Source organism: Glaciecola nitratireducens FR1064 (genome assembly GCF_000226565.1).
Classification (GTDB): domain Bacteria; phylum Pseudomonadota; class Gammaproteobacteria; order Enterobacterales; family Alteromonadaceae; genus Glaciecola; species Glaciecola nitratireducens.
In genome coordinates this window covers 2,652,891-2,768,233 of sequence record NC_016041.1, presented here as the reverse complement: position 1 = coordinate 2,768,233, position 115,343 = coordinate 2,652,891, and the positions used below count along the sequence as shown (strand labels likewise).

103 protein-coding genes (2 of these 103 cut by a window edge) are annotated in these 115,343 nt (G+C 43.3%); 68 read left to right on the top strand and 35 right to left on the bottom strand.

Going from position 1 to position 115,343, the window contains the following annotated elements; all coding sequences use genetic code 11:
- The 4 genes from GNIT_RS11955 to mutS all read right to left on the bottom strand — a co-directional run.
- Nucleotides 1-380: the 5' portion of a hypothetical protein gene (locus tag GNIT_RS11955; RefSeq protein WP_041246832.1), read on the bottom strand. It extends 271 nt beyond the left edge of the window; the window shows 380 of its 651 coding nt (coding positions 1-380); the start codon lies at nt 378-380; the stop codon falls past the left edge of the window.
- Nucleotides 381-518: 138 nt separating this feature from the next.
- On the bottom strand, nt 519-1,820 hold the full coding sequence (gene eno, locus GNIT_RS11950) for a phosphopyruvate hydratase (protein ID WP_014109481.1): 1,302 nt from the start codon (nt 1,818-1,820) through the stop codon (nt 519-521).
- 88 nt (nt 1,821-1,908) lie between these two features.
- Nucleotides 1,909-3,537, bottom strand: a complete 1,629-nt coding sequence (locus GNIT_RS11945) for a CTP synthase (RefSeq protein WP_014109480.1) — start codon at nt 3,535-3,537, stop codon at nt 1,909-1,911.
- A gap of 274 nt (nt 3,538-3,811) precedes the next feature.
- The gene (gene mutS / locus GNIT_RS11940; protein WP_014109479.1) at nt 3,812-6,493 is read right to left on the bottom strand and encodes a DNA mismatch repair protein MutS; all 2,682 of its coding nucleotides are present in this window, start codon (nt 6,491-6,493) and stop codon (nt 3,812-3,814) included.
- Between the two features lie 91 nt (nt 6,494-6,584).
- On the opposite strand from mutS, the gene GNIT_RS11935 reads away from it, so the two are divergent.
- The 7 genes from GNIT_RS11935 (at nt 6,585) to wecC (ending at nt 14,763) form a co-directional block, all read left to right on the top strand.
- Nucleotides 6,585-7,211 (top strand): CinA family protein, encoded by a 627-nt coding sequence (locus GNIT_RS11935; RefSeq protein ID WP_014109478.1) that lies wholly within the window; start codon nt 6,585-6,587, stop codon nt 7,209-7,211.
- Nucleotides 7,212-7,642: 431 nt separating this feature from the next.
- Nucleotides 7,643-8,698: a recombinase RecA gene (gene recA, locus GNIT_RS11930; protein ID WP_041246831.1), complete on the top strand. Its 1,056-nt coding sequence runs from the start codon at nt 7,643-7,645 to the stop codon at nt 8,696-8,698.
- A 355-nt stretch (nt 8,699-9,053) separates the two neighbouring features.
- Nucleotides 9,054-9,800, top strand: a complete 747-nt coding sequence (locus GNIT_RS11925; protein ID WP_041246411.1) for a glycosyltransferase family 2 protein — start codon at nt 9,054-9,056, stop codon at nt 9,798-9,800.
- Nucleotides 9,793-10,488, top strand: coding sequence for a TVP38/TMEM64 family protein (locus GNIT_RS11920; protein WP_041246410.1), 696 nt, complete (start codon nt 9,793-9,795; stop codon nt 10,486-10,488). Before GNIT_RS11925 ends, GNIT_RS11920 begins: the two co-directional genes overlap by 8 nt.
- A complete protein-coding gene (locus tag GNIT_RS11915; protein ID WP_014109474.1) occupies nt 10,485-12,215 on the top strand; it encodes an ArnT family glycosyltransferase in 1,731 nt (576 codons plus the stop codon). Before GNIT_RS11920 ends, GNIT_RS11915 begins: the two co-directional genes overlap by 4 nt.
- A 142-nt stretch (nt 12,216-12,357) precedes the next feature.
- Entirely contained in the window at nt 12,358-13,485 is a 1,128-nt protein-coding gene (gene wecB / locus GNIT_RS11910; RefSeq protein ID WP_014109473.1) for a non-hydrolyzing UDP-N-acetylglucosamine 2-epimerase, read from the top strand.
- Nucleotides 13,486-14,763, top strand: coding sequence for a UDP-N-acetyl-D-mannosamine dehydrogenase (wecC, locus tag GNIT_RS11905; RefSeq protein WP_014109472.1), 1,278 nt, complete (start codon nt 13,486-13,488; stop codon nt 14,761-14,763).
- Between the two features lie 77 nt (nt 14,764-14,840).
- Here wecC and GNIT_RS11900 read toward each other — a convergent pair whose 3' ends face one another.
- Both GNIT_RS11900 and fliK read right to left on the bottom strand, forming a co-directional pair.
- Entirely contained in the window at nt 14,841-15,149 is a 309-nt protein-coding gene (locus GNIT_RS11900; protein WP_014109471.1) for an EscU/YscU/HrcU family type III secretion system export apparatus switch protein, read from the bottom strand.
- Between the two features lie 12 nt (nt 15,150-15,161).
- Nucleotides 15,162-17,645 carry a flagellar hook-length control protein FliK gene (gene fliK / locus GNIT_RS11895; RefSeq protein WP_014109470.1) on the bottom strand — a complete coding sequence of 828 codons (2,484 nt, stop codon included), beginning with the start codon at nt 17,643-17,645 and terminating at the stop codon, nt 15,162-15,164.
- 255 nt (nt 17,646-17,900) lie between these two features.
- Between fliK and ccmA the strand changes: the two genes are divergently transcribed.
- The 10 genes from ccmA to GNIT_RS11845 all read left to right on the top strand — a co-directional run bounded on the left by ccmA (nt 17,901) and on the right by GNIT_RS11845 (nt 26,205).
- Nucleotides 17,901-18,530, top strand: a complete 630-nt coding sequence (ccmA, locus tag GNIT_RS11890) for a cytochrome c biogenesis heme-transporting ATPase CcmA (RefSeq protein ID WP_014109469.1) — start codon at nt 17,901-17,903, stop codon at nt 18,528-18,530.
- Nucleotides 18,524-19,189 (top strand): heme exporter protein CcmB, encoded by a 666-nt coding sequence (ccmB, locus tag GNIT_RS11885; RefSeq protein WP_014109468.1) that lies wholly within the window; start codon nt 18,524-18,526, stop codon nt 19,187-19,189. The genes ccmA and ccmB overlap by 7 nt, the downstream gene beginning before the upstream one ends.
- A complete protein-coding gene (locus GNIT_RS11880; RefSeq protein ID WP_014109467.1) occupies nt 19,189-20,007 on the top strand; it encodes a heme ABC transporter permease in 819 nt (272 codons plus the stop codon). The genes ccmB and GNIT_RS11880 overlap by 1 nt, the downstream gene beginning before the upstream one ends.
- Complete coding sequence (gene ccmD, locus GNIT_RS11875) at nt 20,007-20,291, top strand: heme exporter protein CcmD (protein ID WP_014109466.1); 285 nt, start codon at nt 20,007-20,009, stop codon at nt 20,289-20,291. The genes GNIT_RS11880 and ccmD overlap by 1 nt, the downstream gene beginning before the upstream one ends.
- Entirely contained in the window at nt 20,275-20,745 is a 471-nt protein-coding gene (gene ccmE, locus GNIT_RS11870) for a cytochrome c maturation protein CcmE (protein WP_014109465.1), read from the top strand. The genes ccmD and ccmE overlap by 17 nt, the downstream gene beginning before the upstream one ends.
- Nucleotides 20,745-22,769, top strand: a complete 2,025-nt coding sequence (locus GNIT_RS11865) for a heme lyase CcmF/NrfE family subunit (protein WP_014109464.1) — start codon at nt 20,745-20,747, stop codon at nt 22,767-22,769. Before ccmE ends, GNIT_RS11865 begins: the two co-directional genes overlap by 1 nt.
- A 70-nt stretch (nt 22,770-22,839) precedes the next feature.
- A complete protein-coding gene (locus GNIT_RS11860; RefSeq protein ID WP_014109463.1) occupies nt 22,840-23,514 on the top strand; it encodes a redoxin family protein in 675 nt (224 codons plus the stop codon).
- Entirely contained in the window at nt 23,511-24,026 is a 516-nt protein-coding gene (locus GNIT_RS11855; RefSeq protein WP_014109462.1) for a cytochrome c-type biogenesis protein, read from the top strand. Before GNIT_RS11860 ends, GNIT_RS11855 begins: the two co-directional genes overlap by 4 nt.
- Nucleotides 24,023-25,384: a c-type cytochrome biogenesis protein CcmI gene (ccmI, locus tag GNIT_RS11850; RefSeq protein ID WP_014109461.1), complete on the top strand. Its 1,362-nt coding sequence runs from the start codon at nt 24,023-24,025 to the stop codon at nt 25,382-25,384. The genes GNIT_RS11855 and ccmI overlap by 4 nt, the downstream gene beginning before the upstream one ends.
- The gene (locus GNIT_RS11845; RefSeq protein ID WP_014109460.1) at nt 25,381-26,205 is read left to right on the top strand and encodes an MlaA family lipoprotein; all 825 of its coding nucleotides are present in this window, start codon (nt 25,381-25,383) and stop codon (nt 26,203-26,205) included. The genes ccmI and GNIT_RS11845 overlap by 4 nt, the downstream gene beginning before the upstream one ends.
- Before the next feature lie 76 nt (nt 26,206-26,281).
- On the opposite strand, the gene GNIT_RS11840 is transcribed toward GNIT_RS11845, so the two are convergent.
- Nucleotides 26,282-27,283, bottom strand: coding sequence for a formylglycine-generating enzyme family protein (locus GNIT_RS11840; RefSeq protein WP_014109459.1), 1,002 nt, complete (start codon nt 27,281-27,283; stop codon nt 26,282-26,284).
- A 49-nt stretch (nt 27,284-27,332) separates the two neighbouring features.
- Complete coding sequence (locus GNIT_RS17705; protein ID WP_049786934.1) at nt 27,333-29,504, bottom strand: sulfatase; 2,172 nt, start codon at nt 29,502-29,504, stop codon at nt 27,333-27,335.
- A gap of 309 nt (nt 29,505-29,813) precedes the next feature.
- Here GNIT_RS17705 and GNIT_RS11830 point away from each other — a divergent pair, with 309 nt between their 5' ends.
- The 7 genes from GNIT_RS11830 to galU all read left to right on the top strand — a co-directional run bounded on the left by GNIT_RS11830 (nt 29,814) and on the right by galU (nt 37,558).
- Nucleotides 29,814-30,710, top strand: coding sequence for a glycosyltransferase (locus tag GNIT_RS11830; protein ID WP_014109456.1), 897 nt, complete (start codon nt 29,814-29,816; stop codon nt 30,708-30,710).
- Nucleotides 30,707-31,588 carry a glycosyltransferase family 2 protein gene (locus tag GNIT_RS11825; protein ID WP_014109455.1) on the top strand — a complete coding sequence of 294 codons (882 nt, stop codon included), beginning with the start codon at nt 30,707-30,709 and terminating at the stop codon, nt 31,586-31,588. The genes GNIT_RS11830 and GNIT_RS11825 overlap by 4 nt, the downstream gene beginning before the upstream one ends.
- Nucleotides 31,589-31,594: 6 nt before the next feature.
- Nucleotides 31,595-32,533 (top strand): NAD-dependent epimerase/dehydratase family protein, encoded by a 939-nt coding sequence (locus tag GNIT_RS11820; protein ID WP_014109454.1) that lies wholly within the window; start codon nt 31,595-31,597, stop codon nt 32,531-32,533.
- A 3-nt stretch (nt 32,534-32,536) separates the two neighbouring features.
- Nucleotides 32,537-33,085, top strand: coding sequence for a sugar transferase (locus GNIT_RS11815; RefSeq protein ID WP_014109453.1), 549 nt, complete (start codon nt 32,537-32,539; stop codon nt 33,083-33,085).
- Nucleotides 33,086-33,209: 124 nt separating this feature from the next.
- Nucleotides 33,210-35,180 carry a polysaccharide biosynthesis protein gene (locus GNIT_RS11810; RefSeq protein WP_041246409.1) on the top strand — a complete coding sequence of 657 codons (1,971 nt, stop codon included), beginning with the start codon at nt 33,210-33,212 and terminating at the stop codon, nt 35,178-35,180.
- Between the two features lie 77 nt (nt 35,181-35,257).
- Nucleotides 35,258-36,598, top strand: coding sequence for a UDP-glucose dehydrogenase family protein (locus tag GNIT_RS11805; protein ID WP_014109451.1), 1,341 nt, complete (start codon nt 35,258-35,260; stop codon nt 36,596-36,598).
- 72 nt (nt 36,599-36,670) lie between these two features.
- Nucleotides 36,671-37,558 (top strand): UTP--glucose-1-phosphate uridylyltransferase GalU, encoded by an 888-nt coding sequence (galU, locus tag GNIT_RS11800; RefSeq protein WP_014109450.1) that lies wholly within the window; start codon nt 36,671-36,673, stop codon nt 37,556-37,558.
- A gap of 73 nt (nt 37,559-37,631) precedes the next feature.
- Here galU and GNIT_RS11795 read toward each other — a convergent pair whose 3' ends face one another.
- The 5 genes from GNIT_RS11795 to queF form a co-directional block, all read right to left on the bottom strand.
- Nucleotides 37,632-37,937 (bottom strand): ComEA family DNA-binding protein, encoded by a 306-nt coding sequence (locus GNIT_RS11795; RefSeq protein ID WP_014109449.1) that lies wholly within the window; start codon nt 37,935-37,937, stop codon nt 37,632-37,634.
- A 278-nt stretch (nt 37,938-38,215) separates the two neighbouring features.
- Nucleotides 38,216-39,229, bottom strand: a complete 1,014-nt coding sequence (locus GNIT_RS11790) for an isocitrate dehydrogenase (RefSeq protein WP_014109448.1) — start codon at nt 39,227-39,229, stop codon at nt 38,216-38,218.
- A gap of 279 nt (nt 39,230-39,508) precedes the next feature.
- Nucleotides 39,509-40,870: a nucleotide 5'-monophosphate nucleosidase PpnN gene (gene ppnN / locus GNIT_RS11785; protein ID WP_014109446.1), complete on the bottom strand. Its 1,362-nt coding sequence runs from the start codon at nt 40,868-40,870 to the stop codon at nt 39,509-39,511.
- On the bottom strand, nt 40,867-42,384 hold the full coding sequence (locus GNIT_RS11780) for a GGDEF domain-containing protein (RefSeq protein ID WP_014109445.1): 1,518 nt from the start codon (nt 42,382-42,384) through the stop codon (nt 40,867-40,869). Before GNIT_RS11780 ends, ppnN begins: the two co-directional genes overlap by 4 nt.
- Before the next feature lie 13 nt (nt 42,385-42,397).
- Nucleotides 42,398-43,222 (bottom strand): NADPH-dependent 7-cyano-7-deazaguanine reductase QueF, encoded by an 825-nt coding sequence (queF, locus tag GNIT_RS11775; RefSeq protein ID WP_014109444.1) that lies wholly within the window; start codon nt 43,220-43,222, stop codon nt 42,398-42,400.
- Nucleotides 43,223-43,538: 316 nt separating this feature from the next.
- Between queF and syd the strand changes: the two genes are divergently transcribed.
- Nucleotides 43,539-44,120 carry a SecY-interacting protein gene (syd, locus tag GNIT_RS11770; protein WP_014109442.1) on the top strand — a complete coding sequence of 194 codons (582 nt, stop codon included), beginning with the start codon at nt 43,539-43,541 and terminating at the stop codon, nt 44,118-44,120.
- On the opposite strand, the gene GNIT_RS11765 is transcribed toward syd, so the two are convergent.
- On the bottom strand, nt 44,080-44,391 hold the full coding sequence (locus GNIT_RS11765) for a hypothetical protein (RefSeq protein ID WP_014109441.1): 312 nt from the start codon (nt 44,389-44,391) through the stop codon (nt 44,080-44,082). The two genes, syd and GNIT_RS11765, sit on opposite strands and share 41 nt — an antisense overlap.
- Nucleotides 44,392-44,650: 259 nt before the next feature.
- Between GNIT_RS11765 and GNIT_RS11760 the strand changes: the two genes are divergently transcribed.
- Nucleotides 44,651-45,088 carry a DUF3192 domain-containing protein gene (locus GNIT_RS11760; RefSeq protein WP_014109440.1) on the top strand — a complete coding sequence of 146 codons (438 nt, stop codon included), beginning with the start codon at nt 44,651-44,653 and terminating at the stop codon, nt 45,086-45,088.
- A 217-nt stretch (nt 45,089-45,305) separates the two neighbouring features.
- Nucleotides 45,306-45,950, top strand: coding sequence for a hypothetical protein (locus GNIT_RS11755; protein WP_014109439.1), 645 nt, complete (start codon nt 45,306-45,308; stop codon nt 45,948-45,950).
- Between the two features lie 660 nt (nt 45,951-46,610).
- On the opposite strand, the gene GNIT_RS11750 is transcribed toward GNIT_RS11755, so the two are convergent.
- Together GNIT_RS11750 and GNIT_RS11745 are read right to left on the bottom strand one after the other, a co-directional pair.
- Nucleotides 46,611-46,916 carry a DUF3301 domain-containing protein gene (locus GNIT_RS11750; protein WP_014109438.1) on the bottom strand — a complete coding sequence of 102 codons (306 nt, stop codon included), beginning with the start codon at nt 46,914-46,916 and terminating at the stop codon, nt 46,611-46,613.
- Nucleotides 46,913-47,959 carry a DUF3549 family protein gene (locus GNIT_RS11745; protein WP_014109437.1) on the bottom strand — a complete coding sequence of 349 codons (1,047 nt, stop codon included), beginning with the start codon at nt 47,957-47,959 and terminating at the stop codon, nt 46,913-46,915. The genes GNIT_RS11750 and GNIT_RS11745 overlap by 4 nt, the downstream gene beginning before the upstream one ends.
- A gap of 276 nt (nt 47,960-48,235) precedes the next feature.
- On the opposite strand from GNIT_RS11745, the gene GNIT_RS11740 reads away from it, so the two are divergent.
- On the top strand, nt 48,236-48,886 hold the full coding sequence (locus GNIT_RS11740) for a tRNA pseudouridine(65) synthase TruC (protein WP_014109436.1): 651 nt from the start codon (nt 48,236-48,238) through the stop codon (nt 48,884-48,886).
- Between the two features lie 86 nt (nt 48,887-48,972).
- Here GNIT_RS11740 and GNIT_RS11735 read toward each other — a convergent pair whose 3' ends face one another.
- Entirely contained in the window at nt 48,973-50,364 is a 1,392-nt protein-coding gene (locus tag GNIT_RS11735) for an SLC13 family permease (protein WP_148261802.1), read from the bottom strand.
- Between the two features lie 383 nt (nt 50,365-50,747).
- On the opposite strand from GNIT_RS11735, the gene GNIT_RS11730 reads away from it, so the two are divergent.
- Nucleotides 50,748-51,200, top strand: coding sequence for a flavodoxin domain-containing protein (locus tag GNIT_RS11730; RefSeq protein WP_014109434.1), 453 nt, complete (start codon nt 50,748-50,750; stop codon nt 51,198-51,200).
- 74 nt (nt 51,201-51,274) lie between these two features.
- Here GNIT_RS11730 and dapD read toward each other — a convergent pair whose 3' ends face one another.
- The 5 genes from dapD to GNIT_RS11710 all read right to left on the bottom strand — a co-directional run bounded on the left by dapD (nt 51,275) and on the right by GNIT_RS11710 (nt 57,249).
- The gene (dapD, locus tag GNIT_RS11725) at nt 51,275-52,099 is read right to left on the bottom strand and encodes a 2,3,4,5-tetrahydropyridine-2,6-dicarboxylate N-succinyltransferase (protein ID WP_014109433.1); all 825 of its coding nucleotides are present in this window, start codon (nt 52,097-52,099) and stop codon (nt 51,275-51,277) included.
- The gene (gene glnD, locus GNIT_RS11720) at nt 52,096-54,729 is read right to left on the bottom strand and encodes a [protein-PII] uridylyltransferase (RefSeq protein WP_014109432.1); all 2,634 of its coding nucleotides are present in this window, start codon (nt 54,727-54,729) and stop codon (nt 52,096-52,098) included. The genes dapD and glnD overlap by 4 nt, the downstream gene beginning before the upstream one ends.
- 86 nt (nt 54,730-54,815) lie before the next feature.
- Entirely contained in the window at nt 54,816-55,607 is a 792-nt protein-coding gene (map, locus tag GNIT_RS11715; RefSeq protein ID WP_014109431.1) for a type I methionyl aminopeptidase, read from the bottom strand.
- A 149-nt stretch (nt 55,608-55,756) separates the two neighbouring features.
- On the bottom strand, nt 55,757-55,942 hold the full coding sequence (locus GNIT_RS18105) for a hypothetical protein (protein WP_014109430.1): 186 nt from the start codon (nt 55,940-55,942) through the stop codon (nt 55,757-55,759).
- A gap of 215 nt (nt 55,943-56,157) precedes the next feature.
- The gene (locus GNIT_RS11710) at nt 56,158-57,249 is read right to left on the bottom strand and encodes an alkene reductase (RefSeq protein ID WP_014109429.1); all 1,092 of its coding nucleotides are present in this window, start codon (nt 57,247-57,249) and stop codon (nt 56,158-56,160) included.
- Between the two features lie 286 nt (nt 57,250-57,535).
- On the opposite strand from GNIT_RS11710, the gene rpsB reads away from it, so the two are divergent.
- The 17 genes from rpsB (at nt 57,536) to tilS (ending at nt 77,687) form a co-directional block, all read left to right on the top strand.
- Complete coding sequence (gene rpsB, locus GNIT_RS11705) at nt 57,536-58,270, top strand: 30S ribosomal protein S2 (protein ID WP_014109428.1); 735 nt, start codon at nt 57,536-57,538, stop codon at nt 58,268-58,270.
- Nucleotides 58,271-58,368: 98 nt separating this feature from the next.
- Nucleotides 58,369-59,241 (top strand): translation elongation factor Ts, encoded by an 873-nt coding sequence (gene tsf, locus GNIT_RS11700; protein ID WP_014109427.1) that lies wholly within the window; start codon nt 58,369-58,371, stop codon nt 59,239-59,241.
- A gap of 553 nt (nt 59,242-59,794) precedes the next feature.
- Nucleotides 59,795-60,538 (top strand): UMP kinase, encoded by a 744-nt coding sequence (pyrH, locus tag GNIT_RS11690; RefSeq protein ID WP_014109425.1) that lies wholly within the window; start codon nt 59,795-59,797, stop codon nt 60,536-60,538.
- Between the two features lie 10 nt (nt 60,539-60,548).
- Nucleotides 60,549-61,106 carry a ribosome recycling factor gene (gene frr / locus GNIT_RS11685; protein WP_014109424.1) on the top strand — a complete coding sequence of 186 codons (558 nt, stop codon included), beginning with the start codon at nt 60,549-60,551 and terminating at the stop codon, nt 61,104-61,106.
- Nucleotides 61,107-61,182: 76 nt separating this feature from the next.
- Nucleotides 61,183-61,887 carry a polyprenyl diphosphate synthase gene (uppS, locus tag GNIT_RS11680; RefSeq protein WP_049786994.1) on the top strand — a complete coding sequence of 235 codons (705 nt, stop codon included), beginning with the start codon at nt 61,183-61,185 and terminating at the stop codon, nt 61,885-61,887.
- Nucleotides 61,887-62,750 carry a phosphatidate cytidylyltransferase gene (locus GNIT_RS11675; RefSeq protein WP_014109422.1) on the top strand — a complete coding sequence of 288 codons (864 nt, stop codon included), beginning with the start codon at nt 61,887-61,889 and terminating at the stop codon, nt 62,748-62,750. The genes uppS and GNIT_RS11675 overlap by 1 nt, the downstream gene beginning before the upstream one ends.
- Before the next feature lie 17 nt (nt 62,751-62,767).
- Nucleotides 62,768-63,949, top strand: a complete 1,182-nt coding sequence (ispC, locus tag GNIT_RS11670) for a 1-deoxy-D-xylulose-5-phosphate reductoisomerase (protein ID WP_041246824.1) — start codon at nt 62,768-62,770, stop codon at nt 63,947-63,949.
- A complete protein-coding gene (gene rseP, locus GNIT_RS11665) occupies nt 63,949-65,301 on the top strand; it encodes a sigma E protease regulator RseP (RefSeq protein WP_014109420.1) in 1,353 nt (450 codons plus the stop codon). The genes ispC and rseP overlap by 1 nt, the downstream gene beginning before the upstream one ends.
- A 42-nt stretch (nt 65,302-65,343) precedes the next feature.
- Nucleotides 65,344-67,830 carry an outer membrane protein assembly factor BamA gene (gene bamA, locus GNIT_RS11660; RefSeq protein WP_014109419.1) on the top strand — a complete coding sequence of 829 codons (2,487 nt, stop codon included), beginning with the start codon at nt 65,344-65,346 and terminating at the stop codon, nt 67,828-67,830.
- Nucleotides 67,831-67,926: 96 nt separating this feature from the next.
- Nucleotides 67,927-68,442 (top strand): OmpH/Skp family outer membrane protein, encoded by a 516-nt coding sequence (locus tag GNIT_RS11655; RefSeq protein WP_014109418.1) that lies wholly within the window; start codon nt 67,927-67,929, stop codon nt 68,440-68,442.
- Between the two features lie 196 nt (nt 68,443-68,638).
- Nucleotides 68,639-69,085: a 3-hydroxyacyl-ACP dehydratase FabZ gene (gene fabZ / locus GNIT_RS11650; RefSeq protein ID WP_014109417.1), complete on the top strand. Its 447-nt coding sequence runs from the start codon at nt 68,639-68,641 to the stop codon at nt 69,083-69,085.
- A gap of 1 nt (nt 69,086) precedes the next feature.
- Nucleotides 69,087-69,857: an acyl-ACP--UDP-N-acetylglucosamine O-acyltransferase gene (gene lpxA, locus GNIT_RS11645; RefSeq protein ID WP_014109416.1), complete on the top strand. Its 771-nt coding sequence runs from the start codon at nt 69,087-69,089 to the stop codon at nt 69,855-69,857.
- A gap of 65 nt (nt 69,858-69,922) precedes the next feature.
- A complete protein-coding gene (gene lpxB, locus GNIT_RS11640) occupies nt 69,923-71,104 on the top strand; it encodes a lipid-A-disaccharide synthase (RefSeq protein WP_014109415.1) in 1,182 nt (393 codons plus the stop codon).
- 24 nt (nt 71,105-71,128) lie between these two features.
- Nucleotides 71,129-71,770, top strand: a complete 642-nt coding sequence (rnhB, locus tag GNIT_RS11635; protein WP_014109414.1) for a ribonuclease HII — start codon at nt 71,129-71,131, stop codon at nt 71,768-71,770.
- Between the two features lie 45 nt (nt 71,771-71,815).
- Complete coding sequence (gene dnaE / locus GNIT_RS11630; RefSeq protein WP_014109413.1) at nt 71,816-75,235, top strand: DNA polymerase III subunit alpha; 3,420 nt, start codon at nt 71,816-71,818, stop codon at nt 75,233-75,235.
- Nucleotides 75,236-75,278: 43 nt separating this feature from the next.
- Nucleotides 75,279-76,235: an acetyl-CoA carboxylase carboxyl transferase subunit alpha gene (gene accA, locus GNIT_RS11625; RefSeq protein WP_014109412.1), complete on the top strand. Its 957-nt coding sequence runs from the start codon at nt 75,279-75,281 to the stop codon at nt 76,233-76,235.
- Nucleotides 76,236-76,403: 168 nt separating this feature from the next.
- The gene (tilS, locus tag GNIT_RS11620) at nt 76,404-77,687 is read left to right on the top strand and encodes a tRNA lysidine(34) synthetase TilS (protein WP_014109411.1); all 1,284 of its coding nucleotides are present in this window, start codon (nt 76,404-76,406) and stop codon (nt 77,685-77,687) included.
- Between the two features lie 72 nt (nt 77,688-77,759).
- On the opposite strand, the gene GNIT_RS11615 is transcribed toward tilS, so the two are convergent.
- Nucleotides 77,760-78,695: a GGDEF domain-containing protein gene (locus tag GNIT_RS11615; protein WP_014109410.1), complete on the bottom strand. Its 936-nt coding sequence runs from the start codon at nt 78,693-78,695 to the stop codon at nt 77,760-77,762.
- A gap of 344 nt (nt 78,696-79,039) precedes the next feature.
- Here GNIT_RS11615 and GNIT_RS11610 point away from each other — a divergent pair, with 344 nt between their 5' ends.
- Together GNIT_RS11610 and ylqF are read left to right on the top strand one after the other, a co-directional pair.
- Nucleotides 79,040-81,013, top strand: coding sequence for a monovalent cation:proton antiporter family protein (locus GNIT_RS11610; protein ID WP_085948149.1), 1,974 nt, complete (start codon nt 79,040-79,042; stop codon nt 81,011-81,013).
- A 151-nt stretch (nt 81,014-81,164) separates the two neighbouring features.
- Nucleotides 81,165-82,166 carry a ribosome biogenesis GTPase YlqF gene (gene ylqF / locus GNIT_RS11605; protein ID WP_014109406.1) on the top strand — a complete coding sequence of 334 codons (1,002 nt, stop codon included), beginning with the start codon at nt 81,165-81,167 and terminating at the stop codon, nt 82,164-82,166.
- Between the two features lie 29 nt (nt 82,167-82,195).
- Here the strand turns inward: ylqF and GNIT_RS11600 are convergent, their stop codons facing one another.
- Nucleotides 82,196-83,137, bottom strand: coding sequence for a M14 family metallopeptidase (locus GNIT_RS11600; protein ID WP_014109405.1), 942 nt, complete (start codon nt 83,135-83,137; stop codon nt 82,196-82,198).
- 15 nt (nt 83,138-83,152) lie between these two features.
- The gene (locus GNIT_RS11595) at nt 83,153-83,380 is read right to left on the bottom strand and encodes a hypothetical protein (protein WP_014109404.1); all 228 of its coding nucleotides are present in this window, start codon (nt 83,378-83,380) and stop codon (nt 83,153-83,155) included.
- Nucleotides 83,381-84,005: 625 nt separating this feature from the next.
- Here GNIT_RS11595 and tadA point away from each other — a divergent pair.
- Nucleotides 84,006-84,629: a tRNA adenosine(34) deaminase TadA gene (gene tadA / locus GNIT_RS11590; RefSeq protein WP_014109402.1), complete on the top strand. Its 624-nt coding sequence runs from the start codon at nt 84,006-84,008 to the stop codon at nt 84,627-84,629.
- A 1-nt stretch (nt 84,630) separates the two neighbouring features.
- On the opposite strand, the gene GNIT_RS18220 is transcribed toward tadA, so the two are convergent.
- The gene (locus GNIT_RS18220) at nt 84,631-84,783 is read right to left on the bottom strand and encodes a hypothetical protein (RefSeq protein ID WP_014109401.1); all 153 of its coding nucleotides are present in this window, start codon (nt 84,781-84,783) and stop codon (nt 84,631-84,633) included.
- Between the two features lie 462 nt (nt 84,784-85,245).
- A complete protein-coding gene (gene mltF / locus GNIT_RS11585; RefSeq protein WP_085948148.1) occupies nt 85,246-86,799 on the bottom strand; it encodes a membrane-bound lytic murein transglycosylase MltF in 1,554 nt (517 codons plus the stop codon).
- A 180-nt stretch (nt 86,800-86,979) separates the two neighbouring features.
- Here mltF and purL point away from each other — a divergent pair, with 180 nt between their 5' ends.
- Nucleotides 86,980-90,921, top strand: a complete 3,942-nt coding sequence (gene purL, locus GNIT_RS11575) for a phosphoribosylformylglycinamidine synthase (RefSeq protein ID WP_014109398.1) — start codon at nt 86,980-86,982, stop codon at nt 90,919-90,921.
- A 48-nt stretch (nt 90,922-90,969) separates the two neighbouring features.
- Here purL and smrA read toward each other — a convergent pair whose 3' ends face one another.
- Nucleotides 90,970-91,557: a DNA endonuclease SmrA gene (smrA, locus tag GNIT_RS11570; RefSeq protein WP_014109397.1), complete on the bottom strand. Its 588-nt coding sequence runs from the start codon at nt 91,555-91,557 to the stop codon at nt 90,970-90,972.
- A 138-nt stretch (nt 91,558-91,695) separates the two neighbouring features.
- Nucleotides 91,696-92,928 (bottom strand): flagellar assembly protein FlgT, encoded by a 1,233-nt coding sequence (locus GNIT_RS11565; RefSeq protein ID WP_238526892.1) that lies wholly within the window; start codon nt 92,926-92,928, stop codon nt 91,696-91,698.
- Between the two features lie 289 nt (nt 92,929-93,217).
- On the opposite strand from GNIT_RS11565, the gene GNIT_RS11560 reads away from it, so the two are divergent.
- Entirely contained in the window at nt 93,218-93,691 is a 474-nt protein-coding gene (locus tag GNIT_RS11560; RefSeq protein ID WP_041246818.1) for an LPP20 family lipoprotein, read from the top strand.
- Between the two features lie 152 nt (nt 93,692-93,843).
- Here GNIT_RS11560 and GNIT_RS11555 read toward each other — a convergent pair whose 3' ends face one another.
- From GNIT_RS11555 to flgA, 3 genes are all read right to left on the bottom strand, one after another.
- On the bottom strand, nt 93,844-94,275 hold the full coding sequence (locus GNIT_RS11555; RefSeq protein ID WP_014109394.1) for a flagella synthesis protein FlgN: 432 nt from the start codon (nt 94,273-94,275) through the stop codon (nt 93,844-93,846).
- Between the two features lie 21 nt (nt 94,276-94,296).
- The gene (flgM, locus tag GNIT_RS11550) at nt 94,297-94,626 is read right to left on the bottom strand and encodes a flagellar biosynthesis anti-sigma factor FlgM (protein ID WP_014109393.1); all 330 of its coding nucleotides are present in this window, start codon (nt 94,624-94,626) and stop codon (nt 94,297-94,299) included.
- A 164-nt stretch (nt 94,627-94,790) separates the two neighbouring features.
- Nucleotides 94,791-95,498 (bottom strand): flagellar basal body P-ring formation chaperone FlgA, encoded by a 708-nt coding sequence (gene flgA / locus GNIT_RS11545; RefSeq protein WP_014109392.1) that lies wholly within the window; start codon nt 95,496-95,498, stop codon nt 94,791-94,793.
- Between the two features lie 159 nt (nt 95,499-95,657).
- On the opposite strand from flgA, the gene GNIT_RS11540 reads away from it, so the two are divergent.
- The 13 genes from GNIT_RS11540 to flgL all read left to right on the top strand — a co-directional run bounded on the left by GNIT_RS11540 (nt 95,658) and on the right by flgL (nt 108,990).
- The gene (locus GNIT_RS11540; protein WP_014109391.1) at nt 95,658-96,593 is read left to right on the top strand and encodes a chemotaxis protein CheV; all 936 of its coding nucleotides are present in this window, start codon (nt 95,658-95,660) and stop codon (nt 96,591-96,593) included.
- 30 nt (nt 96,594-96,623) lie between these two features.
- Nucleotides 96,624-97,457, top strand: coding sequence for a CheR family methyltransferase (locus GNIT_RS11535; protein WP_014109390.1), 834 nt, complete (start codon nt 96,624-96,626; stop codon nt 97,455-97,457).
- A 104-nt stretch (nt 97,458-97,561) separates the two neighbouring features.
- The gene (gene flgB, locus GNIT_RS11530; protein WP_014109389.1) at nt 97,562-97,957 is read left to right on the top strand and encodes a flagellar basal body rod protein FlgB; all 396 of its coding nucleotides are present in this window, start codon (nt 97,562-97,564) and stop codon (nt 97,955-97,957) included.
- Nucleotides 97,958-97,962: 5 nt separating this feature from the next.
- On the top strand, nt 97,963-98,385 hold the full coding sequence (gene flgC / locus GNIT_RS11525; protein WP_041246407.1) for a flagellar basal body rod protein FlgC: 423 nt from the start codon (nt 97,963-97,965) through the stop codon (nt 98,383-98,385).
- Between the two features lie 39 nt (nt 98,386-98,424).
- Complete coding sequence (locus GNIT_RS11520) at nt 98,425-99,117, top strand: flagellar hook assembly protein FlgD (RefSeq protein ID WP_014109387.1); 693 nt, start codon at nt 98,425-98,427, stop codon at nt 99,115-99,117.
- A 15-nt stretch (nt 99,118-99,132) separates the two neighbouring features.
- Nucleotides 99,133-100,518 (top strand): flagellar hook protein FlgE, encoded by a 1,386-nt coding sequence (gene flgE, locus GNIT_RS11515; protein WP_014109386.1) that lies wholly within the window; start codon nt 99,133-99,135, stop codon nt 100,516-100,518.
- A 710-nt stretch (nt 100,519-101,228) separates the two neighbouring features.
- Nucleotides 101,229-101,972 (top strand): flagellar basal-body rod protein FlgF, encoded by a 744-nt coding sequence (gene flgF, locus GNIT_RS11510; protein ID WP_014109384.1) that lies wholly within the window; start codon nt 101,229-101,231, stop codon nt 101,970-101,972.
- Nucleotides 101,973-102,013: 41 nt separating this feature from the next.
- Nucleotides 102,014-102,802, top strand: coding sequence for a flagellar basal-body rod protein FlgG (flgG, locus tag GNIT_RS11505; protein ID WP_014109383.1), 789 nt, complete (start codon nt 102,014-102,016; stop codon nt 102,800-102,802).
- Between the two features lie 10 nt (nt 102,803-102,812).
- Nucleotides 102,813-103,505 carry a flagellar basal body L-ring protein FlgH gene (gene flgH, locus GNIT_RS11500; RefSeq protein ID WP_014109382.1) on the top strand — a complete coding sequence of 231 codons (693 nt, stop codon included), beginning with the start codon at nt 102,813-102,815 and terminating at the stop codon, nt 103,503-103,505.
- 9 nt (nt 103,506-103,514) lie between these two features.
- On the top strand, nt 103,515-104,651 hold the full coding sequence (locus GNIT_RS11495; protein WP_014109381.1) for a flagellar basal body P-ring protein FlgI: 1,137 nt from the start codon (nt 103,515-103,517) through the stop codon (nt 104,649-104,651).
- Nucleotides 104,651-105,607, top strand: coding sequence for a flagellar assembly peptidoglycan hydrolase FlgJ (gene flgJ, locus GNIT_RS11490; RefSeq protein ID WP_014109380.1), 957 nt, complete (start codon nt 104,651-104,653; stop codon nt 105,605-105,607). Before GNIT_RS11495 ends, flgJ begins: the two co-directional genes overlap by 1 nt.
- On the top strand, nt 105,604-107,754 hold the full coding sequence (gene flgK, locus GNIT_RS11485; protein WP_014109379.1) for a flagellar hook-associated protein FlgK: 2,151 nt from the start codon (nt 105,604-105,606) through the stop codon (nt 107,752-107,754). Before flgJ ends, flgK begins: the two co-directional genes overlap by 4 nt.
- Before the next feature lie 6 nt (nt 107,755-107,760).
- On the top strand, nt 107,761-108,990 hold the full coding sequence (flgL, locus tag GNIT_RS11480) for a flagellar hook-associated protein FlgL (RefSeq protein ID WP_014109378.1): 1,230 nt from the start codon (nt 107,761-107,763) through the stop codon (nt 108,988-108,990).
- Nucleotides 108,991-109,080: 90 nt separating this feature from the next.
- Here flgL and GNIT_RS11475 read toward each other — a convergent pair whose 3' ends face one another.
- Nucleotides 109,081-109,833, bottom strand: coding sequence for a class II aldolase/adducin family protein (locus GNIT_RS11475; protein WP_014109377.1), 753 nt, complete (start codon nt 109,831-109,833; stop codon nt 109,081-109,083).
- 96 nt (nt 109,834-109,929) lie between these two features.
- On the opposite strand from GNIT_RS11475, the gene GNIT_RS11470 reads away from it, so the two are divergent.
- The gene (locus tag GNIT_RS11470; RefSeq protein ID WP_014109376.1) at nt 109,930-110,691 is read left to right on the top strand and encodes a Crp/Fnr family transcriptional regulator; all 762 of its coding nucleotides are present in this window, start codon (nt 109,930-109,932) and stop codon (nt 110,689-110,691) included.
- 2 nt (nt 110,692-110,693) lie between these two features.
- Here GNIT_RS11470 and GNIT_RS11465 read toward each other — a convergent pair whose 3' ends face one another.
- Both GNIT_RS11465 and GNIT_RS17700 read right to left on the bottom strand, forming a co-directional pair.
- Complete coding sequence (locus GNIT_RS11465; RefSeq protein ID WP_014109375.1) at nt 110,694-111,200, bottom strand: hypothetical protein; 507 nt, start codon at nt 111,198-111,200, stop codon at nt 110,694-110,696.
- A gap of 61 nt (nt 111,201-111,261) precedes the next feature.
- Entirely contained in the window at nt 111,262-112,341 is a 1,080-nt protein-coding gene (locus GNIT_RS17700) for a hypothetical protein (protein WP_014109374.1), read from the bottom strand.
- Between the two features lie 270 nt (nt 112,342-112,611).
- Between GNIT_RS17700 and GNIT_RS11455 the strand changes: the two genes are divergently transcribed.
- The 3 genes from GNIT_RS11455 to GNIT_RS11445 all read left to right on the top strand — a co-directional run.
- Nucleotides 112,612-113,451: a flagellin N-terminal helical domain-containing protein gene (locus GNIT_RS11455; protein ID WP_014109373.1), complete on the top strand. Its 840-nt coding sequence runs from the start codon at nt 112,612-112,614 to the stop codon at nt 113,449-113,451.
- A 518-nt stretch (nt 113,452-113,969) separates the two neighbouring features.
- On the top strand, nt 113,970-114,797 hold the full coding sequence (locus GNIT_RS11450) for a flagellin N-terminal helical domain-containing protein (RefSeq protein ID WP_014109372.1): 828 nt from the start codon (nt 113,970-113,972) through the stop codon (nt 114,795-114,797).
- A gap of 391 nt (nt 114,798-115,188) precedes the next feature.
- Nucleotides 115,189-115,343, top strand: partial view of a flagellin N-terminal helical domain-containing protein gene (locus GNIT_RS11445; RefSeq protein ID WP_014109371.1) — the beginning only. The gene runs 676 nt beyond the window's last position; only the first 155 of its 831 coding nucleotides appear in the window; the start codon lies at nt 115,189-115,191; its stop codon lies beyond the right edge, outside the window.

The following is a 115,343-nucleotide window of genomic DNA, read 5'->3' as shown; positions in this document are numbered from 1 at the left end:
TTGCCATAGTCATTTACGTATACGCAAACGACAGCGCCGTGATAGTGATGTTGGGTAAACCAAGTTTCTGCTTTCGCTATCGATTGCTCGTCCGCTACCAGTTTAGCTGCGGGGCATTTGTTGGCTTGCTTCGATTTCCACGTACCGTTATGGACATCAACGTCTATTGGTGTCGGTTCGTTGATCAAAAATTCGGCGGCGTTTTTAATATGATAAGTCAGGCCACTGAGTTTTCGTTTTAATAGGATAGGATCTTTAATATTGCTCGTGGCTAAGCTCAGCAACTCTCTTTCATACAACGCATTACACAGCTCAGCGACGTTCGGAAACTGCTCTGCTAGGCCAAATATGTTGGTTTGATTAGGTTGCTGGTCGTTCATCACTGACTTAATTAAATTATTATATTCACAAAACAAAGCGGCATCTTAAACCATAAAGATGCCGCTTTCATTAACTACTCTAATTTTATTGGCAAATAGCCTGTAAAACTGGCCTTATCGGCCTACCTTACCAACTGACTACTGACCTTTAATTTCAGAACGGCCGTTGTATGCTGCCGGTGTACCTTGTTCCGCTAATTCTGCTTCAATTCGCAATAACTGGTTGTACTTAGCAACGCGATCAGAACGGCATAGTGAGCCTGTTTTTATCTGACCAGCAGCTGTGCCCACAGCCAAGTCGGCAATGGTTGCATCTTCTGTTTCGCCAGAGCGGTGAGAGATAACGGCAGTAAAGCCAGCATCTTTGGCCATTTTAATTGCGTTCAATGTTTCAGTTAAAGAACCGATTTGGTTGAATTTAATCAAAATTGAGTTAGCCACACCGTTTTCAATGCCGCGAGACAATATTTTAGTGTTGGTAACGAATAAGTCGTCTCCCACTAGCTGAATTTTGTCACCCAGAATTTTAGTTTGATACGCCCAACCGTCCCAATCGCTCTCATCTAATCCGTCTTCGATAGAAAGAATAGGGTACTCAGAGGCTAAGTCTGCTAAATAGTCACTAAAGCCGTTTGAATCGAAAGATTTACCTTCGCCAGACAACACATATTGGCCATCTTTATAGAATTCAGACGCTGCACAATCAAGTGCAAGAGTCACGTCAACGCCCATCTTGTAGCCTGCTTTTTCAACAGCTTCTGAGATAACAGAAAGCGCTTCAGCGTTAGACGTTAAGTTTGGTGCGAAACCACCTTCGTCACCCACGGCTGTGTTTAAGCCTTTTGCAGACAACACTTTTTTCAAGCTATGAAAAATTTCAGCGCCGGTGCGCAATGCTTCAGCGAATGAAGGTGCGCCAACTGGCTGAACCATAAACTCTTGGATATCGACGTTATTGTCGGCGTGCTCACCACCATTGATGATGTTCATCATGGGAACGGGCATGGAGTAAACGCCTGGCGTGCCGTTTAAGTTTGCGATGTGTGCATATAAAGGCAGCTTTTGGCTGATAGCTTCTGCTTTCGCAACCGCTAGTGACACTGCTAAAATTGCGTTTGCGCCAAGCACTTCTTTGTTTTCAGTGCCGTCTAAGTCAATCATTAATTGGTCAACGCTAGCCTGAGCCGCAGCGTCTTTACCTAATAATGCAGGCGCAATTTTGTCGTTAATTGCTGCTACTGCTTTTAGTACACCTTTACCTAAATAACGAGTTTTGTCGCCGTCACGAAGTTCTAAAGCTTCTCTTGAACCGGTTGATGCGCCTGATGGTGCACAAGCACGACCCATTGCACCGCACTCCAAATAGACATCTGCTTCAACTGTTGGATTACCACGTGAATCCATAATTTCGCGACCTACAATGCGAGAAATATTCGCCATTTTTATTCCTTTTATATGTTGTTTATAATTGACGGTAAGCTACTAAGAAAGCACGCTTTTACGTGCTCGTGCTCTCTTCATATCCTACTTATTTGTTTTTAGCGTATTCACCTGCCGCCGCTATGAACCCAGTAAACAGTGGGTGTCCATCACGTGGGGTTGAGTTAAACTCAGGGTGAAACTGGCCCGCTACGAACCAAGGGTGATCTTCAATTTCAATCACTTCAACCAAGGCCTTATCGGTGGATAATCCACTCACTTTTAGACCCGCTTTTTCAATTTCACTGCGCAAGTTGTTGTTGATTTCATAACGGTGACGATGGCGTTCAAAAATTTCAGTGCTGCCATACATCTTTTCAACTTTACTGCCTTTTTCTAAGTGGCAAAGTTGACTACCCAAACGCATAGTACCACCTAAATCGGTGGAAACATCTCGGATCTCTTTGCCGCCATCGGCGTCTAGCCATTCGGTAATAAGGCCGACAACAGGGAAGGGTGTGTCAGGATCGAATTCTGTGCTGTTGGCGTTTTCCATACCGGCAACGTTACGAGCAAATTCGATATAAGCAATCTGCATACCTAAACAAATGCCTAAGTAAGGTACATCGTTTTCACGAGCATATTTTGCTGCGGCAATTTTACCTTCGATTCCGCGCTCGCCAAAGCCACCTGGAACTAAGATTGCGTCGAGGTCATGCAGGATATGAATACCTTTGCTTTCAACATCTTGCGAATCTATGTGTTTAATATTAACCGTGAGACGATTTTTTAATCCGGCATGTTTTAACGCTTCATTAACTGATTTATACGCATCAGGTAACTCAACGTATTTGCCGACCATACCGATAGTCACTTCACCCGTTGGGTTTGATTCTGCATAAAGTACTTGTTCCCATTCCGCTAAATCAGCTTCTGGACAGTCATAACCAAAGCGCTTCACGACTAACTCGTCCATGCCTTGCGCTTTAAGTGCTGCTGGGATCTTGTAAATGCTGCTAGCATCGCGCAGTGAAATAACGGCTTTCTCGTTTACGTTAGTAAATAAGGCTATTTTTGCGCGTTCGTTGCTGGGCAATGGCACTTCAGAACGGCATACCAATATGTCTGGCATGATACCAACAGAGCGTAATTCTTTTACAGAATGCTGCGTTGGTTTAGTTTTCGTTTCGCCTGATGCAGCAAGGTAGGGCACTAGCGTCAGGTGCATGAACATCGAGTGTTCCCGGCCCACTTCGGTACCTAACTGACGAATAGCTTCGATGAACGGCTGTGATTCAATATCACCCACCGTGCCACCAATTTCAACAATCGCAACGTCGTTACCTTCAGCACCGGCAATAATACGACGCTTAATTTCGTTCGTAATATGCGGAATAACCTGAATGGTTGCGCCTAAGTAGTCACCGCGTCGTTCGCGTTTGATAACTTCTTCATATACACGACCCGTGGTGAAGTTGTTGCGCTTGGTCATACGGGTGCGAATAAAGCGCTCGTAGTGACCTAAATCCAAATCGGTTTCTGCACCATCGTCGGTAACAAATACCTCACCGTGTTGAATTGGGCTCATTGTGCCAGGGTCAACGTTTATGTAAGGGTCGAGTTTGAGCATAGTGACCTTTAGGCCGCGTGCTTCAAGAATGGCGGCTAAGGAAGCTGCCGCAATTCCTTTTCCTAGTGATGAAACAACACCACCGGTGACGAAAATATAATTTGTCATGCAAAACCTAAGATACTTGAGTTGAACGGAATCTATGTAAAATCCATTTTGTATAAGCTGTTTTTCGGAACACAAACGAGGCGGCGTGCAGGCTTACTAGAATTAATGTGAATTAAAAATAAGCGTGTTTTTAAGGCCGAATCGTGGATCCTTGAGCACATTGAAGGCGTGCTTTGATGGGCGGATAGTATACTAAAAAACTACCCGCAGAGTAAATGAAAAATGTGTGATTAGCTGTCATTCTCTTGGATTATCGATGATAAGCGCGAGAAAACTACTTAATTTCTTTGCGCCATTGATAAAGCAAGGCTAGCGCCTCTCTTGGCGAGAGATCGTCAATATCTATTTGTTTGATTTTTTGTTCAAGCCAATGCTCTTGAATGTCAAACGCCATGCTCAATTGGGTTTCGTTGGTTTTGTTTGAGGTGAGTTGATGTTTTTTAGACGTCAACGCCTTAGCTGCAGAATCGCTTGATTGCTCACTCGTGTTAGCGTGTGATCTTTCATTGTTGGCATTGACCACATCAAGTCGTTCTAACTCTGCTAATTTGCGCTTTGCTGAGTCGATAACTGCTTTCGGGACGCCCGCTAGTTTAGCTACCTGTAGACCATAACTTTTACTCGCGGCTCCTTGTTGCACCTGATGCATAAAACGTATTTCATCATTATGTTCAACCGCGCTTAAATGCACGTTTGTAATTGTCGGAATGCTGTCCGACAAGCTAGTGAGCTCAAAATAGTGAGTTGCGAATAAGGTGAATGCATGTAGTTTCTCCGATAGCCATTGAGCGCAAGACCAGGCTAAGCTCAAACCATCGTAAGTGCTGGTTCCTCTGCCTATTTCATCCATTAGCACTAAGCTATTTGCGGTCGCGTTATTGAGAATGTTGGCGGTTTCTGTCATTTCAACCATGAAGGTTGAGCGCCCGGAAGCGAGATCATCAGCCGCACCGATACGCGTGAAAATACGATCAATAGGGCCAATTTTCACGTCTTGTGCGGGCACATAACAGCCAACGTAAGCGAGTAATACGATAAGTGCTGTTTGACGCATGTAAGTAGACTTACCGCCCATGTTCGGGCCGGTGATCATCAACATACGCGTGTTGTCATCCATGAATAACGGGTTTGCGATGAACGGTGAGTTCATGACTTCTTCAACCACCAAGTGGCGACCTTCGCTATAGTTGATGATGTTTTCATCGACCAACTCTGGACGATGCAAATTCAAGGTGTCTGCGCGCTCGGCGAAGTTTGTGAGCACGTCTAAGGTGGCTAAAGCCACTGCGCTTTGCATTAAGTTTGGCAGCTCAGGAGCGATATCATCAAATAAGGCCTCGTAGAGTTTTTTCTCGAGTGCGAGTGCTTTGCTTTGGCTTGTTAGTACTTTGTCTTCGTGCGCCTTGAGCTCCGGAATAATGTAGCGTTCGTTGTTTTTAAGCGTTTGACGTCTAACGTATTCAGGCGGAATTTTATCGCTATTGGCACGACTCACTTCAATGAAGAAGCCATGCACTCGGTTGTAGTTTACTTTTAATGTTGGAATGCCGGTGCGTTCGCGCTCTTTAACTTCAAGGCGATCAAGAAAGTCCGTTGCGCCTTTTGAAAGAGCGCGCAGTTCATCAAGTTCTGCAGAGTAGCCCTCTGCTATTACACCGCCATCGCGCAAGACAACGGGTGGGTTGTCAATAATAGCGCTGTTTAATAATTCGGCAACCTTTGGGTATTCGCCAATATCAGCGCTAAACATGCTGAATGTGTCGTGCTGCGACGATGGAATGCAGTCACGTAACCACTGCTGTAAATCGGGCAACATATTTAAAGCTTCTTTGAGCCTTGAAAAGTCTCTGGGGCGCGCCGAACGCAGGGCCATGCGCGCTAATATTCGTTCAACGTCACCGATTTGTTTTAAGAAGTCTTGCAGCACCGAATAGTTGTGACTTTGCACGTCAGCAATGGTGTTCTGTCTGAATAGCAGTTTGTTCTTGTCAGTGATAGGACGGTGCAACCAACGTTGCAGCAGGCGACTCCCCATTGCCGTTGAGGTATTATTTAATACGGCAAATAAAGTGTTTTCTGAACTGCCAGAGAGGGTTCTGGTGAGCTCCAAATTTTGTTGAGTAGCAGCATCCATGAGCACCGATTCATCTGCGCGGTACTGACTTATTTTCCTTAAATGCGGAAGGGCTGTGCGCTGGGTTTCTTGCACATATTGCAATACACATCCTGCTGCACCTATCGCAACGGCTTGGTTGTTAATGCCAAAACCATCAAGTTCTTTCGTGCCAAACTGGGTATTGAGCTTTAAGTTTGCTGTGTCGGTGTCGAATTCCCACTGTGGGCGTCTTCTCAGGCCTTTGCATTTTTCGATTAAGTGAAAAAAGGCGCATTGCTCTGGATACAGAATTTCTGCCGGCTGAATACGCTGAAGTTCGGCTTGAAACGCTTCGTCACTTTGCGCATCAAATATCATGAACTGGCCGCTTGTTATATCGATCGATGCAAGTCCGTAAACGTCTTTTACTTTGGTGATAGCCAACAAAACAGAGTCTTTTGACTCTTCTAGTAAGGCCTCGTCTGTGACCGTGCCCGGCGTTACAATTCGCTGAACTGCACGTTCTACAGGACCTTTACTGGTGGCCGGGTCGCCAATTTGTTCACATATTGCAACCGACTCGCCCATTTTGACCAGTTTCGCTAAATAGTTTTCAGCAGCATGATAAGGTACGCCGGCCATTGGAATGGGCTCGCCACCCGATTTGCCGCGAGCGGTGAGGGATATGTTAAGTAGGTTAGATGCTTTTTTAGCATCGTCAAAAAACAGCTCATAAAAGTCGCCCATGCGGTAAAAAAGCAAAATATCCGGATGATCCGCCTTTATCTTTAGATATTGCGTCATCATAGGGGTATTGGCTGGACCGCTTGCGTTAACTTTATCGGATTTTTTATTTGGCATGCTTTTTAAACAGGTTTCTGTTGTGACAACTTCAGCTTGTCTTTAATATGTGTCGCTATTGTAATGAAAACCACAGGGATATAAATAGACATTGCAAAACTTAACAACAAAAAGTGTTGAAGCACTCGCTCGTAGCCTTGGTGAAAGCCTGCTTGCTGCTCACAAAAAAGTGGCGTCGGTTGAGTCATGCACAGGTGGTGGCGTAGCTTATGCCATTACTGAAGTGCCGGGCTCTTCACAGTGGTTTGAAAAATCGTGGGTTACATATTCCAACCAGGCTAAACATGAAGAAGTGGGGGTTAGCTTGGCGACTTTGGATAAGTTCGGCGCTGTTTCTTCAGAGGTGGTGCACGAGATGGCGGAGGGCGGACTGCGTAAAAGTGGCGCTAATTTATGTGTTGCTATTAGTGGTATTGCTGGTCCTGGCGGCGGCACAGCCTCTAAGCCGGTGGGTTTGGTGTGGTTTGCTATTGCGAAAACTGTGGATGATCGCAGAGCGAAAAACGGCAGCGCTGGTATTCTCAGAGCCAATGGTCTAGAAGCAGAGCAGAAAAATAAAATCGATAATCTTCACTCGAAAAACTCCCTCAGTAATTCGAATAATCTGGTACAAACACGCTGTTTTTCAAGGTGTTTTAGTGGCGATAGACAGCAAGTTCGAGAACAAGCCATCAATCTTGCATTGAAAGAACTGATCGTCAGCCTAGTTAACACGTAAGCTTTGTTTAGATAATATTAACAATAAGTACTGTATGAAACTGAGTTTTGTGTCGTCATTCATATTATTAATTACCCTCGTTAAACAGTGCGAAAAACAAAAATACCAATAAATACATAAAGATAAATTTTTTTTGAAATTCAGTATTGAAACTGTATGGTTATACAGTATACTTGCGATATAAATGATTAGGTGTGTTGGTTTACCCCATAATAAAAAATGGCCCAACGGCAAATACAACTAATGATAAACGGTTTGGTAAGTGCGTTATTTGCTAAACAATAAAAGCACTGTTAGCGCTATTAACATAGCCTGCAAGCTTACCAAAACAACATCGAATACACCTAGGAGCTACGGCCATGTTAAAAAAATCAGCTGAAAAAACAAAAAAGACAGCACCAGAAAGAAGAACAGGTAAAGAGGACAAAGGCATGAGTGAAAATAAAAGTCGTGCGCTCGACGCAGCTCTAGGTCAAATAGAAAAGCAATTCGGTAAAGGCGCTATTATGCGTTTGGGTGACAACCAAGCTTTAGATATTGAAGCAATATCAACCGGTTCACTCACAATCGATATTGCATTAGGCATAGGTGGTCTTCCTTGCGGCCGTGTTGTAGAGGTATATGGTCCTGAGTCTTCAGGTAAAACAACCTTAACGCTGCAAGTTATTGCTGAAGCACAGAAGAAAGGCAAAACGTGTGCCTTCGTTGATGCCGAGCATGCGCTTGACCCTATCTATGCTGAAAAGTTAGGCGTGAACATTAATGATTTGCTTGTTTCTCAGCCCGATACCGGTGAGCAAGCGCTAGAAATTTGTGACATGCTCGTGCGTTCGAACGCCGTTGACGTGGTGGTTGTTGACTCCGTGGCCGCGTTAACGCCTCGCGCTGAAATCGAAGGCGACATGGGTGACTCACACGTTGGCCTGCAAGCACGCTTGATGTCTCAAGCTTTACGTAAATTAACGGCTAACATCAAACGTTCAAACACACTGGTTATTTTCATTAACCAAATTCGTATGAAAATTGGTGTGATGTTCGGTAACCCAGAAACCACGACTGGTGGTAACGCGCTTAAATTCTACGCGTCAGTTCGTTTAGACATTCGTCGCATCGGCGCAATTAAAGACGGTGATGAGGTGGTCGGAAACGAAACGCGGGTGAAGGTTGTCAAAAACAAGGTAGCCCCTCCGTTTAAACAAGCCGAATTCCAAATTATGTATGGCGAAGGTATCTCAAAAGAAGCTGAGTTAATTGACTTAGGCGTAAAACAGAAGCTCGTTGAAAAAGCAGGTGCTTGGTATAGCTACAATGGCGAACGAATTGGTCAAGGTAAAGCTAACGTCGTTAAGTATCTAAAAGAACATGTCGGAATGGCAGAAGAAATCGAAGCGCTCATTCGTGCCGAATTATTAATGCCTAAGACCAAGAAAGTAGAAGAAGTTGCTGAAGCTGAAACGGCCGATCTTGATGCTGAAGAGAAAGAATAAGCAATATTAATAATACACTGCTCGATACTCTCCCGAGATTGCTGAGCCTCTAGGTTTTCTTAAACGAAAACTAGAGGCGTAGCACAAATTTAGCGCTGCCTTCTAGTGGCGGTTTTTAATGGCTGACTTGTTCAGCCATTTTTTTATCCCGTATTTATAAACTTGTCTAAAATCATTTATTCTGATTTTTCAAATAATCCATCGTTTTAATCAACATAGACTATGCTAAAAACAAAAGCTTTATATTCAATATTGTCAGCATTGTTAAAATTTCAGGTTGCCTTAAGGAGTACTTAAGTTTCAGATTGTAGTCTTCGCAGTAATCTGAATTCATTATTATTGAAAAGCGAAGGATATGGACGTGTCGTCTAAATATATCAGCATAGTTGTACCGGCGAAAAACGAGGCCGAAAATATTGACATTCTCGTCGACGAAATCATTACGCATTTAGATTCATTATATCAATTCGAGATCATCTATATTGACGATGGAAGTAGTGACTCCACTGCAGAAAAAGTATTGGGATTGATGCGACGCTACCCCGACCAAGTTAGGTTAATTCAGCACGACAGTTCTGTAGGTCAGAGTACTGCCATTTATACAGGTGTGAAACAGGCTTGTGGAGAGCTGATTGTCACAATTGATGCCGATGGACAAAATAATCCAGCGGATATGATTAATCTTATTAAAACTGCCGAAGCTTTTCCAAAAGGCGTCGATTTTTGTGTTGCCGGCTATAGAAAAAAAAGAAAAGATACCGCTTGGAAGCGCTTTCAATCTCGTGTAGCCAACGGTGTCCGTGCAACGTTGTTAGGTGATGATACACCTGATACTGGCTGCGGATTAAAGGTGATTCCGCGCAAAACCTTTCTTCGACTCCCTTATTTTAATCATATGCACCGTTACTTACCATCGTTGATAAAACGATTGGGCGGTAAGATTGTAGTGGTTGAAGTTGGCCATCGAGATCGCCAGCATGGGGAATCTAACTACGGCATGTGGGGTAGGTTGTTTGCGGGTTTAGTAGACATGCTGGGGGTTATGTGGCTGCAGCGTCGGAATAAACTGCCCGTGGTAAGAGAGCTATTTCCTGATGATTAAGGAGCCCTCACTAAAATGGTATAAACAAGGTTTAGGGACGGTTGTTCTATGTGTCGTCATTGGCTATGTGTTTACCTATATGGACATAGTGTCAAGTTTTAACCAGACATGGATTGACAGGGACATTAGAGATAATGGTATGAAGGGCGCGATATACTTTTTTGGCATCAGCGTTTTTATTACTGCTTGCGGTGCACCGCGACAAGTTGTCGCTTTTTTAGGAGGCTATGCTTTCGGTGCAATATCAGGCGTGATATTAGCTACAGCTGCCACTTTAGGCGGCTGTATCGTTACTTTTTATCTATCTAAAATAGTCATTAAGCCGTTAATTCGAAGGAATTTTCACAAGCAATCGGAACGGGTGAACGCATTCCTGGCGAAAGAGCCAACCCGAAAAACAATCATTATTCGTTTATTGCCTCTGGGCAGCAACGTACTGACAAATTTAATTGCGGGTAGCACAAACGTGAGTCCTCGTGCATTCTTTATTGGCTCTGGTATTGGCTATATTCCACAAATGTTTATATTTTCTTTGTTAGGAAAAGGCATGCTGATAGGCTCTGAATGGAAAATTATAGTGAGTGTATTGCTGTTTTTTGTATCGAGTTATCTAAGCTTTTTGTTATATAAAAAACACAGACGTTCGCTTGAACAAAGCACGCTTGCAGATTCGAGTCCCGTTAAATGAATTCACAATTTTTGCAACTCAGCCCCAGCGCGATGAGAACGATTGAGCGCTTATCAACATCATTCACGTTTTTATTTATTGCTACAGTACTGCTGATATTTATAGGTATTGGGCTGAGAGATCCTTGGCCTGCGGATGAGCCCCGTTTTGCTCTCGTGGCTAAAGAAATGGTGGAAACGGGGCAGTGGTTTTTCCCAGCAAGAGCCCAAGAGTTTTACCCAGACAAGCCACCCATTTTTATGTGGTCTATCGCTTTGTTCTATTGGATTACGGGCTCGTTGAGGCTGTCATTCTTGCTGCCTTCAGCGCTTGCAGGCTTGCTCACGATTTTTCTTGTTTTTGATATCGGAAAGCGTCTTTGGGACAAAAAGACCGGTCTCATTGCAGGCTGGTTGTTGTTATTTACCATTCAATTTTTATTGCAAAGCAAAACTGCTCAAATAGACGCTACCGTTTGTGCTTTTATCACAATAGGCTGCTATGGCTTATTGCGTTTCTGGTTAGTTGACGGTAAGTATAGATGGTACGCCATGGCGTGGTTTTTCATGGGTATTGGCGTGATCACGAAAGGCGTCGGATTTTTGCCCTTGTTGATGCTCATTCCCTATGCGTTCTACCGATTCAAAACACGAGACAAAGTATCCATTGCAACCAGTCCTTGGTGGGCATGGTCAGCAGGGCCATTCATTATGCTTGGCGCTATTGGTCTTTGGTTTATTCCAATGCTACTTATAGTAGGGGCGTCGGATAACGCAGCACTGGAGCTCTACCGGGATAACATTTTATTTAAGCAAACGGTAACGCGCTATACAGATTCTTGGCATCACATAAAACCGGCTTGGTATTATGTGACTTCTGTTATTCCTTTGTTTTGGTTGCCGCTAAGCGTGATGCTGCCGTGGTTGGTGAAGCCTTGGTATAAGGCCTTCAAACAACTAGATGCACGCATTATTCTGCCGATTGGCTGGGTATTACTAGTGGTGGTTTTCTTCAGCATCAGCCCCGGTAAACGAGGCGTCTATATTTTACCTGCCTTACCTATGTTGGCCTTGTCTATTGCACCTTTCTACTCGGTGTTGCTGAACTCAAAAGTGGTGAAAAATATCCTGTTTGGGCTTAGCTTATTGTTAGGCAGTGTTCTGCTTCTCATCGCTATACTAGGTTTGTTGGATGTGACTGCCGTTACCAAGCTCACGGACAAGATTGATATTGAACCATGGTTTTTGTTTTTGGGTATTGGTGTGTTTAGTGTGATGGGAACCTTCGCGTTAAAAGGCTTTTCTCGATGGGTAGCTTGGCCTGTATTTTTCAGCGTATTGTGGATAGGTTACAGCACCTATGGCTACTACTTACGCAACGATGTGAGTACGCCTTTAAATATTTATGCTGAAGCCCAATTGCATATTGATGAGGGAGCAGAAATAGCATTGATTAATTTTTCTGAACAATTCATTTTATTCTCACCATACCCTATCGTGCATTTTGGCTATCATACCGTTCTTAAAAAACAACTCATGGCCGCATATCAGTGGCAGCAGCAAGAGAACCAATATTTGTTGATTGAGGATGTTGAAATTGATGCAGCGTGCTTTGATACTGCGCAAGCTATTGATTTAGGATTTGCGCACAGAAGGCATTGGATGCTGTTGCCTGCTTCCGCTAAGAAAGAAGAGTGTGAATATGATGGGTCAGATTTGCCTGTCTATCGGTATAATGTTAAAAAATAAGAACATCGCAATAATTTAAAGGTATCTTTTGAAAGGCAATAGTTTGAAAGCCTAGAACAAATAAATGTGACAAGCATGTCAGTTTTCAGTAGGATTTGCGACAATATTCAATTCGCATTTTCTAATAGGAAATTAAGCATTCATGAAAAAAGTCTTATGTGTATTTGGTACTCGTCCTGAAGCCATCAAAATGGCTCCGTTAGTCAAATACCTCGAAGCTGATTCAAGATTTGACTTAAAGGTATGTGTTACTGCCCAACATAGAGAGATGCTTGATCAAGTTCTCGAACTTTTTGATATTCACCCTGATTTCGATCTTGATCTCATGAAGCACAAGCAAACGCTCAACGACGTCACCGCAAAGATAGTGGTGCAAATGAAGCCTGTATTAATGGATTTCAAACCCGACGTCGTTCTTGTCCACGGTGATACTGCAACTACCTTTGCAACAAGTTTAGCGGCTTATTATGAGCAAATAGCAGTAGGACATGTTGAAGCAGGATTGAGGACAGGCAATATTTACTCTCCTTGGCCGGAAGAGGCCAACCGAAAACTAACCGGTGCTATCACCACTTATCATTTCGCCCCAACCAAAGAATCGCAAGATAACTTACTACGTGAAAATGTTCACAGCGATGCGATCACCGTGACTGGAAATACGGTTATTGACGCATTGCTTCTGGTAAGAGATAAACTAAAAATAGACATAAATTTACAATCTGAAATGTCGAAAAAGTTCGCTTATTTAGACGACAATAAAAAGCTTATTTTAGTGACTGGGCATCGTCGAGAGAATTTCGGTCAAGGATTTGAGAATATTTGCAAAGCGTTAGCGCGCATAGCCAGTAAATACGAAGATGTCGAAATTTTATATCCGGTGCATCTAAACCCCGCTGTTTCTGAGCCGGTTAATCGCTTGCTGTCTAACGTACCAAATATAAAACTTATTGAACCTCAGCAATATTTAGAGTTTGTTTATCTGATGGATCGCAGCACGATCATATTGACCGATTCTGGCGGTATTCAGGAGGAAGCACCTTCATTAGGAAAGCCTGTTCTGGTGATGCGTGACACAACAGAACGACCCGAAGCCGTGTCATCAGGAACGGTAAAGCTTGTTGGCACTGATGTTGAAAAAATCTGCTTCGAAATGGAGCGCTTACTAACGGATACCCAAGCGTATAAAGACATGAGTTTTGCACATAACCCTTACGGGGATGGCCATGCTTGTAAACGGATTGCGGAACAACTATTGAAGGAAGTGTTATAAATGTCATTTGAAACCATATCTGTTATTGGGCTTGGTTATATTGGATTGCCAACAGCAGCAATGTTTGCCGCTAGTGGGAAAAAAGTTATTGGCGTTGATGTCAATCAGCATGCAGTAGACACTATAAATCGCGGAGAAATTCACATAGTTGAGCCAGGACTTGGGGCTATTGTTGCAAAAGCGGTCAAAGAAAAAAGGTTGATGGCGGTGATTCAACCTGAGCCTGCAGATGCATTTTTGATAGCGGTTCCCACGCCATTCTTAAAAACAGACTCGTCTGTTCCGGTGCCCGACGTTAGCTACATAATGAGAGCATGTTTAGCGATTGCTCCTGTATTGAAAAAGGGAGACTTGGTTATATTAGAGTCCACCTCACCTGTTGGTGCGACTGAAAAAGTAACCGAGTGGCTTGCTGAACTTCGACCTGAACTTAAATTCCCAAAACATGGCGATGAAACAGCTGACGTTAATGTTGCACATTGCCCTGAGCGCGTATTACCCGGTAAAGTCATAGAAGAACTCGTGTCTAATGACAGGGTGATCGGTGGAATAACACCAATGTGCTCACAGCGTGCAGTCGAACTCTATAAAACCTTTGTTGAAGGTGACTGTATTATTACAAACGCTCGAACAGCTGAAATGGCGAAGCTTACAGAAAATGCATCAAGAGATGTGAGTATTGCTTTCGCTAACGAATTATCGATGATTTGCGATGAAGCGGGTATTAACGTTTGGGAACTTATCGAGTTAGCAAATTTGCATCCTAGAGTGAATATTTTGCAACCGGGACCAGGCGTTGGTGGCCACTGTATCGCTGTCGACCCTTGGTTTATAGTAAGTAAATCGCCGGTTACTGCACGCCTGATTAAATCTGCTCGAGAGATAAACGACAGCAAGCCTAAGTGGGTTGTACAAAAGGTTAAGCAAGCTGCAGGTGAGCTACTGCTTGAAAATGTTGCGGCGTTAAAATCTAAAGTTACGATTGCTTGTTACGGACTTGCGTTTAAACCAGATATCGATGACCTAAGAGAAAGCCCATCGTTAACCATCGCTAGATTAGTATCAACGTTGGGAGATATTAATTGCGTTTGTGTAGAGCCTAATATTAGTTTGGACACTAAGCTGGATGGTATCAATCTAGTGTCGCTTGAAACCGCTTTAAAAGAGGCTGATATTCATGTGATGTTGGTAGACCACAAAGAGTTTAAGAGTATTGCGAGACCAGAAGGTAAGATTATCGATACCAAAGGTGTTTGGGACGGCTATAAGCTTAAATAGAGCGGTATCATCTTTCTAAAACACAATTTATAAAATACTATCAAACTAACCCGATGAGCAATGAGTGTTTCATCGGGTTACTCTTTAAAATCCACTTTACTATGCACATTCGACCAAGACTCAGGGAACTTACCTTGCAGTACATACGAAAATGCAATTAACTCTGCGATAACATGATAGAGGTTTTCTGGTATTTCCTGACCCAAATCCATCCGTGCTAATAAATCACTTAAATATGGGTCTTCATGGATCAGCACGCCACTTTGCTTTGCCAACTTGATAATGTCATCGGCTAAGTCGCCAAAGCCTTTCGCTATGACGGTCGGAGAATTATTCTCCTCAGTGTTGTATTTAAGGCCGATGGCCTTTTTAGTGTCGTCTTTCATGTTAATTTATCACTATACTTGCGTCTCAAACACTTGATAATGCTCGGTTTTGAGCTGCTTTGGGATTTTTCCCAGTTGACACGATTTCTCGGTTAAATTAATGCCTAGTGCCGAAAGTCGACGTTGTAGGAAAGGCAGCATATCGTAGGCCTTATTTTTTAATTCTGTTGTAGATGTATAGAGCTGCAGCTTGATTTCATCATCTTTCAACTGTGTTTTTGCCAACATTTGCCCCAGTGGGCCAACATCTAACTTCATCGTTAGATACCATGATGAGCTGCCTTCATTATTATCGGAATTTTTATTTTCACGTGTTTCTCGCTTAACCAATAATTCAATATCATCCGCATTTTTATCAAACACATTGGGTAGTGCATAGTAGAGCTGATCTTGGCCCTGCAGTGACGACTCGATGCTCTTGAGCTTGTGATTTTGGTGGCTAAATAGCATTTTTGCGACTTCAGCACTTAGGGTGTGTTTTGCATCAAACTGTCTAAAGTCACTCAGTAACTTCGCACTTTGCGCGCTCGTGACGTTAGGCACTATACTTTTTATCACGTCGGGAATTTGATCTTGCATTTTGCTCGCTTGTTTATTCGACTGACGCTGCAGTTTCGAGGCCAAGCTCACCTGAAGCAATGTTACTAAGCCAGACAAAAAACCACTAACGGCGGTGGGCGATAATGCATTAATAGGGGCATTATTTAGCGGCGCAGCAACCAGCTGCTGTATGGTCTTAGCATCGATAGCTGTTTGCTGAGCAGCTGATGTGTTAGGCAGTTGATCTCTTACATATCTTAATAGCGCCTGCGTTTCAGGGCTTAGCTCGGCGATATCTGCATCGGCATTCAACGCACTTATAATGTTGGCTAATGAGAGAGTTTGGCTCTGGCTAGCGGATTGAGCTAAGGTTGATTGGCTAAGTGCTTGAACTTGTGTTTTTAGTGAATCAATAGTGGTTGCAGGGTTCACTCTTTGTGTCGCGGCCAAATTACTCAGCTGTTCAATAATAGAGCTTATTTTTGTATTCGGTAATTGACTCAAAAGCTGCGTCAGTATCGTTGGATTTTGCTGGGCAGCAGGCTGAGAAGTTTGAGCGGGTGTATTAATGAATTTAGTAAGTTGCTCTAACAGCAAATCGGTTTTGAAGTTAGGAAGGGCTGCCGCAGGGTTTCTTGCCGCGGCTGCATCCGTCAATGCTGATTGTGGATTGCTTACAGTAGGATTGCCCGCTTGATTAACGCCTAGCTCTGCTCTACTTGCAATAAAACCTTGTTTCGCAATCGTATTTGAAAGTGCCCCAGCTACTGACCCTGTGCCTGAATTCGACGCCAATTGCTTATTCGTCAATGTAGACTTTGCCGCATCGACAACATTATTATTTCCCGCATTCCCTAAAGCTTTACCTTCAGCTGTTGCCAATAATGTGCGAATTTGACTAGTATTAAGTTCTCCAGAGGATTTACTCAGGTTGCCTAAAACAGAGAGTTTTAACGAATTCGCGTTGCCGGTACCTTCAACAAGAAGAGAGACTTGTGTGGCCGCGGTAGTGTTGACTCTCGCAATCGCATTTTGTAGTGAGGACAATAGTGATTTAGGCAGGTCGCCCAACTTTGCATCAGTTAGTGGAATAATTACCTGCGATAAGCCTGAAGACGCGTTGTTTTGCAAATTATTCGCTACTGAACTGCCTGGCGGCAAAGAACCTATCAACTGCTGTAGTATCGATGCACTGACTAATTTATTGGGCAGCACTGCGTTGTTCAATTTTGCTAGTTGCGAGCCTAAATTGAGAATGGTGTTTACGCTTTGTGCATTTTGAGAATTTTGAGCACTTGCTACATTAACACTGCTCAAAGAAATGATATTTGGCTGTTTGCCGCTAACATCCAGCGTAATTTTCACATTACTGTTCACACTCAAGCTACTCACTTGGGCTTGATTCAAGGTTATTTGCGCTAGTTGCGCCGGCAAGTTTGAACCAGGCACCGTAAAGTTAACGGTAACCTGATTAGCCGAAATTGCGGTGATCCTACCTGAGATATTAACAATTGGCTTGCCCGCAAAGCTAATGTCTCCAGCTGCAGATGCTTTTGCTACCAGCGCAGTAAGCTGATTGTCGTTTACGTTAATGCTAGTGCTCGCCAGTAATTGAGATTGCTGACCAACAGTGGCGCTTTGTCGGTTAGTGACTGCGGCAGGAATTAGGGCGTAGGTGTTGGGTTTATTAGCAACGTTGACGAGTTCAAGTGCTTGGCCCGTTTTCATGTTGCCTAAGTTCGCAAGGGCCGCCGCTGGCAATTGAACCGACTGTCTAGTTTGTGGGTTAGTTAAGGTCACTGTATTTGGGGATACTTGGCTAATGACGACTTTCGCGGCAACGTCATTAAGCGTTTGTGGGTTGTTTGCGCTTGTATTGCTGCGGACAGCAGACGTCTCTGATCCACGAGTCAGCGCATTTAATTGGTTTAGTGTGACGGTTGTTATTTCAGCCATATCCTAGATTATCGGCCGCGACCTTCAAAAAGCAATGATTTGATCTTAATTTGTCTATTGTCTCCTTTAAAACTGGATTTTATGTGTTTTTCAGACGCCCAAATTAAGGATCATGGAATGATCATCAGAATTCATCGTTTGATGTTGCGCAATAGCATCGAATATTCCATACATTCATTGACGATTAAGCACACAAAACATCGAAATATTGTGCTAATATCCCGCGGATAATCAACTTAATTCGAGTATCTCTATTTGCGCGTTTTGCTAGCACAACAAGTGGCCTGTGAAAAAAGTGACCGCCAGTTGTTTTCGGATATCAATATCGAGCTTCATTCTGGCCAATTACTTTACGTAACGGGTGAGAACGGCGCTGGAAAAACCAGTTTGCTGCGCATTTTGGTTGGCTTAAGTCAGCCTGCAGCAGGATACGTTGAAATAAACGGACATGACTGCCAAAAAATGGTGCATGGCGCTAGCGAACGCTTACTTTATTTTGGCCACAAACAGGGTATCAGTCAGTTATTAACGGCGACTGAAAATCTGCGGTTTTGGTGCCAACAGCACGCAATTGATACCAACGATACGGCTATTCACGCCACATTGGCAGAACTAGGCTTGACCGGCTTAGAAGATATTGCGGTAAAGAATTTGTCGGCGGGGCAGCAGCGTCGTGTTGCCTTGGCTAAGCTTTGGCTCAAGACTGACGCTAATGTGTGGGTGTTAGATGAACCTTTTACTGCATTAGACGTTCACTTAATAGCGGAACTTGAAAGCAAAATGGCGGTCTTCCTTAACGCTGGTGGTGCGATTGTGATGACTTCGCATCAGGCTTTAAATATCGATTACCCCATGTCCAATTTGCACTTGGAGTATTCATGGTAGCGTTGAAAGCCGTTTTTTTGAAGGATTTGGCGCTTGCCTATCGTCAACGAGCCGAGTTGATGCAGCCGTTGATGTTTTTCGTATTGGTGATCACCTTGTTTCCGCTCGCGGTGGGACCGAACCTTGAAACGCTGCAGCGTATAGGTGGTGGCGTAATTTGGGTTGCCGCTATCTTGTCGTTATTGCTGGGCATGGAGAGAATGTTTCGCGACGATTTCGCCGACGGCAGTTTAGAACAATATATTTTGTCACCCACGCCTTTGTACATGATTGTTGTGGTGAAGGTTTTTACGCACTGGTTGATGCATATCGTGCCTTTGTTTTTGATTTCGCCCTTGCTTGCGGTGTTTTTGAATCTCACGATGGATATGTATGTGGCGTTGATGCTCACCTTATTATTAGGTACGCCGCTGATTAGTTTTGTGGGTGCTATTGGCGTTGCTCTGACCGTGGGGTTACATCGCGGTGGGGTGCTCTTAGCGCTGCTATTAATTCCGATATTTATACCGTTGCTTATTTTTGCCACGTCAGCCATCGAATCGGCATCAATGTTATTACCTTATCACCCGCAACTTGCTATTATTGCGGCGTTGCTCCTGTTTTCAGTTGCGTTGTCTCCAATGGCAATTGCGTATTCATTAAAAGTGAGTCAGAACTAATGTGGAAGTGGATTAATTCGTTCGCGAAACCAGAAAAAGCCTACTGGCTGTGTGACGTTTTGCAAAACTGGTTTGCTCTTGTCGCTATTGCGAGTCTTTCTATTGGCTTGGTTTGGGGCTTGGGTTTTGCACCTTCAGATTATCAGCAGGGTGAATCTTACCGGATTATTTATATTCATGTGCCTAGTGCTATTTTAGCCATGGGCGCATACGTTGCCATGGCAATAGCGGCGCTGGTCGGCATTGTTTGGCAATGGCGCACGGCTTATATGTTCATGGTAGCCATTGCACCGGTAGGCGCGGTAATGACTCTGATATCTTTATTCACCGGTTCACTGTGGGGCAAGCCTATGTGGGGAACGTGGTGGTTTTGGGATGCACGACTCACCTCGCAGCTCATTTTGCTATTTTTGTACCTAGGCGTTATTTCGCTATATACCGCGTTTGAAGACAAACAGCAGGCGGGTAAAGCCGCTGGGGTGATGGCGATGGTCGGCGTTATCAATATTCCTATTATTCACTTTTCTGTGGAGTGGTGGAACACGCTGCATCAGGGTGCGTCTATTACCAAAATTGGCAAGCCTTCCATTGCGCTTGAAATGTACGTTCCTCTGCTGGTTTGTATTTTGGGCTTCGCCGCGTTTATCGGCTGGGTCACTATTATTCGCATGAAGAACGAAATTATATTGCGAGACTTGCATCGTCCTTGGGTTGCCAAGCGTTTTGGTGGTGCAGAGTTTGCTGCTGTCGACGCAGTTAGCGATAAATTGAGTGATGCTAATGAAAAGCAGAGCTTAAAGTCGGGAGGAAATGAATAATGGAATTTCAATTCGACAGTATCAGCGACTTTTTCAACATGGGCGGCTATGCGTTTTTCGTATGGACTTCTTTCATCTGTACATTTTTGTGTATGGCGGGCGTGCTATTTCACAGCGTCATTGTGAGCAAAAAAATCAAACAGGGTGTACAAAAAGAGAAAGCGAGAGCTGAGCGGATCATGGCTGCTCGCGCTGCACGCAAGCTTAAGCAGCAAGCTAAACCGAAAGCACAAATTTCCAATAATTTAGAACATACCGAGGTAATCGATGAACCCAAGACGTAAACAGCGACTCGTCGCAGTTACAAGCGTTGGTGTATTACTTGTTGCGGCGATAGGCTTCATGCTATACGCCTTGCAAGATTCAATTGATGTGTTTTATACGCCCACTGAAGTGATTGAAGGAAAAACCAAAACGGGGATTAAGCCCATCGTTGGGCAGCGTTTACGTATTGGTGGTTTAGTTGTGCCGGGTTCGGTATCGCGCGATGAAGAAACGCTTGCGGTTAGTTTTGACCTAATGGACACAGGGCCAATCGTGACGGTCCAGTTCAACGGCAGCTTGCCGGATTTGTTTCGTGAAGGCCAAGGCATTGTCGCTACCGGTATATTAAAACCCAATAATCTGATTGTTGCGCATGAAGTGTTAGCTAAACATGATGAAGAGTATATGCCGCCAGAATTGGCAGAGCAGCTCAAAGGCATAAAGCACGTTAAACCAGAACAGGCGGGCTACTAATGATCCCAGAGTTAGGAAACATTGCGCTTATTATTGCGCTAGCACTGTCTATTCTGCTTGCTGTGTATCCGCTTTGGGGCGCACAAATCCACAATCAAACTATGATGAGAATGGGCCGTCCTCTTAGTTTCGGTTTGTTCTTATTTACCGCATTTGCCTACGGTTGCTTAACCTACTCATTCGCGGTCGACGACTTTAGTGTGCAATATGTGGCACAAAACTCAAACAGTGCGCTGCCTATTTATTACAAGATAACGGCAGTGTGGGGCGGACATGAGGGTAGTTTCCTTTTGTGGTGTCTAATTTTTGCTGTGTGGACCTGCGCCGTGGCTGCATTTTCGAAAGGTATTCCGCAGGCAATGATTGCTCGTGTGCTGTCAGTATTAGGGATGGTTAGCATTGGTTTCTATTTGTTCATGTTGCTAACATCAAACCCGTTCGACAGCTTATTACCATTTTTCCCGGTAGATGGGCGAGATTTGAACCCACTGCTGCAAGATTTCGGCATGATTATTCACCCGCCTATGCTGTATATGGGCTACGTTGGTTTCTCCGTTGCGTTTGCGTTTGCTATTGCCGCGCTAATTGGTGGTCAACTGGATTCAACTTGGGCGCGCTGGTCGCGTCCGTGGACTATCGCTGCGTGGAGTTTCCTCACAGTGGGCATCGCATTGGGCAGTTGGTGGGCTTACTACGAACTCGGTTGGGGCGGCTGGTGGTTCTGGGATCCTGTCGAGAACGCATCGTTTATGCCTTGGTTGGTCGGCACCGCGTTAATGCACAGCTTAGCGGTCACTGAAAAACGTAAAGTGTTTAAGTCTTGGACTGTTCTCTTAGCTATCGCAGCATTTTCATTGAGCTTACTGGGTACATTCTTAGTTCGTTCGGGTGTACTGGTTTCAGTGCATTCCTTTGCCAGCGATCCATCTCGTGGTCTGTTCATCTTAGGCTTACTCGTGGTGGTTATCGGTGGCTCACTCTTGCTTTATGCATTACGTGCTTCGCAGTTAAAAAGCGTTGGGCGTTATGAAATGTTCTCTCGCGAAATGATGCTAATGGGCAATAACGTGCTGCTAGTAGCAGCGACCATCGTCGTTCTGCTAGGAACGTTGTTACCTTTAGTCCATAAGGAAATCGGCTTAGGTACGATATCGATTGGTGCACCTTTCTTTAATGAAATGTTTACCTTGCTGATTGTGCCTTTCGTTCTGTTCATGGCTGTTGGCCCGCTATCACGATGGAAAAAGCAGGCGCCCGCAGCACTGAGAAATCAGTTGGTGTTTGGAATGATTTTGGCGCTATCCGCAGGATTGTTGATTAACTTCACGTATGACGAGCCTACCTACATGGGCATGCTCGGCATGGTGATGAGTTTCTGGATATTAATCGCGATTATCTTAGAAGTGCGTCAGCGCGTTGTATCTAACACAAGATCAGAGCCTGTGTTGGCATCGTTGCGAAAGCTAACGCCAAGTCACTGGGGCATGGTCTTAGGTCACGTCGGTTTTGCGGTTACGCTCATTGGTATCACCTTAGTCAGTAACTACGAATTAGAGCGTGATGTGCGCATGAACGCAGGAGATACCGTCAAAATTGCAGATTATACGGTTTCTTTTACCGGCGTTAAGCAAATTGAAGGACCCAACTACAGCGCCGATCGCGGTGTTTTTGACGTATACAAAAACGGCGAATTCGTAAATCACCTCGAGCCAGAAAAACGCTTCTACCCAGTTCAGCGCACATCAATGACTGAAGCCGGAATACACACAACATTAACCCGCGACTTGTTCGTTGCCTTGGGTGAACCGCTATCAAACGACGCGTGGGCCATCCGACTCTACTACAAGCCTTTCGTAGTATGGATTTGGGGCGGCGCCATAATCATGTGCATCGGCGGCATCTTCTCAATCAGCGACAAACGCTACCGCATCAAGAAAATGGCCAAGTGGCGCAACGTACCCAGCGAATCAAAAACCAAGGGGCCAGAGACCTTGAAACCCAAGCTATCAAGGGGCCAGGTTTGATGAAAATTATCAAGGGGTCAGAGACGATGAAACGCATAACTCGTTGTGAATTATCAAGGGGCCAGAGATCATGAAACGTTTTACTTGGTTTTTGCTGCCGCTGCTATTGTTTTTAGGCTTAACGATTTTCTTGTTTCAAGGTCTGTATTCTGACCCGCGCGAACGAGATTCAACGGCGGTAACAAAAGCCTTTCCCGAGTTTCGATTACCAGACTTAATGGACGAGTCGATAATCTATGACAACTCCGTTTTTGACGACCAGGTTACGCTCATAAACGTCTGGGGCGTGTGGTGCGTCACTTGTGCAATAGAGCTTCCTTACCTGGAAAGCCTAAAGGACAGAGGCTACCGCATTGTGGGGTTGTATTACGACCAAGACTTAGACCCAAACTTCGGAACCAAAACAATTGAGCGAGTGCGCACTGAAGTTATCGCAACATTGGGTAAGTTCGGCGACCCTTATGCGTTTAATATCTTCGATGTGTATCGAGACACGTCCTTGGATTTAGGCGTAACAGGCGCTCCTGAGACCTTTTTAGTTGACCAAAACGGCGTTATTCGTGTGCATCATTTAGGCGATTTAAACGAGCGCGTTTGGCGAAATAAATTTGCACCGCTACTGGCTGATATCGAGGCTGAGACAAAGGCGAGTGGAATTGACCTTAAACTGCCGAAGAATGACTTATTTAAAGATGAAATGCCCAAAGATGAGTCAGCAAACAATGGTGCGGGAGCAGGGCAATGAAAACTGTATCCTTAGTTAATGCGACATTGTCGTTATTACTGCTATTCGGCTTTGCTACATCGTCAGCATTCGCCCAAGATTTAAGCACTAGCGATGCTTTAGCAAAAGTATCTGAAGCCGAGAAAATGGGCGAGAACTATTCTTTTGAAGACCCAAACGATAGAAAAACCTTTTTAAAGCTAACCGCCGAACTGCGATGCCCAATGTGTCAAAATCAAAACATCGCCGACTCGGATGCCATGATAGCCCACGACATGCGTCGAAAAGTCTATCAGCTAATGCAACAGGGGAGTTCAGAGCAGCAGGTTATTGATTACATGAAAGAGCGCTACGGCGACTTCGTTTATTATCAACCTCCGGTAACACCAGTGACAATATGGCTTTGGGCTCTACCTGTATTGTTTGCTTTTATCATGATGGGTGTATTTATAAAACGCCGCAAAGTGTCACCAGTTGAAGATGTTGAAGATAAATTAGCTGCGGCTAATAAATTGTTAAAGGATGATAAGTGACTAGTTTTTATTTAATTGCCGTATTTTTTGCGCTTGTTGCTGCTGGTTTTATCGTTTATCCATGGCTTAAAGATCGAAACGCGAAGAAGCGTTTTGAAGTGTCCAATACCAATGTTATTAAACAGCGTATTCAAGAAATTGAGCGAGAGGCCGCTGAGGGATTAATTGATCCCGAAGAGATGCAAACTGCGATAAACGAAATGAAGGTCGCGCTTGCCGATGAGTCCGCATTTCACGAAGCTCAGGAAAAAGTGGCTAGAAGTACCAGTTTGTCAGCAAAGTCAGCGAAGCTCCCGCTAATTGTCGGCGCTATTCCCGCAATCATCGCAGCAGTTTGGGTATATGTGGATGCCAATCAACTTTCCGGTTTGAAAGACTTAGTGAATGCTTCAGAGAACATAGATGAGCTCAGCCAGCGTATCTTGGTAAAGCCTGCTAACGACGTTCAGCCTGAAGAGTTTCAGAAATACGCGCTAGTTATTCGTCAGCAGCTACGAAAAGACCCAGAGGACGCAACAGGTTGGCAGTGGCTTGGCAGATTGCGCATGTCCTTAGGACAAACAGAAGAAGCGGTAGCTGCATTCGATAAAGCGTTGAAGATAAGCCCCGATTCTCAAGATATTCGCATGAAATATGCTCAAGCTATGATGATGGTTGGCGATGACGAGAACTTGCAGAATGCAAAGCGACAGGTGAGTTATTTGGTGCAAGTGGCGCCTGAAAATCGTAATTATCGTTTGCTGCTAACAGTGGTAGCCGCGCAATTAAACGATAGCGAAGTGGCGTTCGCCAACTTTGCGCTGATTAAAGATGAGCTGTCGGCTAACAGTACATTGTATCAATCGTTAGTAGGTCAGCTTCGTTCTATGGGCGCATCCGAAGCGTTGTTGTCGCTAGATGGCAGACAATCAAATACTGGCGTTGCAAACGAAAGCGAATCGTCATTAGCAGGGGCTAACGCATCAGCGGGTGCAGCAATCAATGATTCTGGTCCACAAACTGGCGAACGAGGATTTGAAGTGACGGTGTCGGTTGCGAATGACTTGGTGAGTAAATTACCTGCTAGTGGTTTCTTGATTGTTTTTGCACAAGACGCTGTTTCTGGTAGCAGAGTGCCTCTAGCGGTGAAGAAAATAAGCCTACCGCAGTTCCCGATTTCCGTGACTTTGAGTGCAGCAGACGCAATGATTACAAATATGTCATTGAAAAATGCTGAACAAGTCACTATAACTGCGCGTATATCAGTAGACGAAGACGTGATGACCAGCCCTGGCGAGTTACAAGGAAGCCTAGCCAGCGTGAAAGTCAATGACAGCATGCAGTCTGTCGCTTTAACCATAAATAAGGAAGTACAGTGATCAATCAGTTTAAAATAATTGCGTTAATTTTCGCCTTAGGATTAGGTGGGTGCGCAAGTCAGTCGGCTAGTGAACAAGCGCAGTTAGATAATAATCAAGCGGCCGCAGATGTTGAAAGTACTAGCGCGGTTGAGAAAGACGACAATATTGACCCATTCGAGCCAATTAACCGTGTTTTTTGGGATTTTAACTATGAAATATTAGACCGGTTTTTGGTAAAGCCGGTTACGGTTGCCTATATTACGGTCACTCCTCAGTTCGTCAGAACCGGTTTGCTTAACGCTTCTGAAAACTTAAGTGAGCCTGCCAGCGCGGTGAACAACTTGCTGCAGGGTAAGCCGGTTCAATCACTTACCAGCGTTGGACGTTTTTTAGTGAACAGTACCATTGGTATTGTTGGCCTGTTTGATGTGGCAACAAAAATGGGCTTAGAAGAGAAAGAAGAAGACTTCGGCGAAGTGTTGGGTGTATGGGGCGTTGGAACGGGCCCGTACTTAATGCTACCCGCCCTAGGACCAAGTGATTTTAGAAGCTTCACTGGCAGAGTGGTCGATAACGTTTATTGGCCAACGACGGTCATTAATGACCCCTACGTGATTGCAGCGAATGTGGTGAAAATAGTTGAAGTAAGGGCTTCTCTGCTTGATCAAGAAGAGACCTTGAACCGCTCACTCGACCGCTATTTGTTTGTTCGCGATGCTTATTTTCAGCGTTTAGCGTTTAAAGTCAGTGATGGTAAAGTGCGTGTTAAAACAGAAGAGGAGTTGGAAGAAGAAGAGGATGATTTTTCTGACTTTGAGGATTTGTTGAAGGATATGTAGGAAAATAAAGGGGTCAGGGTGAATTAAACCGGCGTCGCCAGATTTAATTCACCCTGACCCCTTTAATTTTCCTTACCTAGTTAGCCAAATCTTTCACCGTTCTAAAACCAATGTGACTTGTTCCCAATCCAGTATCTTGAGCAAGTCTTGCTGCGGGACGGTAACGCATACAAAAGTCTTCTGCACACAAATATGAGCCACCCTTGATAACGCCTACTGCAACACCGGGCTGTTTCTGATCATAACCTTGTGGCGGAAGGTTTTGTGGCAACTGCTTCGGGTCAAAATGACGCGGGTAATATACGCTTTGAGTCCATTCCCAGACATTTCCAATTAAGTCGTGAATGCCAAAATGATTCTGAGGATAGCAGCCAACGGGAGCTAAGCCAACGTAGCCGTCCTCTGCAGTATCAGTGAACGGGAATAGACCTTGCCATGTGTTGGCAATATATCGTCCATCATCTGTCAGTGTGTTCCCAGTCGCATATTTGGCCCCGTCCAAGCCTCCTCGACTCGCATATTCATATTCAGCTTCTGTGGGCAGACGATGTCCTTTCCATTCTGCATATGCCAAAGCATCGTCATATGCTATATGAATTACAGGGAAGTGCTCTTTGCCTTCAATATTGCTATTAGGACCAAAGGGTTTTTTCCAATAGGCGCCTTCAACAAAATGCCACCAATTAGTGAATGAGCCAGCTTCAACAGCTTCTGACAACTTAACGAATACAGCGGAGCCTGGTTTCAGTAATTCTGGAGAAATGTTGGGGTAGTGTTCAGCGTTAGGGAGTTTTTGCGCTACTGTTATATAGCCGGTCGCGTCAACGAAGTCTGCAAACTGTGCATTCGTCACTTCATGGCGATCCATGTAAAAATCTTGTATTTTTCGTTTTACAAGCGGCGTTTCTTCTTCGTAAATGGCGCCAGCACCCATGAAAAGCGTGCCACCCTTTATGAAAGCCATCCCCTTAACATTCGAACAGGTTTTAGGGCTTTTTTGAGTAAGTTTTGCATCAAATACCTGTGTAAGAGTCAAATAGTAGGCGATAAAAGCAATAGAAGTGGATGCAATGGCCACTATCAAAAGGTGCCTCATTTACACGACCCAAACGAGTAAAGCAATTATGTTACGTAGTAGCATTCTGTTCCTTTGTTCTAATAATTATGCTCAAAGTCAGTAGGAATAACCACAGCGCATTGGTACTACCGCCAGAATTTTCTTGCTTATCCGGTTGGGGAGGTAAAACATCAAAGGTAATTGTTTGTTGAACGCTAGTTTGAGAGTCTTCAGCAGAAAAAACCAAAGTGACCGAATCGCCTGAAAAGTTAGCTGGAATATTAACTAAATACTCACCCACCGATGGCGGTGCAGTTAATGAAATTGCAGGCAAATCATCACTTGTAACAGTCATATGAAGAAAATCTTTATTGGCATCAAATGCTTCAATCATAAAGCTAGCAGCACTCCCTTTAGTTACTTTTAGACTCTTTAATGCAACTGACAACACCGGAGCAACTGGCGCTGGCGTTATGCGTATACCTGCTTGTTGTCTGATAGTTTGGTTACCATCTCTGGCAATATAAGCAAACGCAATATATTCAGGTTGCGACACGCTTGGAGCCACAAAGGTGATGCTGTTACCTGTTTCAATAACATCTACAGGTGTTCCCATGAACTGCTTGTATCTTACCGATGCTAGATTACTGGCATCTGCAAGGTGGTAAGTAATTTTTGCTGTGCTTCCAGCCTCGACTATTTGCTGGTCAATATCTAACTGAAATTGGAAATCAATCTGCATCTTCTCTTCTGGCAATTGAAACTCCTCTCTTGCTAAACCCATTTGGTCATAATTAAAAGTACCCGTGCGATAGTTGGGATTGACGTTGGGAGTCACCGCCTCACTCTCTAATAGGTGTGCATCTATAAGAGAATCAAGTTCGTCGAGTTTATCAGTATGTATCTCAGCAAGATTTATTGATTCAGAAGGATCTGTATTAAGATCGTATAGTTGATAAAAGTGGCCATTGATTTTGCCATAATGAAACGAACGTATAAGTTTCCACCCATTCTGCGTGACTGTTACCGATGGAGGCAACCAGTCAGGCACTCTTGGTTCTGCTGGATAATAGGAAAAAATGGGGCGAGTGACTGACGTTTCGCCTCTCAGTAAAGGACGTATATCGTTCCCATCTATAGCATGCGATGACGGCCATGTTAAATCTAAGCCATTTAGCAATGTCGGAAAATAATCGACGGTTTGAATTGGTGCGTTACTGAGCGTATTCGGTTGAGTCAGTCCAGGCCAAATAATGGCTGTTGGTACTCGCAATCCACCATCATAATTAGTAGCTTTGCCACCTCTGAGCGGAAAATTACTCGTAGCGTGGATCGTTCCCAATACGTCATACATGTTGCCACCATTGTCTGAGGTGAAAATGATAATCGTATTGTCCTCAACCTGAGCTTCAACAAGAGCTTCCCACAAAATACCTACTGCATCATCAAACTGCTTCACCATAGCAGCGTAGGTGGCACTGCGTTGGCTATGAAATGGAGTGCGTTTGGCGACGAAGTAATCGATTATCTCTGGGTCAGCATTGAAGGGGGCGTGAACAGAAAATGCCCAAAAATTTAAAAAGAAAGGACCGTCATCTTTAACGCTTTTGACCCATTTACTGGCCTCTTCAGCTAGTCGTACGTCGATATGTTCGCCCGGCTTTTGTGGTTTGATGTCAGGTGCAAAGCTCCACGGAGCCAGAAAACCACCTGTTGGGCCCGGTCCCGCATAATTCGGAATATCAATATCAAAACCATGCTGTAGCGGACTGTATGGACTTGCACCTAGGTGCCATTTTCCAAAGTGCGCAGTGTTATAATTATTTGCTTTGAGGATGGAAGATAAAGTGGGTAAATTTGTGTCAAGCCGGGTAACCGTTTCAGGGGCAATTGATTTTCTGTTTGTTGCCGCTGTGTCAGGCATCGATGGTTGGAGTCTTACTAATGGCAAATGATGATTCGGGGTTGTTGAGCCATGTCTAGCTGGAGTCTGTCCTGTTAATATCGAGGCGCGTGTGGGAGAGCATAGAGGACTATTCGTAAAAGCGTGGTCAAAAACGATTCCTCTTGCTGCGAGCGCATCTATGTTAGGTGTCTCGATAAACTGGCTTTGCTGAAAAATATTGGTGTCATTCCAACCAAGATCATCAGCTAATATAAATACAATATTTTGTGGCTTTGCGTTTGCTGCATGCGAACAAATTAGCAAGAATATCGATAGGATTGTTACGTAGAGTCGCATGCATTTAAACCTGTAATTGAAATAATTAATTTACTTATGATGTGAGAAATAAAGAACAGCATAATAAAAACAATAGCGTTAATTTTTATAGCGTCATCTGTCATATTGGTGCTAGTTTGAGCATATAGCCATAGCTATTGTGATGTCAATCCTCATGCACTTATCACAGTATCGAGCACATGTAAGAATCAAAACAAGAGATAGCCACATTTTTTCGCGTTTTATACCGAAATATTGGTATACTGATACGCGACTGTTTATTCGAAGTAATCGCTAATAATTTTAAATTCAAAAAGGTTTTTGTAAAAATTGACAAGTAAATTTACATTATTGTCTGATGTTCATCTGCGATCATCAGTTGATACGGTTATAGCGATGGCCGTATATGCAGGCGATAAATCAGTTTGGGTAGAAGAGGCGGTAAACAGCCTAGTATGCCAGACCTACGAAAACCATATCATCGTCATCGTTATCGATGGGTACGTTCATGACGAAATTTTAACTCAGCTCTTAAATGTCTCAAGGTTGCTAGACAATATTTTGTTAGTTCGGGGGGATGCAAATAGAGGTTTGAGTGCATGTATGAATTTTGTAGTTAATTGGTCTTTATCCAATGTTGCAGGCGTCAAATACTTTTGCCGAATGGATGCCGATGATATCTCCGCCCCCCAACGCATAGAAAAACAGGTTAGTTTCTTAGAAACACACCCTAAAATTTCAATTTTGGGGTGTGGTCTTTTCGAAGTAAACGAGCAGGGCGAAATAGTGGGGCATCGAAAACTTCCCCAAAAGCATGGTGAAATAATACGCTATTTACCAAAACGTTGTTCAATCAATCATCCCACTGTTGCTATTCGAATGAATGTTTTCAAGCGAGGTTTTCGTTATCGTGAAAACTTAATGAACACTCAAGACTATTTTTTTTGGGCTGATTTAGCAGCTGCAGGCTTTAAGTTTGCTAATTTAAGTGATGAATTACTTAAGTTTCGTCGGGTCAATGACTTTTATAAAAGGCGTGGGCTCAGCAAGTCGATAAACGAATTTAAAGCGCGTTTTTACACTATGAAAGTGCTAAAGAGATATAGCTTTGGTAATATTTTGTATGCTTTTGTCGTATTAACAATGAGGTTAATGCCGGGACGAATAGTAAAGCTTGCGTATAAACTAGATAGATATTTGTTAAATAAAAAGGTAGTTCACGATTGATTGGCGCAGCGATCATTTTATATCAACCTGATTCAGATATTACTTATCGTTTAATAGAATCTGTTTTGCAACAAGTCGACGTGCTTTGTGTTATCGACAATTCTCCTATGCCCACAAGTTTAAAAATAGCTACCAAAAAGCTGCATTACCATCACTTTCCAACTAATGTTGGTATTGCGAAGGCTCAAAATGTCGGCTTAAAAGAGTTGCAAGTTTTGGGGTGTGAATACGCACTTCTGTTAGATCAAGATAGCCAAATAGACCCTGATTTTGTGTTTAGGTTGTCGAGTCTATTAGTTGCTTCTAAAATCAACGAACAGCCTATTATTGCCATTGGCCCCAGAGTTATCTGTTCATTCTCGGAAAAGGCCGTCAAGCCCCGAGTGCAGAGAGAAATACTCGTCTACGAAGACATCGTGTGTGTTACCCAGATAATTTCATCGGGAATGATGATTGATCTATCTAAATTGGATTTAGTTGGTTTCAAAGATGAAACCTTGTTTATAGATGGGGTTGACCATGAGTGGTGCTGGCGTGCTAGAACGCATGATTATATGGTAGCGATAGCAGATAAAATTGAAATGGTCCATCGATTAGGTGATGCGCGCAGCAAGTTTGCCGGTGTAACATACAAAGTAGGCTCTCCAATTCGACTATACTATCAGTTCCGAAATATTTTATTGCTTGCCCGAAGAGGCTATGTTCCAAGTTATTGGAAGACTCGAAACATCTTAGTGTTACCTATTCGCTTTTTTGCTAATGCATTGTTACAGACACAAAAGCGTAAACGTTTTAGGTACATGCTTTGCGGCTTGTGGGATGGTTTAACGAATAAAAGGGGATCCTTCTCAGATAATTGGAAGGATAATAACAAGTAGAAGCGAATGATTGCGATAACAGGATACTCAGGTTTTGTAGGTCGGCACTTGCTTGCCAATTTAAGCGAATATGAATGCTTGCTGCTAGGACGAAACGATACTGATGACGGTCATCGCTTTTGTGAATTCGATTTAAACGCGATTAATAAAGCCGTTTTGTTTGAATCTTTAAAATCAGTGAAAACAGTAATCCATTTAGCTGCCCGTGTGCATGTAATGAATGGTTCAGCGAGCAAAACACTACACGAATTTAAAACGATGAATACGAAAGCCACTTTGGAAATTGCAACCCAAGCTGCTGCAGCTGGAGCCAAACGCTTCATATTTTTGAGCTCAATTAAAGTAAATGGGGAAAGAACATCGAATAATCGTCCTTTTTGCGCTCAAGACAAGCCTGCTCCAGAAGATGCATATGCAATATCAAAAGCTGAGGCTGAAGATCAACTAATAGAGCTGGGTAAGCAAACAGGTTTAGAAATTGTTATAATTCGTGCTCCGCTTGTATATGGAGAAGGCGTAAAAGCAAATTTTGCATCGCTGATGAAATTGGTTGCCCGAGGCTTACCTCTTCCATTTGGGTTAATTAAGTATAACCAGCGTAGTCTCGTGTCTGTCTACAATTTAATTAACTTAATCACCCTCTGTATTGAGCATCCTAAAGCAGTGAATCAAGTGTTCTTGGTTTCTGATGATAGTGATTTATCAACTGCCCAAATGGTTTCACTAATGGCTCGAGCGCAAGGTAAGAGGAGTCTTGCCTTACCTGTCCCACAATGGTGCTTTGCACTAGTGGGCAAACTCATAAACAAAAATGACCTCGTTGAGCGGCTTACAGGTTCGCTTCAAGTCGATATTTCGCATACAAAAAACACGCTTGATTGGAAACCACCCCACACGGTAGAAGAGGGTTTCAGCCTTGCTGCAAAACAAAGGGTAGGCTCATAAATAATGATACGTGCATTCGACTTAATATTCTCTTTGCTCGGACTGGTACTAAGCTCTCCTGTTTTACTCATAATATTCGTTATAGGTTTATTCGATACAGGTTCCCCTATATTCAAACAAGAGCGAGTTGGACGAGATCAAAAACCGTTCATTTTGATTAAGTTTAGAACGATGAAACTAAACACTATTTCGGTTGCGACGCACTTGGCAAGCACTGCCTCGATAACCCCTCTAGGAAGCTTTTTACGCAGAACAAAACTAGATGAACTGCCGCAGCTGTGGAATGTGCTAATCGGAGAAATGAGTCTAGTGGGGCCTCGACCTGGTTTATATAATCAAGAGGAGTTAACTAAAGCTCGCAGTGCAAGAAATGTTTATGCAATTCGCCCTGGTATCACTGGACTTGCACAGGTAAACAGTATTGATATGTCAACGCCCGAACTATTAGCTAAAACTGATAAAGATATGATTGATAACTTTACAATAAAAAATTACTTTAAATACGTAATGCTAACAGTTTTAGGCAGAGGAAGTGGTGATAGAATGAAGTAAAGCGTCTAACTTTGAGGCACATAAGGCATTTTTATTGTATTAGTGTGAATTAGGCATATAATTCTAGATGTATAAACGAGCTCGTTCGATAATAACAAGAAGTTAAATCGCAGAAAGGATGGTCATGGTCTCACAAATGCTTAGTAGAGTTTTAAATTCAAAAAGGAAAACAAAAAGAATTATTACTTTATCAGTGGACTCGCTATTTATAATATGCTCGTTCTGGGCCTCACTGGTAATCCGCTTGGACAATCTGTCTGGGTTTTCTAATGCTAGCTATTGGTTGATACTCTGCGGATTATTGCCAGTCAGCCTTATAATATTTATAAAGTTAGGTCTATATCGTGCTGTACTTCGATATATGAGTTCTCAGGCCGTTTGGGCTGTCGTAGCTGGAACAATGTTATCTACCGCAGCATTGGTACTTATAGCGTTTTTCTCGTCAACGGCAGTTCCTAGAACAATGCCTTTAATATACTGTGCCCTTATTTTGTTGTCAGTTGGCGGCGCTAGACTGTTGGTCAGAGCTCTAGTGACCCAGTTTACCGGTTTAAATAAGCTTCCGGTAGTTATATACGGTGCAGGGTCAGCAGGCCGTCAGTTGGCGACAGGTATTGCCACAGGATTAGAGTTCTATGTTTCTGCATTTATCGACGATGATAAGAGCAAACATGGTTCTGTCATCCAGGGTGTTCCAGTAATATCACTCTTTGAATTGAAATCACTTGTAGAAGCTGGGAAAGCGACCAAAGTTTTACTAGCGTTGCCGAGCGCCAGTCGTTCTGAACGAAACCGCGTTATTAATTCTTTGGAAAAATATCAAGTTCAAGTTCAAACAATCCCGGGCATAAAAGATGTCATAGAGGGAAATATTAACCCAGCAGAATTCGTTGACGTTGAAATTGAGGACTTACTAGGACGCGAACCGGTGATTCCTCTACCACAGTTAATGGCGCAAAATATTACCGCTAAAAACGTTATGGTGAGTGGGGCTGGCGGGTCAATTGGTGCTGAATTGTGTCGTCAAATTATTAAGTTCAAACCTACTACACTAGTGCTCCTTGAGCTATCTGAATTTGCTTTGTATGAAATCGAAAAAGAGCTCAGCGAATATATAACTAAAAATGGGCTGAAAATTAAGCTTTATCCACTTCTAGGTTCGGTGCAGCACATCAATCGCGTCGAAAACGTGATGAGAGCTTTCAATATCAATACCATTTACCACGCAGCGGCATACAAGCATGTTCCATTGGTTGAACACAACGTCGTTGAAGGAATAAGAAACAATGTATTTGGCACATACTATGCTGCTAGAGCAGCAATCAATGCGGGAGCAGAAACTTTTGTGCTTGTTTCTACCGATAAAGCGGTACGTCCAACCAGCGTCATGGGCGCTTCGAAACGAATGGCTGAATTAGTCTTACAGGCGTTATCGCAGGCATCATTCAATAAAAACACTAGATTTTGCATGGTCCGCTTCGGCAACGTGCTGGGCTCATCAGGATCTGTATTACCGCTATTTAGACGTCAGATTAAGGAAGGTGGACCTATAACCCTTACACATGAAGACATTACCAGATACTTCATGACAAATTCAGAGGCTGCGCAGCTTGTTATTCAAGCTGGTGCTATGGGTAAAGGTGGTGATGTTTTTGTGTTGGACATGGGTGATTCCGTAAAAATAAAAGACCTAGCTGAAAAGTTGATCCGTTTGTCTGGACTAGAAATTAAAGACGACTCGAACCCGAATGGTGACATTTCAATCGAATATACAGGACTTCGTCCAGGCGAAAAGCTATTTGAAGAACTGCTGATTGGCGACAATGTTCACGACACTTTTCATGAGCGTATCATGACGGCAAATGAAGCTATGTTGACTTGGCAAGACTTGGAGCCGATGCTTGATGAGTTGGAACAAATGTGCCATAACTTTGACCACGAAGGTATCAGAGAAATATTACTAAACGCCCCTACTGGTTTTAATCCTTCTGATGGTATTTGTGATTTAGTATGGCTTGCACGAAATCCAGTCGAGTCTCAAACTCAATCTGCTGAAGTGATAAACTTGCGAAGAACGAAGGATCGTATTAATTAAATTTGAATAACTAAATCGCATAAATATAATACTTCCTAGAAATTTAGGATGTATCGTGAAATGAAAAGGGAACCCCAATGAAAGTAACAGTCTTTGGCATCGGCTACGTCGGTCTAGTGCAAGCTGCTGTGTTAGCAGAAGTCGGTCACGATGTAGTTTGCGTCGATGTAGACCAAAACAAAGTAGATAATTTGGAAAAAGGAATCATTCCAATCTACGAACCGGGTTTAACTCCTTTAGTGAATTCAAATTTCGAGCAGGGCAGAGTTAAATTTACGACTGATGCTGAGCGTGGCGTAATGCATGGTGAAGTTATCTTCATTGCTGTGGGTACACCACCAGACGAAGATGGCTCAGCTGACTTGAAATACGTACAAGCAGTTGCTAAAACTATTGCTACTCACATGCAAAAGCACAAAATTATCATCAATAAGTCAACTGTGCCAGTGGGTACCGCAGACAAAGTGATTGCAACTGTGAGCGCAACGCTTAAAGCATTAAAAAAAGAACTAACGTTTGATGTGGTCTCAAACCCTGAGTTCTTAAAAGAAGGGGCTGCAGTTAATGACTGTATGCGGCCTGACCGAATTATTCTTGGTACTGATAGTGAGTATGCAGAAAAGAAACTACGAGAGCTCTACAGTCCATTCAATCGCAACCATGACAAAATCATTGTGATGGACGTGCGCAGCGCGGAACTCACCAAGTATGCTGCCAACTGCATGCTAGCCACTAAAATTAGCTTCATGAATGAGATGGCTAACTTAGCGGAATTAATGGGTGCGGATATTGAAAATGTGCGAAAAGGTATCGGCAGCGACCCGCGAATTGGTTATCAATTCATTTACCCAGGTTGCGGATACGGAGGCTCTTGTTTCCCCAAAGATGTGCAAGCGCTCGTTCGTAGTGCAACGGGTGTCGGTTATACTGCTAAAATTTTGGAAGCGGTTGAAGCTGTAAACTATCGTCAAAAAGAAAAATTGTTTGACTACATCATGAACCATTACAACGGTGATGTAAAAGGCAAGACCATCGCACTATGGGGGTTATCGTTTAAACCAAATACTGATGATATGCGTGAAGCATCATCCCGCGTATTGATGGAAAAGCTGTGGGAGCAGGGCGCAATTGTGCAGGCCTACGACCCAGAAGCGATGGAAGAAACTCAGCGCATTTACGGCTCTCGTTCAGATTTAAAGTTGATGGGTACGAAAGAAAGTACATTGTCTGGCGCGAGCTGTTTGGTGATATGTACTGAATGGCAGGTTTTTAGAGCGCCAGACTTTGACATGATTAAAACACAACTTGCAGACGATGTTATTTTTGATGGTCGTAATTTATTTGACCCAAGTCTAATTTCGGAATACGGATTGCATTACTATGCTATTGGTAGAGGTTTATCAGTAAAAGGGCTGTAGCCAACTTTTACAAACTTAATTTTACGCCATTATGTTGCATGAGTGAAAAAACAAATAAGGATGAATTGAATTATGAGTCAAGTGAAAAAGGCAGTAATACCTGTAGCTGGTTTGGGAACAAGAATGCTACCAGCGACAAAAGCGATACCAAAGGAAATGCTGCCGGTAGTTGATAAGCCTCTTATTCAGTACGTGGTGAATGAGTGTGTGCAAGCGGGTATTAAGCAAATTATTCTAGTGACTCACGCGAGTAAGAATAGTATTGAAAACCACTTTGATACATCGTTCGAACTGGAAGCCACCCTAGAGAAGCGTGTTAAACGCCAGCTTCTCGATGCAGTTAAAGCTATTTGCCCTAAAGATGTAACGATAATGCACGTGCGTCAAGGCGTTGCCAGTGGCCTTGGTCATGCAATTATGTGTGCATACCCACTGATTGGTGACGAACCCTTTGCTGTTGTGCTACCTGACGTAATCATTGACGATGTAGCAAGTAACCTCAAAAAAGACAATCTTGCTGATATGGTCGCGAAGTTTAACACCAGTCGCGTTAGCCAAGTAATGGTTGAAAAAGTGGCTGAAGAAGACGTATCTAAATTTGGTATTGTCGATTTAGAAGGAAAGGAGCTCGCCCCTGGTGAGTCTTGCAAGATGTTTAGAATGGTTGAAAAACCTGATTTAGAAGAGGCTCCCTCTAATTTAGCCGTTGTAGGTCGTTATGTTCTATCTGAAAAAACATGGGATTTATTAGCCAAAACGCCTCCAGGTGCTGGCGGTGAAATTCAGTTAACTGACGCTATTGATGCACTTATGGAGCACGAGCAAGTTGACGCATACTACATGAAAGGCAAAAGCCATGATTGTGGTAGTAAACTTGGTTACATGAAAGCTAACGTAGAATACGCAATGCGTCATCCTGAGTTAGGTGTGGAGTTTACTGAGTATTTGAAAACGTTGTAGATCAAATGTTTATTTTAATAGCCAGCAATCGGGCATTGCTCGATCGCCGGCTATTAAAAGCAAAACTGAGCCCCTAAACCTTTACCAAACCACTAATCTTGGCCACCATTTTCACCCCAATACCTTTTACATTAACCAATTCATCTACGCTTTTAAAGTTACCGTTCAACTCACGAAACTTCACAATTTCGGCAGCTTTCTTCATGCCAACGCCCGGAAGCGCCGTCAACTCCTCAGCACTCGCCTTGTTAATGTCTAATTTTGCCTCAAATGCTTGGGTCATGACTTCTTTTGGCGCTGTTTCCGCCGCCTGTGCTGGCATGAACGCACAACCTGAAACCAAGGCAGCGCTAAGTATTAAATATTTTAATTTTTTCATGATAATTCCTTTTAAGTGTTAAATATAATGTTTTCCTTTTTATGCTTGAATGCAACTTGCCAACGCATTAGCAGCGACAGAACCAAAGCGCAAACGCACGATCAAAGCTTAAGCTGATTCTGCGAAAGGTGAAACTGACTAGATGGCTAGTTTATGTGGTGTGAATTTTGGGGGAGGATTACAGGGAGGCGGGTGGTATAAAACAGACACAAAAAAGGAGAGCCTAAGCTCTCCTTTTCAGCAATTTTGATGTACTTTCTATACACTAAAGCGAAAGCCTACAAACGCTCTAAAACAGCCTCAGTAAACTCAGTCGTACCGCTCTCACCACCCAAATCACGAGTAGTACGGTCGCCCGACTCAATCACGTCTTTCAGTGCAGCACGAATGCGCTCTGCTTTATCCGCCATATCTAAGTACTCTAGCATTTGAATAGACGCTAAAATAACAGAAGTAGGGTTAGCTAAGTTCATTCCCGCAATATCAGGCGCTGAGCCATGTACAGCCTCAAAAATGGCGCAGTCTTCGCCAATGTTTGCACCTGGTGCCATGCCCAGTCCGCCAACTAAGCCTGCGCATAAGTCAGAGATGATATCGCCAAATAAGTTGGTGGTGACAATCACGTCAAACTGATGAGGGTTCATGACTAACTGCATGCAGCAGTTATCCACAATCATTTCTTCTGATTTTATGTCAGGGTAACGCTCAGCAACTTCTCTGGCGACTTTTAAGAATAAACCCGATGTAGACTTCAAGATGTTGGCTTTATGCACGGCAGTAATCTTCTTGCGGCCTTCTCGGCGCGCTAATTCGTATGCAAACACCAGAATCTTCTCTGCGCCTTCTCGTGTGATGATACTTGTGGCTTCAGCTTCGTTGCCATCTTCAGAAACAACCTGTCCTAAGCCTGAATACATACCTTGTGTGTTTTCACGCACGGTAATAATGTCGATGTCTTCGTAGCGCGCTTTGGTGCCTTTAAACGACAGAACAGGGCGTAAGTTAGCGTATAGTTTGAATTGTTTACGCAAGCTTACGTTAATAGACGTAAAGCCTTCACCTACAGGCGTAGTTAGTGGGCCTTTAAGCGCCACTTTATTTTTTGCAATGAGGTCGAGGGTTTCTTGCGGTAGAAGTTCACCGTGATTTTCCAAGGCCATTAAGCCTGCGTCTGCGTATTCGTATTTGAAGTTACAGCCTACTTTATCGAGAATTTTCGTTGCGGCATCAATGATATCAGGGCCGATGCCATCACCGCGTATAACGGTAATGCTTTGCTGTGTTGGGTTCATGAAGTGCACTCCAGTTTAGTGTCGTTAGAGTTTATGTAATCTGGTTTTCGCAAAACGTTGTGAAGAAATTGTTGCTGCCAGTTAATCATTTTGTCGCGCGCATACTACCGTAAAGACCGCGTCAGGTATAGCCTCTATCGCCAATATTCATGGCGTTTATATCGCTTCGCAGCACTGACATCAGTAGCCCAAATATAACGTGGACTGATATAAACGCGTTTTCAATTTTCAAAGGATACCTTACAACGCCAGCTGTTAGATTTCCTTTAGCATTTAGTCTTACATTGAAATTTTATAACAGGGCTCGTAGTGGCTGCCAGGCAGTTTCATTCTGCCTTGATCTACGAATGATTGTAGCAGTATATCCATTTTCTGCATCAAGGCTGCATCGCCAGTAAGCTCAAAGGGCCCGTGTTTTTTAATTTCTGCAACACCCTCAACTTTGACATTGCCAGCAACAATACCAGAAAAACATTTGCGCAGCGTTGCCGCTAGCGTTGATTTAGGCTGGTCTAGCCTTAAGTCTAAGGCACTCATGTTTTTATGAGTTGGCGCAAATGGTGTTTGAAAGTCTTCTGAAATGTGCAGCGTCCAGTTAAAATTCAGTGAATCTCCAGTTCTGAGGCGATCGTCTTCCACTAGCACTTTTTGTTTTGCCATTAAGGCGCCTACCTTGTATGCATCGCCAACAATGATGGTGTATTTTTCTTGTGCTTCAGTGCCTAATATATCGCCAATGAATTGATCGATAGCTTCAAAATACGCTTTGCTATTCTCCGGGCCAGTCAATATGAGTGGAATAACTTGGTCTTTATTCTGTTCATCCATTAATAAGCCCAGCAGATACAGCAACTCTTCTGCAGTGCCTGCTCCGCCTGGAAATATCACAATGCCGTGAGAAATTCGCACAAAGGCTTCCAGACGTTTTTCTATGTCAGGCATTATAATCAGTTCGTTGACTATGGCATTGGGGGGCTCTGCAGCAATAATACTCGGCTCTGAAACGCCTAAATAGCGTCCATTTTTATTACGCTGTTTTGCATGTCCGATAGTTGCCCCTTTCATTGGGCCTTTCATTGCGCCCGGTCCACAGCCAGTGCAGATATTAAAGCCGCGTAAACCTAACTGGTAGCCAACCGTTTTAGTGTACTTATACTCTTCTTCACGAATGGAGTGGCCGCCCCAACATACGATCATATTAACGAGGTTGTCGGGAGGGATCGAGTTTGCGTGACGCAGCATGTCGAAAACAACGTGCGTGGTTAAGCTGCTTGGCTGGTCTATTAGTTGTTCAAAGTTAGTGCTGTGTTTCGACCCCATGTAGAGCATGTCTCGCAGTACGGCGAACAGGTGTTCGTGTACGCCTTTGATCAAGACACCATCAACAAAAGCAACCTCTGGCGGGTTGATGAGCTCTATTTTAACGCCGCGTTCTCTGCGCACCAAACGGACATCAAAATCTTTGTAAGGGTCGAAAAGCTTATGGTAGTCATCCTCATCAACCCCGCTGTTCAGAACGGCTAAGCAGCAGTTTCTAAAAACACCGTACAAATCGCTTTGGGTTGATTGCTGTAAAAGGTTAACTTCTAGCTGTGAGAGTTGACTCATCCAACCGACGGGGTTGAGTTGCACCGTGTTCATTCAATATCCTCAAATAGGGTTTTATTTCGTCCCGCGTCTTTTGCTTTATAGAGCAGGGTATCTGCTTTTTCGAAGGCTTCTTCAAGCGTTATTTTTTGTGTAATTTGGCTTAGGCCGCAAGATAGAGTAACAGTAACGCGCTGACCTTTAAATTTAAACGGCAGCGCTGATACTTTCTCACGCACCAGTTCAACTTTATCGAAGGCTTGTTGTATGCTGCTGTTAGGCAGTAGCATGACAAATTCTTCGCCGCCCCAACGCGCTACAAAGTCTTCTTTGGGCAAGTATTGCCGAATATGCTTTGCAATTACCTGCAGCGTTTTATCGCCGACAGAGTGCCCGTAGCTATCATTGATTTTTTTGAAGTGGTCAATGTCTACTATCGCAATACACAAAGGCGAACCCGTTTTTTGTGCTCGCTGAACCTCAAATTGGGCTTTCTCTTCATAAGCCATTCTATTCGGTAATTTGGTCAGTTGATCAGAAAGTGCAGCTACGCGTTGAGTAAACAGTTTTTGTTTATATGTACTCGCTTCTGCCTCAAGTGCAACAACGCGCTCCTGCATTTTTTTCATCATATTGATTGTTGCAGCTTGCTCTTTTTGCTCAGCCGCGGCAGACGCTTTTAAAGACGCCTGCATTTTATCAAGGTGCTGTTTGGCTTGTTCTTTGAGTTCATCTAACTGTTGGCTGTCGCTCACCACTGACTCTATCTCAGTAATGTGCTCTTTTATTTCGCTATTATATTGAACACGCTCCTCAAATCTCTTTTCGGAATCCGCAATGTTTGTGTTGATGTCGTCATTGATGGTAGTCAGCGATTTATGCAGATTACTGATCAGGCGGCTGGTCGCGGTCGCCTCTTTTATCACGTCTCTGATCACAAAGCGGATCATAATCAAACAGCATTCAAGCAGCTCTTTATGGTCGAGCCCAATATTTAGCTTTCGATAGATTTCTTGTAGATTTTTATCGCTTTTGTTGCCGACATAAAAAGGCGTAATAAGCTCTTTTAGCTCCTGTGTAATGCTGTTGTGCAATGCAATTTGTTCTGGCGTTTGGGTTTTTGCTTTATCGCTATCTGTTTCAAACTGCAGCGCCTTGTTATACAAAAGAAGGGCTTTTTCAAACTGGGCGAGTGGAGCAACAACGGCATGTTTATCCGGCGACAGTGATATTAGAAACTCGCTGACCTCCGTTTTTACGTCTGCCGAAACATTCTTTATGTTGGAAAGCTTTTTGAGGGCATTTTGTAAATGCGAGACAGAGTCCAGATTGCGCTGTTTAAAAAACTTCGTGTCTTTTGTCAGTACCGCATTGAGCTTGCCAGTAATTTGGGTGGCAGCATCATAGTCAGGTTTACCAGACAGCTGCTTTTTCAGCATCACAAGTTCTTGGTCGAACGTAGGATTCGCTCCTTGATAAAAGTTTGCCATGTTCACAATAAATATCGAGAGCTTGTCTAAATACTGGCGCGCCACCATTAATTGCTTCTTAGGCGAAACTTCGGTCATCTTACTTATTACCTTATTGTCTGGCTAATCGTGCGTCCGCATAGGGCGCTTCAAAGTTTGAACGAAATGGGTTGATATCCAGACCGCCACGGCGTGTATATCTTGCATAAACGGTCAGTTGCTGTGGCTGACACTGCTGCAAAATATCATAGAAAATACGTTCAACACATTGCTCATGAAACTCGTTATGTTGCCTAAACGAAATTAAATAACGCAACAAGCCTTCGTGCGATATTTGGGTGCCAGTGTACTTTATTAAAATGCTACCCCAATCAGGTTGATTAGTAATCAAACAGTTTGATTTTAACAGGTGACTAACCAATGTCTCTGAACAAACAATCTCAGTTCGCGCCGTGGTGCTTGGCTTAAGAAGTTCAGGTGTGATAGCAAAGTCATTCACTTCAATGTCTAGTTCATCAATGCACGTTCCAGTGAACTGTCCAAACTGAATACTATCGAACTGCGATGACGGTATTACATGCACCGCCACACTATCACCAGCGCATTCGCTCAAGTCATTCTCAAGTACCTGCATGACAGCATTAACGCTGGCAAATCGGCTTTGATTTAAACTATTTAAATAAAGTTTGAATGACTTTGACTCAATTAAATTTGGCGAAGTAATGGGTACTTCACAACGCAAAATAGCCACTTGTGGCTTACCCTTTGCATTTAGCCAAGACAATTCATAACCATTCCAAATATCTGTGCCGTGGAAGGGGAGTTGTGCTGGTAATTTTATGCTGTCGCGACTTAGTGAGCGCGGCACGCCTTGCAATAAACTGTTGTCGTATTCTTGGGCATATTCTACTTTTTTGCCGAGTGATAAATGATCCAATGATGTCTCCTAAGGGCATCTAAAAAAATAAGGTACAAGGTAGTCAGAGTTGTTGGTTAAAGCCCGTCTTCAGAATAGGGATAATCGATTAAGTGGTGAATGCCCGTCCTGAAAATTGGTCATTAGCGCTATACTTCGCTAATTCGCTAATTTATCATGTTTACTCAACGGTCGGCACATCTAGTCATTTAAAATATGCAATTTAATCTGCCTGACTACAACTTAACTTCTATTACAACGTTAATCATTACTCATATTGGCACCATTGTATTGTCTCAAATATTACGATGATTGATCTTTAAAGGCTCATAAATTCATGTCAAATCCGTTTGTTGAAAACTTCGATACCCTTGTTAATGCTTATATCGACCTCGCTGGCGATGACGACAGACAATTATTAACTGAATATGACGTGGATTGGTTTTCACCTTGCTTGCTATTAAATAAGACGCGATTAGCCGATGTTGCCGATGGGGAGCAAACTAGCTGGCGTCCTCAGCTACAGCCAGCGAGTTCCCATTTAGGTGATTTGGCAAAGGCCTTAGAAATTGAGATTCATCCTCAGTTAGAAACGCTGTTCTGCCGTTATTACAGTCATGACTTGCCAGCTTCGACTGACCGCGGTGATTTGGATATTTTGCAAGCGTGGAATCAAGATGATTTTGAACGACTGCAAAAAAACCTTATTTCACACGTATTGATGAAGCGTCGCTTAAAGCAGCCCGAAACTTTATTTTTCGCAACAACCGACCAAGAAGACTTCATCATCAGCATTGACGTTGCGAGTGGAAAGGTGATGCTAGAGCAAGTCGGGAAGGTGCCTAAAGAAGAGTTGGCGGAAGATCTGAATGCCTTTATTACGACACTTCGCCCTCGAAACGTTGTTGTAACGTTTTAAGCTCGGTGCGTAATGCTAACACCTGTTGCTCCAATTCAGTTACCCGCGCAGTCAATTCGACGTTTGATTTAGCAGATGCTGGCGCCACTTCTGTCACTTTTTCAATTTTTAACGTCGCTTTGTTTTCTTTCCAATAGCTCAAGCCTTTGATAATAATTGGGATCGGCAATGGTGCTAGCAGTTTTGCTTTTATCATTCCCACGCTTGGTTTTTTACCAGCGTCGCGCAGTGCTATGCAGGTGTTCACTACTTGTTGTAATTCCGAATTCATCTGTTCTACATAATTTATTAACTCACTTGTTAGTCATTCTGACCATCTTTTAGGAGAATGAATAGCACTTATTCAGCCTGAGTTCAGCTTTTGATGTTTAAAGTATTGATAATGTTAGCTATTTCATTTTTGGTCTGATTATTGTTTACCACACTGAAAATGCGTACTTTTTTATAATAAATAGCGCGTAATAAATAGCTCGTAATAAACAGCGCATAATAAATAGCCTGTCATCAATAACTCATACTAAGGAACACAAATGAAAGCGACACGTTTAGAAACTACAGAAACAAAGTCAAAAGCCATAAAAACAAACGGTGCAAAAACACTGCTTCTTACTTCTTTTTTCGCTAGCACAATGTTGCTAAGCGGTTGCGTAATTTCGATTGATGATAACTATGAAGATGGTTATGACGTGTCGAGTGGTGTCAATTGGCAGAAGCATGAAGCGAAGAATCGACAGTTTATTGCTGATCTTAGCCCTGGCGTCTCAAAAAAGTCGGTTATTGATCAACTTGGCGCAGCGGACTTTAATGAAATGGTAAGCAGCAACGGTGATGCAGTGCAAGTACTGTATTACAGAACTCAGCGCGTTGATGATGATGGCATTACAACTAAAAATGAATGTACACCTTTGGTCTTTGTAAATGATGAACTTAAAGGTTGGGGCGAATTATCTCTGTCTAAATATTTGTAGCAACTAAAATAGATAGACTCAGCAGGTTTGCTACTAGGTGAGTAAATTAGCAAAAGCCGCTCTTTAAACTGGGAAAATCTCAGAAACGAGCGGTTTTTTTATAAATGCAGAGCAAACGTCGATTTTTTTGCCGTAGATCAACAGTACATTGTTAAAAAAATGTTATTGTATTCATCAGAATGTTTTATTGTATGGATAAAGCAATAAGGAAGCCTTTATGAGTACAGCAACATATCAACCTAATATCGATGACATCAGAGCGGTCTACTTGGGCGCCGATGACTTAAAAGTTGCGGCGTCTATTTTGTACAACGCCTATTTTGACGACCCCCTATTCAACGACATTTTTGAAATTGATCGAGAAGGCTACGAAAACAGACTGCGGTCGGCTATTCGTGAAGAGCTGAATGCTTTTTGGGATGCCAAGCAGCCGATGATTGGTTTATTTGAACAAGGGCGACTGTTGGCTGTTGCTTGTTTGATTAGTCCTGACGCTGCTTTTGGCGCGGGTAGATATTGGCATTGGCGCTTGAAAATGTTGCTAACGGCTGGCTTTCTTGGCACGAAGCAGATGATTTCAAAAGAAGAAAAAGTACGAGAATGCATACCGGCAAAAGACTACCACATGCTGTCATTTATTGGTGTTCACCCTGACCATCAAGATATTGGCTTAGGTAATATTCTAATGCGCGGCATTATCGGCCTGCTGCAAGAAGACAATAAAACAGAAGGCGTTGGCGTGTTTGTAACCTTGCCTAAATGTTTATCGTTTTTCGTCAATGGTCATTTTGAGCTCGTAAAGGAGCTAGAAGTAGGCCGCATCACTGGTAAAGTAATGTTTAGAAAAAAGCTTGATAGCTAAAATGTGATTTTATTTGTACGACATTTCGTACAAGTGTGTGAGCAAAAGTGACTTTGTTAACATGACGTTAGCACCACGTTGAGAAAAAAGTTTAAGTAAAACAATGCTCACGATACTGACATGATTAATAAGTATACGAGTGATAAAAGATCACAAAACTTTTGTTTGTATTAAATAAAACAAACCTTGTTAATATACTTTCGTCTTAAGGAGATGCCTTCAGGAAGAAAGCGTTAGAGACGAAGGAAGGTTTCAGGATGAAACGAATAGGATAAGGAAGCCTGAGGACAACTTCAGGACGAAGATTCAAAGGACAGCTTCAGGACGAAGATTCAAGGGACAACTTCAGGACGAAGATTCAAGGGACAACTTCAGGACGAAGATTCAAAGGACAGCTTCAGGACGAAGACTCAAGGGACAACTTCAGGACGAAGAATATTGCATCAAGGATTTGCAATAATAAGGAATAAAGGAAAAGGGATCGACACATGGAGTGTTGCCTGCTTAGGATTAGTGGGATGAAATGGAAAGGGGTGTAAGGGATTTAATAAGGATGATACTTTAGCAAGGGAACGCTGAGAGGGATGCTCAAAATTGAAAACAAAGCAGAAACAGGATGTTTCTGCTTTTTTCGTCTAGATGACTTAAATGTTTTAACACCTAATCGATTTTATAAGCAGGCAAATTCATCTCAATCACTGAATTACCAAAACTGGTCATCGTCCCAATATAAGCATCTGAGCCGCTGCTGCTGAACTCCAGTTGATACACAATCTTCCAATCAAGCTTTCCTCTATGCGACGCAATACGAGTTGAACGTCTTGCTAAGGATAGAAACTGAAGATCTTGTTTTTCACAGTATTGAGTTGCGTATTGAATACTGTATTCGGCCATGCCACGCAAGCGCCAAAATTGAAAAGCGATCCAGGCAATGCTGAGCAGTATGACTAATGAGCCCAATGTCATGAGACCGCCCTCTTAGTTTCAGACACCTGTTGGTACAAAGCGGCAATAGCATTGGCAATGGGCTTTGGTAAATTGGGCTTTCGCATTAAGGTGAGCAGCCCAATTCTACTTGATGGCACTTGTACAAGATCTGCATAAATACCTCTGAACAACTTGCCGCTTGGATCGATAGTGATAATCTTGTTGAAGAAGCTAATGAGTAACGCTTCTTCATTTAATAATCGAAAGTGTCTACCCGCTATTATCACCAAGCATTCGGTGTCGGGCTCGCCTTCGTTTAATAGCTTTTTAATAAATGTCGACACTTTGTCGCTGGATTGACTGCCTTTGAGACCACGAAGCACCATGTGCTGTATTTCAGCATGCTCCGCAGTTGCAAATAAATCGATTAACTTATCTGTGAGGCTATCGTTAAAATGGATATTTTCCAAACTGCTGCAAAATGCTGTTAACACCTGCACTGGTAAAGAGGCTAAGTTCTGTTTGACTGCCTGCGCAATATCATTTTGTTCAATATGAACCGCTAAATCGGCAATATCTTGTAAGGCTAATTCTTGCCATTGAAGCACTGTTGGGTTTTTTACGTAAGCGATAGCTTTGTTCAAGCCTTCTCGTGTCGACAAGCCTAAATCGCGTCGAATAATCGCATTAAAATCGGCCAGCTGCTGCGAAGGCGTAAAGATAAATTGATTTTCAGGCAGTTTTCCGCCTTTCTCTTCATTTTTTTCTAATTGGCTACCTAAAGCTGTAACAACGGCTTCAAGAAATTGATTGCGCGCAGCTTGTACAATCAGGGAACGTTCGTCTATAGGCAAAGTGATAAACCAAATGTACTGTTCATGACTGACGTTTTTATTCCAAAAAACAATGCCATACCAAGCGCTTCCAGCACGAGGGCAAGGAACTGGGAGTCGATTCTTCTCTATATCAATAAATTGCTGTGAGTCCATCGACTCAATCCCGCGGCCCATATCGTAAATACGATAATCGGTGCCAGCGTGCAGCATAAATTCGCTGATGGTATCAATTGTTTTAGCAGTCATAGGCGCCGTAACTTGTTGGTTTGGCGCGCATTGTATCAAGATAGCTAAAATGTACCAACTAATGCCAAACAAAAGTGACTAAAGAGTATGAGGGCTTCATCCATTATTCTTTTGTGCGGTCAATTGTTTGTGCAGCGTCATTTTCACTGTTTCCTTTTATTGCTACCGACTCTTGGTTAAACTGCGCTCGCCATATCAAAACAGCGGGTAACAGTAAACGTGTTAAACATTTTATATATAGACGAATACATAGTTGTGGTTCACAAGCCTGCGAATATGCTGGTGCACAAAAGCATGATTGATCGTCATGAAACTGAATTTCTTATGAAAATACTGCGCGACCAAATTGGCCAATATGTGTATCCGGTGCACCGGTTAGATAAGCCAACGGCCGGCGTTATTTTGTTTGCCTTGTCGTCAGATGTTGCTCGCTTACTTGCTCAGCAGTTTGAACTGCACACTATTCAGAAAGAGTACCTTGCAGTGCTGCGCGGCTTCGCACCTGAATACTTATTTATCGACTATGCGCTGAAAGAGAAGCTAGACCCTATTGCCGACAAAAAAGCAAAGCAGGACAAAGAAGCGCAAGAAGCGCAAACAGAGATGCTGAAATTAGCTGAATTGTCATTACCTATTCCTGTTGGTCGCTATGACGGCGCACGTTTTTCCTTGGTCAAATTAATGCCTAAAACAGGACGTAAGCACCAATTGCGCAGGCATATGGCGCACATTAGTCACCCGATTGTTGGTGACACCACTCACGGTGATGGTAAGCAAAATCAGTTTGCACGTGATCATCTGTACTTCAACAAATTAGCACTTTGCGCAACAAAGCTAAGCTTTAAACATCCAGTAAATGACATAGACATGGTATGCGAGACGACGCTTGAAGACGATTTTCAAACATTGGTCGGGCGTTTTGATTAAGCGTTCTTTCAGGTGTTGATAATAGGCTTGCAGCCTGCACATGAGATCAATGACGCATCCTGACAAAAAACTGAATCAATTCAACGCTAGTTAAAGATGAGAGGCGCTAAGTAAATCGCTATCAAACTGAGAATGATCAGCCCGAATATATTCAACAATAACCCTGCTTTTACCATCTGCGGTATTTTAATTAAACCTGAGGCAAACACGATGGCGTTTGGTGCGGTGGCAACAGGCAGCATGAATGCGCAACTCGCGGCTAAGGTAATGGGAATGCATAGCATGAATGGTGATAAGCCTAACTCGAGTGCAACTGCAGCTACTACAGGCAGGAATGTGGCCGTTGTGGCGACGTTGCTAGTCAGCTCGGTTAGGAAGATGACGAGTGCAGTTGACGCAATGACTAAAGCAAAAATACCAAAAGCGTCCATGTAGGACAAGTGACCGCCTAACCAGCTTGCAAGCCCGCTAGACGATACCGCAGCGGCTAAACTCAGACCACCACCAAACAATATTAATACGCCCCAAGGAAGTTGACTGACATTGTCCCACGTCATGATTTGTTTTTGCTCACTATTGCCACTGGGCAAAACAAATAATAACAGTGCTGCAGCCATCACAATGCCGGTGTCATTTAAAAAATTGATGTCAAATAGCACCGAGATAGGGCGCCTTGTGATCCACATAACTACAACCAAAGCGAAAACAATAGCCACGCGCTTTTCGGCCTTGCTCATGGCGCCTAACTCTCGACGCAGCTTGCTCAAATGCTGATTAACCGATTCATTGGCGGGAATGTCTACCTTAAAACTCCAATGTGTGAGTGAATACCAAGCTAATGGCAGCATACAAAGCATCAGCGGGACACCAACTAACATCCAACTTGCAAAGGTAATTTTAATGCCATACTGCTCATTCAAAAATGCAGCAAGAAGCGCATTCGGTGGTGTTCCGACTAAGGTTGCCATACCGCCAATGGTTGCCGCGTAAGCTAAACCCAGTAACATTGCCGTTTGGAATGATTTTGTGCGTTGTTCTGTAAGGTGCAAATTATTTTCAGCGATGACCTTGGCAACGGATAGCGCAATTGGCATTAACATCATTGTGGTCGAGGTGTTAGTCATCCACATTGAGAGTAGGGCAGCCACAACCATGAAGCCAGCTATGAGTCGTTTTCCATCGGTACCCGCGTAACTTAAAATTACGAGGGCGATGCGTTTGTGTAGGTTCCAGCGCTCAACCGCCAGTGCAAGGATAAAGGCGCCTAGAAACAAATAGATGATTGGGTTTGCATAGGCTGCAGTAGTTTCTGCAATACTAGACACGCTTAAAAAAGGAAAAGCAATAATTGGCATAAACGCTGTAGCCGCAACAGGCACAGCCTCGGTCGCCCACCAGATAGCCATCCATAAAGCAACAGCGGCCACGTTCCATGCTTCTGTCGACATTGCTGTTTGGTTCGAGCCAAATAGCATCATAAGCAAAAAGATGACAGGGCCTAATAACAGACCAATTTTTTGATAGCTTGCAAGCTCTGTTGGGTTTGGTTTATCGGTGTTTGAATTCAATGTGCAAGCTCTTTATTGTTTTTATTTAACATTAACAGCTACCGGCATAAATATGGAAATGTTTTTTATATTCGCTCAGATTTTTTCGTTGAGCTAACTCATGATTGTTTAAACCTTTGTTAGCTTGACGCGCCTGACTACTTTTTTGATATGTACGGTAGTCTATAAACCCAAGTTACCTGTATACTACTGCACAACTATATTTCACAGTATTCGCAAATGACATGTTCATAACTGACACGTTTGCAAAGGATATTAAATCGCCCTCATTAGTCGATAGGAGACAAAGTAGTATGCGCAGTGTGAGTATTTTCGCCGGTTCAGTATATGGTAACGCCCAACATGTGGCAGAAGAAGCAAAAACGATGTTTGAAAGCAAAGGGGTTGAATGTGAAATATTCACCGACCCTGAAACATCAGATTTCAGCGAAGCTGAATCGATAGTGGTGATTACTTCCAGCACAGGGCAAGGTGATATACCGCCGAATTTAGAGCTTTTCCACAGTGATTTGCGCGACGAGTTTCCGTTGATAAATGGCAAGCCTTTTGCGGTTGCAGCGCTTGGCGACAGTAGCTATGGCGAAAGCTTCTGCGGAGCTGGCCGTCAGTTTCAGGAGTTGCTGGAAGAGCTTCAGGGCAAACCTGTTGCTAACATGCTAGAAGTTGATGCTATCGAAACTTTGGCTGCGGAAGAGGAAATTGTGCCGTGGTTAGAGAATTTAGTCACTTCGTTAACCGAAGCTTAGGCTTTGAGCGTTATTGAGAGTAAAAAAAGGGCATAGTAATCTATGCCCTTGTTCACGTGTATGACGCTAAAAAACTACTCAGCGCCACGCAAAATTTCGTTAATACCCACTTTTGCCTTGGTTTTCGCATCAACTTTCTTCACGATAATCGCTGCATATAAGCTATGTGTCCCGCACGGGCTTGGCAAACTTCCCGATACAACCACTGAACCTGCAGGTACACGACCATAGGTGATAGTGCCTGTTTCACGATCATATATTCTGGTGCTCTGGCTAATATAAACGCCCATTGAAATTACGCAGCCTTCTTCCACAATAACGCCTTCAACCACTTCGGAGCGTGCGCCGATAAAGCAGTTGTCTTCAATAATTGTTGGGTTTGCTTGCAGCGGCTCTAAAACACCACCAATGCCAACACCACCTGAAAGGTGTACGTTTTTACCAATTTGCGCACATGAACCAACGGTTACCCATGTATCAACCATGGTGCCTTCGTCTACGAATGCGCCAATGTTAACGTAAGACGGCATAACAACCACGTTACGACCAATGAATGAACCTGTGCGAACGGCAGCGGGTGGCACAACGCGCATGCGTTCTTCAGCGAAACGTTCAGCTGTGTAGTCGGTGAATTTTAAAGGAACTTTATCGTAGTAGTTGGTTTCAGCACCTTCAACAAGTTTGTTGTCGTGCAGTTTGAAGTAAAGTAACACGGCTTTTTTAAGCCATTCATTTACTTGCCACTCACCATCTACTTTTTCAGCAACTCTCGCCTTACCAGAGTTTAGTAATTCCACTGCATCGGTTACTGCTGTTCTTATTTCGGCGCTGACTGTGCTGGCCGTAAAAGTGTCACGGGTATCAAATGCATTTTCGATTATGGATTGTAAATTGTTCATATTGCTGGGTTCACTTCTGGTTGGTCTAGTTTTAACGTAATTTGTTTTTTAAGGGTGATTTCTTGTTCTTGCGTCAACGCTTTACCTTCTTCGTTGGACACAATAAATACATCTTCTGCGCGCTCGCCAATGGTCGAAATTTTAGCCATCTTTAGGGTCAAATTAAGATCCACAAAAAGGTGACCTATTTTCGCTAGAAGGCCTGGAGCATCCAAAGCTTCTAGTTCGACTAGTGTGGCGTGTTCGGTTGACGAGTAAAAACGCACTTTTGTTTTAACATCTAACTGCTTCATTTGGCGTGACATTTTGCGTTTGTTAGCATGCGAACGTCCGGGTTTGACTAACTGCGAACGTATGGCGTCAACCAAGTTTTTGATATGAAATTCAGAATCAATGCGCTGAGCATCTTGATCAAGAATAATCATACTATCGAACACATTGCCTTCATCGGTGACCGTAATTTGGGCGTCATGAATAGAGCAATTTCGACTGTCCAGCACCGATGCTATTTGCGCAAACAAAGCTGGCCGGTCGCTGCAATAGATTAGCAATTCAGTGCCTGCTTTAGAGGTGCTGTTGCTGGCACTGACCAAAATATCCTCAGGGGCTAAGGTAGGGTGAGTAACAATTGATTCAGTGTGCCATGCAATCTGGTTTGGCTTGAAGCGTACAAAATAGTCTGGGCGCATTTGTCGCCAAAACAACATTGCTTGCTCTTCACTTATGCCTTTTTCAGCCAGTAGTGTCATTGCCTCTGTTTTGTGTTCCGTAATTCGCTGGTCAAGCGTGACTTGACACTCTAGGCCATTGTCAAAAGCTTGCTGCGTCAGTAAATAAAGTTCACGCAATAACGACGCTTTCCAATCGTTCCATAAGTTGTCATTAGTGGCGCGAATATCAGCGAGAGTTAATGCATAAAGTAAATTTAAATTGTCGTGAGTTTTTACAGTTGTCGCGAATTGGTTTATCACGTCGGCATCATATATGTCTCGACGTTGCGCAACCACCGACATAAGCAGGTGATTCTCGACCAACCATGCAATAGTGTTCGCATCGCTTTCAGACATATTGTGAAGTTCACAAAACTTAAGTGCGTCGACAGAGCCTAGCGTTGAATGATCGCCTCCACGTCCTTTAGCGATGTCATGGAAAATAGCGGCGATGAATAGCAACTCAGGCTTATCTAAATTTTTGACAATACGATGGCAGCGCGGAAACTTCTTTTCCCCGTGGTAATAGCTATAGACAAATTTAACCAAACGATGGGTGTGCTCATCGACGGTGTAGGCATGAAACAAGTCAAACTGCATCATACCAACAATCTTATCCCACTCCGGCAAATAAGACTGCAAGATGCCGTATTTATACATGATGTCCCAACCTAAGTTGAAAAACTCTGGTTGCTTCATGAGTGCCATAAAGCGTTCACGGCAATCTTGGCGTTCATGATAGTACTGGTACTGGAAACGACGGCGAGCATTGCGTAATTGACGAATGCAGTCAGCGTCTAAGCCTTGTATCGTGTCGTGCTGGCTAATGAGGCTAAGAAAGTCGAGTATGTCAGCTGGCGAGTAAAACGTTTCTGGCTGTGACGGAGAAATTAAGCCGTCTCTCAACTCAAATTTTGCGTTTAGTGTGACCACTTTTTTGACTTTTTGCTCTAACACATCGTCTTTGAAACGCAGAAGTAACATGCTGTTCAATTCAGATACGCGACGAACAATTCTAAAAAAGGCTTTCATCATTTGTTCTACGGCGGCTTTACCTTCGCCATATCCCAGCAGTTTTGCAACATCGGGTTGATAGTCGAACAAGAGTCGGTTTTCACTGCGCCCAGAAACAAGATGAAGCGCAAAGCGGATTTGCCATAGGTGAGAGCGGCACTCAATGAGTTCAGCGTGCTCGATTTCAAAAAAGTAACCGTGCCCAATTAAGGTGAGTCCGTCGTATTCTCTAAAGTGCTTTTTGGCCACCCAACCGATTGATTGAATGTCGCGTAAACAACCCGGATTCTCTTTTACGTTAGGCTCAAGATTGTATGAAGTGTCGTTGAATTTGTGATGACGCTTTTGCTGTTCTTCTAACTTTGCAAGAAAGAAATCTTTGCTAGACCACACTTTAGGGCTGTTAACTTTGTCAATTAACTGTTTGAAGGTGTTTTCGCATCCGCATAAAATGCGGGATTCAACCAAGTTTGTTGCAATAGTGATATCGGATTTGGCGAGGTTGATTGTTTCTTTAACGGTGCGAACTGACTGACCTATTTCGAGTTTTACATCCCAAAGCAGGGTGATGAAGCGGCCAAGGCGCTCTTCAACGCTTTTGCTTACTTTCTTTTCGCTTAGTATCAACAGGTCGATGTCGGAGTAGGGCTGCAGTTGTCCGCGTCCATATCCGCCAACGGCGCACAAAGCAAGGCTCGGTTCTTTATCGAGGCCCAATAATTGCCATGCATGACGCAAAAGTGCATCGGTAAAATCGCTGCGTGCAACAACAAGTTTATCCACTAACTCTTTGTTAAAGTTATCGTGAAGCCACTCGTAGTTGGATTTTACTGCGCGCTTAAACCCAGTAATATCATTTACGTCTTTGATGCTGTGCAGCTGCTGTATTTGGTCTTGGACCGACAAAGTAACTCCTTGGTCATGCTAGACCGAATAAATGCCCTAATGAGTTTGAGAACTGCTCCTATCGCCAGCGCTATGCTGGCTATTAACTAGTGATTGATTATTCTATCAATCTCTTCTTCATCACGTAATGTTAGAATTTCTACACCGGTTTCGGTGACTAATAAGGTATGTTCCCATTGTGCGCTTAAACTGCGGTCTTTAGTGACAACCGTCCAGTTGTCTGGCAATACTTTAGAGTAGCGTTTTCCTGCATTGACCATGGGTTCGATAGTGAAGCACATACCTGCTTCTATTAAGTCACCGGTACCTGGCTTGCCATAGTGCACAATTTGCGGGTCTTCATGAAACACAGCACCAATACCGTGACCACAATACTCTCTAACAATCGAATAATTGTGTGACTCCGCATGCTGTTGGCAAGCGTGGCCGATATCACCGAGGCGCATACCTGGCTTCACAATTTTGATGGCATTATACAAACATTCTTGGGTCACTTTAATTAGGCGTTCTGCCATAATTGAAGGCTTGCCCACGACGAACATTTTTGAGGTATCGCCGTGATAACCGTCTTTAATCACGGTTACGTCGATGTTGACGATATCGCCGTCTTTGAGTTTTTTGTCGCTTGGAATACCGTGGCAAATAACGTGATTAACGGATGTGCAGACTGATTTTGGAAAAGGAGGATTGCCGTAATTTAGTGGCGCTGGGATAGCGTCTTGAACGTCTACAATGTAGTCGTGGCAAAGTTTGTCGAGTTCGCCAGTGGTGACGCCTTTTACTACGTGCTCGCCGATCATCATCAGCACTTCTGCCGCTAGTTTGCCAGCAACGCGCATTTTTTCCATTTCTTCTGGTGTTTTTATTGTTCCAGCCAAGGTGGACCTCTTTGAATTCTTGTTGGGCTAATATTAATTTATTTATACGTAAATCGAATGTCACTTTTTATCGCTACGCTGTGCCTGCTGCGGTTACTATTTACTGATAAGTACGTTGTCACGTTTAACCAGTAAGTAAGTTGTCACGTTTAATCAATAAGTACGTTGTCACGGTTTACGGATACAAAGGAAAGGACTGGCCCAATAAAAAGTCGCTGCAAGCCCATCCGTGGGGCGCTCGGCACTCGGCGTCCTGCCGAGTGACGCTTTTTATTGAGCCAGTCCTTTCCTTTGTATCCTGCATTGGTTGTGTGTTTAACGTATTCTTCACGCATAAACTTTGTACCGCGCTTCGTTACCCTAGTGCTTCAGCCTAGCATTGTACTTCCAATCCATTGAGTATACCAAGTTCGTATCGGCTTAACTATGGTCACTTTTGTATATCAAATAATTTTTTTGGTTTGCTAATAAAAAAGGGACCGCGGCTTGCTTATAAACGCCGTGGTCCCTTGGTATTTTTACTGGCTTTCCTGTCTTTACCTCGCTTTACCTAACTTGCTGTGTAGTTAGGATAGTCGGTGTAGCCTTCTGCGCCGCCGCCGTACCAGTGAGTCATATCTTCAAATGGTGTGAGTGGCCAATTGTTTTTATAACGTTCTGGGAGATCGGGGTTGGTGATATATGGACGACCAAATGCGATCATGTCTGCTTGTTTAGTACTCACCGCTTCGTTGGCTGCTTCAATGGTATAGCCGCAGTTGCCGATGATAGTGTTGTCGAACAATGGTCTAAAGTCGGATAATGTCATTGGCTCGCCGCGCTCGTGGAAACCGAAAGCCAAACCGTCCATAAGATGCAAATAACCAATGCCTTGCTGGTTAAGCTCTTTGACTACTGCTGTGTATAGCTCTTTATAGTCATCGCAGCCCATTGCATTGAAAACGCCGTTAGGAGACAAGCGAACGCCGATTTTGTCTGCAGGAAAAACTTCTTGTACAGCTGCTAAAGCTTCTTTTAAGAAGCGCATTCTATTCTCAATGCTGCCGCCGTACTCATCGTCTCGCTGGTTGCTAACACCGTCTAAAAATTGGTTAATTAAGTAACCATTTGCAGCATGCACTTCAAGGCCGTCAAATCCAGCTGCCTTCGCATTTACTGCTGCTTGTTTAAAATCGTTCATGGTGTTGGCGATGTCTTCTTTCGTCATCGCTTTTGGCGTTTCATAAGCTTTTTTGCCTTTTGGCGTATGAATGTGATCGTTTTCAATGCCAACGGCTGATGCACTGAACGGTAATTCGCCATTATGAAAATCACTGTGAGATGCACGGCCACAGTGCCACAGCTGCAATACAATCTTGCTGCCTTGTGCGTGCACGCGGTCAACGATAGATTTCCATCCTGCTACCATTTCTTCAGTATAGATACCCGGTGAGTCTATCCAGCCAATTCCCTCTTCTGAAATAACTGTCGCTTCTGTTATTACTAAACCTGCTGTTGCTCTTTGCTCGTAATAGTCAGCCATAATCTGATTAGGAACGCGAGACTCTGTGGCGCGTCCTCGGGTGAGTGGTGCTAGTACGAATCGATTTTTAAGTTCACTTCCAAAAAGTGTTACTGGTGAATGCATAGTAAGGTTAGACATAGATATAGTGTTTCTCCGTTTCAAGTGAGGCATAGATCTGGAGACAAACATGAGGAATTCAAGCGTTTTAAATAAGGTTTTTTGTTGATAATAGTCATCAAAAATGATATAAAGCGCGCGCTGTTTGGGAATGTTGAAAAACTTCTCAAAATTAGACAGTACAAATTAACTAAAAACACACATATACCGACACTGATCTCGGGGTGTCTAACGCGTTGTTATTACAACGTTTTGGATCGAGAGAAGGGGTATATGGAGGCCTAACCCCTAAATAGGAAAATATAAAATGGCAAACGTATCAATGCGTGACATGCTACAAGCTGGCGTACACTTCGGTCACCAAACTCGCTACTGGAATCCAAAAATGGCTCAATACATTTTTGGTGCTCGTAACCGAGTTCATATCATCAACTTAGAAAAAACAGTTCCTTTATTCAACGAAGCTTTAAGCTATCTTTCTGGTGTATCTCACAAGAAAGGTAAGATTTTGTTCGTTGGTACTAAGCGTGCAGCAAGTGAAGCCGTTAAAGAAGCAGCTGAAAAATCTGGTCAATTCTACGTAAACAAGCGTTGGTTGGGTGGAATGTTGACTAACTGGAAAACAGTACGTCAATCAATCAAGCGTCTTAAAGACCTAGAAGTACAATCAACAGATGGTACTTTCGACAAGATCACTAAGAAAGAAGTGTTAATGCTTAAGCGCGAAATGACTAAGCTAGAAGGTAGCTTAGGTGGTATCAAGAACATGGGTGGTCTTCCAGACGTTATCTTTGTCATCGATGCTGATCATGAGCACATTGCAGTAACAGAAGCTCGCAACCTTGGTATTCCAGTTGTAGGTGTAGTAGATACTAACTCTAATCCAGATGGCGTTGATTACATTATCCCTGGTAATGACGATGCGATCCGTGCGGTTAACTTATACACTAGCGCTGCTGCTGATGCGATCAACGAAGGTCGTAATCAAGACGTAGTAATTGCTTCTACTGAAAAAGACGACTTCGTAGAAGCCGCAGAGTAAGTTTTACGTAAACTTTTGCTAAAAAAGTTATCGTAAAAAAGTTATCAAAGGGGGCCTTCGCCCCCTTTTCTAAATATTGATATTTTGAGGAAAAGAAAATGGCAGTGACTGCAGCACTGGTTAAAGAATTACGCGAGCGCACTGGCGCTGGTATGTTAGATTGTAAAAATGCATTGGTTGAAGCGAATGCAGATATCGAGCTAGCAATTGAGAATATGCGCAAATCTGGTCAAGCAAAAGCGGCTAAAAAAGCAGGTCGTATTGCAGCAGAGGGCGTTATCTTAACTAAAATCTCTGGTGGCAAAGCTACTATGATGGAAGTTAACTGTGAAACTGATTTCGTTGCACGCGACGAAGGTTTCCTTGCTTTCGGTAACAAATTGATTGACGTTGCTGCGGCAAACGGCATCAACGATATCGAAGCACTTAACGCAGCTGAACTAGACGGTTCAACCGTTGCTACAGTGCGTGACACCTTAGTGTCAAAAATTGGTGAAAACATCAGCCCACGTCGTGTAGTGAATGTTGAAGGTGCAAACCTTGGTGCATATGTACACGGTGGCAAAATTGGCGTTATCGTTATTTTAGAAGGCGGTGACGAAGATTTAGCAAAAGACATCGCAATGCATGTTGCTGCTGCTAGCCCGCAGTTTGTTAAGCCAAGTGACGTTTCTCCTGAAGTTGTTGAGAAAGAAAAAGAAATCCAAATCGACATCGCTATTCAGTCTGGTAAAAAGCCTGAAATCGCTGAAAAAATGGTTGCTGGCCGCATGAAGAAATTCACTGGCGAGATAAGCCTAACAGGCCAAAACTTCATCAAGGATCCTTCAATGACTGTTGAAGACCTTTTGAAGTCTAAAAATGCTGATGTTGTTAACTTTATCCGCTTTGAAGTGGGTGAAGGTATCGAGAAGAAAACTGAAGATTTTGCTGCAGAAGTTGCTGCACAATTAGAAGCTGCTAAGAAATAAGTGCTTCGATTGCTTTTGCAATCACCGATTCTCGGATAAAATAAGAAGCACCTCAATTGAGGTGCTTTTTTATAGGCATAAAGTGCCTATAAAAAAGCAGAGCAGAGCAGAACAAAACAGAAAAAAGCAGAACAAAACAGAAAAAAGCAGAACAAAACAGAAAAAAGCAGAACAAAACAGAAAAAAGCAGAACAAAACAGAAAAAAGCAGAACAAAACAGAAAAAAGCAGAACAAAACAGAAAAAAGCAGAACAAAGCAGAACAGCCCACGGCCCTAAAAAGTAGCGAAATTCTACCTAGAAGCCGGAAGTCTTTCTGCAAATAAAAGTGTCATTCGGCAGGACGCCGAATGCCAAGCGCCCCATGGATGGGCTCGCAGCGACTTTTATTTGCAGAAAGGCTGTAGGCTTCTAGGTAGAATTTTCGCTACTTTTTTATCAGAAACAACAAGCTACTTTTTACCAGCAATAACAAGTTAACTTTTACAAGAAACAACAAACTATACCAGCAACCGAAAACGTTGCGTAAGCAAACCCAGTGCAAAGGATAAACAATGACAACCATACCAAAAGCTGCGTACAGACGCATTTTGTTAAAACTAAGTGGCGAAGCCCTGATGGGTGAAGAAAACTTTGGTATCGACGCCAAAGTATTAGATCGCATGGCGCTCGAAATAAAAGAGATAGTCGAACTTGGTGTCGAAGTTGGCTTAGTTATCGGTGGTGGCAACTTATTCCGCGGCGAAGGCCTCGCAAAAGCTGGTATGCACCGTGTTGTTGGCGACCATATGGGAATGCTTGCAACGGTCATGAATGGTTTAGCAATGCGCGATGCGTTGCACAGAGCGTTTGTTAATGCGCGTCTAATGTCAGCCATTCCATTAAATGGTGTTTGTGATTCGTATAACTGGGCAGACGCCATAAGTTATCTAAAATCGGGCAGAGTTGTGATATTCTCTGCAGGTACAGGTAATCCATTCTTCACAACTGACTCCGCAGCATGTTTGCGTGGTATCGAAATTGAAGCCGACGCTGTATTAAAAGCAACTAAAGTTGATGGTGTTTATAGCGCTGACCCTGTGAAAAATCCTGATGCTGTTTTGCTAAAACGCATCAGCTATCAAGAAGTACTAGAAAAAGAGTTAAAAGTAATGGACCTGTCGGCGTTTACACTAGCTCGCGACCATAACATCCCAATTCGAGTATTCAATATGAATAAGCCGGGCTGTTTGAAGCGAGTAGTATTAGGCGACGATGAAGGCACCACTATATGTCATCCAGAAAAAGTGAAAAAATAAGGATTTTGTTGTGATTGATGAAATTGAATTAGATGCTCAGCAGCGTATGGAAAAAAGTATTAGTGCGCTGAAAAGCCAGCTAAGCAAGATCAGAACGGGTCGTGCACACCCAAGTTTGTTAGATAACATTATGGTGCCGTACTATGGCGCTAATACACCACTAAAACAAGTTGCTAACGTAGTTGCGGAAGATAACCGCACCCTCGCGTTATCGGTTTTCGACAAAAGCATTATTCAGGCCGTTGAAAAAGCGATTATGCAGTCAAATTTGGGCTTAAACCCAATGAGTGCAGGCACGACTATACGTATTCCAATGCCGCCGCTGACCGAAGAACGCCGCAAAGACTTAATTAAAGTTGTGCGTAATGAAGCTGAGTTGGGCCGTGTAGCTGTGCGTAATATTCGCCGTGAAGCAAACAGCGATATTAAAGAATTGCTAAAAGAAAAAGAAGTCAGTGAAGATCAAAGTAGAGCGGGTGAAGAAAATATTCAATCGCTAACGGATAAATTTATCAAAAACATTGATGACATTCTTTCCGATAAAGAAAAAGAATTGATGGAAGTGTAGTCGATTGAGTGCCGACAGTTCGATTGAGGTTACTTCGCCGTTCGAAGCGACTTTACCAAAGCACGTTGCCATCATTATGGATGGTAACGGGCGTTGGGCTCAACAACAAGGAAAGTTAAGAACATTCGGTCATAAGGCGGGTGTTGATGCTGTTCGTGCATCTGTTCGATACGCTCGCAAAAAAGGCATCAAAGCACTGACTTTATTCGCTTTTAGTAGCGAAAATTGGAAGCGGCCTAAAGAAGAAGTAAAAATCTTGATGCAGCTTTTTAACCTCGTTTTGTCTAGCGAAGTTAAAAAGCTAAATAGAAACAATATTCGCCTAAAGGTCATCGGTGATTTGTCCGCTTTTGACCAAAAATTAGTCGATAAAATCCGCAAAGCGGAAGCGCTTACCGAAAATAATACCGCACTAACTCTCAACGTTGCAGCTAATTACGGTGGTCGTTGGGATATTGTTAATGCCGCACAAAAAATAGCGGACGATGTTAAGCAAGGCCTTATAAAACCAGAAGAAATTACAGAAAGTAGCTTCAATAACTATACCTGTATGTCGGATCTGCCCACACTAGATCTGATGATCCGTACGGGTGGCGACCATCGAGTCAGTAACTTTTTATTGTGGCAATGCGCATATGCAGAATTCTATTTTTGTGAGACACTTTGGCCAGATTTCGATGAACAGAAGTTTGATGACGCTATTTTGGATTTCTGTCATAGACAAAGAAGATTTGGGCAAACGGGTGAACAAGTGGGTCCAGTCAAGCAAGGTCAAGTTTAATGTTAAAACAAAGAATAATAACAGCAGTCATTCTTGCGCCTTTGGCTATTTTAGCTATTTTATTTTTACCAGTAGAGCTATTTAAAATTGCTGTTGCTGGCGTAGTTGCATTAGGCGCCTACGAGTGGGCTAAAATGTCAGGTATTAATGATCGTGCATCTAAAGTCACGTTCATGGCACTCATTTTAATTATCTGCGGTGTGCTAATTTTTGCCGTAGATGGGCAAGCCGTTTGGTACCAAAGCGAATTAAATGGCCTGTACAAAACAATACTGAGCATTGCTGCCGTTTGGTGGGCCGTGTCACTTGTGATGATCCTGACTTATCCTAAATACAGCTCTGTTTGGAAAGAAAATATACCCATTAGGGCAGCATTCGGCATACTCACGCTCATCCCTACTTGGGTTGCAATTATCAGTTTGCGTACGAACTTATATGAAGTAGACCCTTTTTACGGGGCATCGCTTATTTTCTATGTGCTAGGTATTGTCTGGGCTGCAGATATTGGCGCATTCTTTTGCGGAGTCAAATTTGGTAAGCATAAGCTGCGTCCAAATGTTTCACCGGGCAAAAGCATAGAGGGTTTGCTTGGCGGCATTATGGCATCGCTGGCTATTATTGCATTTGCTGCATTACATTATCAGTTTGATGCTAGTCGAATTGGTATGCATATACTCATTGGTGTGATTACGGTTGCTGTATCTGCGCTAGGTGATTTAAATGAGAGTATGTTTAAACGCTGTGCCGGTATCAAGGACAGCGGTAAGTTACTTCCTGGTCATGGCGGAGTCATGGACAGAATCGACAGCTTAACGGCTGCGTTTCCTGTGTTCGCGTTTTGCTACGTTGTATGGATGGCTTAGGCAACTATGTTGATATCATGAGAACCATCACTGTCCTAGGGGCAACCGGCTCTATTGGTCAAAATACAATAGACGTTATTTCTCGGCATCCGGACAAATTTCGGGTATTTGCTATCACCGGCCATGCTAATTTAAAGGCACTGGTTCAACTTGCTATGCAGTGCTCTCCACGCTATATCGTGCTGTCTGATCCCAATACCTACACTACTTTTATTTCCTTGTTGAAAGCCGAGAACTGTCACTCAGAAGTGCTGGTCGGCGCAAAGGCATTAGAAGATGTTTGTTCGGCGCCAGAAGTCGACACTGTTATGTCAGCGATTGTTGGAGCGGCTGGTTTATTGCCGACTTTGGCAGCAGTTCGTGCTGGTAAACGCGTGCTCTTGGCGAACAAAGAGTCACTCGTTATGTCTGGTGAATTATTCATGAATGCAGTGCGTGAATATAAAGCAGAATTATTGCCTATAGACAGCGAACACAATGCGATATTTCAATGTTTGCCGCATGATTTTGAATACGGAAATTTAGACAAATCAGGCATTGCAAAAATCCTGTTGACGGGCTCGGGAGGTCCTTTTAGAACTCTACCGAGTGAGTCTTTTGATAGTATTACTCCTGATCAAGCTTGCGCTCATCCTACCTGGACAATGGGAAGAAAAATCTCTGTTGATTCAGCCTCTATGATGAATAAAGGTCTAGAGTTTATCGAAGCAAAATGGCTATTCGGCCTGCATGAAAATGACATCGAAGTTGTCCTGCATCCACAAAGTACTATTCATTCCATGGTGCAATATACGGATGGTTCAGTTATTGCTCAGCTTGGTAATCCTGATATGCGCACGCCTATTGCTTATGGCCTTAGTTTTCCTGAACGAATTAATTCTGGTGTCGACGCGGTCGATTTTTCTAGCTTATGCGATTTTAGCTTTTCAAAGCCGGATGAAGCCCGCTACCCTAATTTGTATCTAGCAATCGAGGCATGCAAACAAGGACAAGCCGCGACCACTGCCATTAATGCGGCAAATGAAGTAGCGGTTGACGCATTTTTAAAAGGACAGATTAAGTTTACTGACATTGCAAAGGTGAATCAGCAGGCGCTGCAAAAAACCGATTTAATTGAACTGACATCTATTGTACAAGTCTTAGAACATGACGAAGAAGCCAGAAGCTTAGCGCGAGAATTAGTGAGGAAGTTAAATTAGTGTTTGAAATTATTCGAAATATCGGTGCTTTTGTATTGGCATTGGGCATTTTAGTTGCTGTGCATGAATGGGGACACTTCATTGTTGCCAGAAAATGTGGCGTAAAAGTGCTGCGCTTTTCCATCGGTTTTGGTAAGCCGCTTTACAAACGCATAACATCCACTGGCATGGAGTTTGTGATAGCCGCTATTCCTTTAGGCGGTTATGTCAGAATGTTAGATGGCAGAGTAGATGATGTGGCGGAGCAAGATATGGCTGCGTCTTTCAACATCCAGCCCGTCTGGAAACGATTCGCTATTGTTGCAGCTGGTCCTGGCATTAATTTTTTATTTGCGATTTTGATCTTGATGATAGTCGCCATGATTGGACAAGATAAAGCAAAACCGTTTGTTGGAGAAGTTACGCCCTCATCTTACATTGCTGCAACAGGCGTAGAAGCGGGTGATCAAATTATTGAAATTGATGGGGCGGAAACCAGAACTTGGCAATCGGTAAATATTGAGTTAATGCGTTTTATCGGTGCGGACAATATTCCGCTGACCGTTGAAAAACCAAATGGACAAGTCGTTTCCTATGATATGAAAATGCCAAACTGGCAGTTTGATCCTGAATCCGACGATATGTTTTCGTCAATTGGTTTTGAACCCTTTAGAACAAAGCCTAGCAAAATCATTGCGTTAGTTAGCCCAAGCGGGCCATCGGACCAAGCAGGTCTGCAAGAAAATGATGAAATAGTGAAACTAAATGGAACCTTCATGGCTGAATGGGGACAAATAGTGGACTATGTGGCTGCAAGACCAAACGAAACAGTTGAAGTTGAAGTGTTACGTGACGGCCAATCTGAAGTATTCGAAGTAACCTTAGGTGAAAGAGAAACACCTACTGGTACTGCTGGTTTGCTGGGCATTTCTTCGCAGGTCGGAGCATATCCCGAAAACTATTATTTTCATGATAAATCTGGTCCTTTTGATGCTTTAGTGAAAGGAACGCAAGAAACATGGCGATTAATGACCTTAACTGTCGAAATGTTAGGCAAATTTATCAATGGAGATGTTGCGGTTAAAAATTTAAGTGGCCCTATTTCAATCGCTCAAGGCGCAGGAATGAGTGCAAGTTATGGAATTATTGTATTTTTAGGGTTTTTAGCATTAATCAGTGTTAATCTTGGCATCGTAAATTTGTTACCATTACCCATGCTTGACGGCGGTCATTTAATGTATTTCACGGCCGAATGGATAACAGGTAAGCCTGTCCCAGAAGCAGTGCAGGAAATTGGATTTAGGATAGGTGGCGTATTGTTATTCATGTTAATGGCTGTTGCCATATTTAACGACATCAATCGCATCACATAATAATAGTTTTATAAAAAACGTGTTTTGGAAGAATATTAGTAAATGAAGTGTAAACAGTTAGTTCTTATCGCCTTAATGGCATTTACCTCGTTATCATTTGCACAGAGTAAATCTGAATTTGTGGTAGAAGATATTCGCGTAATTGGTTTGCAGCGTGTTGCATTAGGTGCAGCCCTTACGTACCTACCAGTGCAAGTCGGCGATGAGTTAAACCCTTTCCGGGTTAGCCAGCTCATACGTTCACTTTATTCATCTACTCACTTCGAAAAGGTTGAAATATTACGCGACGGCAATGTCTTGGTTGTTCGTGTTTCTGAGCGTCCAACTATTAGTAATATTGTCTATGAAGGCAATGATGATATTAAGGATGAGCAGCTTCAAGATAGCCTGGAAAATTCAAATATCCGCGTTGGGGAGCCACTAGACCGAACAGTGTTGACTTCTATTGAAAATGGCTTGAAAGACTTCTTTTACAGTATTGGTAAATACAATGCTGAAGTGTCAGCCATCGTAACGCCTTTACCAAGAAATCGTGTCGACCTAAAGTTTTTATTCGAAGAAGGCGACGCCGCTAAAATTAAACAAATTAACATCGTCGGAAACGAAGTATTTGACGACGAAACATTGTTTGATGTGATGGAATTGAAGTTTGATACACCTTGGTGGGACTTTACGTCCGAAACGCGTTATCAACAGCAGACGCTGTCGGGTGACTTAGAAAACCTCACCAGCTACTACAAAGATCGCGGTTACTTGCGTTTTGCCGTTAGCACGACGCAAGTATCAATGACACCAGAAAAAGACGCCATCTATGTCGGTATGAATGTAGAAGAGGGTGAACAATACACTATCTCAGAAGTAGAATTAGTGGGCGACTTGCTTGGTTTCGAAGGTTTCTTAAATCAAGTGTTACCACTTTCTGCAGGTGAGTTGTACAATCAAGCAACCGTAACCTACACAGAAGAATTTATTAGTAAATATCTTGGTCGATTTGGTTATGCTTACCCAACAGTGACCACTATCCCAGATATAAATGATGAAGATAAAACGGTAAAACTATCGTTATCAGTTGACCCAGGCAAGCGCATTTACGTTCGTCGCATTAACTTCCAAGGTAACGTGATTACGGCTGATGAAGTATTGCGCCAAAACCTAAGCCAGCTTGAAGGCACTTGGTTGTCTGATAGTTTACTAGAAAGCTCGAAGGCATCATTGTCTCGATTAACGTACATGGAAACCGTTGATTTTGAAACTATCCGTGTGCCGGGGCAGGACGATAAAGTAGACGTTGAATTCAAAGTGAAAGAACAGGCCTCAGGCTCTTTCACAGCGGGCGTGGGCTATGGTGATAATACAAAGCTTAGTTTAAATGCCGGTATTCAGCAGGATAACTTCTTGGGTACAGGTAAACGTATCGGTCTTAATGTGTCTACAGTGTCTTATCAACAGTCAATTCAGTTAAATTACACTGACCCTTATTTCACCATTGATGGCATCAGCTTGGGTGGTAATATAGGCTACAGCAAATTTGATGGCGGTGACTTTGGTGTGGTTCAATATGACAGTAAGCGTTATCAGATAGGCGCAAACATTGGCTATCCAATTAACGAAGTAAACAGAATTAGCTTTGGCTTAACGTATGCTAATGTTGAGCTATCTAGCGACAATACATCATACGAACAAACCTCTCGTTTTTACGATCAATTTAGAAGCTTAGATGATCCTGATTCATCGATTAAGTATGAAAGCTTCTTAGCTTCAACAAGTTGGACACGCTCCACCTTAAACCGTGGTTTATTCCCGACAGATGGTTCTTCGCAGCGCGCATCATTTAGCATAACAACGCCTAATTCTGACGTTAATTACTTCAAAATGATTGCAGACACAAAATGGTACTTCGCGTTGAGTCAAAATCAACGCTGGTCGGTGCTGGCTAGAATGCGTTTAGGGTACGGTAATGGTTATGGCAGTAAGAACGGCACAGAACAAATATTACCCTTTACTGAAAACTTTACAGCAGGCGGCGCAGACACCTTGCGCGGCTTTGAAGATAATACTGTCGGTCCGCGCGGCGTGCAGCGAATTGCGTCGCAAATTGGAACCACGCCTCTGGGAACGCCTATTTTTGGTAGCCCAGATACTGATAGAATCGGCGTTTCACCTAGAAGTTTAGGTGGTAATGCAATGGCGATTGGTGGTTTAGAATTAATTGTACCGACGCCGTTTGTTGAATCTGAATTTGACAGTTCCGTGCGAACCTCTGTCTTCGTCGATGTAGGTAACGTATGGGATACCGAATTTGATTATGACGAATACAAAGATCTCAATTTCGTTGGTAGAACTGGAGAAGGTCAACCAGCCGTATTGGGTGACTACAGCGATTGGAGTCAGTTTAGAACATCTGCGGGCGTTTCAGTACAGTGGATTTCGCCAATGGGACCGCTTGTTTTTAGTTTCTCTAAGGAAATTAACTCACGAGACGGTGATAACCCCAAATTCTTTACGTTTAACATTGGCTCAACTTTCTAAAGCCCTTTTAACGTAGTATCATATAACAGATTAGAACTAAAATAGTTGGGTGCCAAGACGCCCAACAAAAAACGGAACAGACTAAAGGAGTTTCCATTGAAGACATTTACTAAAACACTTATCGCTGGGGCTATGCTTAGCTCTGCATTATTGAGCACAGCCGCTCAAGCAGCACAAAAAATCGGTGTTGTTGATGTGCAGGGTATTACACGTTCTTTGCCACAGTTTGCGGAAATCGCCCAAGTTGTGACTGCAGAATTCAAGGATCAAATCCAAGAAGTCAATACGCAAAGTGAAGAATACAATTTCTTAGTTCAAAAGCTACAGCGTGAAAGCGCAACAATGAGCGCTACTGAGAAGAAGAAACTAGAAGATCAAATTATTGCTCTACAAAAAGTTCTACAAGAAAAAACTGGCCCACTACAGCAAAATATGCAGCGCCGTGAACAAGAAGAGCAAAGAAAAATTCTTGGACTAGTTATGCAAGCTGTTGAGAAAATCGCTGCTGACGGTAAGTACGATATGGTTTTGAATCGAAGCACTACGCCTTTCGCAAAACCTGAATTCGATATTTCACAGAAAGTATTAGAGCAAGTAACGAAAGCTCAGTAATACGACATTTAGTCGCCAGTCGATAGTACCGATTGGAACATCTGCATTTATGGCGAATATCAGGCCAACCAATCGGTTGGTCTGATTTGTTTTTGCTCCTCAAAAGCGTATCTTATGCACCCAATTTGCAGAGCAAGAATAATAGAGTTAATGGCTATGGCGAAATCTACCCGCTTTCGGCCGCAAAGGAGATATTTTGGCAGACTCACAAAAAACTATCGACATCAAAGAAATCATGGAATTACTGCCACACCGGTATCCATTTCTACTCATTGATCGCGTAACAGATTACGAACTTGGCAAGTCAATTAAAGGGTATAAAAATATCACTTTTAATGAACCTTGTTTTACAGGTCACTTTCCAGGGCAGCCCATTTTTCCGGGTGTACTTATCTTAGAGGGTTTAGCTCAGGCAGCTGGTGTGCTCGGTTTTAAAACAATGGGCAGCAGCGATCAACTTTATCTTTACGCAGGTATCGATAAAGCGCGCTTCAAGCGTCCATGCGTGCCGGGTGATAAGTTAGAATATTCAGTTGAGCTGATCAAGGAACGCCGCGGTATTTGGAAGTTTTCTGGCGTCGCGTCCGTTGATGGTGCAGATGTTTGCACATCAGAATTTATGTGTGCAATGAGAGATATGTAATATGATCCATCCTTCATCGATAATAGCGGAATCAGCTAAAATTGGTAAAAATGTTCAAATTGGCCCATTTTGTGTCATTGGAGATAACGTAGATATTGGTGATAACTGCGTATTGACCTCGCACGTAGTCATCAAAGGGCATTCAAAAATTGGAATAAACAACGTTTTTTTCCAATTTTGTTCTATCGGTGAAGACTGTCAAGATAAAAAATATGCTGGCGAAACAACCTATCTTGAAATTGGTGACAACAACGTGTTCCGCGAATCCTGCACTATTCATCGCGGCACGACTCAAGACAAAGGGCTCACTCAAATTGGCAGTGGTAATTTGTTTATGGTGAATACGCATGTTGCGCATGACTGCATTTTAGGTGATGACAATATATTTGCAAACAACTGCACGCTGGCTGGTCACGTTCACGTTGGAAATCAAGTTATCCTTGGCGGCATGACCGCGGTTCATCAATTTTGCCATATTGGTTCGCACTCATTTACTGGCGGTGGTGCCATTGTATTAAAAGATATTCCTCCTTACGTCATGGTCAGCGGAATAAAACACATTCCGCAAGGCATTAATAGCGAAGGATTGAAGCGCCGAGGGTTTACGTCATCCGCTATAATGGCAATAAAACGGGCATATAAAGTTATTTATCGGAATGGGAATACCACAGATCAAGCGCTACCCTTGTTGAATGAAATGGCAGAATCTGAGTCTGATGTTAAAATCTTAGCCGACTTTGTCGCTTCATCAAAACGTGGCATCATTCGTTAAGTCGGATGAAAATAAACAAATCACCGAAAAGTCGAGCTCAGACTAATCAGTCACGGATAGACTAAATGACTGCAATTAATTTATCGCCTAAAAGCCCGAAGGATGACACAGTACTTCGCATTGGAATTGTTGCAGGTGAAGCTTCTGGTGACGTTCTTGCTGCGGGTTTTGTCGCAGTTTTAAAAGACATGTACCCTAATGCCATTTTTGAGGGTATTGGCGGCAAGCATCTTACAGCCCTTGGACTCAATTCTCTGTTTGATATGGAAGAGCTGTCGGTTATGGGGCTGGTTGAAGTACTCAAACATCTACCGCGCCTGCTGCATATTCGCAAAGCAGTAGTACAACATTTTCTTGATAACCCGCCTGATATTTTCATCGGTGTCGACGCACCTGATTTTAACCTAGCCGTTGAAGCCAAGCTAAAACAAGCCGGGGTGAAAACCGTGCATTACGTTAGTCCAACGGTGTGGGCATGGCGCGAATCGCGTATTCATAAAATTGCAAAAGCGACTAACTTGGTGTTGGGCATTTTCCCGTTTGAAGCGGATATCTATAATAAATACAAGGTGCCGTATCAATATGTTGGCCACACTATGGCAGATAGCATTCCATTAGTGCCTGACCAGCAAGAAAAAAGACAGCTTTTTGCATTAGACGGTGAAGACAAGGTATTGGCTTTACTGCCTGGAAGTCGAGCGCGAGAAGTTGATACACTGCTTCCTGATTTTATTAAAACAGCAGAATTGTTGACGCTCAGTTTACCTGCATTAAAAGTGATTATTCCTGCAGCAAATAATGCTCGGGAGGTTCAAATAAAGCAGTTGTTAAAGGCCCTAAATCCTAAAGTCGAAGTCGTGGTAACGCAGTTATCAGCGCGTGACGTTATGATTGCGGCAAATGCTGTTTTATTGGCTTCAGGTACCGCTACACTGGAAGCTATGTTATGCAAAAAACCGATGGTAGTGGGCTATAAAATGTCGAAAATGACGCATATGATTATGAAGCGTTTGTACAAACCAGATTATTTTTCATTGCCCAATATTTTAGCCAATGAAGCACTTGTGCCAGAGTTGTTGCAAGAAGATGTCAATCCACAAAATATGGCTGATAAATTAAGACCAATGCTAGAAAATGAACCTCACGCATTAATATCGCGTTTCACTCAGTTGCACAAAAGCTTACAGCTAAACGCTGACGAGCAGGCTGCTAAAGCGATCCAAGGCTTGTTGGTTAATCGCACATGAGTAAATATTTATGCCAATGTTTATATGAATAATATTTCATTAGACGCCATCAAAGCTGCAACACAGCGGTTTTCACTTGTTGCCGGTGTAGATGAAGTTGGTCGCGGTCCGTTGGTCGGTGACGTCGTTACTGCGGCGGTGATACTCGATCCTAAAAGACCAATACTGGGTTTAGCTGACTCAAAAAAATTATCAGAAAAAAAACGCAACGAATTAGCAGTACTGATAAAGCAAAACGCGTTATCATGGAGCATAGGTCGCGCTAATGTTTTGGAAATTGATCAGCTCAATATTCTGCACGCCACTATGCTCGCAATGCAGCGAGCAGTTGAAGGCTTGAATATTCAGCCTGAGCATGTGTTAGTTGATGGAAATCGTTGCCCTCCTTGGTCATATAGTAGTCATGCTGTAGTCAAAGGCGATGCGTTGTTTCCTCAAATTTCAGCAGCTTCGATCATTGCTAAAGTGACTCGGGATGATGAAATGGTAACGCTTCATAACCAGTATCCACACTATGGATTTGCAGCGCACAAGGGTTATCCGACGAAAGCGCACCTAGCGGCATTACAAGAGCATGGCCCACTGTCATGTTATCGACAAAGTTTTAAGCCTGTACAGAGCGTTTTAGCGCTGTGGCAAGGCGAGTTTCAGGATGAGGTAAAATAAGTGTCAGCCACTTTCGTACACTTACGAGTGCATAGCGATTACTCAATGCAGGACGGCTTGAACAAAGTAAAGCCGATCTTAGCAAAAACAAAATCCATGAATATGCCGGCAATTGCGATCACCGATCTCATGAATATGTGTGGCTTAGTGAAGTTCTATTCTGAAGCCTTTAATATTGGTGTAAAGCCGATTATCGGCTGTGATATATGGTTATTGTCACCGCATTTTCCGAATGAAATAACACGTTTAACCTTAATTGCTAAAAATATCAAAGGTTATAAAAACATCACCGAAATCATTTCCAAAGCCTATAGGCAAGGACATGTGCAGCATAAAGTTGTGGTGCGCCAAGAATGGCTTGCTGAATACGCAGAAGGTGTCATTGTGTTATCTGGCGCGTTAGCGGGCGATTTAGGCATAGCATTAACTAAAAATAATCCTGACATTGCTAATAATATCACCGCATTTTTTCAGCAATATTTTCATGAGCACTTTTATGTGGAATTGGTTCGCACCGGGCGTGATGGTGAAGAAGACTATATTCATCGCGCTGTCGAGTGGGCGGCTCAAAATGATCTGCCTGTTGTTGCAACTAATGAAGTTTGCTTCATCGACCAAATAGGTTTTGAACCACACGAAGTGCGAGTTTGCATTAGTGAAGGTTACACACTCGACGACAAAAGACGTCCTAAAAAACACAGCGAACAACAATATTTGCGCAGCGCTGAAGAAATGATTGAGCTGTTCAAGGATATTCCTTCAGCAATTGAAAATACGATTGAGATTGCTAAACGCTGCAACGCTGAACTTACGCTTGGCGAGTACTTCTTGCCGCAGTTTCCAACTGGCGACATGACCACTGAAGATTTCTTGGTGAAAGTGTCAGAAGAAGGCTTAGAACGTCGTTTAATCAAGATTTTTGCGGATGAAGAAGAGCGTAAGGAAAAACGCCCTGAGTATGACGAGCGTCTGGCAATAGAACTTAAAGTAATTAACCAAATGGGCTTTCCTGGTTACTTCTTGATCGTAATGGAATTTATCCAATGGTCGAAGGATAACAACATTCCGGTTGGCCCTGGACGTGGTTCAGGTGCAGGTTCACTCGTGGCTTATGCACTAGATATTACCGATCTTGACCCGCTAGAATTCGACCTACTATTCGAGCGATTCTTGAATCCAGAACGGGTATCAATGCCCGATTTTGACATCGACTTTTGCATGGATCGCCGCGACGAAGTTATCGACCATGTGGCGGACATTTACGGTCGTGATGCCGTATCACAAATTATTACTTTCGGGACAATGGCGGCGAAGGCCGTTATACGGGACGTTGGTCGAGTGCTAGGTCATCCATATGGCTTTGTAGACCGAATTTCTAAGTTAATACCCATGGATCCGGGCATGACCCTAGAAAAAGCATTTGCGGTAGAGCCTCGCTTACCCGAGCTTTATGAAGAAGACGAAGATGTAAAAGATCTTATCGATACGGCGCGTATTTTAGAAGGCGTGACTCGAAACGCAGGTAAACATGCGGGTGGGGTAGTTATATCACCCACTACGATTACGGATTTTTCGCCGCTCTATTGTGATGATACTGGCTCAAATCCCGTTACGCAATTTGATAAGAACGACGTTGAAACAGCGGGTTTAGTTAAGTTCGATTTTCTAGGTTTGCGCACGCTGACCATTATTCAGTGGGCAATTGATATGGTTAAAGAGGTACAGGGTATCGATATCGATATTACCCAAATACCTTTAGAAGACCCCAAATGCTTTAGAGTGCTGCAGAAGGCTGAAACAACGGCGGTATTCCAACTAGAATCTCGCGGCATGAAAGACTTGATTAATCGTCTGAAGCCCGATTGTTTTGAAGATATTATCGCTCTCGTTGCATTATTCAGACCCGGCCCGCTGCAGTCAGGCATGGTTGATAACTTTATCGACAGGAAGCACGGACGTGAGGCCATTTCATATCCAGATGCTGAATATCAACATGAGTGTTTGCAAGAAATTCTTGAACCAACCTACGGCATTATCTTATACCAAGAACAGGTTATGCAGATTGCGCAGGTTATGTCGGGTTACTCACTTGGCGGAGCTGACTTGTTGCGCCGTGCAATGGGCAAGAAAAATGCACAAGAAATGGCCAAACAACGAGCTTCATTTGAGCAAGGAGCTGCTGATAACAACATTGATCCCGAGCTATCGATAAAGATATTCGACTTGGTTGAAAAATTTGCAGGTTATGGTTTTAACAAATCACACTCAGCGGCCTACGCATTGGTGTCCTATCAAACGCTATGGTTAAAAACACATTATCCAGCTGAATTTATGGCTGCTGTGATGTCGGCAGATATGGATAATACCGACAAAATTGTGACCTTAGTTGACGAGTGCGGGCACATGAATATCGATATTCTACCGCCGGACCTTAACGCAGGTGAATACAAGTTTACTGTGAATAGCGACGGCCAAATTGTTTATGGTATTGGCGCGATTAAAGGCGTCGGTGAAGGACCTGTTGAAGCTATTATTGAGGCGAGAGAGCAACAAGGTAAGTTTAAAGACCTATTTGATTTTTGTGCCAAGGTTGACGTTAAACGAGTTAACAAGCGAGTACTTGAGAAATTAGTACTGAGCGGCGCGATGGATAATCTAGGTCCGCACAGAGCCGCGTTAATGGCTACCATCAAAGATGCACTAAACGCGGCGAGTCAGCACGCAAAGGCAGAGCTTGCTGGTCAAGCCGATTTATTTGGTGTGCAGATAGAGTCTGAAGAAGACATTACCAGCGCATTCGCAAAAGTGCCTAAATGGTCAGAAAAAGTATGGTTGGATGGCGAAAAAGAAACCTTAGGGCTATATTTAACTGGCCATCCAATTAATCAATATTTGAAAGAAATAAAGCAATACACTGATGGGCGCCTAGCCGACCTAACACCGACCAATCGCGATCAGTTTATTAGTACCGTAGGACTCGTGATTGGTGTTCGCGTGATGACCAATAAAAAGGGTCGCCGATGGGGAATTGTGACATTAGACGATAAGTCTGCGAGAATGGACGTTAGATTTTATCCAGATATGTACGAACAGTTCGAATCTGTGCTGGTTTCGGATAATTTATTGTGGGTAAAAGGACAGGTCAGCTTTGATGAATTTTCAGGGGGCAATACAATAAACGCAAAAGATGTGTTAACTATTGTTCAAGCTCGCTCTAAATACGTAAAGCAATTAAAAATAAGTATCCCGGAAAAGTTGTGTACTTTGTCAACAGTCGCTAAAGTGCAGGGGATATTGCAAGTTTATAAGAATGGTACCTGTCCGCTGCATATTCATGTAGAGCATGAAGATGTTGAGGTTACTATTGCATCGGGTACACAATGGTGTGTAGAGCCTGAAGAACAATTACTAGTTGAGTTGCGCCACATATTGGGCGCAGAGCAAGTTAACTTAGAATTTAACTAAAAGCCTAGCGTTATCTAGGTTTTACAATCTGTTAGGATAAATCATGAGTGGACATTTTTTGGATTTCGAGCAGCCTATTGCTGAGTTAGAAGCCAAAATTGAAGAACTACGTATCGTCAATCAAGGCGGCGAGTTCGACGTGAGTATAGAAGAAGCAATTGGTAAGCTAAGAGAAAAATGCTCTGAGCAAACCAAAAAAGTGTTTTCAAATTTAGGTGCTTGGCAAATTTCACAAATTGCCCGTCATCCTATGCGTCCCTATACTCAAGACTACATCAACAATATGCTGACCGATTTTGATGAGTTGGCTGGCGATCGCGGATATGCTGACGACAAAGCCATTATTGGTGGTCTCGCAAATTTAGATGGTATACCCGTGATGGTCATTGGACATCAGAAAGGCCGCGACACGCAAGAGAAAATCAAGCGTAACTTTGGTATGCCAAAACCAGAAGGATACCGCAAGGCACTGCGTTTAATGCGCATGGCAGAGCGCTTTAACCTACCTATCATTACCTTTATCGATACTCCGGGTGCATATCCGGGAGTTGGCGCAGAAGAGCGCGGGCAAAGTGAAGCAATAGCAATGAACCTCAAGGTCATGGCTGAACTTACTGTTCCGATTATTTGTACCGTGATTGGTGAGGGCGGCTCCGGTGGTGCGCTTGCCATTGGTGTCGGCGACAGAGTAAATATGCTGCAATACAGTACTTACTCGGTTATTTCACCCGAAGGTTGTGCATCCATCCTATGGAAGAGTGCTACAAAAGCACCAATTGCAGCTGAGGCAATGGGTGTTACTGCACCGCAAATTAAAGCGCTTGGCTTGATTAACAACATTGTAGAAGAGCCTTTAGGCGCAGCCCATCGAGATTATGTAGGCATGGCCGCAAATTTGAAAGCGGTGTTAAAGCAGCAGCTGTCGCAGCTACAAACGTTACCAGTAGATACCTTATTGGAAGAGCGCTACGAGCGACTTATGTCTTTTGGTTATTGTTAGTTGTAGCGTAGAGCGACTAACGTGTTGTTAGGCTAGTATTGATATTCTTAAAGCTATCAACATCAGCAATACAAGGCGCGTTAGAAAAAGCTATTTAATGGGCTAGGGTATTATTCACTTAGCCAATTAGCTCCACTGACCTTACTTACTTCACTAAATGGAATTGGCATGTCGACAAATTCACAGCTCGTAAAAACTATTCAGAGCTGTGTATCTCCCCATTTTTCATCCGTTACTGTAGCCTTAAGCGGTGGAGTAGATTCTGCCGCTATGCTGCACGCTTGTGCAACTATTCGTGAGCAATCAGACCTTCCTTTTAGTGTTAATGCCATTCATATACATCATGGGCTTAGTCCTAACGCAGATGAATGGTTGGCATTTTGCCATCAGCTTTGTGAGCAGTTACATATTCCATTTCAATATCAAAAAGTTCTAGTTCAAGTTGCGCCTCGGCAGAGCTTGGAGGCTGTCGCCAGAAATGCGCGTTATGCTGCGCTAGATAAACTGGCGCCTGCTGGTTCATTAGTGTTGCTGGCCCAGCATGAAGACGACCAAGCCGAAACTGTGCTACTGCAGCTAAAGCGAGGTGCGGGGCCTAAAGGACTCAGCGGTATGGCTGAACGCTTTACTAAATCTAGTTCGGTGCAGTATGCGCGGCCTTGGGTTAATTCAGGTGTTGGCAAACAAGAGATACTTCGCTATGCAGAGCAGCACAAATTAAGTTGGGTGGAGGATGAATCGAATCAGAATACATCCTTCGATCGCAACTTTTTACGCAACGATATTATGCCCATGCTTAAAGACAAGTGGCCACAAATAAGTAAGACCATTAGTCGAAGTGCATGGCTTTGTGCCTCACAAAATCAACTGGTTGAGACAATGGCGAGCGAAGCGTTGCAAAAAATTCAAAATGACGAGTGCGCTCTGTCATTGTCCGGATTATCGATCCTTCCCAATGCATTGGCCGCCGAAGTAATCAGGCTGTGGAGCTCAATTCAGATTGGTTTAACGGTTTCTGCAGCTCAACTGCATGAAATTCAGAAGCTGTGTGTGGCGAAAGCGGATCAAAAAGGCCGCGTTCAGGTAGAGAATTGGCAATGTCGAAGTTTCAATCAATACTTACTTTGGGTAGGGTTAGATGATGTGGTCGAAATGCCATTGCCGAACCAGCACGTTGAGATTGAAATTAACTCAAAAATAGAGCGCATGGAGGTAACTTACGGTGATTTACATCGAAGAGTAAGCCTATTCGCCAATCGTCCCACAAAAACGCTTAAAGTCTGGATGAAGGAGGCTGGCGTCAAGCCTTGGAAACGCATGGCTATGCCCATTATTTGCCTCAATGAGCAAATTGTTGCCGTTCAATTGGGTGACAAACTAGTTGTAAACGAGCAATTTAAGGATAAAGCCCTTACACCATCTGCAATGAAGAGTCTCATCGAACAAATATAGCGCCATGGCAACTTGTTGCCTTAGCGCGGTTCATCATTTATTAGCAATTTTTGAACTAAACAGCGGCAACGTTTAGGCCGCTTTAAATAAATTTTTACCGGCGTGCTTCGCATCATACAAGGCCATATCCGCACGTTTGAACAAACTTGCTTGTGTATCCGTCTCACGGAAGGTTGTGGCACCAACGCTAGTGGATACTTGATGCTGCGTAAATAAAGTGTGTTCAGCCGTTGCCTTTTGGATGCGTTTAGCAACTTGCTCATTAGCCTCATGATCACTGTCGATTAGTAAGCAACAAAACTCGTCACCACCAAATCTAAAGGCGTGATCAGAGTCACGCAATGAACCTGTCAATAAATTTGCAAACTCAATAAGTACTTCATCACCTTGCTGGTGGCCGTGGCGGTCATTCACTTGCTTAAAATTATCTAAGTCGAGGATAAGTAGGCCGAACGAGTGCTCATTGCGTAAACTCATGCTGATTAATTTATGCAGTGAATCATTGAAATGCGAACGATTGCACAAGCCCGTCAGCATATCTTTAGTTGCGAGTTGACGAATTCGGTAATACTCCAAAGCATGTTTCAATCCCATCGCATATATCGAATGCAATTCGGATAATAATTTACGTTGAAGAGGTGACAGAACTTGAGAAAATACATAGGACAATTGAGCGTGCTGCGGCGCACCTAAGGGATGGCCATAATCCAAGGTGATTTTCATGCTTCGAGCGTTTTGTACCGAATTACCAAAAAATAAATTTTGTTCTGCAAAGCATATTTTTATTGACGTGCAGGGGAGTTTAGAACTTAGCAATTCAAAATACTTTTTTGCCAATTCTTCTAACTCTATGGTTTGAAGCATCCGACGCATAATGGTGGACGATTCACTGTTTGATAGCACCGTGTTCAATCTCATATCGTTGTATTCAAATGCGGGAGCGATAATGGGCTCATGCATAGGAACATCCTTAGACTCATTCACTTCGTTTACTGCAAGGATATCCATTTTTAACTCCAGATAGACTTCGCGTGATGTATTTATTCACTTATTTGATTCGCTTGTTTCATTCACTTAAGCGAGTTTAAATTCCAAAAGTGTCGCTTTATTGACGATGACATTGATTTAAAAGGTATGTTGCATTCAAAAATTATGCGAACATCAATAAATCGAACAATAAAAGAACAATTAAGCCGTGTTTTATGGTGGCTTAGTGTTTTGGAGCTTTGATCTTGCTATTGAATCTGAATTTTATGTTTCTACAGACCTTTTAGATAAACTCATAGCAATAGTCGTGCCCATTTTTAGAGCAAGTCGTTTGTGTTTTTTATTTTTCGAAATAGGGGGGCGTTTTGGACCAAGTTTTTATTAATATCATTGCTTTAATGGCACTGTCCGTATTTTTGGTGTGGTGTTTCAAACGTGCGGGTTTGCCTGCCATACTGGCATACCTGTTTGTTGGTGTAATGGCGGGTCCTGAAGTTCTGTCGCTGTATAACGATCCAGAGCAAATGCATCTATTGGCAGAAGTGGGTATTGTATTTTTGCTGTTTTCGTTAGGCTTAGAGTTTTCACTGCCCAAATTGATTGCGATGCGCAATTTAGTGTTTGGTGTGGGCGCAGGCCAAATGCTGTTAACTACTGCTATCTTTGCTGGTATCGCATTGCTGTTTGGTCAATCAATTAGCACTTCCATTATTATTGGCGGCATGGTTGCTTTGTCGTCTACTGCTATCGTCATAAAACAAATAGATGATGCAGGTCGTCTCAATACACCGCGCTCACAAATGGCCGTCAGTATATTGCTTTTTCAAGACTTAGCGGTCGTGCCCTTTCTTATTGCTATTCCTCTACTCGCAGCAGGTTCTGAACAGAGCGTTGGTTTTGCATTACTCATGGCGCTGCTCAAAGGCGTTGTTGTGGTGGTTTTATTATTGTCGGTTGGTCGTTGGCTTTTGCCGCGCATTTTCAATGAAGTTGCTCGTACCAGAACCGATGAGTTATTTGTCCTTACCACTATTCTTGTTGCCTTATTAGCAGCAGGCACTACCTATGCCTTTGGCTTGTCGATGGCACTTGGTGCTTTCTTAGCTGGAATGATGCTGAGTGAATCGCAATACCGACATCAACTTGAGGCCGATATTCGTCCGTTTCGCGACATCCTGATGGGCTTGTTTTTCATTACGGTAGGGATGAAATTGGAGCTGAATGTGTTCATCTTTGAGTTTCATTGGGTGTTGCTGGGATTGGTAGTCATGGTGGTACTTAAAACCTTAGTAGTGAGCCTAAGCGCCTTTATCGCTCAGCAAAGTAAACAGGATGCTTGGGCGGCAGGGATGAAGCTGGCGCAAATGGGGGAGTTCAGTTTTGTTATTGCTGCCCTAGCGGCACAGAACGAGCTTATTAGCTCGCAGCAATCTTCAATGATAATCAGCGTTGGTTTGTTGAGTATGGCAATCACACCGTGGTTAATTAATATGAGCGGAAAGTTTGCACAATGGATTGCCCCTAATAAAGACATTGAGGATATATCAGCTGAAATAATTCAATCTGAAGATAAGGACTTAGCTAATCATGTACTTATTTTGGGGTTTGGGCGAGTGGGACAATCGGTTGCGCGCATGCTGAAGCTTGAAGGGATAGAGTATGTTGCGCTCGACTTTGATCCGGTTCGTGTACATGAAAGCCGCTCGGCCGGTCAAAACGTGATGTTTGGCGACGTAGCGCAGCGCGACATGCTGAAATCCGCCGGCATAGCGAATGCACAATTAGCTTTGATCACCTTTGACCATCATGACAAAGCGCTAAGAGTGGTCAATGCAATTACTGATTTAAGACCGGGTTTACCCGTGGTTGTTCGCACCAGAAAAGACTATTTGTCTGATGATTTCTATTCGGCGGGTGCGTCGCAGGTAGTGCCTGAAATGCAAGAAGGTAGCTTAATGTTGGTTTCGCAAGTATTACATTATGCTGGCGTTCCGATGTCGCGGATTTTGAAACGTGTGCGCAATGAGCGCAAAAAAGGCTATCAGCATATGCACGGTTTTTTTCCGGGTGAAACTACTGAGATTAGCTACGGAACAAAAGATAAGCTTGAATTTATTCATGCCGTTTCTATTAGCAACGGTGCTTTTGCGGTCAACAAAACTATCAAGGAACTAGATATTGAGCGTCGCAAAGTCAGAGTCACTGGATTGAGGCGCAATAATAAAGAAATAGAAGACCCAAATGCTGACACGCTTATCTTTGCCAACGATGTATTGGTGATTTCTGGAAAGCCCAGAAGGGTTGAGCGTATTGAGCATTTCTTACTGTATGGCAAGTGAGGGAGCAATTAAAGAGGGTAATTGATGACGGCAGTGGCAGATTATAGTTAAGTAAGGAAACAGAGCAAGACAGTGAGGCCGGGAAATTAATCAGGTAAATTTAATTAAATGCAGTAAAATACCCGCATTCACAATTTTTAGGATAGTCGATTTGGCCGTTCATTGGTTCCCAGGGCATATGCACAAAGCCCTAAAAGAAATAAAAGAAGCGCTTGGTCAGGTAGATATTCTGATTGAGGTACTCGATGCGCGTATTCCGTATTCAAGTGAAAACCCTGAAATAGCAAAAATTAGAGGCGACAAACCTTGCCTCAAAATTCTTAATAAGGCCGACTTAGCTGATCCTGAAACCACCGCTAAGTGGCAAGCGCATTTAGAGGAGGAGCGGGGTGTTAAAACCTTCACAACATCCACCGACAACACAGCGAAAACCAAACAAATCATAGAGTTAATACGTAAAACTTGTGCGCAAAAAGATGCCTCAGTTAAAACGATTAACGCAATGATCATGGGTATTCCCAATGTTGGAAAGTCGACCCTCATCAATATACTTGCCGACCGTGTTATCGCCAAAACAGGCAACGAACCTGCAGTCACGAAAAATCAGCAGCGCATTAATTTAGGCAGCGGTATCGTTTTGTTCGACACCCCTGGTGTGCTTTGGCCAAAGCTTGAAAATCCAAACACAGGTTATCGACTGGCTGCTTCAGGTGCAGTTAAAGACACTGCAATGGAATACGACGATGTTGGTTTTTATGCGGCAGATTACTTAATTAAAGCCTATCCAGACTTGATGAAAGAGCGCTTCAAAATTGATGATTTACCTAATACTGAAATTGAGTTTTTAGAACTTGCAGCGGCTAAACGAGGCGCCTTAATGGCAGGTGGGCGAGTTAACTTGCACAAGATATGTGAAGTGCTTATCAACGAGCTACGCTCAGGAAAACTAGGTCGGATAACCCTCGAAACGCCAGAAATGTTGATTCAAGAAAAGAAAGAAATGGCAGATGCGGCAGCTAAAAAAATAACGGATAAAGAACAGCGTAAACAGAAATTTAAGGATGGCTCCTTAACGCCAGATAAAAAAGATAGAAAAGAAAAACGCGAAGAAAAAAGAGCGGAACAAAGCGCACGAATGAAGAAGCGCAAATAGCGCTCCTTCTCTGACTTTAGTCAAAACGGCTAACGTAAGTTGCTCGCGATAGCATATTCCAAGGCACCTTTGATTGCGGCAACTTGTGCTTTACTGCAAATCTCTGGCGTCGCATTTGGACTATCGGGATAGACTTCTGTTGTGCTCACATAGATTGCATCAGTAAAGCCACCGCATAAAAAAAGTGGCTTTTTATCATAGTTTATGACGCCAAATTGCTCTATCTTTGAGCCAATTATTTTACCACTGCTGTCAGCGTCGGCAATATGAGTCACTTGCTTTACTGCATCGATAATTGCGGTTTGAAACCTAGGCTGCGGACGAGCACTATCACCGACGGTATAAAAGCCATCAGGAATTTCCCAAAGACCTTGTTCAATGGCATCTCGTGCCGCCAATGCAGGACGAAACTCAGAGTTATCTGTGTCAGTTGTTTCATGCAAATCAATATGCATGAGGATATTTAAACCCAAGTCACTTACGCATTTCATCGCTAGATTTGCTTCGTCTGCTGGGCCTTCACTATAGAACGAACGATTTGGGTCAATAGCATACGGATTCCAACGATTGATAGTTTCGTATCCCCACGGACTAATACAAGGTAAGACCAATACGTTGACTGTATCTGAATAGCTTGTGGCCGCGTTTTCAATAAAATCTAAAGCACCATGAACACCGCTTGTTTCATAGCCGTGAACACCACCAGTTACTAAAATGGTTGGACGGTCATTCTCGAACTTACCTGCTTTAACGCAATATAAGGGGTAGTTAGAGAAGCCTAAATTTGCGTACCCCAGTTCCCCGTATTTTATTAACTCGTAGTCACTTTTATTGAGTGTCAGTAGCCTCTTCTCAACGTCGTCAAAGTAGCTTCGTTTTTTACTCTGTGCTGATAGCCACTGTAGCTTCTCATCAGTGTCCCAAGCTCTGCCTGGTGTGCCAATCGGATATTCGGGGTCAAGAGTTGTCATGTATTATTTGGCTTCCTATTTTAGATCTGCAAACTGTTTATTTAAAGAGTACTTTTCATCAGTTACTATGCGTTCGAGTGTTGCAATTCGCTCATTCATCTTTTGAATTTGCACCTGCATGTCATCACGCTCTTCTTTATTAAACTTATTAGATTCTTTGATTTTTTTATTTGATAAAGTGGATATGATACTGGTTATCCCGCCCACAACAATTGCTACAATAAAAATCGCTGTTAAATTCATCCTGATTCTCCTGTTGATATTTTTCGACAAGCAAAGTCACTGTTAGTCTTTCTATAATGGCTCATCACGGTTTTGATAATTTTAATTACGCAAAAATATCGACACCGTTTGCACATCCTTATCATTAATAGTAGGTATTTCATCCCGACTAATAAAGTCTTATCTGCACAAGGTAGACATTTTTGCGCCGCAGTGCAAATATGTTGAGGTGCAACTTACTTGCTATCATTATGCCATCTGCTATCGCTCTAGCCGTATTTGTGAGCATACTGTCGTGATTTGCCTTACATCCGATAATAGCATCTGCAAAAGCTTTGCCAAAAATAAAAAACCTATAAAATCAGTGGTTTATTTTTTAAAAGACCCGTACAGGCATTTGGTTCTTAGCGAAACGACTAATAATAGGTGAATTTGACCAATCTTCACAAGCCATTCAACTTAATTTTTAGCGGCGCATATAGCAGTCCAATACCATTATCACGTGACACAACAAAACCACCTTAGTATCATCACCAAAGGGCCAGGTTCCTTGAAACAAAAACCAAGGGGCCAGAGTACTTGAATCAAAGAAACTTTTTTTACCAAACTATTTTACGCAATATTTATCTAACCAAGCGATATATGAATGGCAAATACTGATAAAGCGCAGCCCGTAAAAAGTGCGCAAGCTGCACATGAAACTCGAGGCCAAAGTGCAAAGAAGAGCAATCAACAGAAAAAATCAAGCCTCAAGAGCTGCAATAGCACTGCTATTAAAGTGCGTGATTGGTCTGACGATGGTAGCAATGAAGTAGATGCGTCTTACATGCGTCAAGCCATGCTGCTAGCAGAGAATGCGCAGGCGATAGGCGAGGTTCCAGTGGGCGCTATTGTGGTCGTTGATTCGCTTATCATTGGACAAGGTTATAACCAATCGATCACAACACACGACCCATCAGCTCATGCCGAAATGCTCGCAATGAGGGAAGCTGCAAAAAACCTGCAAAACTATAGATTAGTCGATGCCACGCTCTACGTAACGTTAGAGCCATGCCCTATGTGCGCAGGACTTTTGGTTCACGGACGGGTGAAACGTATTGTATTCGGTGCTTACGATCAAAAAACGGGAGCCACGGGGACAGTAATGAACCTTGTTCAGCACGCGTCATTGAATCACAAAATAGAAGTCACCGGCGGTTGTTTACAAGATGAATGTAGTGCGCAAATTTCAGATTTTTTTAAGCAGAGAAGGAGGCAGAAGAAGAGTTGAGTTAACTTGCTTGACTCCACTCTTCCTGCAGTTCTGTAATTGCAAATTGCTTGCGACGCGCCATCACTCTTTGATGAGCTCTTTTCAGCATAGTTCTGCGTTGTGTATTCGCTCTCAGTCTACGAGAAGCGGTGAAGCTTTTATTTCTTTTCATATATCTCTCTTATGTTTTCGATTAATTTTTAATTGTCCAATGATTTAGTTTGAAATCACAGGCAAATATGTTTCATGCGCCGTGCTGTTCATTTCTAGTCCATAATCTGCACCTCAACCCTTATATTAAAAAGTACAGGTAAGCAATGAACGTAACTATGATAACAATATACCACTAAAGTTCAATTTAACGGCTGCAAACAACGATCGTCTCACTCTACAGTAAATATAAATACAATCAAACCGTTAGGAATAGTTTCCGTTTATTCCTTCGCATAAAACGATGATGGCCAGACACAGTATTCAACAGCGCTATTAAGAAATGATGCAGCAATTATGAGACCAACTTGATGACATTTAAATGACGGTTCGGTGACAAGGTGCTTACAACGAGTAATATTCAACACAGAGATGAATGCTTTGATGGCTTTATGAAGTACAAAAAAATAGTTGATTTGACGATTTATTCTTTTGTTTCTTCAGGTTTATTTTCTGGGGGAGTATCATTGGTATTACCGTCACTATTCTCAAGTTCAGCCTCATCCAATGGTTCCTCAGGAGCGATGGGTAAATCCTCAATAGAAGGAAGCTCAGTTTGATCCTCTAGCCAAATCAAGGTGTCGTAATAGCGGCGAATGTTATCTACGTAATTGACCGCTTCGTCTCCGCGCGCGTATCCATACCTTGTTGATTTATAGAACTTCTTTTGTCTGAGCAGTGGTAAGTGCTTTTTTACGTCTACCCATAAGTCTGGATTATAACCTTGGCCTTCGGTTATTTTTCGAGCATCTTCTAAGTGTCCCAAACCCACGTTGTATGCGGCTAGCGCCATCCACGTTCTGTCCGGATACTGAATGCGTGCAGGTATTCTGCGTAACAAACTACTAAAGTATCTTGAACCGCCGCTGATACTCTGTTCAGCATCAATACGTGAGGTCACGTTCATGTCTTTCGCTGTGCCTAAGGTCAGCATCATCATGCCACGTACGCCCGTGGGCGACTTCGCTCTCGGTTTCCAATGACTTTCTTGATAGCTCATTGCGGCAAGCAGGCGCCAGTCATTTTCACCGGCATAAGCTTCAAATAACTCTCTATAGGTTGGCAGAGTTCGATCGACGGCTCGCATAAACGCGCGTGTATCAACATAATCGAATGTTTGAATGTGGCCGAAGTACTTGTCTTCAAGTGCACTTAAGAAGCCACTCGTTTGGATGCTTCCAAAGTATTCAATCAACGCTGCTCGCAATGAATCGTCGGTGTCTTTATTTAACAGCCATCCAATTTGCAAGGTATCTGTGACGGAAAAACCAATACCAAGATTGGGGTAGCGTCTGCGAGCAACGGCTAAGATATTTGAGTCCGAAATGGTATAATCCAATTCATCCTTAGACACCATTTCTAATAATTCTTCAATGTCTTTTTCATCGGTTTCACGCCAAAAAATAGCGTCATCTTCGTCGATTATTGAAACCAGGGGTTCTCGATAAAGATCATTGGCTACAATCGTGAGGTCGCCCTCTAACTGCTTTATATCCCGCGGGCGGTCTTCTCCTTTTTTATAGACCAGCTCAAAATTAACTGATTGGTAAGCGGGACCAAAACGGTATTTCAATTTTCGCTGTTCTGTCATTGTCACATTAGCGGCTATTAAATCAACCTGGTGGTTATCTAATTGCGGTAGTAATTCTCGGTATGAATAATACGGATAAACTTCTAGTCTTACTCCCATGAAATCAGCAAAACCTTGGGCTAATTCAAATTCGAAGCCTTCGGGCGATGTTGAACCATTGTAATAAGTTGTTCTTCCGTAAACTGAGCCGACTTTCAACACACCTGACTCTAAAATGGAGCTTAATGATGATGATGGTTCTGGTTGTGAACAGCTACTTAACGCTAAAAACGCGCAAGCAGAAAGGGAACCCGCAATTACCTTTTTGAATTGCTTGGTTATTTTTGCTTTGGATAACGGCGAACCGAACGTGCTCATTATCGATAATATCTGCGTTTTTGATTTCATAAATGCCATTGTGACTAAATTTAAGCAAAGCATCCAGTAAGTTATTGCAAAAAAAGTAAAATTCTACAGACATCATCACTTATCAACCGCCTGCTTTTACTCTATAATCTGGCGTCAATTGCTGACCTTAGTCTTTGCTCGCAACAATTCACATTGCGGCCTCAAATTGGTACCCATATTATGTTAATGCTTCGCGGCTCATCTGCTCTCTCTTCATTTAAACAAGATAAACTATTAGCGCAATTCGCGGCACAAGGAATAGGTGTGTTGAGTGTGCAAGCTCAGTATGTGCATTTTGTGGACGCACAAAGCGAGTTAAGCCCAGCGGAAACAGCAGTGCTTTCGCAACTTTTGACTTATGGACCGAGCAGCGAAAAAATTGACACTTCAGGTTATTTAGTCTTAGTGACACCTCGTCCCGGCACTATCTCACCTTGGGCGTCAAAGGCGACCGATATTGCTAAAAATTCAGGTTTGACAAAAATACACAGAATTGAACGGGGCATTGCGTATTACATTGATCTAGACGATACAAGCGCCGATTTTGCAGCAGTTGCCGCACCTCTTCATGATCGCATGACACAAGCTGTGTTTGCTGAACTTGAGAGTGCGCAGCAGTTGTTCGCACAAACCGACGCAAAACCATTTTCCTCAGTGCCTATTATCGAAGAAGGCAAGGCTGCGTTAGAAAGTGCGAACAAGAAACTGGGACTTGCGTTAGCCGATGATGAAGTTGATTATCTTTTCGAGAGCTTTACAAAGCTTGGCCGCAACCCAAACGACATTGAGCTCTACATGTTCGCACAAGCTAATAGTGAACACTGTAGACATAAAATTTTTAATGCCGACTGGACAATCGATGGCCAAGTGCAGCCAAAGTCACTCTTTAAAATGATCAAAAATACGTTTGAAGTATCCAGTGACTTCGTACACAGCGCATATAAAGATAATGCTGCGGTAATGGAAGGCTGGGCAGCGGGGCGTTTTTATCCTGATGCAAAAACCCAAGCATATGATTATCATCACCAAGATATTGATATTCTGATGAAGGTCGAAACCCATAACCATCCAACGGCAATATCGCCGTTTGCGGGCGCGGCAACCGGTTCTGGTGGCGAAATACGAGATGAAGGTGCAACAGGAAGAGGCTCCAAACCCAAAGCGGGCTTGGTTGGTTTCACAGTATCGAATTTAAACATACCGACGCTCCCGCAACCTTGGGAAGTTCATTATGGCAAGCCTGAGCGTATTGTAAACGCCCTTGATATTATGCTGGAAGGTCCTTTAGGCGGTGCTGCGTTCAACAACGAATTTGGACGCCCAAATATATTAGGCTACTTTAGAACCTTCGAGCAGAAAGTTGATAGCTTTAACGGCGAAGAAGTGCGAGGTTATCATAAACCGATCATGTTAGCCGGTGGCCTTGGCAACATCAAAAAAGACCACATCCAAAAAGCAGAGATAACGGTTGGTGCGAAACTCATTGCGCTGGGCGGCCCGGCAATGAATATCGGTCTTGGCGGCGGCGCAGCGTCATCGGTAGCTTCGGGCGAGAGCAACGCAGATCTTGACTTTGCTTCAGTACAGCGTGAAAACCCAGAAATGGAAAGACGCTGCCAAGAAGTGATTGATAAATGTTGGCAATTAGGCGATGAAAACCCAATTCAGTTTATTCATGATGTTGGCGCGGGAGGCTTGTCTAACGCTTTCCCTGAGTTAGTCAATGACGCAGAACGAGGCGGTGTATTTGAACTTCGCAATGTGCCGAATGACGAACCTGGTATGTCTCCACTAGAGATTTGGTGTAATGAGTCTCAAGAACGTTATGTAATGTCAGTTGCACCCGAGAACCTTGCTTTGTTTACCGCAATTTGTGAGCGAGAAAGAGCGCCTTTCGCCGTTGTTGGTGAAGCGACTCGCGAGCAGCACTTAACGCTAAGCGACAAAAAATTCGGCAACAAGCCTATTGATATGCCCCTAGATGTATTACTGGGCAAGCCGCCTAAAATGAGTAAAGACGTTGTCTCTTCAACGGCAAAAGGTGACGTTTTTGACACCGCTAACGTTGATATTCAAGATGCGATAAAGCGCGTTCTGCAGTTGCCCACAGTTGCTGATAAAACATTTTTGATTACGATTGGCGACCGTTCGGTTACCGGCATGGTGTCGCGCGATCAAATGGTAGGTCCATGGCAGGTGCCGGTGTCAGATGTGGCGGTAACTACCTCTGCATTTGATACCTATCATGGTGAAGCAATGTCTATTGGTGAACGTACACCGGTCGCCCTGCTAAATCATGCAGCATCGGCAAGATTAGCAGTTGCAGAATCATTGACTAACATTGCCGGTACAAATATTGGTGATATTAAGCGTATCAAGCTATCTGCGAACTGGATGTCTGCATCAAATCACCCAGGTGAAGATGCTGGGCTGTATGCGGCAGTGAAAGCGATAGGTGAAGAGTTGTGTCCTGAGCTGGGCTTAACGATCCCCGTCGGTAAAGATTCAATGTCGATGAAAACGGCATGGCAGGAAAATGGTGAAGATAAAGCAGTTACATCACCGCTATCCTTAGTAATAACAGCGTTTGGCGCAGTTAAAGATGTGCGCAAAACCATCACGCCGCAGTTACGTTTATCGTGTGCAGCTGAGCCAGCTTTGCAAGAGCCAAATTCAGACAAACCACAAGAGCGTCAAGCTAATGGCGGAAGTTTGATGTTGATTGATTTAGGCAATAAGCAAAACCGTATGGGTGGCTCATGTCTGGCGCAGGTTTATGGAAAATTAGGTCAAACTACGCCTGACGTTGATTCTCCTAAACATTTAAAAGCCTTCTACTTACTGATGCAAGAGCTTGTCGAAAAAGAGTTAATTACTGCATATCACGATCGCTCTGACGGCGGCTTATTTACTACGATCGTTGAAATGGCGTTTGCTGGTAAAGTTGGCGTTGAAATTGACATTACTGGTTTAGGTGAGGACGCCGCTTCGGTATTATTTAGTGAAGAACTCGGCGCAGTTATTCAAGTGTCAGAAAGTGCAAAAGACAGTGTTTTGGCGCTAGCAAAAAAATATGAGTTGAGTAAGCTACTGCACACAATCGGCACGGTATCAGCGGACGATGTGATTTGCTTCTCAAATGAAGGCGAATGTATTGTTAAAAATACACGCACGCATTACCGCACACTTTGGTCGAGCACGACCTTCGCAATGCAAACGCTGCGCGACAATCCTGCCTGTGCGAAACAAGAACATGACGCTAAACGTGACCCAGCAAATCCTGGCTTACACAGCCTGCTGACCTTCGACATTAATAAAGATATTACGGCGCCTTTTATCAATTTGGGGAGTAAGCCAGAAGTTGCGATATTACGTGAACAAGGCGTCAACTCGCATGTTGAAATGGCTGCGGCGTTCCATCGTGCGGGCTTTACCCCAATTGATGTGCACATGAGCGATATGCTAGCAGGACGCAGTCTTGATAACTTCGCTGGTTTAGTTGCCTGTGGTGGCTTTAGTTACGGTGACGTACTAGGCGCTGGCGAGGGGTGGGCTAAGTCAATTTTATTCAATGAACAGGTCAAAGCGACGTTTAAAGCGTTTTTCGAGCGCAACGATACCTTTTCTTTAGGCGTTTGTAACGGTTGTCAGATGCTGTCTAATTTGAAGTCATTGATTCCCGGTGCTGAACACTGGCCACATTTTGTAACTAATCAATCAGAACGTTTTGAAGCGCGCGTTGCTATGGTTGAAGTTGCCGACTCACCTTCAGTGTTTTTAACCGGAATGCAGGGCTCTCGGATGCCAATAGCCGTTTCTCACGGCGAAGGTCGCGCAGAATTCAAACTCGATAATCAAATATCGATGTTGAAGAATGAGAGCCAGATCGCGCTGCGCTTTATAGACAATTACGGACGCGTAACAAGCGAGTACCCAGCGAACCCGAATGGTTCAGAACAAGGCATTACAGGGTTAACGTCTTTAGATGGCCGCAGCACTATAATGATGCCGCACCCAGAGCGAGTATTTAGAACAGTTAGCAACTCATGGCGCCCAGATGAATGGAAAGAAGACGGCCCTTGGATGCGTATGTTTAGAAACGCACGCGTCTTCGTCGGATAGTATCTACTTGGAAAGTTGACGGTGGAATAAACGGTTAGTGCAAAACGGCTAACCGCCTCTTCGATTTTTTTCGCGGTTGATCAACTTTTGATTAGGGTGTTTTTTTAACAAGACATAAACGGAAGCCAAGCCACCGTGCTGCTTTTGTGCCGTATGAAAGGCAATCACCATATCAATCTGTCGTAACCATTGATTCACAAAACTTTTTAAGAAAGCAGGGAAGGGTTTACTATTTAAGCCCATGCCGTGCTGTACTAGTAAGGTTCTAATTCCTCTTTCATGACAGTCTTTAATGGTGTTGTATAAGGTCACGCGCGCGTCGTCAAACTTCATGTGCGTTATATTCAACGTGACGTCGATTTGATATTTAGCGAGTCTTAAATTCTTATAAACGCCTTGCTGCACGCCGTCTTGTTTGTACTCGATAAAGTCGTGTGGGTCGATAGGCTCGACTTTTTCAACCGTCAGTCCATTGTCATCTTTTTCAACTTCAGCGATAAGGGCTTCTCGCTTTAGCCTTTGTGCAAGGGTTTCTGTGTTCTTGTTTGTTAAGGCAACTTTATCCGTTTGGGCTAAAGGCTTAACGTCACTCATTTCTTCAAAAAACGAAGAGTTGTCGGGGAGAGAATGCGACATAAAAAGGCCTCGTTGTTTGTTTCTGTCTAATAACAGGGTATACGTCAGTTTCAGGAACTTAGTCCAGTTGGGTGCTGATTTATCTGCACTCGGTTAACGCATCCATATTATTCAACAACAAAAGCCTTAAAAACAGTCCTATTGTCGCGCTACGTAGTCGTTTGGCTGAATATTCGCCAATAAACTGCGATCACGACTAGTCACGGTTGCCGTTTCAGCGAATACTTGCGTGACTACAAGAGAAGTGGGATGCAGCACAAACTGCTTGTACTCTTGACCAAAAGTATCTCTAATTTGTTTAACACTAAATAGCGTTAGGGTGTCTCCAGCTTTCACTTTTTGATTTTTGCCTAGATTTATTTGCAGTTGGTTATTGTTGACCGCCAATATTCTGCCCATTGTCGGTTCACAAATGGCGAACTTTTCTAAGTCTATTGCTGACTCCTGCATGCTTTCTAAGACAGCTCTACCATAGCGACTGCGCCAAAACTCGTCTGAATTAACGTCAAGTTTGCGGGTCATGTCAAACTCCCAAGCTTCCGATATACGATACTGCTTGCTTAATAATTCTTCGCCTGATGCACCATTTAATAAGGTTAACGTGTACGCGAAGTTACGTACAGCCTGATCACCTTTCCAAAACGTAAAGGCACTTGCGTGATCTCGCTCAACGCTAATGTCGTCGATGGTGATTGCAAGTACATATTGCACATCCGTCTTTTGTGCCAATTTTGTGGCTTGTATTTGTTGGTCAGTGTTATGCCAATTAAGCGTATAAGGCTCTACTTCGCTGAGCGTTAGCCCAGTGCTAATTTGTGAAAATGTTTCTTGCAGTTTTAAAGCGGCTGCGGCGCCTAAATGATGCACTTGACCGTCTGCTGCTTGCGCCCCGTAACGAATAGGGAAGTAAGTTGTTGCTAATCTTTTCGTATAGTCAGCGGCTGAGCATTGAGATTTTTGTGAAAAGATATCCGCTCGAATTGATACGGTTACATAACCATCCGAGTAAACCTCATCTATTAACTCTAGCGTGCTTACTTCTCCGCTGGAACGAATTTCTAGGTGGTCGTTCATTAACAGACCATTAGTCATTTGTTGCACACTCCTGACAGAGGCGCCAGCAAATAGCAGAGCTTGCTTAATGGCTTCCTCAGTCGCTTGATGCTTTGCCGCCATTTTATCACCATTCAAAATGGCAGCATGTCCGGTAGCTGAGAACCACGCTGCGTTTGCTGTTTGGCTTAATATTAATGATAGTACGATAATAAGGTTTCGCAAAGTTGCGTTACGCCTCTTAAGGCCTTTTACCGCGGCGCTCTGTATTATGGCGTTTCGTAGTCTTGAGTCGTTTATATAAAACATTAATTTCATTACTTATTTCACTTATTGGACTTTGTGGTAATCCACTGGCGGTCAAATCAACAGCAGTGATTTGCACTTAGGTAGTTCTATGTGTAAACCTATACAAGTTATGTGCCATACCTTTAATAATTAACTCACCGACTTCTACGCTTTTAACTGCCATTTTGAGTTTTCATAAATTTGGTTCATATTTTGCATTAACTCCAATATCAAAAAGCAGTGAATAAACGCACAGCTATATGGGGCCATGAGTGCGCCGTATAATCAATTAAATACGAATAGGTTGAATATGCCAAAGATGAAAAAAGTACGCGTCATTATAGCTTCTGTTGGAGTGATCACTTGCTTGAGTCTGTCAGGATGCAGTTCATTGTTTACCAAGCATGTAGAGTGGGAAACCATTGAGCCTGAGCAATACCCAGTGATTAATGCAGTAGGCTATGCTCCCATTGCAGCGCAATTAGGTGGTGATGAATCTACCAAAACATTGATGGCGATAAAAGCATCTAAATTGGATGCCTATCGTGAGCTTGCAGAGCAGGTGTATGGCCAGAAAGTTGACGGTGAGCAGGAGTTGGCAAATATGATCTTAACCAACAACCAGTTAAAGAGTTCGGTTGAAGGCGTAATACGCGGCGCAAGAGTCGTTAAGACTTATCCCGTAGGCGAGGACACCTATGCAACTGAACTGGAGCTCGATATGTCTCGGGTCTACGACATTTATTTGTCCACGGCAAAACCTAGAAAAATTAGAAAGGTGACCTATTACTAGGGCTTGATACGTAAGCGAGTCATTTTTATTAGGCCCTGATGACTCGGTAAAAAAAACAATAAAAAAGCCAGCGATAACGCTGGCTTTTTTGAAATTATATTTTTAACCTGAGCAACAGTCTTGTTTGAATGTAAATAGCAACCGCTGTTTGCTTAAGCTGTGTATCCTTTTGAACCCGCATCGCCCGTAGTCTTGCCACTGCGATCGTAGGTCATTGACTCGCGTGCACGCAGCTCCATCATGAGATTGCGAAGATGCGTTAAACGAAGTTGGCCTTGTTCAACTGACTTAGCATTAATCTGCGTCAAATACTTACATTCATGGATGATTGCATCGCAACTTTCCATGGCTGCCACTGCGTCTTCCGTGCTTTCGCCGTTTGCCTTCGCTTTTTCGAATAATGAAGATATCGACTGATCCTGCTCCTCAATGAATGAAAGCAGTTCTTCTTTATCTTTTAACAATCCCATCAGAGTCTCAGGCTCTCTCGAACTTATCAGATGAAGCTCATTTTCCAACAATGCTTTCAGAGCAGTTAGCTGCTCCGCTTGTTTATCAATTGCACTTAATAAACTCGTCATCATCAGATTCTAAGCTCCATTCGTTTAAATACCATTTCCGAAAATCTGAGATTCCAATTTGGCAATTTTTTGCGCCAAAACTTCAGGGTTTATCTTGTATTCACCATCAGCAATCGCTTTTTTCAGTTTATCAACTTTCTCTTGATTGACTGGCGCTTCTGCGCTTTTCTTCTGCACTTGCGTAAGCTGTTGTGCAGATGTAGTTAGCGACACAGAGTCTTGACGTGACGCAGTAGACTGCGTTGCGGCTTGCGCTGTGTTAGCGTTTGCAGTTTGACTTGGAGTCTGCTGTTGTGCCAGCTTCTGCCCGTCAATTTGCGGTTTGTTTGCATTGTTTATATTGTTAATAGTCATAATTTTTTCCAGAACCTATAACACCTCAAACATGTTATCGACTTCTTATTGGCTAACTTTAGCAAGAAAGTGAAATAAAATCACATTTTCTACCGAATTTGCTCAAAATACTTCTAATTATTCAAGCTGATAACGCCAAAGCGTCAAAATTTTATCACTTTTCATTAAATTTGGATACTCACTTCGCTGGTACTAGACACTGTTGCCGTCACTGTTTTCTTCGATGAGGCGTTCTGCACTCTGATTGTGTCTCCCAAATTTCCGTCCTGTTCAGCAATGCCCGATACCTTCAAACTTAAGCCGCTGGTCACCGCCATTATCGTCACTTTGTCACCCTTACAGACGAAACAAAGCATGCCGTCATTAATAATTTGGCCGGGTCTCACGCGACGTTTAAGCCGCGCTCCAACAAGGTTTACCGTGTCGCTGTATGTCGAACCTCTTAGCCTATTAACTGGTATATCGGCCACATATAGATTTTTTTCAGTTAAAAGTGAGCCGGGGCTCAGTGTTTCTGATGTAACAACCACCGGTTTAGTTTGCTCTACCTGAACAGAAGTGAATAAATACCAGCTTGTTGTAGGGCAGGTTACTTTCACCGATACGTTCGACTGTCTTAAACTGGAATCAGAAGATTCATATTCAAATGGTGCTTTGCATGGGGGGATATGAATCCTGCTGTCAACTTCGGCGGCCTGTACGTTTACATCAGCACTATCGTCAAAAAAAGCGTTTTGCTGAACATAAAGCTCTGCCTGTTGTTGTATACTCTGGTGAACAGACGCATTGGCAGCCGTCGGGAAAATCACTAAAAAATAGGTCAAGCCAATGCCCAAAGCTGTCGATAAAGAATTACTTAGATTATTTTGCATTTGTCTTTTACCTGTTTTTATCGTCTCTGCATGAACTTATTCGCGCAGTGTTTAGAGAGTGTCAAAAGTTCGGCACATTTAGCGCTTATATGCGCTTCTTTAATGCGGTATATTAGATAACGCAACAATCATGCCTAAACTAAAATTTGGAGGTAATGAATGTCCAGTATTATGGATTCAGTCAATCAACGAACGCAGCTCGTCGGCCAAAATCGCTTAGAACTTTTGTTATTTAGACTTAATGGTAAACAGCGCTTTGGGATTAACGTGTTTAAAGTGCGTGAAGTTTTACAATGCCCTCCATTGACTCAAATTCCAAGGCTTAACGCCTTAGTTCGCGGCGTAGCTCATATCCGAGGTCAAACTATATCAATTATTGATTTAAGCATGGCAACAGGTGGGCGTAAAATCGAAAACCTTAAAGACGGATTTATCATCATCGCCGAATACAATCGTTCGGTTCAAGGCTTTTTGGTAGGCTCGGTCGAACGCATCATTAATACTAATTGGGATGCTATAATGCCTCCGCCACAAGGCACGGGCAAAGCGAGCTACCTAACTGCCGTGACAGAAATGGACAACGAACTTATTGAGATCCTCGACGTTGAGAAAATTCTGAATGAGATATCACCGTTGAATACTGATGTCAGTAAAGACCTCGCTGACAGCCTTGACGTGAGTTTTAGTGCAGGGAAAATTATTTTTATTGCCGATGATTCGTCAGTTGCAAGAAACCAAGTTAAAAAAGCGCTTACCGCTCTAGGCTTAGAAATTGAAGTGGCCAAAAATGGACTGGAAGCACTCAAACGCCTAAAACAAATCGCTGCTGAAACGGGTGACGTGACCGACAAAGTGGGCGTGCTAGTGTCGGACATAGAAATGCCAGAAATGGACGGTTACACGCTGACCGCTGAAATCAAAAATGATCCTCAATTAGCCAGACTGCATGTTGTTTTGCATACCTCTTTAAGCGGTGTGTTCAACCAGGCGATGGTAAAGAAAGTGGGAGCCGACGATTTCATTGCTAAATTCCACCCTGATGAACTCGCTTCAGCCGTGCAAAAATGGTTAAGTACCGAACTTAGAGCGAAATAATGCCGCGTGAATAAAGAACTCTCCCCCGTTATGTATGAAAAATTTTGCCACTTCTTGCATTCCAAAAGTGGTATCTTACTTGGCGGTGCAAAGCAATATCTGGTAAGAAGTCGGCTGTTGCCTTTAATGTATCGCGTTGCCTCTTCTCATCCAGGCAGCGCAGATCCAGCTGGCAATAATCTAGATAGTCTTATTGAAAAAATCATCTCTCAACGTGATCCCTTGCTTACGCAGGCTTCGCTTGAAGCGATGACAACCAATGAAACGCTGTGGTTCAGAGATACATATCCATTCGAGATACTGCGAAGCAAAATATTGCCAGAGCTGCTAGCAAAGCAAAATAGAATTAGAATTTGGAGTGCGGCAAGCTCAACCGGTCAAGAGGCTTACTCTATTGCCATGACTATCGCTGAGTTTTTAAAGTCAAACAGAGGCGGCTTTGAGCGAGGCGTAGAAATCGTGGGCACTGACTTATCAGCCCAAGTCATAAAAACCGCAAGCGAAGGCACATATGACACCTTGTCATTAAATCGCGGTTTAAGCGACGATCTTAAGCGTCGTTATTTTACCTTGAACCCAGATCACAGCATGACAATCAGCCCAGACATTAAGAAGTGGGTTTCCTTTCGTCAATTTAATCTGACGTCTAAGTTTTCTGCGCTGGGTCAATTTGACGTAGTGTTTTGCCGCAACGTCCTCATTTATTTTGATGCGGAAAGGAAAACGGTAATACTGCAAGATATTTCCGCTTGTTTGCAGCCCGAAGGCTGTTTAATACTTGGCGCTTCAGAATCATTAGGAGGTGCTAGTAGTAAATTTAAAATGATAACTCAGCCCTCAGGCCTTTATTACCGCAAAGTTTAGTAATACCCCCCTCGCTATAAAAACACTTCTTTTCGTTTTATTCTGTTTGTTGGCACACGATTTGCTGAACACTGGCATGTAAGTTTGCAAATGAGTAAGAAAACATGGCCATTAGTTTAGATCGATTAGTTGGATTTCATCAAAAAGCACTTTCTGTTCGCACAGACAGGATGGAAGTGATTTCTGGTAATTTGGCGAATGCAAATACCCCCGGCTACAAAGCACGCGACATTGACTTTAATAAAGCAATGAAAAGCGCACAGTACGACCAAGGCGGTTTAGTTAAGACTCACGACAAGCACCTTTCAGGTCGCTCTCAAATGCAAGCAGAAATCGAGTTTAGAATTCCAGAGCAGGCGGATACCGGTGATGGCAATACGGTTGATGCGCAAGTCGAAAGAAACAACTTCCTAGACAACGGCATGCGATATCAAGCAGGCATAATGCTTTTGGATGGAAAAATTAAAGGCATGAAAAAAGCATTAAGCAGCGGAGGTTAAGGCTAATGAGTTTATTTAATATAATGAAAATAGCGAGTACTGGAATGGGCGCTGAAAGTGTTCGTTTGAATACGACAGCCAGTAACATTGCCAATGCGAACTCTGTCAGCAGTAGTTACGAAGAAACTTATAAAGCGCGCCATCCGGTTTTCGCAGCGGCCTTAGATCAGGCGAACTCGGACATGACTAAAGGTGCGGGTGTTAAAGTACTGGGCGTTGTTGAAAGTACCAAACCATTACAGGTTGAATATGCTCCAGGCAATCCCCTGGCTGACGAGAACGGTTACATATATAAGCCAAACGTAAATATTGTAGAAGAAATGGCGGACATGCTTTCTGCCTCAAAGGGTTACGAAACAAACGTGCAGATTGCAGATACAACCAAGCGTATCTTCAGACGCGTGATGCAGTTAGGTCAGGGTCAATAGAGTTAGGCTAACGATGTTAGCTATAGCGGAGATGATAAAGTGAATACATTAGAACGCAGTCAAACAGGTTTAAATACCGACCTCTATTGGCAACCAGAAAAAGTAAAGGTCGCTGACGGAACGGAGCAAAGTCTAAAGCAAGAGGATTTCTTCGCTTTGCTAACCGAGCAATTAGCGAATCAGGATCCAACAAAACCGGTTGACAATGACCAGCTAGTTGCACAGATGACCTCATTTACGATGGCAGATGGTATTTCTCAATTGAATACCAAGTTTGGTGACTTTGCGTCGTCAATGACATCTAACCAGGCACTGCAAGCGTCTAGTTTGATTGGTCAAAACGTATTGGTTACCGGCAATATTGGTCATATGTCTGAACAAGGCCAAGGCGTGACGGGCGTCATCATTAGCGACCAAACAACGCAGAATACCAAGATAGCCATTCAAAACAGCCAAGGTGAAGTAGTGCGTACGATGGACATCGGCACACTTGCAGCAGGTAACTCAGAGTTTAAATGGGATGGTACAGACCAAAACGGCAATCTATTGCCGCCAGGTGATTATGCCGTTCAAGTACAGGGCGAGGTGTTTGGAGAGCCAACATCTTTGCCAACAGCAATAAATCGACACGTTGACAGCGTCAGCCTTGCTAGTGCTGGTCTCGGTGTTGTTCTTAATTTAGATGGTGACGTTAGCATCAAGCTTGATGACGTTATCCAAATCGGTAGGTAATAGGAGTTTTCCCCCATGTCATTTAATATCGCACTCAGCGGAGTCTCGGCTTCTCAAAAAGACTTAGATACAACAGCCAACAACATTGCAAACGTCAACACGGTTGGTTTTAAAGAATCAAGAGCAGAATTCGGTGACGTTTATGCTGCCTCTCTGTTAGCCTCAGGCAAAACCAAAGTTGGTGATGGTGCTCTGACTCAAGAAGTTGCTCAGCAATTTTCTCAAGGTAGCTTAAGCTTTACTAACAACTCGTTGGATTTAGCTATTACCGGTAACGGCTTTTTTGCTACTATTCCAGAAATTACGTCGCGTGACTTTTCCTTCACTCGTGCTGGTCAATTTAAACTAGATTCAAATAACTTTGTGGTTAATTCCGCGGGTGATAACCTTCTTGGATTTCCTGTTAACACTGACGGAACGTCTGCTTCAGTTGCTTTAAGCACAACGGTGCCTGTGCGAATTCCTGATTCCTCGGGTTCGCCACAGCAAACATCTGAAGTTGATGTCCGATTCAACTTGCCAGCAGGTGACCAAGGTAAAGTGGCTGCCGATTTCGATCCAACAGATCCACTAACCTATAATGCGGCGACATCAGTAACTATCTATGACTCTTTGGGTGATAGTCATGTTATGACGTACTATTTCATTAAAGATGGCGACCCAGGGGCAGTAAACGAATGGTATGTTGCGACGGCGGTTGATGATCAACTGGTAGATGCAACAAACTCTGACGGTTCTGATTCTGACCCTACAACAGCAACAAACTCTGTTGGTACAAATACGGGCAATGGCGTTTCGGCCGCTAAAATCTTCTTTAGTGAAGGTGGTGACTTTGTAGATATTCAATCTGCTGATGGTTTACCACAATTAGACCGTAAGTTTCAGACTGAAGCTCTTGGGCCGTTAATTCTGAGCAATGGTTCATCTCCAATTCAACAGATTACAATTGATTTTAACTTAGACAGAAACAACGCAACGCCAAACGAACCAACGCAATTTGCATCTGCATTTGAGGTAACCTCGCTTGAGCAAAATGGCTTGCCAGTAGGCCGACTCACGGGCATTGACATCGGCCCTGACGGCCTAGTAAGAGCTACTTTCTCAAACGGCACATCTGAACCTATCGTGCGTGTGGCACTGGTGCGATTCTCGAACGAGCAAGGTCTAACGCAGCAAAGTGGTACGGCATGGAAAGAAAGTATTCTTTCTGGCGAAGCCCTAGCGGGTGAGGCAACAACGGGGACTTTCGGTGACATCAACTCCTCGGCCCTCGAACAGGCAAACGTTAACCTAACCACTGAGCTAATCGACATGATCATCGCTCAGCGTAACTTCCAGGCTAACTCAAGAGCACTTGAGGTTAACAACCAGCTTAACCAGACGATATTGAACATCCGGTAATCGTTAAATAAATAAAAATGCCGACTCTTCCGTCGGCTTTTTTGTGTCTGCGATTTGAATCCAGAGCATTGAGTAGCACCCATCCTGCAAAAAAGCGCTGCGAGCACAACCCTGTGACGCTCTCATAAAACTCCTGTTTTATGACGTTTTTTGCAGGATGGGTGCTAGTCAATACTCTTCACTTTTGTGGTAGCGTCACGATTTTTTGGTGTTTTGCTCTTGGTTGTTCTTCGAATCCAGGGCATTGAGCAGAGCCCTTCCTGCAAAAAAGCGCTGCGAGCACATCCCTGTGAGGCTCTCATAAAACTCCTGTTTTATGACGTTTTTTGCAGGATGGGCTCTACTCAATACTCTTCACATTTGCAGTAGCGTCACGACTTTTTTATGTTTTGTTCTTTTTCCCTCCGCCCATGAATTTAAAACGCGATTGAAAAGAGACAACAAAGGTTGATGTACCAAGGAGCGAGCATAGTCCCCGTTTCCCCTCAGAAAGTGTCAATCGGCAGGACGCCGATTGCCAAGCGCCCCATGGATGGGCTTGCAGCGACTTTCTGAGGGGAAACGGGGACTATGCTTGCGGAGCCCAAATCAACCTAGCCGAGCCCAAATCAACCTCAAGAAAGCCAAATCAATCAATAACACACCTTGGCATTGTCCTTGCAGACAGAACAGTATTCAGATCTATTTACGTCAAAAAAGAGTCGAATACAATGGATAAAATGCTCTATATCGCTGCCAGTGGTGCCAAGCAAGACCTTCTTGCTACGGCTGTGCGCGCCAACAATTTGGCAAATGCGCAGACCAACGGTTTTAAAGCGCAGTTAGAACAAGCGCGAGCTATGCCAGCATACGGCGATGGTTTGCCGACTCGCGTGTTTAGCATGACCGAAAGTCCGACAAACAATTACGAAAGCGGACCATTAATTACGACAGGTCGTTCACTCGATGTTGCCGTGCAGGGAGATGGCTGGTTTTCAGTGCAAACCCCGCAGGGCGAAGAAGCTTATACGCGCAGTGGTAGCTTAACCATGACGGTTGATGGCGCGCTGCAAGACTCTAAAGGCAATTTAGTCATGGGTGAAAACGGCCCGCTGTTTTTGCCGACCCCAGTGAGTAACATTACGGTAGGTAACGACGGTCGTATTACCGCTCGATTGCAGGGAGCGCCAGAAAACCAAATTGACGAAGTGGGGCGACTAAAGCTCGTGAATCCACCTATTGATACGATGAAACGACGCACTGACGGTTTGTTCGATCTTAAAGACGGCGGCGTTGCGCCACAAGACATTAGAGTGGGCGTTGCTTCGGGTATGCTTGAGGGATCCAACGTCAACGCGGTAGAAGAAATGGTCAATATGATCAGTTTACAGCGTCATTATGAAATGCAGGTCAAGCTGATGAAGAAAGCGGACCAAATGGTTACCAGCTCTAATACGCTGCTCAGAATACTTTAATAAATTAGTCATTATGCGGAAGATATTTCGCGGAGGTTCTTATGCACCCAGCATTATGGATAGCAAAAACAGGATTAGATGCAGCACAAACTGATGTATCTGTGGTTTCGAATAACTTGGCGAACGCCAGTACGATCGGCTTTAAAAAAGACCGTGCCGTTTTTGAAGATTTACTTTATCAAAACATTAATCAACCAGGCGGTCGCTCGTCTGCGGATACAGAGCTTCCCTCTGGTTTGATGCTCGGCGCGGGTTCAAAGGTTGTGGCGACACAAAAAGCTCATACACAGGGCAATTTGCTTACCACAGATAATGCTCTAGATATGTCTATTCAGGGCCGTGGCTTTTTCGAAATACAACAACCTGACGGTAGTTTAGCATACACACGCAACGGTCAATTTACTCTGAATGATCAGGGTAATATTGTTACACCAGGTGCAGGTTTTGTGCTTCAGCCCGTTATTACGCTGCCGCAAGATGCGCAGCAGGTGACCATTTCGCAGGACGGTGAAGTGTCGGCACAGTTGCGTGGCCAAGCGAATCCACAAGTTTTAGGTCAGTTAAACCTTGCCGACTTTATCAACCCAGTTGGTTTGCAGCCAATAGGCCAAAACTTATATGTTGAAACAGCCGTTTCAGGTGCGCCAATTCAAGGTGTACCTGGTTTAGAGGGGCTAGGTACAGTGGCGCAAGGTACGCTTGAAACATCGAATGTTAACGTGACCGAAGAGCTAGTTAATCTAATAGAAAGTCAGCGTTTATATGAAATGAACTCGAAAGTTATTTCGTCAGTTGACCAAATGCTTGGTCAAGTTATACAGCAACTTTAGGAATAAACTCATGAGACTAATTTCATCCATCGGATTCTTTATCATCGCTATCGGCGGCCTGACGGGATGCGAGTCAACGGCGGTTAAACCGGTGACTGCCAATGATCCCTATTATGCTCCGGCAATTCCAACCATGGCGAGAGATGACATAGTCGAAGACGGCAGTTTATTCAATAAAGCGATGGCAAATAGCCTTTACTCAGACGTTAAAGCACGCCGTGTTGGTGACATTATTACTGTGCAATTAAGTGAAAATACCAACGCATCGAAATCCGCAGGAACGAGCACGAGTAAGGAATCGACGGTTGATGTAAATCCGATTATTGGTTTAGGCGGCAACGTCATTAATATCGGTAAAGAAAGTATTCAACTTGGCGTTGATGCTAGTAATGACTTCTCAGGAGATGCACAGGCAAACCAAAGTAATAGTCTGTCAGGCAATATTTCGGTGACAGTGGTTGAAGTGTTGCCCAATCAAAATTTAATTATTCGTGGTGAGAAATGGTTAACCCTGAATAACGGCGACGAATACATCCGTTTAACCGGTGTGATTCGCCCTGCTGATATTTCGCCTGCTAATCAGATTCAATCTACCAAAATAGCAAACGCTCGCATTCAATATAGCGGTAAAGGCTCATTCTCTCAGTCTCAAGAAAAAGGCTGGTTAAGTAAGTTCTTCTCTTCAACGTGGTGGCCACTCTAGGATTATATGATGAAATTACGTTCTATTTTTACCACAACGATAACGTCTGCTACGGTTATTTTCAGTTTGCTGCTGACACCGTTTCAACTGCAGGCTCAGCGCATTAAGGATTTAGCAACCATTCAGGGCGTTCGTGCCAACCAGCTTGTTGGCTATGGCTTGGTTGTTGGTCTCCCTGGCACCGGCGAAACAAGTCCGTTCACCGAACAAAGTTTTAGAACCATGTTATCCAACTTTGGTATTTCACTGGATGCTAACGTGAAGCCTAAGATTAAAAACGTGGCGGCAGTTGCAATACATGCCACGCTGCCAGCATTTTCAAAGCCGGGTCAAACTATTGACGTGACTGTCTCTTCAGTAGGTGAAGCCTCAAGTTTGAATGGCGGCACGCTATTGCGTACCTTTTTACGTGGCCTAGATGGCGAAATTTACGCTGTAGCTCAGGGCAGTTTAGTTGTCAGTGGCTTTGGTGCGCAGGGCAATGATGGTTCAAGAATAGTATCTAATACTCCTACTGTTGGGCGCATTGCGAATGGCGCTGTTGTTGAAAGAGCTGTGCCTTCTGGCTTAATGCAAAATGATTACCTTACGCTTAATTTAAACACGCCTGACTTCAGCACAGCACAAGCTTTGGCCGACGTCATTAATAGCCGCTTAGGTGCTGATGCTTCTAATGGGACCGCTGTTGCTGTGCCAATGGATGCCGCTTCTGTGAAGGTTACGGCACCGCGGGATCGCGGTCAACGTGTTGGATTTTTGGCCACGATTGAAAACTTTGAATTTCAACCGGCAAGCGCGCCAGCGAGAGTTGTGATAAACAGCCGAACTGGCACGATTGTTATCGGTCAAGATGTAAGACTCTTACCTGCGGCCATAACGCATGGTGGCCTTACCGTGACTATTTCTGAAAACCTGCAGGTAGATCAACCGAATGCACTTGCTAATGGTAATACGGTTATTACGCCGCAATCTATCATTGATGTGGAGCTTGATGACAGTCGCATGTTCTTGTTTAACCCAGGCGTCAGTTTGGAAGAGCTAGTGCGCGCAGTAAACGAAATAGGGGCAGCACCAGGTGACTTAATGGCAATCCTTGAAGCACTCCGTCAAGCCGGTGCGCTGCAGGGTGAATTGGTGATCATCTAATGGACTTAACTTCTGCAACCAAGTCTCAATTAGAAATGTCGCGCAACTATCATGACATGGGTAGTGTTAACAAATTGCGTGAAGCTGCGCAGTCTGGAGATGAAGGCGCTTTGGAAGAGGCAGCCAAACAATTCGAAGCCATATTTGTGCAGATGATGCTCAAATCGATGCGAAAGGCACAAGACGCCCTTGCAGATAAAGACAGCCCTTTTAGTACTGAACAAGTTAAATTTTATCGTGAAATGCACGATAAGCAGTTAGCAACGGATTTAAGCGCCAACGGCAGCATCGGGCTTGCCGAAGTGATCATGCAGCAAATGAGTCCGGGCAATGGTGTTATACCGGCAAGTGCCGTGCGTTCGGACGGAAATTTATCGGTATTAAATAGGCATAATGTTGCCGCTATTCAAAACGCTCAAGATAGAGTGATGGGAACAAATAACGAAAATGTTGCGAAAGGAAGTGCTTTTAAAGAAGCTGGCTTCGCAAGTCCTCAAGAATTTGTAAAAGCCCTATATCCTCATGCCGTTGAAGCTGCAAAAGAGCTGAATATGGATCCAAAGGCGATGATTGCGCAAGCTGCCGTCGAGACTGGTTGGGGTAAAAGCCTAATTCACAAAAAAGATGGTGAAAATAGTCATAATTTGTTTGGTATCAAGGCAGATAAACGCTGGGATGGCGAAAAGGCGACGATCGATACCTTAGAGTTCGTCAATAACGTACCCGAAAAACAGCAGGCTTCCTTCAGAAGCTATGGCTCATTCACGCATTCTATGGAGGACTACGTCGACTTCATTAAAACAAATCCTCGATACGAACAAGCGATTCAAAAATCCGAATCACCAGCAGACTATTTTAACGCACTGCAGGAGGCCGGTTATGCAACGGATCCAAAGTATGCCGAAAAGGTCATGTCTGTTTTTAATGGCAATATTTTGGGTGAGTTAATACCATGATCAAAACAGCAGATCTATTTTCAATTGCGAAAACTGGGGTTAACGCTAGCAGTCGCTTGCTCAACACAACCAGTAATAACATTGCCAATATCAATACCGAAGGGTATGTGCGCGAGCGAACCGAGTTTAAATCACAGTTGAACGGTGGCGTTGACCGCGGATATACCGACCGGGTATTGAGCCAATTTGCTATGAATCAACTGCGCCGCGATACGACCAATATGGGCGAGGCACAGGCTTTCTTAGACGGTGCTCAAAGTCTTGATAACGTGTTAGCAAGTGAGGCTAATTCAATATCTGGCGCAATTACTCGATTTTTTGCATCAATTCAAACCGCCGCTGATGATCCAACTAACATTACTTCGCGCGATTCTGTTCTGGGTCAAGCGCAAGGTTTAGTTAATCGTGTGAATACCTTGGGTGACTTTATTTCGGTGAAAGAACGAGAAGTTGAGCAACAAATTGATGATAGCGTAAGAACGGCTAATGCCTTAATTAAACAAATTGGTGACTTAAACAAAGCGATTCAAATTGTTGGTAACAGCAGTAATGTTGACACACCGTCAGCGCTCATGAACGAGCGAGATTTAGCTATTCGTAAGTTAGCCGAGTACATGTCAGTTGAAACTCGCCCAAGTCCAAACAGTGATTTAGGCATTGTGGTTAATCTCACTTCAGGTGAGTCTCTTGTGCTGGCCGATGGTACGTTTAACGTGCTTGCAATTGATGGTGAACCAGATTTAACCAGCGCTCAACTGAGACTATCGACTAACTATGCGCCGCCTAAAGCGAATACCACTCTCAATGTGCAAGAACAGAAGATGGGTGGTTCTCTTGCAGGGTTGTTTAGATATCGAGAAGAAGTGTTAGAGCCATCACAGCGAGACTTAGGTAAATTGACCGTGGCACTTGCAGATTCCTTTAACACGCAAAACCGCCAAGGTATGGACCTTGATCAACAGTTAGGTGGCGATATTTTTACAATTCCTGAGTTTCGTGGGATCAATTATCCTGATAACGCTGATTTAAGTTTAGGGGTTAAAGGTCGCTTTACACCTGGTGCAGGTGGCGATGTTACCAATACTGATTATCGAATTGAGGTGTTAAGCAGCCCTGCGGGATCGCCCCCGACATTCGATTTGCAAGTGTCATCGTTGAACACTGACGGCACTGCGCAGCTTGATGAATCAGGTAATCCAATAACGCAAACTTTAACGGTCACAGCTGAAGCTGGAACCTACAATAAATTGATTGGCGGTATTGAAATTGAGTTATCTAGCGGTGCATCTTATTCCGTTGGCGATCAGTTTCTGTTTCAACCCTTAAGAACAGCAGCAAACAAGCTAGAACTTGCTACTACTCGGGGTGAAGATTTAGCTTTTGCTAAACCCTTGAGAGTGGATACTAACGCGGCCAACTTAGGTGACGCGACTATTCGTTCTGTAACGGTCAGTAATACCAACGTTGATAATACCTTGGTCAACTCCAAAGCTTCAGGTTTCAATGGCCTGGGTGATATTCAAAGTGCATCAAATTTACCCACAAGCGTGGGTGCTCCAGCCTCTGTTTTATTTACCAGTGCCTCGGAATTTCAAGTACTCGATAACGCGTCTCCACCTAATATTATTACGACGGTTACCGGTGTTACTGATTTAAAAAATTTACTACAGCAAGCAAAAGATAATGGTACTGCACCTCCTTGGCCGGCAGCTTTTGCCGCTCTGGATGACTATCCAGGATACGATTTCAGTTTGGAAGGTATCCCGAAAGCCGGTGATTCCTTTGATATTAGTTTTAATACCAATGGTATTGCGGATAACCGAAATGCCGTTGAACTTGCCAGCCTGCAGCAAGAGGACACTGTTCGACAAAGTATTGGAAGCAATGGTAACAAAGCCACTTTTAACGAAGCCTACGCAAATATTGTCGGCAGTATTGGTGCGTTAACCGCAAATGGACAAATTGAATTAGCTGCGTCAAAAGTATTGCAAACGCAATCTTCAGATTGGTTTGAATCTACTTCTGGCGTGAGTTTAGATGAGGAAGCTGCAAACCTGATACAGTTTCAACAATCATATGCGGCAGCAGCCAGAATTTTGACAACAGCTCAAACCTTGTTTGACACGATATTAGCAGCATCAAGGTAACTAATTATGCGTATAACGACAAATTTAATTTATAGTCAAAACTTAAGAAATATTGATACCAACCAAGGCAATTTGGTCGATATTCAGCAGCAGCTGGCAAGCGGTAAAAAGCTCCTGCGTCCGAGTGATGATCCTGTCGGTGCAGCCCAAGTAATTCGCCTGACAGAAGAGCTAGACAAAATCACGCAATATCAACGCAATAATGACTTAGCAACTAATGCGCTGGAACAGCAAGAAACAGCGCTTCGCAGCATTAACGATGTGGTAAATAGAGCGCGAGTACTAACTGTGCAGTCTGGTAACGGTATTTTAGGAAAGGAAGATAGAAAAGCGATCGGTGCCGAAATAGAACAAATTCGTAATCAAGTATTAGATTTGATGAATACCCGCAATGCTAGCGGTGAATACATTTTTGCTGGTTATCAGTCATCCTCTCAAGCGTTTGAATTTAATCCGAGCGCGAGTGGTAATAAAGTGTCTTTTTTAGGTGACGATGGCGAGAATCAAATACAAATTTCAGACAGCGTGAAGATCCAAAGCACTTCCTCGGGTAAATCTATTTTTCAGGAAGTGTTCGCGCGCCTAAACTTTGAGATAAGTGGACAAAGTGCGGGCTTGTCGCTTAACACTGCGCGCATAGACGAGCAGGGTAGCTTTGACAACTTTCATAAGCAAAATTTCGATCCTGTGAATGCGGCAAATAACCAATATCGTTTTGATATTTTAGCAGGGGACCAAGTATCAATCACCAATATTGGTACAGGTAGTATTGTTTCTACACAAGACTTTGAATCAGGAAAACCTCTACGTTTTGCTGGTATGGAGTTTAATTTCACAGGTGCCGTCGGCGATTCACTTGAAATTGATTTAAAAAGACCAGAAAAGAAGAATTTGGCAGAAACGCTAAACGATATGTTTATTGCATTAACCTCAGACAGCATTTCCGAAACAGCTTTCGTCAATGCAATCGACAATACCTTAGTAGGTTTAGACAATGGTTTAGAAAAAATGTCGCTTGAGAGCTCTTCCATTGGAGCGCGCTTAAATATCGCTGAGTCGGTCAAAGAATCAAATTTAGACAGTGACCTGTCTTTGCAATCTGCACGTTCTAGTATCCAAGACGTCGATTATGCAAAGGCCTCAACGGAATTTGCCAAGCAAGAAACTGCGCTTCAGGCAGCATTCCAATCTTTTCCTAGAGTGGCAAACTTGTCACTATTTGATTACATCGGTTAGCGGTAAAGCAGTTTTCAATGTTCGCCAAGTAAGGTTAACTTGGCGAACATCTTCAATGAGAACTTCAATAACAGCTTCGCCTTAAGCTCACTAATCAGCGTAACCAGGATTAACACGGTCTAGTTTACGCAAAATACCCGGCCAAGCTAACGAACCGCCAGCTGAGCGAGTTACTTGTTTCGCTTGAACCTTTATTCCCGCTAAGATCTCAGCAGGTATTAACGTCATAGGCAGGCCAGTTGCTTGTGCTTTTAATTGAATTTCGCAAGCACGTTGTAATAAAAACATCGCTGTGAAGGCTTCTGCAACCGATGCGCCGCAGGTCAATAAGCCATGATTACGCAAGATCATAGACGTTGTGTCACCCAAGTCGGCAACCAGCCTTGCCTTCTCATCAGGATTTAGTGCAACGCCCTCGTAGTCGTGGTACGACAATGAAGATAAAGGGAAGAGTGACTGCTGACTAAATGGCTGCAGTCCGTCCTTGAGCGTAGAAACTGCAATTCCTTCAATCGTATGCAGGTGCATCACGCAATGTGCATCATCACGCGACTCGTGCACGGCACTATGAATAATAAAGCCAGCAGGATTTACTTCATAATCAGACTGCATGACTTTTTCACCATGGATATCCACTTTTACCAAACTCGAAGCGGTGACTTCGTCAAACATCATGCCGTATGGGTTAATTAAAAAGTGATGCTCGGGGCCTGGAACGCGCGCTGAAATATGCGTGAACACTAAATCATCCCAGCCGTAATATGCGACAATTCTATATGCTGCAGCTAAGTCGACGCGAGCTTGCCATTCTTCCGCACTGACATTTTCTTTTACTGAACTCATGCTGATTACCTTTTATTTTAATGTCTTTTTTATTAACACTAGGTTAACTTATGCTATCGAATTGAACTGTCGTCTATTTGACAATTGGAGTCAATCATGTCACCCAAAACTCACTATGAACAACTGGCCAACAACCCTTGGTTTGCTGCTTTACCGCCGGTTGATATAGAAAAGCTTGTATTGCTCTGCAAAGTTAAAAACTTGAAACGAGGTGAACAGTTATTGGCTAAGAATGCACCTGCGCAAGGATTGTTCTGTGTATTAACAGGTAAAATAAAAGTAAGTAATGTGAATCAAAACGGCAAGGAACTGGTACTTACATGGCTTTCACCTGGCACCTGGTTTGGCGAAATTTCCTTATTTGATGGCTTGCCGAGAACGCATGATTCTTTTGCAGAAACAGACTCTAGCTTGCTGATGTTACCAGCTGGAGCTTTTCAGCAATTGTTGGTTGAACACCCAGAGCTGTATCCTCACTTCATTAGACAACTATGCCAGCGTATCCGCACTCTTTTTTCGCTTTTAGACGAAACTACTGGTTTGGGGCTAAAACAAAGATTAGCAAAACGCTTACTCACTTTATCAAAAGGTTGGGGTGGCATAGTGAATAGTCAATCTGCGAACTCGTCAATCAATCAACGAAATGCATTATTAAATGCATCAACTGAATCAAATTTAGTGCTTGAAGACGAGGAAATTACTATTTCTCAAGAATCACTTGCGAGCATGCTGAACTCATCGCGGCAAACGATCAATAAGTTGTTGCAGGAGCTGAAGAACGAGCAGCTTATAGATATTCGTTATGGAAAAATAGTGCTTCTAAAACCACAAGATTTGAAACTTTTAGGAGAGCTTTAAACCTAAAATCGATAGTCGGCGATAAACAGCCATTGTCTTTCGTGTTGCTGTGGCAATACGCCAAGGGAGCCTCTGTTCAATGTGGTGTTTTTATTGAGGTGAATTTCACTCCCAATTCGCCATTGTTGATTAATGTTGTACTGATAGTTCAGCGTTATTGCATGGCCAAAACTGTTATTCATATCTTCTGGAATATCATCGCGCTCACTCACATCAAAAACATCAATTCGCGCTGTTATTTTACTTGTTGCCGATACCGCATAAGTGCTTTGCAAAAATCCAGCAGTATAGTCGACATGCACAAAGTTATTTCCCATCAAGGTCGAACCATGCAGTAATTGACTTTTTACTTGCCAGTTTTTGTTTACTTTATGATTTAATGCTAGCGAATGGAATTTAGTCCGCCATGCATAAAGGCGTTGACTATTCACCGCATTGGGATCAGCAAAGTTATCGTATCGATAATATTTGAATTCCGTGCGTCGTAGGTAATTAAGATTACGCGCCATTTATTCGACCGAATTTTTTCAGGAATACTTTCATCTCAATACCGCTGTGTTAATAAAAATTTTAAACAAGCGTTCGTTGTAAATTATCGACGTATGCAACATAAACCTGAGTTTTTCCCTTTTCAGGTGTTGAATAATAACTAATCCATAGACCCAGCGTTCCGTTGGGGCTTGCATCGTCAAGAACAACACCAGGGTAGCCATTGTCGTCAGCACTCGGCAGTGCTAATAAAAATGAAAGTTTCTCGGTTTCTCTGTCTAATGCAAACAAACCCGTTTTTAATTCATCATCAAAATAGTCTAGTCTCTCATTGCCGCTAGCATAGTAATCAAGAGCTTGTTTTTGTAATGGCGAGGGTTGAGTTAACGCTCCGTGTTCATACCGCGCAGCAATGATAAACTCGTCGTTGTTAATAGCCAAAATTCGAGGGCTTGCTAAGTAAATAGGTAGATCTTGCCAATGCCACTTCTCAAATGGAGTAACACTCTTCCCGAGTTTTGTGGTGAATGTATCTGCATCTCGGCGAACTATCGCAGTAGCCTGAACGTGCGAGCTTTTATTAGTAAAACAGAGGTCGCTTTCATTCGGGTAGCCAAAGCCGTGTTCAACTTTAGATAACACGGGGCGTTCGAAAGCGGTGAACACGCTCAAATTAGCCCCGTGATATAAATACAGGTTTTCCGTTCTTCGTTCATACGCCAGACTATAAACGTGTTGCTCATGCCAGCTTAAGCGCCAGCACCAGTGAAAGGGTTCTGCAAAAAATCCTTGGTGCTGCCAATTTATACTGTCGGCGCAGTTTGAATGAGTGCCTCGCCAATAAGTGTTTTGACTAATCGTTCTTTCATTACCGTCTGCATCGCGCACTGTTTCCCGCGCGTAAGCGGTCATTATTAGGCTTTTGTCATGCAACACATATATCTTAGGGTCCCGCAAGTCACTGTTTAATATATTAAATATACTTTGACTAATGAATCGACCCTGCAGGTTAAGCTTTTGTAAAACGATTCTACCATCACTGCTGTGGTGGTCAGTTGCTCGGCGAAAACAAACTAAGAGTTGATTATCTACACGATTTAAATCAGTGAAGGCATCATGCTGATCTTTATTATAAATTTTTTTCAACCAATTTATTCTCATTCTTAATGCTCGTAGTGTTCTGTTTTTAATAGGTTATTTATCGTTACAACGGCCATTCTTAAGTACTAGGGCGGCAACTATTTGCCGCTACCATAGAAAAAAAGCACTTTTTAGTTAAAGGGAATGAAATGCTTGTCGATAAACATTAACGAGAGAGCCAGTACATTAACTTATCATTTGGATAGTTATTGTTCTACAAGTAGTTATTAAACCACCGGAGTCACGTCCGGCGACCAGCAAGCCGCTGGACTGAGAGTGTAGGAGAGACTTATGTCCTTGTTCGTAAATACAAACCAATCGGCGTTGAATGCTCAGCGTCAATTAATGAGTTCATCAAACAGTTTGAATACTTCATTCGAACGTTTATCTTCGGGTTTCCGTATCAACCGTGCTTCAGATGATGCTGCAGGTTTGCAAATTTCGGATCGTATGACTACGCAAATCAATGGCTTGAACCAAGCCGTTCGAAACGCGAATGATGCGATTTCGTTAACGCAAACTGCTGAAGGCGCTTTGTCTGAAACAACGAATTCGTTACAAAGAATCCGTCAATTAGCAGTTCAGTCACAGAATGGTATTAACTCTTCTGCTGACCGACTTGCACTTCAAAAAGAGGTTGCTGCACTTAAAACTGAGATTTCAAGAATTGCTACTGACACCCAATTTAACAAAGTTGACTTGTTGACTAACAACTTCTCAGCTGCGTTCTTAGTAGGTGCAAACAGTGGTCAAACTATCTCTGTGAACCTATCTGGTGCCAATCTTCCGGGTATCAATGGATTTTCGGCAACAGGCTTAGGCATTGGTGAATTGTCAGTAGAAACCTTTGGTGACGCTTCTGCTGCCCTAGTAGCAATTGACAACGCTATTTCCTCTATAGGTGGCGCAAGAGCTGACCTAGGTGCATTAACCAACCGATTCCAATCAACTATCCGTAACTTGACTAATATCTCTGAGAACGTGTCTGGCGCAAGATCCCAGATCCGTGATACAGATTTTGCGTCTGAAACGGCTGAGTTGACACGTAATCAGATCATTCAACAGGCTAGCACAACCATACTATCACAGGCTAATCAGCGTCCTCAGGCCGCTCTTCAGCTTCTTGGTTAAGTCTGACTGACCCTACTGTTTGGGGAATGAAGCCAGGAGGTAGTATCTTGCGACACAATCCAAACAGCAGAGAGTCCGCTCACTCTCAGTATACCAGAGCGATAGGCCAGGCATTGCCTGGCCGCTTATTTTTTTAATTTATTATTGTCGTTTTTTGTTAGCTTAACTAACTGATATTAATAAGAATTATAAGTTTAGATAGCTCCAGCCCCATATTCTTTTAGAAATTATTTAGTGTAATGACTAAAGGTTTTCGCGTATCTGCACGATAAGTATTTCAAGCAGGGAGATAAAAACAATAAATACTCTCGCTTATCGTTACCAAGCTAAGCAACATAAAGCGAAGTGACATACAGCAACATGATGTTAAACGCCAAAGAGCGACAACACATGATTCAATGAAAGTCGAAAGACATAAAAACAATAATAATCATTGAGGCTGAAAAAACGAAATGCTGAATGAGCAATGACCCAAAGAGGTTGGCCATTCAACACAAATAAATCGTTAGGAGAAAATCGTGAGTCTATTCGTTAGTACGAATGTGTCTGCATTGCAAGCACAGCGCCAGATTTTTACAAGTTCAACTCGCCTCGACACGGCATATGAACGTTTATCATCTGGTTTTAGAATCAACAGTTCAAAAGATGATGCTGCAGGTCAACAAATTAGCGACCTCATCTCAACTCAAGTGAACGGATTGAATCAAGCTGTACGCAACGCAAATGATGGTATTTCACTTGCACAAACCGCCGAAGGCGCGATGCAAGAAATTACCAACGCATTACAACGTATTAGAGTACTGGCGATCCAATCCCAAAACGGAATTAATTCCGCCAACGATAGAAATGCATTACAAAAAGAAGTGTCCGCATTGAAATCTGAAATCGACCGTGTTTCGTCGACGACACAATTTGCAGGTGTTGACATTCTTAGCGGCAATTTTTCGTCCATATTTTTGGTCGGCGCAAATTCTGGGCAGTTCATTGCCATCAATTTGTCCCGCCAGGGCGGATTTAGCACTAAAGGTCTTTTTGGCAACGATGAGATCTCAGTAGCAAACGCAGGACTTGCTTCCGCTGCCGTAAGCTTTATGGATACAGCAATTTCGATGATTGATTCAAAGCGTGCCGAGTTAGGCGCATTGCAAAACCGTTTTCAATCAAGTGTGCGCAATTTGGCCGAAGTTGCTGAAAACGCATCACAAGCTAGGTCACGTATCAAAGATACTGATTTCGCTGAAGAAACCGCTGTGTTAACGCGTTTGCAGATTAGCCAAGAAGCCAGTGTAACTGTGCTTGGTCAAGCTAATCAGAGAGCACAACAGGCACTGCAGCTATTGCAGTAAGCTTTTACCATAGCCATTAAGCGCTTAATAGACGGTAAACGAAAAGATTATAAAAGATGGATAGGCACATTTGTGAGAAACGAGTGTGGGTGAAAAATACTGAAATACCGATTTTCCTAAGCAATTGGGAACTGCTGACTGACAGGAATGATGCCAGGAGGTAGTGAGAGGTATAGAGGTCTGGGCCACCATACCTGTCCGTCAGCAAGAGCTTTCGCTCTGTTACAGCAATTGCATCATCAGGCGAGTGATTGCTTGATGAAAATAAGTCAGTCCATGACTCGACTTAAATAATGCACCAAGTGTGCCAAAAATGAAAAATGCGTAAAAATAATAATAAATGCGCTTAATTATTAAAAACTGAAAATTTGAAAATCGTTAGGAGATTATCATGAGTTTATTCGTAAATACCAATGTGTCTGCATTAAATGCACAAAGACAACTACTTAATACTTCATCTAGTTTAAATACCTCTTTTGAGAGATTGTCTTCGGGCTTTCGAATCAATAGTGCCAAAGACGATGCTGCAGGACTACAAATCGTAGA

What these genes read in the sequence shown, in the direction of transcription:
- eno (WP_014109481.1), bottom strand. Translation starts at nt 1,820, where the DNA reads ATGGCGAATATTTCTCGCATTGTAGGTCGCGAAATTATGGATTCACGT.
- GNIT_RS11945 (WP_014109480.1), bottom strand. Translation starts at nt 3,537, where the DNA reads ATGACAAATTATATTTTCGTCACCGGTGGTGTTGTTTCATCACTAGGA.
- mutS (WP_014109479.1), bottom strand. Translation starts at nt 6,493, where the DNA reads ATGCCAAATAAAAAATCCGATAAAGTTAACGCAAGCGGTCCAGCCAAT.
- recA (WP_041246831.1), top strand. Translation starts at nt 7,643, where the DNA reads ATGAGTGAAAATAAAAGTCGTGCGCTCGACGCAGCTCTAGGTCAAATA.
- GNIT_RS11925 (WP_041246411.1), top strand. Translation starts at nt 9,054, where the DNA reads ATGGACGTGTCGTCTAAATATATCAGCATAGTTGTACCGGCGAAAAAC.
- GNIT_RS11920 (WP_041246410.1), top strand. Translation starts at nt 9,793, where the DNA reads ATGATTAAGGAGCCCTCACTAAAATGGTATAAACAAGGTTTAGGGACG.
- GNIT_RS11915 (WP_014109474.1), top strand. Translation starts at nt 10,485, where the DNA reads ATGAATTCACAATTTTTGCAACTCAGCCCCAGCGCGATGAGAACGATT.
- wecB (WP_014109473.1), top strand. Translation starts at nt 12,358, where the DNA reads ATGAAAAAAGTCTTATGTGTATTTGGTACTCGTCCTGAAGCCATCAAA.
- wecC (WP_014109472.1), top strand. Translation starts at nt 13,486, where the DNA reads ATGTCATTTGAAACCATATCTGTTATTGGGCTTGGTTATATTGGATTG.
- GNIT_RS11900 (WP_014109471.1), bottom strand. Translation starts at nt 15,149, where the DNA reads ATGAAAGACGACACTAAAAAGGCCATCGGCCTTAAATACAACACTGAG.
- fliK (WP_014109470.1), bottom strand. Translation starts at nt 17,645, where the DNA reads ATGGCTGAAATAACAACCGTCACACTAAACCAATTAAATGCGCTGACT.
- ccmB (WP_014109468.1), top strand. Translation starts at nt 18,524, where the DNA reads ATGGTAGCGTTGAAAGCCGTTTTTTTGAAGGATTTGGCGCTTGCCTAT.
- GNIT_RS11880 (WP_014109467.1), top strand. Translation starts at nt 19,189, where the DNA reads ATGTGGAAGTGGATTAATTCGTTCGCGAAACCAGAAAAAGCCTACTGG.
- ccmD (WP_014109466.1), top strand. Translation starts at nt 20,007, where the DNA reads ATGGAATTTCAATTCGACAGTATCAGCGACTTTTTCAACATGGGCGGC.
- ccmE (WP_014109465.1), top strand. Translation starts at nt 20,275, where the DNA reads ATGAACCCAAGACGTAAACAGCGACTCGTCGCAGTTACAAGCGTTGGT.
- GNIT_RS11865 (WP_014109464.1), top strand. Translation starts at nt 20,745, where the DNA reads ATGATCCCAGAGTTAGGAAACATTGCGCTTATTATTGCGCTAGCACTG.
- GNIT_RS11860 (WP_014109463.1), top strand. Translation starts at nt 22,840, where the DNA reads ATGAAACGTTTTACTTGGTTTTTGCTGCCGCTGCTATTGTTTTTAGGC.
- GNIT_RS11855 (WP_014109462.1), top strand. Translation starts at nt 23,511, where the DNA reads ATGAAAACTGTATCCTTAGTTAATGCGACATTGTCGTTATTACTGCTA.
- GNIT_RS17705 (WP_049786934.1), bottom strand. Translation starts at nt 29,504, where the DNA reads ATGCGACTCTACGTAACAATCCTATCGATATTCTTGCTAATTTGTTCG.
- GNIT_RS11820 (WP_014109454.1), top strand. Translation starts at nt 31,595, where the DNA reads ATGATTGCGATAACAGGATACTCAGGTTTTGTAGGTCGGCACTTGCTT.
- GNIT_RS11815 (WP_014109453.1), top strand. Translation starts at nt 32,537, where the DNA reads ATGATACGTGCATTCGACTTAATATTCTCTTTGCTCGGACTGGTACTA.
- GNIT_RS11810 (WP_041246409.1), top strand. Translation starts at nt 33,210, where the DNA reads ATGGTCTCACAAATGCTTAGTAGAGTTTTAAATTCAAAAAGGAAAACA.
- GNIT_RS11805 (WP_014109451.1), top strand. Translation starts at nt 35,258, where the DNA reads ATGAAAGTAACAGTCTTTGGCATCGGCTACGTCGGTCTAGTGCAAGCT.
- galU (WP_014109450.1), top strand. Translation starts at nt 36,671, where the DNA reads ATGAGTCAAGTGAAAAAGGCAGTAATACCTGTAGCTGGTTTGGGAACA.
- GNIT_RS11795 (WP_014109449.1), bottom strand. Translation starts at nt 37,937, where the DNA reads ATGAAAAAATTAAAATATTTAATACTTAGCGCTGCCTTGGTTTCAGGT.
- GNIT_RS11790 (WP_014109448.1), bottom strand. Translation starts at nt 39,229, where the DNA reads ATGAACCCAACACAGCAAAGCATTACCGTTATACGCGGTGATGGCATC.
- ppnN (WP_014109446.1), bottom strand. Translation starts at nt 40,870, where the DNA reads ATGAACACGGTGCAACTCAACCCCGTCGGTTGGATGAGTCAACTCTCA.
- GNIT_RS11780 (WP_014109445.1), bottom strand. Translation starts at nt 42,384, where the DNA reads ATGACCGAAGTTTCGCCTAAGAAGCAATTAATGGTGGCGCGCCAGTAT.
- syd (WP_014109442.1), top strand. Translation starts at nt 43,539, where the DNA reads ATGTCAAATCCGTTTGTTGAAAACTTCGATACCCTTGTTAATGCTTAT.
- GNIT_RS11765 (WP_014109441.1), bottom strand. Translation starts at nt 44,391, where the DNA reads ATGAATTCGGAATTACAACAAGTAGTGAACACCTGCATAGCACTGCGC.
- GNIT_RS11760 (WP_014109440.1), top strand. Translation starts at nt 44,651, where the DNA reads ATGAAAGCGACACGTTTAGAAACTACAGAAACAAAGTCAAAAGCCATA.
- GNIT_RS11755 (WP_014109439.1), top strand. Translation starts at nt 45,306, where the DNA reads ATGAGTACAGCAACATATCAACCTAATATCGATGACATCAGAGCGGTC.
- GNIT_RS11750 (WP_014109438.1), bottom strand. Translation starts at nt 46,916, where the DNA reads ATGACATTGGGCTCATTAGTCATACTGCTCAGCATTGCCTGGATCGCT.
- GNIT_RS11745 (WP_014109437.1), bottom strand. Translation starts at nt 47,959, where the DNA reads ATGACTGCTAAAACAATTGATACCATCAGCGAATTTATGCTGCACGCT.
- GNIT_RS11740 (WP_014109436.1), top strand. Translation starts at nt 48,236, where the DNA reads ATGCTGGTGCACAAAAGCATGATTGATCGTCATGAAACTGAATTTCTT.
- GNIT_RS11735 (WP_148261802.1), bottom strand. Translation starts at nt 50,364, where the DNA reads ATGATGCTATTTGGCTCGAACCAAACAGCAATGTCGACAGAAGCATGG.
- GNIT_RS11730 (WP_014109434.1), top strand. Translation starts at nt 50,748, where the DNA reads ATGCGCAGTGTGAGTATTTTCGCCGGTTCAGTATATGGTAACGCCCAA.
- dapD (WP_014109433.1), bottom strand. Translation starts at nt 52,099, where the DNA reads ATGAACAATTTACAATCCATAATCGAAAATGCATTTGATACCCGTGAC.
- GNIT_RS18105 (WP_014109430.1), bottom strand. Translation starts at nt 55,942, where the DNA reads ATGCGTGAAGAATACGTTAAACACACAACCAATGCAGGATACAAAGGA.
- GNIT_RS11710 (WP_014109429.1), bottom strand. Translation starts at nt 57,249, where the DNA reads ATGTCTAACCTTACTATGCATTCACCAGTAACACTTTTTGGAAGTGAA.
- rpsB (WP_014109428.1), top strand. Translation starts at nt 57,536, where the DNA reads ATGGCAAACGTATCAATGCGTGACATGCTACAAGCTGGCGTACACTTC.
- tsf (WP_014109427.1), top strand. Translation starts at nt 58,369, where the DNA reads ATGGCAGTGACTGCAGCACTGGTTAAAGAATTACGCGAGCGCACTGGC.
- pyrH (WP_014109425.1), top strand. Translation starts at nt 59,795, where the DNA reads ATGACAACCATACCAAAAGCTGCGTACAGACGCATTTTGTTAAAACTA.
- uppS (WP_049786994.1), top strand. Translation starts at nt 61,183, where the DNA reads ATGGATGGTAACGGGCGTTGGGCTCAACAACAAGGAAAGTTAAGAACA.
- GNIT_RS11675 (WP_014109422.1), top strand. Translation starts at nt 61,887, where the DNA reads ATGTTAAAACAAAGAATAATAACAGCAGTCATTCTTGCGCCTTTGGCT.
- ispC (WP_041246824.1), top strand. Translation starts at nt 62,768, where the DNA reads ATGAGAACCATCACTGTCCTAGGGGCAACCGGCTCTATTGGTCAAAAT.
- bamA (WP_014109419.1), top strand. Translation starts at nt 65,344, where the DNA reads ATGAAGTGTAAACAGTTAGTTCTTATCGCCTTAATGGCATTTACCTCG.
- lpxA (WP_014109416.1), top strand. Translation starts at nt 69,087, where the DNA reads ATGATCCATCCTTCATCGATAATAGCGGAATCAGCTAAAATTGGTAAA.
- lpxB (WP_014109415.1), top strand. Translation starts at nt 69,923, where the DNA reads ATGACTGCAATTAATTTATCGCCTAAAAGCCCGAAGGATGACACAGTA.
- rnhB (WP_014109414.1), top strand. Translation starts at nt 71,129, where the DNA reads ATGAATAATATTTCATTAGACGCCATCAAAGCTGCAACACAGCGGTTT.
- dnaE (WP_014109413.1), top strand. Translation starts at nt 71,816, where the DNA reads ATGCAGGACGGCTTGAACAAAGTAAAGCCGATCTTAGCAAAAACAAAA.
- accA (WP_014109412.1), top strand. Translation starts at nt 75,279, where the DNA reads ATGAGTGGACATTTTTTGGATTTCGAGCAGCCTATTGCTGAGTTAGAA.
- tilS (WP_014109411.1), top strand. Translation starts at nt 76,404, where the DNA reads ATGTCGACAAATTCACAGCTCGTAAAAACTATTCAGAGCTGTGTATCT.
- GNIT_RS11615 (WP_014109410.1), bottom strand. Translation starts at nt 78,695, where the DNA reads ATGGATATCCTTGCAGTAAACGAAGTGAATGAGTCTAAGGATGTTCCT.
- GNIT_RS11600 (WP_014109405.1), bottom strand. Translation starts at nt 83,137, where the DNA reads ATGACAACTCTTGACCCCGAATATCCGATTGGCACACCAGGCAGAGCT.
- GNIT_RS11595 (WP_014109404.1), bottom strand. Translation starts at nt 83,380, where the DNA reads ATGAATTTAACAGCGATTTTTATTGTAGCAATTGTTGTGGGCGGGATA.
- tadA (WP_014109402.1), top strand. Translation starts at nt 84,006, where the DNA reads ATGGCAAATACTGATAAAGCGCAGCCCGTAAAAAGTGCGCAAGCTGCA.
- GNIT_RS18220 (WP_014109401.1), bottom strand. Translation starts at nt 84,783, where the DNA reads ATGAAAAGAAATAAAAGCTTCACCGCTTCTCGTAGACTGAGAGCGAAT.
- mltF (WP_085948148.1), bottom strand. Translation starts at nt 86,799, where the DNA reads ATGAAATCAAAAACGCAGATATTATCGATAATGAGCACGTTCGGTTCG.
- purL (WP_014109398.1), top strand. Translation starts at nt 86,980, where the DNA reads ATGTTAATGCTTCGCGGCTCATCTGCTCTCTCTTCATTTAAACAAGAT.
- smrA (WP_014109397.1), bottom strand. Translation starts at nt 91,557, where the DNA reads ATGTCGCATTCTCTCCCCGACAACTCTTCGTTTTTTGAAGAAATGAGT.
- GNIT_RS11565 (WP_238526892.1), bottom strand. Translation starts at nt 92,928, where the DNA reads ATGAAATTAATGTTTTATATAAACGACTCAAGACTACGAAACGCCATA.
- GNIT_RS11560 (WP_041246818.1), top strand. Translation starts at nt 93,218, where the DNA reads ATGAAAAAAGTACGCGTCATTATAGCTTCTGTTGGAGTGATCACTTGC.
- GNIT_RS11555 (WP_014109394.1), bottom strand. Translation starts at nt 94,275, where the DNA reads ATGATGACGAGTTTATTAAGTGCAATTGATAAACAAGCGGAGCAGCTA.
- flgM (WP_014109393.1), bottom strand. Translation starts at nt 94,626, where the DNA reads ATGACTATTAACAATATAAACAATGCAAACAAACCGCAAATTGACGGG.
- flgA (WP_014109392.1), bottom strand. Translation starts at nt 95,498, where the DNA reads ATGCAAAATAATCTAAGTAATTCTTTATCGACAGCTTTGGGCATTGGC.
- GNIT_RS11540 (WP_014109391.1), top strand. Translation starts at nt 95,658, where the DNA reads ATGTCCAGTATTATGGATTCAGTCAATCAACGAACGCAGCTCGTCGGC.
- GNIT_RS11535 (WP_014109390.1), top strand. Translation starts at nt 96,624, where the DNA reads ATGTATGAAAAATTTTGCCACTTCTTGCATTCCAAAAGTGGTATCTTA.
- flgB (WP_014109389.1), top strand. Translation starts at nt 97,562, where the DNA reads ATGGCCATTAGTTTAGATCGATTAGTTGGATTTCATCAAAAAGCACTT.
- flgC (WP_041246407.1), top strand. Translation starts at nt 97,963, where the DNA reads ATGAGTTTATTTAATATAATGAAAATAGCGAGTACTGGAATGGGCGCT.
- flgE (WP_014109386.1), top strand. Translation starts at nt 99,133, where the DNA reads ATGTCATTTAATATCGCACTCAGCGGAGTCTCGGCTTCTCAAAAAGAC.
- flgF (WP_014109384.1), top strand. Translation starts at nt 101,229, where the DNA reads ATGGATAAAATGCTCTATATCGCTGCCAGTGGTGCCAAGCAAGACCTT.
- flgG (WP_014109383.1), top strand. Translation starts at nt 102,014, where the DNA reads ATGCACCCAGCATTATGGATAGCAAAAACAGGATTAGATGCAGCACAA.
- flgH (WP_014109382.1), top strand. Translation starts at nt 102,813, where the DNA reads ATGAGACTAATTTCATCCATCGGATTCTTTATCATCGCTATCGGCGGC.
- GNIT_RS11495 (WP_014109381.1), top strand. Translation starts at nt 103,515, where the DNA reads ATGAAATTACGTTCTATTTTTACCACAACGATAACGTCTGCTACGGTT.
- flgJ (WP_014109380.1), top strand. Translation starts at nt 104,651, where the DNA reads ATGGACTTAACTTCTGCAACCAAGTCTCAATTAGAAATGTCGCGCAAC.
- flgK (WP_014109379.1), top strand. Translation starts at nt 105,604, where the DNA reads ATGATCAAAACAGCAGATCTATTTTCAATTGCGAAAACTGGGGTTAAC.
- flgL (WP_014109378.1), top strand. Translation starts at nt 107,761, where the DNA reads ATGCGTATAACGACAAATTTAATTTATAGTCAAAACTTAAGAAATATT.
- GNIT_RS11475 (WP_014109377.1), bottom strand. Translation starts at nt 109,833, where the DNA reads ATGAGTTCAGTAAAAGAAAATGTCAGTGCGGAAGAATGGCAAGCTCGC.
- GNIT_RS11470 (WP_014109376.1), top strand. Translation starts at nt 109,930, where the DNA reads ATGTCACCCAAAACTCACTATGAACAACTGGCCAACAACCCTTGGTTT.
- GNIT_RS11465 (WP_014109375.1), bottom strand. Translation starts at nt 111,200, where the DNA reads ATGGCGCGTAATCTTAATTACCTACGACGCACGGAATTCAAATATTAT.
- GNIT_RS17700 (WP_014109374.1), bottom strand. Translation starts at nt 112,341, where the DNA reads ATGAGAATAAATTGGTTGAAAAAAATTTATAATAAAGATCAGCATGAT.
- GNIT_RS11455 (WP_014109373.1), top strand. Translation starts at nt 112,612, where the DNA reads ATGTCCTTGTTCGTAAATACAAACCAATCGGCGTTGAATGCTCAGCGT.